Genomic DNA, 89,665 nt, shown 5'->3' with positions numbered 1-89,665 from the left:
AGCAGTAGGCAGCTCGTCGGGCTCATAACCCGAAGGTCACAGGTTCGAGTCCTGTTCCCGCTACTAATAATTAAAAGCTTCAGAATATTCTGAAGCTTTTTTCTTTTAAAGAAAAAACCTGAGCAAAGGATATGCATTATCCATATACTCAAAGAATCAGACTTACTTAATTTTTCTTTTAAACAACCAATATACGTACTGGTACTTATAATAATACGTAAGTAAGTACCAATGCGAAGTATATACGTACCGCCTCTTATTTCTCTTTTTTAAAGCCTAAAATACATTTGTGTAGCGTTTGAAAAGTCACTTGATTTTAAGTCAGTCTGTTGTGTCTTTTTAATGAAAATGCTCATTAAAATAGTAAGAATCAATTTTAAAAATCACCCCGATGAAATCAAAAAAACTACTCATTACACTTTTAACTTTTTTTGCAATAGCCACGAACTGGGCACAGATATCTTTTAGCAATGCAGGTATCGCTGTACAAGGTATTGCCAGAAATAATGACAACAGTGCTAGAATATCAGAAGCGCTAAGTTTCAAATTTGAATTGTATGCAAAAGATAATGGAGGAGAGTCATCCATTTTTTCAGAAACAGTAAATTTAACTACAGATGTATTTGGAGTTTTTTCTCATGTTATTGAAATTGGGTTTGCTAATAATCCTGCAATAGCGAATGGAACCGCTCATTTAAGAATTAGTGAAGGAACTAATGTGATATCAGATGAAAAGTTGAATCATGTTCCGTATGCAATTTCTGCAAACAATGGTGTACCAACAGGAGCTATAATGCCATATATAGGAACGGTACCACCGAAAGGTTGGGTACTATGTGATGGACGTAGTTTAACATCCATAGAAGGTTCAGAAGAATTAATTGCTTTAGTAGGGAATAATGCGCCTAATTTACAAGGGATGTTTTTAAGAGGAACAGGAAGAAGCCCAGTGAATAACCAATCAGGACCATCACTAAGAGGTACGCAGCAAGACGAATTTAAAAGCCATACACATGGAGATACTTTTTCTATCGCTAATGGAGGATCGCATAGTCATAATATCAAATTTGATGATTATAAATTAGATAATGACGATAATGATTCAAGAAATACACATGCATATCATGCACAAGGAAATGATGAAACAATTAGAACTGAAACCTCTGGTTCACATAGTCATACTATAAATGGTTCAATTCAAGCAACAGGAGGATCAGAAACAAGACCAGTAAACTATGGAGTAAACTATATCATTAAGTTATAATCAAAGTCAGCAACATATATGAAAAAATTACGATTAGTAAGCTGCCTTTGGTTACTCTGTACGAGCTTATGGGCACAAATAGACGATGGGGCTAAAATAAATACAGCTTCACAAACACATCAATCAAGAAATTACGTACTTCAAGTTGGAATTCCTTATTTAGGAGTTAATAATGGAGTACATACTACGAATCCAGTAGATGTTCGTTTCCCGTGGGACATATTATACTTATACGGAACCTTTTCGGACGATTCCTTTAATGTTTCTAAAGGATATTTTGGAGATAAAGTGTTAATTAATTGGAGACTTCGTAACAATCAAGAAGAAGTAACCAATTTAGTATTATCTCGTAGAATTTATACAGAAGATAATAGCAGTACGTTTGAAGTGGTTGAAAATATTCCTCCAACAGATACTACATATGAAGATTTGTACGTAGAAGGAGGTGTGTTATATGAATATAAATTAGAAGCAGAAGGAATTAGAGATATTCCTGAAAGGTATAATACGTTTATTACTGGAATAGGGTATCGAACTCCTACTGCTGTTGTAACTGGTAATATTAGTTTTGAAGGAGGAAATCCTGTGAAAGATGTTACCGTTAGAGCTACTTCAGAAGGAAGTAATTTTAATATAGGAAGTGCTTTAAATATTCCTACCAATGGAGGGTTAGAGCTATTAGCGATGAATAACCCAGTAACAAGTGCAACAACATTACAAGCTTGGATACGACCAGAAACAGCAATCACATCAAGTAGCACCGTTACAAATTTATTTACGCTATCGAGTTTTGATACAAATACATTACAAGTAGCAACAAGCTTAGATGTAGCAAGTAAACAATTATCTTTCAATATTGCGGGAGGAACCTATGTAATAGAAAATTTCTATCCATCGGGTGCATTAAATGCTAGAGGAGATGATGAACTAGATACGATTGCTAATTTCAATACTGATTTTGTACACGTTTCTTTTGTTTTACAAGACGGAAGAACACCATTGCTATATGTTAATGGACGTCCTATGACAGAGGAGTATGTAGCTGCCGTAAATGAACACCTTAATTTACAACAAGATTATACAGGACCTTACATGGCAATTACAGTTCCTAGCAATACGGCAACATTAAATATTGGTGGAGTTACTACCGAATGGGAAGATATTACTCTTGGAGGAGGTAATGATGTATTGATGGATGAAATTCGTGTTTGGAATGCTGCTTTAGATGATCAAACCATACGAACAGATTTTCGACGATTAATTAGTGGAAATGATAGTCGTTTAATTGCTTATTTACGAGTAGATGAAAATGTTGGGCAATACGCTTATGATTTATCTAGAAATGGTTTCGAGTACAATAAAAATCATGGACTATTATGGGGAACTTATACTTTAGAACCAAATAAAGTAACTTGGATTAATGGAGTGGGGAACATTCCTACAGCGAATCAATTGGGGGTTTTAGGAGTTAGTGATGAGAATGGAAACTATGAAATTAGCGGAATTCCTTATTCTGGAACAGGAGAGTCTTTTAATATCACTCCATTATTTGGACAACATAGATTTGATCCTGCGCAACAATTAATCTTTTTAGGCGAAGGATCAGAAGTGGTAAACAAGGTAGATTTTGTAGATGTATCGTCATTTGTTTTTAAAGGAAAAGTATTGTACGATACTCGTGATGTATTTCCTTCTTTTATAGCAGTAGATGGTTCAGGAATTGAAGGAGATACACAAATTAGCGGTCCGGGAATTTTAGACGAAGGATATAATTATTATCAAAAAGGATCAGAGAAATTCAGTAAAGGAGAATATTGGTATAACGATAATGGCACTCCAGATAATGATGCAGATGATTATTTAGAACGTTATGCAAGAATTGCTTCAGAAGGTGTAAATGTATATATCGACGGACAAATCGTTTTAGATGAAAATAATGTTCCTGTAACTTCAGATGCTGAAGGAAACTTTGAGATTAGTGTACCTATCGGAAATCATTACATTACCGTTAAAAAAGATGATCATGAATTTACATACAGCGGGCGTTTTCCTGCAGCTTCTGGAACCTATAAAGAGTTCTTTGAAGACGCTGTTGAGTCAGTAGTGTTTGTAGATCAAAGTCGTGTAACTTTAGTAGGTAAAGTTGTAGGAGGTGCTGTAGAAGGGCAAAAAGAAATTGGTTTTGGAGAAAATGGATTACATACAACTACTATTATTAAAGACGATGGCACTGAAGAAATACTAAACGTAAGTGCCAAGAATAATATAGGTATCGCTAATCTAACGTTAGACTATAAGCCTGTTGGTGGTACTGTTACCGATTATACAAGGTTTAATTTTTCTACTAACGAAGAATCTGGTGAATATAGAGTCGCTGTATTACCATTGAGTTATGAAATTAATCAATTAACTGGATTAAAAATTCCGAGTAATCCTACTTTATCACTATTGTCAGCGAATGAAGAGTTGAATTTATCGGATAATGTTCAGGCTATTACGCCAGAATTTACATATCAAGATGTTGTTTTAGCAACAGGAGTACCGTATCACTTTAAGAAAAGTTTTGTGTATCGTTCTACACCAGTACTCAGAGTAACTGCTCAAACTTCAGCAGAGACTATTGAGTTAGAAAACAGTGTAACAATAAGTACAGAAGGTTTTGTATATCCTGTTTATGAGCAATTTAGAGCGTATACCATTTCGTTAAGTAGTTTTGAAAGATATATCAATAAAGACAGCGGAGCAGATGTTGAAGATGTAGTACCTGTAGTAGATGGTGAATTACTAATTACAAACAACCTTGCTTTAGAAGGTACAGAACTTGTTAATGTTGATGCAGATGATCCGAGTATTACCAATTATACATTTAAAGCCGGCTTACCAACCGTATCTGCACCATATACTAAAACACTAAATATAAAGTATCGAGTAAACGGTGTAGATTATGAAGCTGAAAACTATGTGAATACAGGAATTATATTAGGAGGATTGTCAGATGGAAGTCAAACATTTATTACTGCAGCACCAGACACGCCAGATATTATTCTTCGAGATCCACCAGGTTCTAATAGTTCTGCTTCTATAAATGCTGGAGAAACAGTTTCATTTACAGTAGATAATAAATTTGGAGATAATCTTGGAGTAGCACAAAATGTAAAATTAATGCTAGGTGTAAAATTTGCAGCTGGTGGAGGTTTAGCTGGTCCTGTAATTGAATCTCAAACTACAGATAATGTAAATTTAGGAATTAAGTTCGAAAAGAGTTCTGTAACAGGAGATAAGATTACCAAAACATATACGTTCAATCAAACTATTTCTACAAGTAGTAGTCCAGAATATGTAGGAGCAGAAGGAGATTTATACATAGGACAATCTAAAAATTATTTCTACGGTTCGTATGATAATATACAAAGTTCAGCTACAGATATTACGAGAGATGGTTCTGCATTAGAATTGACAAATATAGATGGAGAAAGTCTTTTCATTAGTAAGCAAAAAGCAATGTATTTTGTAGAAGAACCTTCTGAAACATTTTTTGTATACTCACAGAAACAGATTTTAGAATCAGTAATTCCAGAATTAGAATTAATCATACAGAATCTTCAAGATGGAATTATTAGCTCAAGTGATGAAGGAGTACTTACAGAAGATGAATATGTAGAGCAAATTCGTCTTTGGAAAAAAGTAATACAAGAAAATGAGCGTGTAAAATACGGTGTTAAAAACAATCGTACTACTTATAGAGAAGGTTTAACAACCATTATTGAAGATTTCAACACGCAATTACAAAATCAACTGGACGAGAGTGATATTGATGAAGGTGTTCGTCAAGAGCTAACAGATAAATTAGAAGATTCTAATACAATTAAGAATTTATTAGAAACTAATTTTGAAGAAAATCTTTCTTTCGATGCAGGGGTCGGGTCTATTACACGAAGTATAGAAACGAGCATGGTATCCGATTCATCTTTAGATATAAACGTAAGATTAGATGAAAACTTTGCATTTGAATTTGGTTTTCAGTTAAATAAAATGGGAGTTATTAGTACTTCCACAGGTTTCTTTGCTCAAAATGATACAGCTAGTTTTTCAGAAAGTTTAAGCGAGACAACAAACATAAGTTATACACTTTCAGACAATGACCCTGTGAATCTTTTAAGTATTGATGTGGTGAATTTGTATGATGGAAATGGACCTGTTTTTAGTACTATTGGAGGAGTTTCATCATGTCCATATGAACCAGCAGAATTATCTCATTTTTACAATCATAGTACATATGACAGCAATGCAGCTACAATACCTGATTTAGCAGATGATGAGAGAGAAGAATTAAGTTTTGCAACACAAAAAGCAGAAGATCCATTAATTAGTGTTGAAGTAGCAAGTGTTAGTAATATTCCAGAAAGTCAGAAAGCAGAGTTTGTATTAAAACTAGAGAACAATAGTGATTTTACTACAGATGCAGCGAATTTTAACTTTTTCCAATTAAAAGTAGATAATAAAACAAATCCACATAATGCAATTATCAATTTAAGTCCAAACGGAAACGTAGTAAATGTACCCTATGGAGAGGCTGTGTATTATACATTAACATTAGAAAAATCAGTTTCAGACGTATACGATTACGAAGATATCAGGATAGCATTATTGTCTTATTGCGATCCTGTAAATGTAGGAGACGATGTATTTATTTCTGCACATTTTACACCTTCATGCTCTGAAGTAGCAGTAACAGCTCCGCTAGATAATTGGGTGTATAATATGGATACAGCTTATAATAATGACGGTTCTACGAATCCTTTAAATATAGATTTAACAGGTTTTAATACCACATTTAATAGTTTTCAAAAGATTGATTTAGAATATAGATTGGGAACATCTCCAACTTGGACAAGGTTACACACATATTATACTACTCAAGAATATTATGATGATGCAACGCTTGCAGGAGAGTCTAAAATTTCATTAATATCAGACGCAACGTTATCTTATGGTTGGGATATTGCAGCTGCTCAACTAATAGATGGTCAATACGAAATAAGAGCACGTTCTTCTTGTACAAATGATACGGAGTTTATTTCAGAAGTTATTAGTGGAACAGTAGATTTAAATGCACCGCAACGATTTGGTACACCATTACCAACAGATGGAATTTTATCGTCTGGAGAAGATTTAAAAGTAAGTTTTAACGAAACGATCTTCTATAATCCAGCGGTAAGTACTATCGAAATTAAAGGAAGTACAAATCAATTGCCTGTAGACAATAATGTTTCCTTGTATTTTGAAGGAGTTGATAATACAGCAGTAATTAGTAATCCTCGTATTACTTCTGGTGATCTTACAGTAGAGTTCTGGATGAAGAATGCTACAACTAATTCTTCGGCTACAATTTTACAACAAGAAGATGGAATGCAAATAGCGTTAAATAATGGAGAACTAAGTTTTACACTTGGCGGAATTACTACTAGCGGTGTTATAGCTAATGACGGATTGTTCCATCATTATACATTTACACATAAAAATAACACTGGCGAAATAGCAATTTATGAGGAAGATACAGAAGTAGCAAGAACTGCTGGAGTTGCAAATGTTTCGTTCTCAAATAACAATGCTATTGTATTAGGAGGAAATACCTTTATAGGAAATATACATTCACTTCGCTTTTGGAATAAATACTTGACATTAGAAGAAGCTTATGCAGATAGATTTAATCAATTACTAGGTAACGAAAGTAATTTGATTGGATATTGGGCAATGAATGAAGGTAGAGGAGCAATAGCTAAGGATTTGGCAAGGTTTAAACATGCGAGTATAAATGCAGATTGGGATATAAAACCCAAAGGAAATTCTTATGAGTTTGCAAACCAACAGTATTTAGAGTTGGATAATGTAGATTTTGTTCAGTTGACCGATGAAATGGATGCTACGATTTCTTTCTGGATTAAAACAGGAGTTTCTCAAAATGCTACTATTTTCTCTAACGGAAAAGGAGACGGAACAGATATTATACAGCCTAATGGAAAAACCAATAAATGGGCCATTAATATGAATACAGATGGAACCCTTTCGTTAGCTAGTGAAGGAGTTAATTATGCACTAACAAATAACTCTGTAGCAGATAACAACTGGCATCATGTAGCTGTATTGTTTAACAGAATCGGTTCTCTACGTACTTATGTAGATGCGGAGTTGGTTACTTCGAATGAAATTTCAGACATCGGAGGTTTCTCTGGAAATAAAATTTGGTTAGGAGCTAGAGGAAGTAAAGATTTATCAGGACTCGAAACAGTAGATCAGACTTTTACAGGAAATATAGATGAGTTCCGTTTATGGAATACGTTAAGAAATGTAGCACAAATTACCAGAGATCAATACAATGAAGTAAATGTAGAAAGTATTGGGTTAATGTTGTATGCACGAATGAATACACCTGATGTAGCTACAGGGAATGGACCTAGGTATTATCATGCATATACCAATAATACAATTATTCCAAGCAATGCTGTTTTAAGTACTGGAATGGTAAATTATGCAGACGATGTGCCTGCTATTAAACCAGAAAGAGATTTGGTAAAGTTTGAAGTAAGCAGAGTTATTAATGATGATGAAATGATTATTTCACCTATTATTACAGATTGGGCTTCTTTAGAAGGACAAATACTAGACATTACAGTACATCGTATGTTCGATGAAGCGAATAATATCCAAGAGTCTCCAATTACATGGACTGCATTTGTAAAACGAAATGAAGTAAGTTGGTATGCAGATGGATACGGTGCTGTTGTAGATGTTGTTAAAAATGATGGAGAAGCTACTGCTTTTGATATTGTTTTAGTAAACAGAGGAGGAAATGGTCAACCTTATACCATATCAAATATTCCAAGTTGGTTACATTTAGAGAGAACTACAGGAACTTTAGAACCAGATAGTAGCATTACAATCACAGCAACTATAGATGAAGAACTTTCTGCAGGTGAGTATTTAGAAAATCTGTATTTAGAAACCGATTTTGGTTTTGATGAAAAACTACAAGTAGAAGTAAGGGCTTTAGCAGCTTCTCCAGATTGGACTGTAAATTCAGATGATTTCGCTTACAGTATGAATATTGTTGGTAAAATAAAGATTGATGATGTATTATCAGTGGATCCATACGATCAAATTGCCGCATTTGTAGGTGATGAAATTAGAGGAGTAGCACATTTAGAATATGATGAAACTTTTCAAGAATACTTTGCCTATGTAACCGTATATAGCAATGTAACTTCTAACGAAAACATAACGTTTAGTATCTGGGATGCTTCTCAAGGACTTATTTTACAATCATCTATAGACGGAGAAAGTAGTTTGCCTTTTACCCAAAATATAGTAGTCGGTTCTTTAAGCAATGCTAAGATTTTTGAAAATACAGGTTTCATAAAACAAGATATAGATTTCAATCAAGGTTGGAGTTGGGTATCATTGAATGTAACAGATGCAGATTTTACAAATATCAATGCATTAACGGCAGACATGAATTTAAAAACAAACGATCGAATTTTAAGTCATGCACCATCAGAGTTAGAAGTATTTACTAAAAATAGCGGATGGTCTGGAAGTGTGAGTGATAATGGAGGCTTGTCTGTACATAAAATGTATAAAGTACAATTAAAGAAAGCACAAACATTAGAAATTGAAGGAACAGCTATAAATGTTTCGACTTGGAATTTTGATATTAAAATGAATTGGAACTGGTTACCTTATCCATTAACAACAAATCAGTTGGTAAACGAAGCATTGGCTAGTTTTAATGCGGTAAATGGAGACGTTATCAAATCTCAAAACTTATTTGCTATTTACGACGAGCAAACTGGTTGGAGAGGAACACTAAACTATATGGAAGCAGGAAAAGGATACATGATTTATTCAGGAAGCAACCAATCGTTTAATTATCCAACGTATTTAGGCAGAAGTCAAAACAGAAACTTTGATGCAACTAATGAAAAGATGAATGCTGAGTTTACAAAGTATCCACAAAATATGAATGCTGTTGTAGCTTTACCAGAAGGTTATGAAGAATTGTTTGTATACGATTTACAAGGAGTTTTAAAAGGTATAGCAAGCAATCAAAAAGTTGAAGAAAGGGAGTTGAGTTTCATAACTATTTATGGAGACATTCCAGAAACATTAGTATTCCATTTAGGTAAAGAAAATGTACAAATAGCCACAGAATACACTTTTGAGTTCAAAAGCAATGCAGTATTAGGAACAATTTCAGAACCTGTTGTAATACAACTTCCAGAGGATTCGTTACTTACAGATAATAAGATTTCTATATATCCGAATCCGTTTAATAACGAAATAGTAATTGCAGCAACTAATGTTGAAAGTAACAGAGATGTTCAGATTCGACTTTACAGTATTACAGGACAATTAGTATATACTGAAAAAGGAGTGTTTAACGCTATAACCAATTTGTTAAAAGTTACACCAGATATAGCAAAAGGAATGTATCTGTTACAAATAGAAACGGAAGACAATATCGTTAACAAAAGAGTTATTAAAAAGTAATCCCTATGATAGTTCCTAAACCAATTAAAAAAGGTTTGGGAGCTATTTAACTAAAACTGTACAAATCATGAAAAAACATATATATAGTACACTATTTCTAATGTTTATAGGAATACGTGTTTGGGGACAATCTCCTAACTGGACTGTAAACGAAAATGATTATGAACACACCATGTCGTTTGTTGCTTTTTTAAATGTAAATGGGAATAATCTAAGTAGTATAAACGATAAAGTAGCAGCCTTTGTAAATGGAGAGTGTAGAGGTATAACAAATTTAAGTTATAACAGTGCTAAAGACGCATATTATGCATACTTAACAGTATTTGCGAATGAAAGTGGCGAAAACATCACATTTAAAATGTACGATGCTGCTAGTGATATTATAGTAGATGCTGTGCAAACACAAACTTTTGAGATAGATCAACATTATGGTAATGTATTTCAAGCCTACAGTATTTCAAATCCTGCATTGAATACAGATGCTGAAATACTCAATATTAGTTTTGCTAATGCAACAATCACTTCTAAAACAATTTCTGAAGGAAGAGTAGAACTTATTGTAGATCAGCATATAGATATATCAGCTTTAGAAACTACGTTACATCTGAGTGGTGGAGCTGAAGCATTTTTAGAATCAGAAGAAGTTATTTCTAATGGAAGGATTTTAGATTTTAGCAATCCGATTACGTTATTAGTACGATCTGAAGATCAGTCATTAGTAAAAAAATGGGTTATAACCATAACGCAAAGTTCAGGAGCTGTTACTTATTATAAAAAGAATGCAGTTTGTTATAATGGAGGAGCAATTAAAGTGTTGTTTTCTTCAGATAACGAAGAGGTAACTTTATTTAAAAACGATAGTTTTTTAGCAACTCAAGTTATTACAAACGGAGAAACTGTTTTTAGAGATTTAACACCAGGAACCTACAAAGTAACTGTTGCAGGAAATAGTAAAGAAATAGAAATCATTCAAAAACAATAGAAAATGAAAACAATATTATATAGTTTCATGGTGGTAATTTTAATGTTTTTTACCAGTTGTGGAGGCGATGATGAAGTTAATGTAGAACCAGTTGAAGAAGATTCGGAAGAATTACTTGAAATTAGAATTGGTCCTCAAGACCGTATTTATATAAGATTTGTACACGAAGATGGAACTGAAATTTTACCAGATGAATGTATAGATCCTAACATTACGTATGGAGTAGCTATAGAATTACGATTGCATCAATTCCCATCAAGAGCTACAAAACCTATAGAATATACTGTAAATGGAGCATTGTACAATATGACTTTTAAACGTAATGGAATACAAGTAAATCCAATTCGATTAGAATTCAACCAAAATATAGCTCAGCTAGTAGCAACAGGAAGATATTCTGATATCATATATATAACAGATCAAGGAGATTTTGAATTGGTTGATTAAACTTACGACAAAAAAACTTTAGAAATAACTAGTAGTATACCTTGTAATGATTTAACGTTCTGTTTTACAGTTTTTAATAAGTTTTTTACAGCAAACTCAGCTATGAATAGCCTTTTCAAGATTTCTTGGAAAGGTTTTTTCATTGATAATTACTTATAAATACGCTGATAAAAACAATATTTAGTAATAAAAGTAAAGTTGCTTAGTCAATTAAATTTGTAATTTTGGGGTACCAATCTAACCCCCCGAGAATTACTAATGAAAAAAGTAATTGTATTATTATTCGCAATACTTTCGTTTTGCGCTTTTTCTCAAGAAGATTTTGATAGAAAAGTCATACTATTAAAGTCTAAAATCTCTAAAACAAAAGGAATAGAAAAACTTAAATTATTAGATAGTTTAAGTCGTTTTATCAGTGTAGATAAAGTCCAACATAATTTTGATTCTATTACTCAAGAAACTATAAATTATGCTTTTAAATTTAAAGATTACGATATTGTTTTCGATAGAACTTCAGCCTTAATTTTCTATTATGCTAACAGAATAAATAAACCCCGAAAAGCTGTTGAGGTTTTTAATGATTTTAAAAACAAACAGATGAATTATGAAGATAATGATTTGCTGGCTAGATTGTATACAAATGCAGGAGATGCTTATTTCTTTTCGGGTGAAATAAAAACATCGATTTCTATTTACAACAAAGCAGAAGATTTTGCATTAAAAGACAACGACAGTTCACTATATGCATCAGCAAGAACTTATAAAGCATCTGCTTATATTGATACAGGAAATTATGCTAAAGGAGCACAACTTCTTAATGAAACAGCAAGTTTTTTTACAAGAAAAAAAGATACGTTTAAATTGCTAGGAGCTAGAATTGAATTAGCAAATTTATATAGTAGAATAGGGTTTTATAAAGAAGCTGAAATAGAAAGAAATCAAATTATAAAAATAAAGAAGTATCAAGGTAAAAGAGCATCATTAATTCCTACGTTGTATAATGCAGCTATAGATGAAAATAAAAAGGGGAATCAACATAAACGTATTGAATATTTAGAAATAGCACATAAAAAAATAAATAATAATGAAGCCTTTTATTTTAAACCAATACTGTATTATGGATTGTTATCTGCATACTCTCAAAACGATAGTTTAGTAAAGGCGAAAAACTTTTTTCATTTTATAGAAGAAAACTACGGGACTTTAGAAAACATCCCTTACGAAGCTAGATACAGATCGTGTTTAGCAGATTATTATTTAGGAATAAAAAAGTTTAAAAAATCTAAAATAGAAGCAGAAAAAGCTTTGGCAATATTTTCAGGATCTAATGACGCAGAGGGAACATATCAATCTTATGAAAAACTAGCTAAAGCAAATAAAGCTTTAGGAGATTTTGAAAAAGCTTATGATTATTCATTAAAATATAGACACTCAAAAGATTCTGTAGATAATGTACAAAAAGCAAGGGCACTGTCATATTATCAAACGCTGTATGAAACGGAAAAACGTGATTTTAAAATAGCAAGTCAAGCTTCGGAAATTTCTCTATTAGGAACTCAAAATGAATTAAATAAACAACGAACATTAATAGGTATAGCTGGGTTATTAGCCTTGTTCTCGATTATTTATTTAACACGTTCTCGAAAGTTTGCAGTAACTAAAAAAGGATTACAAGAACAATTTTCTAGAAACTTAATTAATAGTCAAGAAGAAGAAAGATTAAGAATAGCAAGAGAGTTGCACGATAGTGTTGGGCAAAAATTAATGTTATTGTCTAAACAAGCTAAAACAAAAGGAGAGAATGACTTAAGTGATATTTCTGATAATACTTTAGAGGAGATTAGAAGCATAGCAAGAGGTTTACATCCTTCAAATTTAGAGAGACTAGGATTAACACAATCTATAAATGCTTTGGTTTATCATATGGACATGAGTACCGATTTATTTTTTACCGAAGAGATAGAGGTAATAGATCATATTTTAGACAAAGAAGCAGAATTACACCTTTTTAGAATTATTCAAGAAAGTTTAGCGAATATTATAAAGCATGCAGAGGCAAGAGCTGTGAAGATAAAGATTGCAAAAACAGCTAAAGATATAAAGGTAATGGTGCATGATAATGGTAAAGGATTTGATTTTGAAACTAAATTAAAGAATAAGAGTTTGGGATTAAAAACCTTATTAGAGCGTACAAAAATAATAGGAGCTATACTGCGTATCGATAGCAAAATTAATCAAGGAACCTTAATAACATTACAAATTCCTACGTTACATGAATAAAAAAGAAATCACAATAGTTACAGCAGACGATCATCCTATACTTTTAAAAGGATTGTGTGACGAACTAACTTCTAATGGATACAAGATTTTAGCACAAGCTACAAATGGTATTCAAGCCTTAGAACTTATTTTAAAAGAGGCGCCTGTTTTAGCTTTTTTAGATATAGATATGCCAATACTTAATGGATTTGAAGTTATTAAAATGGCAAGAGAGAAAGGAGCGAAAACTAAGTTTATTATTTTATCTTTTCATAAAGAGCCCTATTATATTGTTCAAGCCAAAGCATTTCAAATTGATGGCTACCTATTAAAAGAAGATACCTTTTTTGAAATAGAGCATTGTATAGATCAAGTATTACAAGGGAACACTTACTTTAGTAAATCTATAGACAAAGAACCAATTCAGTTTGCTTCTGAAGAGTTAAAAAAACTAAACCTTTTAACACCATCTGAATCTAAAATACTAAAAATGATAGCGAAAGAAACTTCTAATAAAGAAATTGCAGATATGTTATCGTTATCCGTTAGAACCATAGAAAAACATCGTAGTAATATCATCGATAAATTAGGTCTTCAAAAAGGGAATAACACATTAACTAATTGGGTTTTACTGAATAAAAATGTTGTTTTAGCTCAATAAATAGTCTAAGTGTTAATACTTGTTTTATACGAGCTAACTCTTATTTTGTAAGAAACTAGATAGTTATAAATTGCCTTGAGTTCCTATAGAAACGAACATTGCAAATAGTTATATCCCATAGTAATCATACGTATGTAAGAGAAATAAAAGAACTTCTTATAAAGCAGGGAGCTGAAAGTATTCAGGTATTTAATAACGGATTTAAAACCTTGCAATATATTATAGAAAACTATTCAAAATTAATATTAATTGAAGAGGAATTACCAGGGTTGAATGCAAAGGATATAAAAAAAGCATTGTTATTCAAAGGAATCAAATCTATGGTAATAACCATCAAGTCAGAAAAAGAGATTTATAATTTATTTATAGAAAATACAATTATTACTGTAGATGAAGTATTGTCTTTATTTAAATCTCAAATTAATAAATAAAAAGCTCCACAAAATGTGAAGCTTTCTTGTTAGTTTATACAGATAAATTTTGAATCAACTTATGCTTTAGATTTCTACCAATTAGAAGAAAGAAAATTAATCCTGTAATTAAAAGCATTAATAAAGAATTAAACCAAACATTGTTTGTGACTCTATTTTTATAAACATACTTAGGTAATTCATTATAGTTTGCCACAGTAAATTTCTCTTGTTTAAAAAGCATAGGAACTAAATAATTTCTCCATGTTTCTGAAAATTCGAATACTTGTTTCTTATAATCATTATAGTGTTTTTCAGATGTTCCTGCGATATTATTTAGCGACTGCTGCATTAAAATAGCTGGAGATATAAATTTAAACATACCAATTAAACGTTGCTGTTTTTGTAATTGAGAATCGTAAGCAGCTAATAAAGGTTCTGCTTTTTCTTCCATTACCTTCTCAGAAGCAAAATATTTATGCCAAAAACTGAATTTTTGATCCGTATTATCTTGAACTAGTTCTGGATGATTACGTAAATATTCATTCAGAATATCATTTTGCTTTTCCTCATTTTCCTTTTTTATCTGGCGAATTTCATTAACCATTTTTAAACGAGAAGGAGTCGGATATAAAGAATTACCTATTTGATTAATCGTTGCAGGTAATATCAAAACAATTAACAGCCAAATACCAACTAATGTTAAGGCATTTTTAGATGAATTATTAATCTTAATATTTACAATGGCAGCAATAACAAACCAGAATAAAATATATCCAGCTAGAATAAATGTTAGTGCCAATAATTTTGATGGATAGCTAAAAGCAGTACCAGAAAAAACAGCAATAATTACAAATAAAGTAATTACTGTTATAATTGTAAAAATAATATATCGAATAAACATTTTTTGCAGTAACCAAGTAACAATAGATATAGGTTGCGTTCCCAATAAACGAAGTGTTCCTAGTTCTTTTTCCTTAGATAAAATATTGAAAGAAAAAGCAATAATTAGTAATGGTAAAATATAAATAATAACAAAAGCTAAATCAAAATTACCAAAGAGTAATTGTACAGGATTAACCATTTCAGTATAATCTAAAGCAAAGTTATTTCCATAAACGGTTGGACTTTTAAAGTGTGTGTACATATCACTTTGTCCTGTAGATAGAAAAGATAAAGCTTCAGGTTGCATAATTGCTAAACGTGGATGTCTATTCCCAACAGCCATTGGTTCAGATGGTAATTGCCAATAAGGAAGCGAAACTTTTTCTCCTTTTTCTATTTTAGTCAATGTAGCTAGCATTACACTGTCTTTTTGATGCAAATCTTCTTGCATTTTAGAAATGTCGTCGATTCTTTTTGTTACATTTTGTTTACCATTAAATGTGGCAAATGCAAAGAATAAAACAATACTGATAAGTAAAAATGTAAGCCAGTTACTGCGCAGTAATAGCTTGATTTCGTACAGTAAATTATTAGTAAACATAATTTATATTTTTTTTGAAGAGATAATTAAACCAATAAAAGGGATGAACAACCAAAGAAGTATAAACAATAAGTTTTGTGCGTTTTCATCCAAAATTTGCGATAATGTAGGTGGAACAAAATTAAACTTAGGAAGTTTTGCAAATTTATCGGCACTCATTTTATAACTCCATTCTCCTGTTTTGGAATTATCTTTAAAGTCATAGTTTAAAAAACGTTGTTTTTCAATGCGATATTTTTCAGCTGCTTTGGTAAATTTCCAGTGTAAATTATCACTAGTATTTGCCACATCCATAGATAAAAATCGAACAGGAATAAATGGTGAAATAAACGATAGTTTCTTATACAAATCATTTTGCTCAATTGCTATTCGGTTTAAAATACCATAATGCTTTTCGTAAATTTTAGCTTCATGTTCTTCTCCTTTTTGCATTCTATATGCATCGTAATTAAAAGGTAATTTTTGAACGCTATCTACACCATATTCTTTTAACGTTTCTTCTTCTAATTGTTTAGCAGCTTTATTCCAAGGATTATGACCATCCAATCCATACTTCTTATCCTCAGCAATTCGTGCATTGAATTCTGATTTTGAAGGATAAGGATGCATGTTATTTGCAACATTAGTAGCTATTTTAGGTGTAATAAAACTAAAGATGATCCAAATAACTAAACTAGATACCAAAGACATTCCAGAAGAATTGCTCCACATGGAAATTAAAACAGTAATAGTTGTTATAATTAAATAATAAAATGAATATGTAATAAAAAGAAATAGTAAACTATTCCATTCAAAAAATGCTAAATTTTCTAGGTTAGATAGCGCAAGACCAATAATTAAAAAAATAATTGCAGTTAGTATAAAAACTGGAATAAAAGTAGCGAGCCATTTGCCTAAAGCTATTTTTATAGGAGAAACTCCTTGACTTTTTAATAGTCTAAATGTTTGAAGTTCTATTTCTTTAGTGTATGAGTTATATCCTATTAAAATGATAAGTAGCGGAAACAAATAAATTAAGACAAAGTTTATAGAAAGTGTTCCAAACCTAGCTAAACTTGTTTGATCACTAGCTTCATTAAAGGAAGCTTCATTTCTTTTATGAGCTTCCAGAAAAATTGTATTTCCTGTATATTTTGTAACTCCGTAATCAAAAAGAGATAGTGCAAATTTTGGTTTAAAAGCATAAGTTCCGTAGTGTGCAGCAGAATGCGGATTTTTATCTCCTTGCGTTTCCCAAATAGCACGTTCTTTATCAACCGACTCTATATATTGCTGATTGTTTTTCTTATACTGATTAATACTTGTAACAGTAGCAATTAATAATAGAACTAACGAAATAATCATTGCTATTTTAAAACGACCATCTCTAGTTAACTCTTTAAGTTCTTTAAAAATTATGTTCTTCATATTAACTTACATTTTTAAAGTTCATAATATCTAAATAGATACTTTCAAGCTCTTTTAAAGAAAGTTCAGATGAGTTTGAATAGTTTTGTAGTGTTCCAGAACGCATAATTCCAATATGTGTACTTACTTCTTTAGCACGGAATAAATCATGAGTAGCCATAAGTACAGCTACGCCATCATTTTTCATTTTAGTAAGTAGCTCCATAAATTCATTACTAGATTTTGGATCTAATCCAGAAGTTGGTTCATCCAATAACAAGACTTTAGATTCTTTTGCAATGGCTAATGCAATACCAACTTTTTGACGCATTCCTTTTGAAAAAGTTTTTACGCGTTTTTCATGAGCTTCTTCTTGTAAGTCAGCTTCAGATAAATATAATTTCAATTCGGTTTTGTCAAATTTCTTACCAGAAAGTTTTGTGAAATAATCTAAATTTTCAACAGCACTTAATGTTGGATATAACATTAAATTCTCAGGAATGTAAGTAAGAGAGTTTTTTGTTTTAATAGGGTTTTTAACAACGTCTAAACCATTAATTTCTGCGATTCCAGAAGTAGGCTGAATAAAATTAAGTAATAAATTAATTGTAGTCGATTTTCCTGCTCCATTTGCTCCTAGAAGGCATAATATTTCTCCCTCATTTACATGTAAGGAAAGATTGTTAACAGCAGTAAAGTCACCGTATTTCTTAGTGATGTTTTTTGTAGTTATCATAGTGTAGGTTGGTTTAATAAAAAGTGCTTATAACAAATAAGATAATAAGCAAAACTCTCATTAAAAAACATCGTTTTTTAATGAGGAATATTTTAAATAATTGTAATAATGTTACATGCAGATTGCAGGCGGAGGCCGGCTAAATAACTCGTTGTGCTCATATTTGGTTATAAAAGCATAAGAGTATGTAGAAAATGATTGCTCATTATAATCGTGAAAAAACTGTTGTTCAAATGAAACAAAGTTTTCAGTAGATATATGCGTTTTGTTAGATGTAATTACATACTCACAGATTTCACAATCATCATAATGATCGTCATTATGTGTTAGTATATGAAGACCAACAAGTTTTATACCGATAAATAATACCAGATAAAACAGAGTGATATGTTTTTTATAGTTTTCCAAGAAAAAAAATAAACTAAAACAATATTAACGAAAAAAAAGTCAAGCTTAAGTTTTTAAATGGACTTTAACTAAAAATGAATTTTAAATTAAAGGTTTTTACAAAGCCACACCAACTAAGATACCAACACCAACACCAGCAATTCCAATGAGTATTTTTTCAAACACACGTTTTCTTCGCTCACGTTTTGTTGCTTTTTCAATTAAGTCTAAGCTGTTGTTTGCTTTTTCAAGACTGTTTAATGTAAAATCTAAGGCTCTTTGCGTATTGGTTAACGTAAGTTGTGTTTTTTCATATACAACCTGATCCAAGCTATCTGTTTTTGTAAAATTAATTTTTAAACGACGCTCTAAATCAATATTTCTACGAAGCGTAGCACTGTATTTTTCTATAAGATCCTGAGTCATTTTATCTTTATTAATAGTGCTTTGGTATACATTTTTAATAGCTAAAAACGATTTTTTATTCACTAAAAATATCTCAGGAGTTTTAAATAGATATACACTATCCTTTTTTACTTGAAGTGGCTCTCCAATATGATTAGCGTAAGAAGCAGGAATTTCTATAACTCTAACAGAATCTCTTACTTGGCTAAACATCGCAGTAGTAAGAAGTACAAAAAATATAAAAAGTAATTTTTTCATGATTTCTAATTTTATAACAATATCAAAATTTATTGATCTAATCCGAACAAACGATCTAATAACAATCGATCTTTTATAAGTTGATCATTTGTGAATTTTATAGAATCTTTAATACGAACTAACTCTTCCCAGTCTTTAGCATTCTTTTTCCTAAATGCAAATATTAAAGAATCTCGTTTATGAATAATCAAATCTTTTTGAGCTCTCATTTTTTTAAATTCCGTTTCAGTATTTTCTAACTTTTTTTGTAAAGTAGTTATAGTTTCTTTAGAGGTTTTTAACTCTTCTTTTGCATTGTCAACTTCCGCAGCTATAACTTTTAAGTTAGAGCTAGATTGGAAAGAGAAATAGAAAATGATAATTAAAAATACAAGAGCAATAATTTGTAAAATAACATTGATATTTACTTTTTTCATTGGTTTTAGATTTTAAAAGTTGAAGGAATTGTAATTCGTACTTATAAAAAAAGTTGGGATACTGTAAAATTATAGTATTTTATTCCAATCAAATGCTGGACCAATATCCCATTTCCCTGAAGATCTATAATTTACATGAGAAGTAATACCTTTAAAATTAACTAGCTCATATTCAGGTACAATATCATATCTTTTATCTTCAGGTAAAAGTACCTTAGGTATATTATACTCTGCAGTTAAATAAGAAAGTAAAATTTGTAAACTTTCGTATTGTTTTGCTGTAAAAGTAGCAAAATACTGTTCACCTCTATATGGAGTGTCTAGTTTGGTATACAGTTGAGTGTCATTTATATGGCAGTAAATATCATTATCATTATATACCGTAACAAGATAATCTCCAATTCTTTTCAAAAAACCAATATTAGATAATTCTATTGCAATAGTTCTTTTACTACTATTGGTATTTCCTCCAACCGCTCCAGAACCTAAATGGTACGACCAATAGGCAGAAGACCATAAGTTGAGAATATTCCCGTTTCTAGCAATAATAAAAGGAGTAGATACATGATAGTTAGGTCTTGATAAAGAAGCAACATCTCCTTTTAAATAACCAGCTGTATAATGTAATACAATCTGTGTTTTTGTGTTTTTTTCTTCATAGTAAAACGAAGCATCATTGTTTTTAGGTTTACAGTGTATGTAAGACATTGCTTCGTATGTTCCTTTAATTGGAACACTCATCTTTGTTAAAATAAATTCTTTTCTGTCTGAATCTCTCCCTGTTTCAAAAAAAGTTTTTTCGTGGTTAGCAATACTTGTAGCTTTCATTTTCTTTTTAAATTAATTTGGTAATTGGTATTCTAAGCAAAATTATTACCTGTAAATATATAAATTATTATTTGCCAAATTCAAAAGAGTGTATAATTATAAGTTTTTAAAAGATGAAATTATTTGATTTAACATCTTATTAATAATCAGAACATAATTGTTTAAAAATGATGATATAGATACTTTATATTTGCTCTTGAAAAGTAATATAGGATGAAGTTAAAAGAGAAAATACTCTATACCTCTGTAGAATTATTTAATGAATTTGGAATAGCAAATATTTCACCCAATAAAATAGCTGAAGAGTTAGATATAAGTGTAGGAAACCTAACATATCATTATAAAAAGAAATCAGATTTAATCGAGGCTATTTTAGATATTATGATTGTAAAATCTTCTGATTATTTCCAAATAAATGAAGATCCGACTGCTTATGATTATGAGGTTATTAGGCTGAAGTTCGTCAAACTACAAGCAACATTCAAGTTCTTTTTTAACGACATGGTTTTTATAACTCAAAAATATCCTAAGGTAGCAGAGCGATTTAAAGAATTAACAATTGAACGATTTAAGCATAGTAAAGCGCTTATTGATTTGTTCATTAAAAATGGAGTTTTAAAGAAAGAAGGAAAAGGAACAAGATATAGTTATTTATTACAAAACTTGTGGTTGGTTACTACTTTTTGGATTTCACAAGAAAAAACAGTAGGTAGAGATATAGAAGGACTAAATAATACTAGTAAAGAAATTGTTTGGAGTTTAATATATCCTTATTTAACAGAAAAAGGTAGAGAACAATATGAAATGTATATTAATATAGAGCCTAACTAAAAAAGTTTAGTCAGATGTATGTACTTTTATTGTAATGATTAAAAAACTAACATTACTATTTTTTTTATGTTTTCAATTGTATGTTGTGTTTCCTCAAGATAGGGATACATTGTTTGTGCAATATGAAAAAGATTATAAAACTACAAAAACAGATACTGCTCGTTTGCAAAGCATTATTAAGCTAGGAACTTATTTAATTACTAGAGATTTTAAGCAAGCAGAACAATATTTTAATGAAGGCATAGCAATTATAGAAAATAGTGAAACAGATTTAGAAAACTATAACGCTGAAATCAATGTACATCTTGGAGTTATTAATAGAAGAAAAGCATCTTACGATAAAGCATTGGCTTATTATTTAAAGGCACTTAAATATTTCGAAAAAGTAAAAGATACTTCTAAAATAGGCGATGTATACCATAATATGGGACTTGTTTTTAGATATCAAAGGTTACATAAAAAAGCAATTACGAATTATAAAAAAGCGATTGCATTAAAAAAGAAAGTAAAAGACACCTTTGGAATTGGAGCAGGGTATAATATGTTAGGTGTTTCCTATCGTCAAAATAATCAATTAGATTCTGCACTTATAAGTTATGAAAAGGCGGAGTATTTGTTTAGAGCAATCAACAATAAAGAAGCCGTACATGGTGTGTACGGTAATTTAGGAGCACTGTATGGTTTTCAAAGAAAGTTTGATATTTCATTACCTCTAAAATTTAAAAATTTAGCCTACTATAAAAGTATTGGTAAGCAATTGTCTATTTGTGTAGAATATTTTAATATTTCTAATGATTATAAAAGAATGAAGAACTATGAATTATCATATGTATATGCAGATTCTTCATTACAAGTGGCACTCAAACAAGATTTTAAAGAACGAATATCTAAAGCATATTTAAGAAAAAGTTTTTTAAGTGGAAAATTAGGAAATTATAAAAATGCCTATAATTTTTATAGAAAATTTAACCGTTATTCAGACTCTATTTTCAATATAGAAAACGCGAAAAAATTACAAGAACTAGAATTACAATATAAATTCGATAAAGAAAAATCTGCTTTAGAATTACAAAACAAAGCAGAAGCTTCTAAAAAGCAATTGTACCTAGTATTACTAATTTTAGCTTCCATTAGTATTATCCTAATTGGATTTTTACTAAGAAGCAATTATCTTCAGAAAATAAGACTCACGCAAATGGAGTTTGAACAAGAGCAAGAAAAGTTGAATAAAACATTACTCACAAAAGAAAATGAGATAAAACAATTGATTGCTGACAATACAATGCGATTAAAGTTCAAAGAAGAATTAATCCAAAGTATAAAGAAAGAATTAGTTCAAGAAGAATCAATACAAACAAAAAACAAACTAAACTCATTAATTACGCAACTGCAATTACAAATCACTACAGAAAAAAGAAGAGATGGTTTACAACAAAAGATTAATGAGATTAATGAAAATTTCGACACTACACTAAAAGAGAAATTTCCTGAGCTTACAAAAGGGGAAAGAGAAGTGTGCGCTTTGTTGCGTTTAGACTTATCTATTAAAGAAATTATGGTTGTACGTAATGTAACAATCGACTCTGTGAAGTCTATGAGACGAAGAATTAGGAAAAAAATGAATATTCCTGTAGAATTTACAATTGAAGACTATATAAAAAAGCTAGATTGAAAACTTTGAAAGCTAGTTTGTTATAAATTATTTTATTTTCTGACACTTTTTGACACTGTTAAAAAAGCCAATTTTTACAAGCTTTCTTATACATTTGTCGTCGAAGACTTACCGCTTCTTAACACACAATGTTTCCCCCCAAGATAAGTATTCACTTATCTTACAAAAAAAGGCTTTTCCGCAAGGGAAAAAGCCTTTTACTTTTTTAATTAATTTGTTAAAGGCGACTTAAATTTGTGAAATTAACGTTAAATAAATATATATTTGGCTTTTAAATTTGTTGAATGGAGAATATACGTAAAGGTGTAGCAGTAATAGTATTGCTTTTTGTAAGTTTTTTTTCATACACACAAGAAACGTTACCAATTTACCAAGATTATTTATCAGATAATGTGTATTTGGTTCATCCAGCAGCAGCTGGAGTAGGAGAGTGTGGAAAAATTAGATTAACAGCAAGAAGTCAGTGGTTAGGAGTAGATAATGCACCACAACTACAAACCTTAAGCTTTCATGCTAAGGCAGGAGAAGACTCAAAAGCAGCATACGGAGTCATACTTTTTAATGATAAGAACGGGTTTCATTCCCAAAAAGCAATTCAAGGAACTTATGCTTATCATTTAGATTTAAATAGAGGAAATGCATTTAATCAACTTTCTTTTGGTTTGTCGTTATCGGCGGTTCAAAATGAAGTAGATCAATCTACTTTTGCTGGAGATCCTCAGGTACAGCAAATCATAGAAAGTAGTTTTTATGTAAATGCAGATTTTGGTATGGGGTACCACTATGGTGGATTTTCGAGTTACTTAACAATTAAAAACATCTTTTTATCTGCAAAAGATAACTTAACCTCAGAGTTTGATGCTTTAGATTTAAGAAACTATATTTTAGGAGCGGGATACTTTTTTGGAGACAAAACAAAGTTACAGTACGAACCTTCTTTAATGTTTCAATACAAAGAACAAACACAGGAAAAAATACTTGATCTTAATGTAAAAGTATACAAGACTCTTAAAAAGTCACAACTTTGGTTAGGGCTTTCATATAGGACGTCGTTTGATGGAAATACTTTTGAAGATGCTCGTTATTTTTCTCCAATTTTAGGAATTAATTTTAACCGATTCATGGTATCGTATACTTATACGAAACAGTTTGGAGAAATCTTATTTTCTGATACAGGATTCCACCAAATTTCTTTAGGGTTGAATCTATTATGTACTAAAAGAAGATTGGCAGCCTGTCCTAATATTAATGGACAATTATTCTAGAAAAAGCGTTCTTCAATTACTACAGAAGGATAATCTTTCAAGATGTTTTCTAATGTAGTTTTGTTATTATTTATATAAAAGAAATTAGAAGGTGTTGTAGCAAGAGAATCATTTAATAGATCTCTTTGTAGCAACACTTTTTTGGTTTGTTTAGCAACAGCTTCTCCAGAATCTATAATTTGAATATTATTACCGATAATTTCTTTAATCTTTGGAATCAAGTAAGGATAATGCGTACATCCTAACACCAAACAATCTACCTCTTCTTGTACCATAGGCGCAAGGTAAGAAGTAAGCAATTCATGCATTTCTTGAGAATCGATTTTATTGTTTTCAATCAACTCTACTAAGCCTTCCCCAACTTGTTCAATAATTTGAACTTCTTTATCAATATTGGAAGAAGTTTTTTCAAAAAGCTCACTGTTTAATGTTCCTTTTGTAGCAAGAATACCTATTTTTTTTGATTTAGTGAGAATAGAGGCAGGTTTAATAGCTGGTTCTATTCCTATGAAGGGAATCGAATAATTCGCTCTTAAATAGCTTATAGCATTTGTTGTAGCAGTATTGCAAGCAACTACTATCAGTTTGCAGTTTTGAGCAACTAAAAACTCGGTATTTTTAATAGACAATTCTAAAATTTTTTCTTTGGACTGTTGTCCATAAGGTGCATTAAAACTATCTGAAAGATAAATAGTTTCTTCATTTGGTAATAATGCATGAATTTCTTTCCAAATAGAAGTACCTCCAATTCCAGAATCAAAAATACCAATAGGTTGTTTTTTAGTTACAGTAGTAGTATGCATAGTACAAAAATAAAAATCCTGCTTTTAAAAGCAGGATTTCATATAATGTTTTATTATTTGTCTATATTGTTAAGATTAGAAACCTAATTTAGCTTTTACAGCGTTGTAGATATCTTCACCTTTTTCGAAAACTAATAAACCTTTACCTGGAGAAGCATCGAATACATAAACAATATTCTTTTCAGCAGCTACAGCTTTAATTGCATCTTCAGCTTTCTTAAGAATTGGCACAGTTTTCTCTTGGTATCTCTTAGCCATTTCTTGGTTCATAGTTTGCTCAGCTTGAGCCATTTTTTGTCTATCTTGTTGTACTTCGATTGCTCTTTGTTGGTTTACTTCTTGAGTTTGAGTTTTTCCTTCTGCTTCGTATTTTTTTACTTTAGCTTCAAACTTCTTGAACATACCTTCAATATCGTTTCTGTATGTAGTTCTTAATTTCTCTAACTCAGTTTTCAAAGCTTTTGTTTCAGGCATTTCAGCCAATAATTTATCGGTATTAATGTGTGCTATTTTCTGCGCATTCACCACACCACCTAAACCAACCGTAAAAATTGCAACTAATAATAACGTTTTTAAATGTTTCATGTCTGTTTTAATTTAAATTTTTATGTTCTTCTTTCGTGTTACTAATTTGTCTTTTGATCGCTAGCGTCATCTCCTTTTTTCTTCGCATCTTCTTCCTGCTTCTTTTTAGCCGCTTCTTTCGCTTTTCTTAAAGCATCTTTCTTCTCTTTTAACAATCTGCGTTTTTCTTCTCTTGCTTTTAAACGCGCCTGTCTTTTTTCTTCAATTTGCTTTAATTTTTTCTCTCTTTCAGTAAGCTTCTTTTGTTTAAGAGCTTCTTTCTTTGCCGCTCTTTCTTTAGCTTCTTCAGAAACACTTTCTTTGTCTAATAATTTTTTTCTTTCAGCAAGTTTATCATACTTAGCTTGCTTTTTCTGATCTATGTTTATAAGCTTTACAACTAGTGGGCTAATATCGTGTTTTTTATTAGAATATAACATGATTAACTCGCCAGATTTATCAAAGACAAAGTCATATTTTTTCCTAGAAGCTATGGTTTGAACTGCATTGTAAACCTGGTCTTGAATCGGCTGAATCAATGTTTTTCTCAACATAAACATATCACCATTAGTTCCAAAATATAAAGACTCTAATTTTCTTAAAGCTTCTTGTTTTACAAGGATATCTTCTTCACGTTCTTCTATGATATCTTGAGTAAGAATTGCTTTTTCGTTAGATAAATCAGTTTTTAATACTTCAATAGCTCTAGCTTCTTTATCTAAATTAGCTCTCCATTTTGCAACCTTATCGTTCAATGCATTCTGGGCTTCAATATACTGCGGAATATTCTGTAGAATAAAGTCCATATCGATATAGGCTATTCTCTGATTTTTTTGCGCAGTAATAATGCTTACAGTAAGTAAAAGAACGAGTGTTAAAATGTTTTTTTTCATCTTTATAATGTGTTAAGAAAAAACCGTGCCAAAAGACATACACATTACAAATGTATGCTTTTAGAATTGTCTTCCGATAATAAAATGTGTTTGCCAACCAGATTTCTGTGTAAAACCAGGTAACGGATCGAATCCATGTGCAAAATCAATACCTAGTAAACCAAATGCAGGCATAAATATACGAATACCTAATCCAGCAGAACGTTTCAATTCAAACGGATTAAATGTACTAAAATTGTCGTAAGCATTACCAGCTTCTAAAAATCCTAATGTATAAATAGATGCAGATGGTTTATCTGTAATCGAATAACGTAATTCTAATTGAAATTTGTTATAGATTGATCCTCCTTCAGTAGAAGAAATTCGGTTATTTTCGTAACCTCTTAAACCTATAATTTCTCTTCCGTCTAATTGTCCTTGTGCAATACCATCTCCACCTACAAAATAACGTTCAACAGGTGTTAAACCTAATTCGTCATTATAAGTTCCTAAATATCCCATTTCAAAATTAGACATCAATACTAATTTATTAGCTAAAGAAGTATACCAAGTACCTTTTGCAGAAACTTTATAGTACTCTAGCCACTTGTATCTGTCAGCTAAAAAGTCTTGTCTTTGCTCAGTAGAAAGGTTTGATGGTTCGGTTAAATCTTTTCCATTAAATAAAGAATAAGGAAGTGTAGCCTTAGCTCTTAATGTAAATTGAGATCCATAAGTAGGGAAAATTAAACTTGGTCCAGCAGAGTTTCTACTTAAAGTAACTGAGTATGCTAAATTGTTTAAATCTCCATTATTTAAGATGGCGTTAGAATTTCCTACACGATATGGGAAATTGTTTAAGCCAATTCTTTGGTAACTGATGTTTTGAGATAATTGAAAGAAATCATCTGGCCACTGTAAACGTTTACCTAATCCAATAGAAGCTCCAAAAATATCTAAACTCTGACTTCTATCTACAGTATTATTTCTAAAGTCAAATCTATATTGATTTGAGAAATAAATAGAGAATGATAATGATTGTGGTCTTTTACCACCTAACCATGGCTCTGTAAACGATAAACTATATGTACTGTTAGTTCTACTTGCTTGTAAACGTAACGATAAACGTTGTCCGTCCCCCATTGGTAACGGAGTATAAGCATCTTTGTTAAAAATGTTTCGTAAAGAGAAGTTATTAAATGATAATCCTAAAGTACCAATAAAAGATCCTCCACCAAAACCACCTTGTAGTTCTATTTGACTTCCTCCTTTTTCTACTACAGAAAATTCAATATCTGCAGTTTTATTTTGATAATCAGGTTTTACATCTGGAACAACATTAGCATCAAAGAATCCTAATTGTCCAATTTCACGGATAGAACGAATAATGTTTTGGCGACTAAATAAATCACCAGGTTTTACTCTTAATTCTCGGTAAATAACATGATCATTTGTTTTATCGTTTCCTACAACAGTTACTTTACGAATTGTTGCTGGTTCGTCTTCTCTAATTCTTATTTCTACAGTAATAGAGTCATTTTTAACTTTAGTTTCTACTGCATTTACAGAAGAGAAAAGGTATCCATTATTATGATATAAGGTTTGAATGTCTTGTGAGTCTGGTGTTCCATCTCCAGAAATACGCTCTTTCAAAACTTTACCATTGTATACATCTCCTTTGTCAATTCTTAAAAATTGCTTTAATTCTTCATCAGTATACTTTTTGTTACCTACAAATAAAATATCCGCAAAACGGTATTGACGTCCTTCTTCAAGTTCTATTTCTAAGTTAATAGTATTGTCTTCGTTCCAAGTAAGTCTATTATTTAAAATACGAGCATCTCTAAAACCTAATTCGCTATATCTTTCTAAGATACTTTCTAAATCTTCTTTAAAATCATCTTCAATATACTTAGAAGATTTCCAAAAACGACCTAAGAACTTTCTTTTGGTATTTTTCATAATACCTCTTAGCTTACCATCAGAAAGTGCTTTATTTCCAACGAAATTGATGTTTTTAATTTTAATACGATCTCCTTTATCGATATGAATAAACATATCAACAGAATTAGTATCTGTAGTATCTTTTTTAGTATTTAAAGAAACTTTTGTTTTTAAGAAACCTTTATCTGTATATTTTTTCTTGAAGTAATTTCTAGTAGTAACGATTAGGTTGTCTGTTAACTGTGTTCCTTTTTTTAATTCAGCCTCTTTTTTAAGTTCTCGAGCTTTCGATTTTCTAACTCCAGTAATAGAAACATCATTAAGTTTTGGCAACTCTGTTACATCAAATTGTAAGTATACAGTGTTTCCATCTATTTTAGAAAGGTATACGTCTACTGTACTAAACTGTTTACTTTCGTATAATTTTTTAATTGCACTGGTTAACTTATCTCCAGGTAACTTAATAGGTTGCCCATCTATTAAACCAGTATATACTTTTACAGTAGGTTCAGAGAACTTTTGTAATCCAGTAACCGTAAAACCACCAAGGATATATTCTTTACCTTTTTCGTAATCGATTTTACCTGTTGGTTTAGTAACAGGATTAAGAGTGTCTTTCTTTATATTGTCAATTGGCTTTGTGCCAACATTGGTGGTGTCTTTAGGCGTGTCTTGTGCGTTTGAAGTCGCTGCAAGGGCGAAAAATAATAGTAAAAATAATAAGTTTTTATACATCGGTACCAATCTGTTCACTTGTCTTTCCAAATCTACGTTCTCTATTTTGATAGTTTATTATTGCTTCGAAAAGATCATCTTTTCGGAAGTCAGGCCATAAAACATCTGTAAAATACAGTTCAGCATAGGCCATTTGCCACAATAAAAAATTGCTGATTCTTTGCTCCCCACTTGTTCGAATCATTAAATCAACGTCGGGCAAATTAAATGTATATAAATGATTATTTATAACTTTTTCGTCAATTTTTTTTACATCAATTTCGTTATTAACAACTTTTTTAGATATGTTTTTGATAGCGTTAACAATTTCTTCCCTAGCACCATAACTAAGGGCAAACGTTAATGTAATCGTAGTATTTCCACTTGTTTCGTCAATAACTTCTTGAAGTACTTTTTGAGCTCTTTTTGGAAGTTGTTCAGTAGCACCAATACTGTTTACTTTGATTCCATTTTTATGAAAATCTGGTAATTCTTTCTTTAAAGAAGAGATTAATAAACTCATTAAAGCATCTACTTCTAGCTTAGGTCTATTCCAATTCTCTGTAGAAAAAGCATATAATGTAATAAACTTTGTACCTATATTTGCAGAAGCAGCAACAGCTTCTCGTACAGCTTGTAATGCGTTTCTGTGTCCAAAAACACGTTGCATTCCTTTCTTTTTGGCCCATCTACCATTACCATCCATAATAATAGCAATATGGTTGGGTACATTGTCTAAGTTTATACTTTGTAATTTTTCACTCATAAATTATTCTGTATCGGCATAACACGGTGGTCTTCCAAATGTATACACAAGGGAAAACCCGGTAAAAGTATAAAAATCGTTTCCACCTCCACCAAAGTTTAGAGATGCTATTCTATCTGTAGAGTAATCTAATTCATCGTTAAAAGTAAGTCGAATAGCAGATTCAAAAGCAAAAGCTAAATGATCTGAAATTCTTCCTTTAATTCCAACACCTAACGGAATTGACATAGAAAACTCATTGGTAAATTGAACAGCACCGCTTGCATTTACAGAGGCTGGAGCTTTATAATTAAAAGCTGCAACTTCTGCAAGTATATATGGTGTAAAGGTTTGTCCTAATTCTCTAATATTATATTCAAAGAAGTTATATTCTATACCAGCAGCAAACTCATGAAGTGTGTTTGTAAAAGAAAAATTACGTTGCTGTCTAAACAAATTGTCAGAATCTGCATCTGCACCAGAAATAGGTAATGCGGTATATGTTCCTCTTAAAGCCATTCTTGGATTTAGATTATACTTGTATACAAGTCCTCCAGCGAATTCATTAGGGAATAGGTAATTGGTTCTCCCAATGTCACCTATAAAGTTAGAACCTCCCACAAAAAATCCAACCTCATGGATTTGAGAAAATGTAATGCTTGTTGTACAAGCTAATAGTAATGTTAAAATAAATCTCTTCATCTCAAGAAATAGCGTGCAAATATATGGAATTGAATTTGCTTTAAAAAGTTAATAATCTGTCTTTTTGATTAACTTTCTTTTTCAGGAAATATTGTGAAAAAACTCAGGTTTTTAAGATGAGGATTGATTTCGAATATCTTCACCCCAAAGTAATTTTTTTCGCAAAGTTTTTAAATATGACTGATTTTCTAATTGTATGGTTTTTATTGTAAAAGGTGCTTTCTCTATAAATACTTTTGTAGCCTGCGGAACGGTAGTTATCCTTGAGTCTAAAGAGATTAGGAAATCTTTTTCTCGAGCACTAATTTCTAACTGTATGGTTGTGTTCTCTGGAATTACTATCGGTCTGGCATTTAAGTTATGTGGTGCAATTGGTGTAATTATTAAACTAGTTGAATTCGGTAAAATTACAGGTCCGTTACAGCTTAATGAATAGCCAGTAGATCCTGTTGGAGTAGCAATAATTAACCCGTCTGCCCAATAATTGGTTAAATATTCTTCATTTAAATAGGTTTTAATACCTATCATAGAAGTCGTATTTCTTCTGGCAATAGTAACTTCGTTTAAAGCAAAATTTAATTCAGAAAAAGCATTTGTATCTGGTGTTGTTTTTACTTGTAAAAGAGTTCTTTCTTGCAATGAGTAATTACCATTTACAAGTAGGTCTACTGCTTCTTTAATTTCTTTTTTCTGAACAGTAGCTAAAAAACCTAATCTTCCTGAGTTAATACCTAATATTGGAATGTTTAAATTTCTAACATAGGTCACAGCTCTTAAAATAGTACCATCTCCACCTACAGTAAACAACATATCGAAAGAATCAGATAAATCTTCGAAATGGGCAAAAATGGGATATTTTTTAGTTAAAATATCATGTTCTGTAAGGAGGTTGTAAAAATCACGTTCTATAAAAATGGCAATATTGTGTTTTTCTAATGCCTTTATAAGTGTTTTAATCTCCTTTTCAGCAGATATAGTATATGACTGCGCGTATATAGCTACTTTTTTCAACAGGATTGTATTTGGTTTTTTAGTTTAATGAACTACATATCGAGATACTTTCTAAAGTAATTTGCACGATCTTTTAATTCCTCTAAGTACATATCGTCTTCTAATTGAGAAATAACATTATAATCGTACCTTCTGAAAGTTTGAATAATTTCATTCATTTCTTCTGAAGCAATCTTTAGGGTGACATCCACAGTATCTGCATTTTCTTTAGAAACGTACAACCCTAATAATTTTGCTTTATTACTTTCTACAATTTGAGAAACCTGACTCATAGAAAAATCAGTTTTAGATTTAGAAACAACTAGTGTAACATTGTCTTTGTGCATAAAAGGACTATCAGCAAAAACATCTAAAATATCTCTTAACTCATAATATCCTATATAGTTTTGTTGCTCATCTAATACAGGAATTATGTTACAATCATTTTCTGCAAATAAAGCAATTAACTCTAAAAGAGTAGCTTTTTTATCTACATGGAAATGATGTAATAAATGAGTAAATTCACTAAGTGGTTGATCTGCATTTTCTATAGTTTGGATATCTTCCTCAGCATAACAACCTATTAGCTTATGATTGTCTATAACTGGAATATGAGTAATAGGAAGATCTCCACATAATTCTTGTGCACTACTTACCGAACTTTGTAAAGAGAGTGCTTTGATTTCTTCAAGTATGTAGTCGTTAATATTCATTGTTACGAATATAGTTTAAAAACTTTTAATAGATTATTTTTGTACACTTAAAATATAGACATGACAAAATTAAGTGTAAATATTAATAAAATTGCTACTTTGAGAAATTCTAGAGGGGGAAACGTACCGAATTTAGTACAAGTAGCAAAAGATGTGCAAGCATTTGGAGCGAATGGAATTACGATTCATCCAAGACCAGATGAACGTCATATTCGTTATCAGGATGCTTATGATTTAAAACCTATAGTTACTACTGAATATAATATTGAAGGAAATCCAATTCAAAAGTTTGTAGATTTGGTAAAAGAAGTTCAACCAACTCAGGTAACATTGGTGCCAGATGGAGAAGATGTGTTAACTTCTAATGCAGGTTGGGATACGATAAAACATCAATCGTATTTACAGGAGATTATTGCAGAATTTAAAAATGCTGGAATTCGTACATCTATCTTTATTGAAACAGACTTAAAGTTAATTGAAGCTGCTGCAAAAACAGGAACTGATAGAATTGAATTGTATACAGAAGATTTTGCAAAAGAATTTGAAAAAGGGAATACAGAAGCAGTTAAGCCGTATACAGAAGCAGCCGTGTTAGCACATGAACTTGGTTTAGGAATTAATGCTGGACACGACTTGAATTTAGAAAATATAGAATTCTTTAAAAATAATATACCAAACTTAGCAGAAGTTTCTATTGGTCATGCACTTATTGCTGAGAGTATTTATTTAGGTATAGAGAATGTTGTAAACATGTATTTACACAGATTACAATAATTATGGAAACCATTTTACATTCAAAAATAGTAGGAGAGGGAAAGCCGTTGTTAATTTTGCATGGCTTTTTTGGAATGGGAGATAACTGGAAAAGTTTGGCAAATAAATTTGCAGCAGATGGTTTTCAAGTACATTTAATAGATCAGAGAAATCACGGACGTAGTTTTCATACAGATGAGTTTAATTACGAATTATTGGTAGAAGATTTATATGATTATATAGAGTTTCATCAATTTGAATCTGTGAACTTATTAGGACATTCTATGGGAGGGAAAACAGTCATGTTTTTTGCAGTGGCTTATCCTGAATTAGTAGATAAACTATTAGTGGCAGATATTTCTCCTAAATCATACCCACCACATCATCAAGATATTATTAAGGCATTAAATACAATAGATTTTTCTGTACAGAATACTAGAAAAGCTATAGATGCTAAATTAAGTGAATTAATACCTGAAATGGGAGTGCGTCAGTTTCTATTAAAGAATACTTATTGGAAAACAAAAGAGCAATTAGCATTTCGATTTAATTTAACATCATTAACTTACAATTATGATGAGATTATAAAAGAATTACCTTCTTTCACAACATTTGAAGGTGATACATTGTTTTTGCGAGGTGGAAAATCAGGTTATATTACAACTGAAGATGAGCCTTTAATAAAAGCACATTTTCCAAAAGCAATTTTAAAAACGGTGCCTAATGCCGGACATTGGTTGCATGCAGAAAACCCTGCAGATTTTTATAAAGAAGTAATTACATTTTTAAGATAAAAAATAACCTTGGCATTTGCCAAGGTTATTTAGTTAAAGACGGGAAAAATCGGGTTATCCTCGTCTGTCTTCTCTTCTTTCTCTTCGATCTTCTCGGATTTCCCTTTTGTCTTCTGCTATTTCTAGTTTTGTAGCTTTAATATCAGCCTCCATAGTCTTGGCAAATTCATTTAATAGATTAGAGTTTGTTACTAATTTATGTTTACCAGATTTTCTTTTAGCTAAGTAGTTATATGCTTTTATAGTTTTCATGATGTCTTTTTGACGTGCCGTTCTAGCAACTTGTGCTTTCAAGTCTCTAACATCATCGTTTTTATCTCTTAAATCGTCACGTTTATCACGCTTGTCATCTCGTAAATCTCTTCTGTTTTTTCTAGTGTTTTTCCAAGCTACATCTCTTCTAGAGTTACGAGCCTCCCTACGTGAGTTGTTTAATTCTCTTTTACTTTGTCTTAATTCTATTTGATCTTGCTTTATTTTACGTTCACTTTGTGCAATTTCTCTTTTCATATCCGATAAAATATCTGCTTTTAATCGTTTAATTTGCTTTCTATCATTACTAATGAAAGCATCTTCAAAAGCTGCTATTTTCTTTTTGAAACTATGTAACTGCGCAACATCTTTTTTTAGTTGTTGTTTATTAGCAATCATAGCCTTGGTATTATCTACTGCTTCTCTTGTGTTTGTTCCTATTTGAGCACTTACACTAGTTATTGATACGGCTAAAAGAAGTGCTAACATTGTTTTTAGTGTCTTCATAATTTCTTGTTTATTGGTAAGACTTCACATTTTTAAAAAGGTTTAATTGGGTAAAAAAATAACCAGCCTAAAAGCTGGTTATTTAAATATTGAGTTATAGTATCCCTATTTTTAGTCGTTTGCTTGTCTTTCTTTTTCTGCTAAGATTTTCTTTTGGTAACGACCTTGAACTATATCTATAATAACTAATGTAATAATGATAAAGTAAAATGTAGTTTTACTCATTGGTTCAATAGCATTTCCAAATAATTTTATATGTGCAATATGTCCGCCTTCTGTAAGTAACATAATTCCTACAATAAAAAGAATGAATAGTCCTAAAACTTCATACATTCTATTTTTTTCTAAAAAGTTTGCCACTCTATCTGCTAACCAAACCATTAATAACCCTCCAATAATTATTGCTGTTGCCATTACCCAAATAACATCTGTTAGAGCCATGGCGCTTAAAATAGAATCGAAAGAGAAAACTAAATTCATAATAATAATCATGGTAATTACTTTTCCTAACGATTTCTTTTTCTTTCCTTCTACATCATGAGTCATTTTTTCTACTCCAATCATGTGCCAAATTTCTTTAATAGCAGTATACATAATAAATACACCACCACCTAAAACAATTAAACTATGGATATTAAAATGACCTTCGAAAACATCTTTAAAAGGTACATGGAACAATGGATTTTGTACATACTTTACTAAAGAAACTAAGGCAATTAATAAAGCAATACGAAGTACAATTGCTAATAAAATACCTACTTTTCTTGCGTAAGCCTGTTTTTCTACAGGAGCGTTTTTAGATTCTAAAGAAATATACAAAAGGTTATCAAATCCTAATACAATTTGTAAAAGGATTAACATTAAGAGTGTAATAATGTTCTCTACCATAGTAAAAATGTTTGTTATGAAATTTTTTCGGCTAATTTATGTGAAATAACACAAAGTGTCAAAGTTAATTTGTAGAGTTGTTATCAGTTATCAGTTATCAGTTATCAGTTATCAGTTGTCAAGTGCGATTTAATCTATTTGGTAAGTTATATTGAATTAGTTTTATGTTGTTGACTGAGTTTATCGAAGTCAAACAAAAGAAAAAGCGAGACAGAAAACTAAGTTCCATCCCGCCTTACGGTCGCCCCCGCGACCCCTCTCTAAATTTTAGGGAAAAATCTAATCAGTATTTTTATTTAATTGAGAAATTATTTCATTCATCTCAATATTTATAAGTTCTTTTTCTTTTAAGTAATCGCTAAAAACACCTATAATAGCTTTTGCAATTACTAAATTATTTCGTTTACCAGAATATACTTTTTGAATGGTTTCTAATGAGAAATCATAACCGTTTTCAGCCAAATATTCTTTTACTTTCTCTCGGTACTTTGGTGGCTTAATTTTTTCTAATTCTTTTCGTTGCGTTGAGGTTATCATAAAAACTATAATGGTTTTTAAGTAAAAGACAACGCTTTTAATTTATATTTGTACGTGTCTTGTACTTCTGCTTTTACAAAGATACGAACAAAATTCTAAATAACAAACAAATTTAAAATAAATTAGAAAAATGTTATTATAAAATGAATGGTTTTATAGATGAAACATATAAACGAGTAGAACAGGTTATGAATCATAATAACTTGAATATTAAAACTTTTGAAGAAAAAATTAATGTTTCTAATAATTCCATTGGTACAGCTATAAGAAGAAAAGCGTCTTTTAAGAGTAATGTGTTAAACAAAATTCTAAATGCGTTTCCAGAAGTAGACCCTACTTGGTTGCTAACTGGCAAAGGAAGAATGCTATTAAATGATAGTAACGCTTACAGTGAAGAACCAGATACTATTTATAAAAATCCAAAGTTAGATAAACTTATAAAAACGAGACTTATAGGATTGTTATCTAAAGACAAAGAAGTAAAAGAGATTATAGAAAACTATCTAAAAAAGGAGTAAAAGCCTGATATTATTTAATAAATTCTTCTTATCCTTAAATGTAAAAACTATTCAGTTTTAAACTAAAGAGACTACTTTTGAGTTATATTTGTGCGTATTTTGTACTTAAAATATTCAAAACACAAATAAAACTCTAAACAACAACCAATTTTTTAAGAACGTTAGAAAAAAGTTATTAGCTAATGAATAATTTTGTAGACGAAACATATAAGCGAGTAGAGCAAATTATGAATGCTAATAATTTGAATATTAAAACATTTGAGGAGAAAGTTGGTGTTTCTAATAATTCAATAGGTACTGCAATTAGAAGAAAAGCATCTTTTAAGAGTAATGTGTTAAACAAAATTCTAAATGCATTTCCAGAAGTAGATCCTGCTTGGTTGTTAACAGGAAAAGGAACCATGTTGTTAAAGGATAATAACTTTTATAGTGAAGAACCAGATGCTGTTTATAAAAATGAGAAGCTTGACCAGCTCATAAAAACGAAGCTTATTAGACTGCTTTCTGAAGATGAGAATATAAAAGACATTCTACTAGATTATATTCAGAAAGAAGTGAAGAATTTGTAAAAGAATAAGTACTTATTTTAAAACCTGAATGGATTTTATTATTTCTTTAAAAGTCTCTAAATCTTTTTGATCAAGTTCATTTTTATTTATGTTTAGAGCTGCAGATACGCCAAATTTATATTCTTTCCCAGGATTTATATAAACAATGTATTGATAAAAGTTACCTTCTACATAGAGTTCTGTAGAGTATGTTCTGTAATTAGGATGATTGATTTTAAATTCTTTTTCTTTCAAATTTTTATATCTATTTTTATAGGAATTCACATCATAATCGAGATCTTCATTTGTGTTTTCATCTTGCTTTTTATAAGCTAGCAATTGAATTATTAATCCACCATTATCGTAGTCAACTTTACTTTTGAAAATGGCAGAGTGCGCCAAATAATTTGCTGCATTTGTAGAATCTAAAACCCAATTTTGAGGTTTTGTAAAACTATAAGAAAAACCTTCACAACTATTGGTAACAGTATATTTGTTGTTTTGCCCATTTGTAGTTAACAAACTGAAAAATGTAACTATTATTAAAAGATTTTTTTCATTTTAAATTAATTTTTTCTGTAAAGTACTTTATTTTGGTTATGTATGTGTTATACAGTTTTTATTCTATTAAAGCTTTTTTTAGTACTTCTTTGTTTTCGTAATTCCCGTCTTCTATAATTTTGTAAACTTTCTGTTTAAATTTCTTTAATTCCAAAAGGGCTTTTTCCAATTCGTTTATAAATTCTGATTGAATAAAGCTCATTTTAACTTTTATATCCTTGCTTTCAGGAGAGTTGTCGTAGTATTCTGATAATTGGATTTCATCTTTTACGATGCGATAAAAAATTGAAGGGTGACCAATCCAAATTTCTTCCCATTTTTTAGACTTCTCTGAGATAATTCTTTCCCAATTTATATAGTCATTTAATTCACTACAACATTGGTGTTCTATTATGAGTTTATCTTTTAGAATTCGTAATCCACCATCAAATGGAGTAATTTGATCGTAGTAATCTTTTGGCTCTATTCCATTAATATGGGAGTTAATTGTAGCACTAATCAATTCGTTTGTTATTTTAGATAAAATAAGCTCATTGTTGAATTTATCAATTTTAATTAATGCTCTAGCTTCGCAAGCTTTTTTATAAAGTTCCGTGTGGTTCCATTCTTCTTGAATTGGTTCTGAATATAATATGAATTCGATTTTTTTCAAATTGTAGGAGATGATTTAATTTATCGTGCTTAAAGGGAATTGAAAAATTTTCTAAAGAAATACATCAAAAAATAACGATAAAAAATACTAGAAACCAAAATATAATTCCAAGCACTCTTACTGTTTTAGCTTGTTTTATTTTTCTGTTAAAACCATGTTTTTTAAAGCGATCCATTTCAGATTCTGAAAAATGATCGTTTCTCCATATCGATTTTGGTGTAAAAAATTGAAGAATAAAAAAAGTCAATAACTCCTCATTAGTTAGAGGTTCTTCTTTTCGTCTTTTTTGAGAATCAAACTCTATTCCCGTTTTTTTCAATGTATTTATAAATTAAGATAACTTCTCATGTAATTCATGATGCGTCATAAGAATTAAGCCAATACTTTTTTGTTCTAATCGTTGTAAATGAGAACTAGCGCTATCTAAAGAATTTAGAATATTGTTAAACTCACCATTTTCAAAAATATTTCCAACTGCGCGTTCAAAATTTCCGCCATCTATAATAGCTTCTTTAAATTCATTAACATCATCTATGTTAGACATCGGAATAAATTCAATAGCGTCAATTTTATTGATATAAGTATTCAAATCTTCTACCCAATCTTTCACCTGATTACTAAACGATACTACTTGCGACTTTTCTAATTCTGTTTGTTCTTGTAACTTATTAATTTCAGTAATAATATGATTTTTGGTATTTAAAACAATTCTATAAATCTCTATAATAATTGTATGCTGATTGTAAATTTTAAGTAGCTTTTCTTCGCTATTAAATTGTTTTGCTAAAGCTAAATGTGTTGTGCAAAATTTAGTGTCCCAGTCTTTAAAGCTCTCATTAAATAACTTTTCACGCTCGTTTGCAAGTAATTCATATCCTTGCTGAATATTTTTCTTTTTAAAATGCTGTCCATTAAACTCAAAAGAAACTTCTTTGGTTTCACCATTAGCAATTTCAATGGCTTTTTGCATTAACTTTTCAATATCTCCAACAGGAAGCATTAATTTTTTAAGCTCTTGTTTTAATTCAGTAATACTATCGGAGGTTACTTTTTGCAAAGAATTAGCAGCTTTTAGTAAATCTTCCTCTTTATCGATAAACAAAAACCTATTTAAGAAGGTATTTTCATAAGCTTCTAATAATTCTTTTCCTTGAGTTTCTTGCTTTATAAAATTTTCAAAAATTTCAACATTAGAAAACTCTTTAGGCTTCTTTTGTAAATAAGTCTCATAAATAAGCATACTCATTTCTTGTTGTAGTGCAGCAGAATTATGAAATAAAATCCAAGGAGATCGAGTATCTTCTTCACAAGCAATAAATGGAGTTTTTGCATTATTTTCTCTCAAATTATTCGGTGGGTGACTTGCATACATTCCAACTTTGGAATTTTCTGAAGAAGAGAAATAAGTTTTACAACCATTAGCATCGGTTGGTAACTCATTTAATTTTTGAGAATGTTGTTCTTGGTTATTCTCGTGTGCTATTTTATTGTGAGTATATAAATTTTCAGCATGTACTTTCTTTTTAGCTGCCAAATAGGCATGATTTACCGTAGCGTTCCAAGTTTCGAATCCATGATCTAATTTCCATAATGCAGAAACAATAGCTTGGCTACCTGAAGTACTTACTGCAACTTTATCAGCATTAAATTCCATTTCTCTAGATAACGAAGAATACATAATATTTAAAAACTGATAGAACAAAGCTAAAACTTGTCTAATTGCCCATATTACAGGAGTAATAACCCATGCGGCGGCCGAAAGACGAATGTCTGAAGCTCTCCATTGATCTAAAATATCATCCCATTTATCACGCTCAAAAATCATGTTATGAATAATGGTATTTGCAGAATTAATATAGCTTCCAATTTTCATTGTACTTTGTGCAAAATGACCAAACTCATGGGTGATAACTGCTTTAAATTCAGAAAGATTTAAACTGTCTACCAAACCTAAACCAATTGTTAGCTCTTTTTTAATAGGTAAAAATAAACTCAGCCAAACATTACTATAAGAAACATAGGCGTTTACGTCTGGATCTACATAAATGTTTTTTGGTTTTGGAGCACCCGTTTCTTCACAAATTTTATCAATAAAAAGCCATAAGTTTTTATGTTCTTCTTTTTTAAGTTTAATTCGATTATTAGGTTTATAGTTTTTTAATTTAAAAATAAACTTTAAAGTAAATACAAATAGCATTATACTTCCAGCTATAGCTCCTATTTTTAGAAAGATTGTTACTTTATTAACGCTTCCCATATCGTATGTAAAAGCATATTTTACCAAATAACCAAGTGCTATAACTAAGCCAGCATAAAGTGCAAAAAATAATAAAATGGCAATTACGGCTAAGGTTGCTCGTATCTTATAGGAAGAAGGTAGTTTGGTAAAGTTTTTAGAAATTGTAGTTGGACTTTTAGGATAGAACTCTAAAGTATTAGTATTCATAGTTTTCAATTTTTTGTAAACATACAAAAAAAGAAAAAACTGCCAAAACTTCCTGTTTTTTAGTTTGGTATGGTTCTCGATATTGTATAGAAAAGCTAAATATGAAATTAATTGTAAAACTATTATTAACTGCGTTAGCAGTATTAGTATTATCACATTTTTTAAGTGGAATTATAGTAAGTAACTATGTTACAGCTATTGTAGTTGCAGTAACCATTGCTGTATTAAATATGTTGGTACGTCCTATATTAATAGTATTAACATTGCCAGTAACGGTATTAACATTAGGACTATTTTTGTTTGTAATAAATGCCATTATAATACTTTTAGCAGGAAAGTTAATAACAGGATTTTATGTAAGTAGCTTTTTCTCTGCATTACTGTTTAGTGTCTTATTGTCGTTATTCAGGTCGGTTTTATTTACGTTTTTAAAAGAAGAGAAATAAAGAGTAAAGAACCAAGAGAAAAGATAAAAGAAGAAAAGATCTTTGTTCAAGAAATAGAGCAGTCTTAACTAAATATTGTAGTCAAACATAAAAAAAGAAAGTAAGTGTCTTGCTTTCAATTGTATAAAACACTTGGTTGTATAATATAAAAATAGTAATTTTGCAGCCAATTTTTAAGAAGATAGTAGTCAAATGAATATTACAAAAGAAAACGTAAATGCGTTAAACGCCATTGTAAAAGTTGATATTGTTGCTGAAGATTATAAAGATAAAGTAGCAGAAGTTTTAAACGATTACCGTAAAAAAGCAAACATTCCAGGATTTAGAAAAGGTCATGTACCAATGGGAATGGTAAAAAAGCAGTACGGTAAAGCGGTAATGATTGATGAAGTAAATAAGCTTTTACAAGAAAGTTTAAACAAGTTTTTAGTAGAGGAGAAGTTAGATATTCTTGGAAATCCTTTACCAGTAGTAAACGAAGATTTTTCTTGGGATACAGATCAGTTTTCTTTTGAGTTCGAATTAGGTTTAGCACCAGAATTTGATGTAGATATTAAAGGAAAGAACAAGATTACTGAATATAAGATTGTTGCTACTGATGAGTTAATCGATAAAGAAGTAGAAAACATTCAAAACCGTTACGGAAAGTTAATTACTTTAGAAGAAGCTGAAGAGCACTCTAATGTAACAGGAACATTCGTAAACGAGGAAAATGAAATCAATAAAAAGTCTACTTTCTTAGTGAATGATTTAAAAGGTAAGAAGAACGAAAAGAAATTCATTGGAGCAAAAGTAGGAGATGTAATTGAAGTTGAAACAAAGAAACTTTTCGAAGAAGATACGAAGTTAGCACAAGTTTTAGGAGTTACTAAAGAAGTTGCAGATGAGTTAGACACAAAAGTTACTTTTACTGTAGAGGAAGTTAATAAAACTGAGCCAGCAGAATTAGATCAAGAGTTATTTGATAAGCTTTTCCCTGATGGAAGTGTAAAAACTGTAACTGAATTAAAAGATAAGATCAAGCAAGATGCTGAAGGACAATTTCAACAACAAGCAGATCAACAATTATTAAATGCTGTTACTGAATATTTAGTAGATAGTACTAAGTTTGATTTACCAGCAGAATTCTTACAAAAGTGGTTACAAACTGCAGGAGAAAAAGAATTAACTGCAGAAGAAGCTCAAGAAGAGTACACTAAATCTGAAAAAGGATTACGTTACCAATTAATCGAAGGAAAGATTATGAAGGATAATGAAATTAAATTAGAGTATGCTGAGTTATTAGACTACACTAAAGGTTTCATTAAAGCCCAAATGGCTCAATTTGGAAACATGAATCCAGAAGAGGAAGAGTTAAATAATATTGCTGGTAGAGTATTAGGAAACCAAGAAGAAGCACAACGTTTACAATCGCAATTATTGTCTCAAAAATTCTTAGCTTTCTATAAAGAAAACATGGAATTTAAGACAAAAGAAGTAAGCTACGAAGACTTTATTAAAGAAGTGTACAAGTAAGAAACACTTAACTATAGATATAAAAAACCGATGCAAATTGCATCGGTTTTTTTATGCTTTTCTTTTTAAGAAATGATATCGTTATGAATGAAACAAGCTGGATGAGTTCGAAATAGAGCGACCTTCTCAGTAGTTCTGAACGTTCTCTGAGGAACTCGAAGGAAACGTTTTAACATCTTGGCTCTTTTAATGCTCTTTAGTACATTACCTTTCTTGTATTAAAAACTAAAATATAAAAGGAATAAAGCAATGGTGTCGAAGAAACCGTGAATAGCAACACTTAACCATAAATTGTATTTCGTTTTGTAGAAAATAAAAGCCAATATCATTCCTATAATACTCGTAACTATTTGTCCAGTTATTCCTTGATATGCATGAAAAGAACCAAAAATAATTCCTAAAACAAGAATATTAATAAACAAGCTAAGTTTGCCATCTCCAAAAAACTTTACAAATTGCTTCATAAAATAACCACGCCAAACTATTTCTTCTCCAAAAGCAGCCGAAATCCAGATAAAAAAGAAAGATATAATAAGTAAAACAGGATTGTCTTTAAGAGTATTAAAATTAGAAAAATCTATAGGTTGTTGTGTAATATTAGTTACAATAGGTAGTAGTACAAAATAATACACTAAGAAAAGAAATAATGCAAGGGCAGGAGCTATTATCAATATATTCTTACTAGTAAAATCAGAACGCTTAAAACCTAGTTGTTTTAAAAATTCAGATTTAAATTCAATATAACTTGATAGCAGTACAATAAGCATCGCTATTATCATTTCAAAATAGTCAAGTCCTAAAGGAGCTTTCCAAATAATAAAAAGTAAAATAATAGTTATTACAGGTAAAATCTTAGATCTAAATAAAGACATTTTATAAAAGTTTATTGTTAAGTTCGAGAACAAAACAAAAACATTTACAACTCTATAGCTGTTGATTTTACTAAGGTTTTACTGAATGGTCGTAAAATTATGACTGAATAAACACTAAGAAACGAGCTTGTTTTCAAACCAAGCTAAAAACTCTTGTTTTTTATAGCGACTAATTACAAGTTGCGATTTATTTTCAACAGCAATTATAGGAATAAGAGTAACTAAAAGTTTTCCATTTGCAATACTGGTCATTTCATTTATGGCTTTTGCAGATACAATAAACTGTCTGTTTGCTCTAAAAAATAACCCTTGTATTAATATTGTTTCTAATTGTTGCAATGTAAATTCTGTAGCAAAAGATTCGCCATTACTTTTTACTAAATAAACAACTTTCTCTTCACTGTAGAAATATGCAATTTCATGATAAGGAACTATAAGTGTTTTTCCATTTCTAGTAACAGATAATTTACTGTCTAAAACTTCTAGTTTATGAAGTCGATATATTTTATGGCCATATAATAAAGCTATAGCAATAGTACTTAATAGTAAGGTAATAAGTAAACCAATTAAAAGGAAATAAAAAGAATAAGAAGCATTAACGAACCAAACAGCAATATAATACAAAGGAATGTACACAAGCGAGATGATACCTAAAGTGGTAAAAACAAATACAGTAATACTTTTACTAGAAACTTCATTGGAGAAATAGTGTTTTTTATGATATGTGAAATTTTTCTCAGCGATGAATCCAATTAGAGAACCTATAATAATGGATGTAATTATAGAAAACCAAGGAAAATCGTACGAATCTCCAGTAGAAAAAGTATCATAATCTGTTAAATGACTTGTAATTAATGATAGAATTACAAGGATTAACAAATTCCTGAATAAAGTATTGTGTTTTTGATAAAAATGCAGAACAGCATGAAAAAACTTCATAGGTAATTTTACTAATATCTATAACTTATGCGAAGTTATATGCTAAAATAATTGCGTGAAAGTTTTTTACTGATAAATTACATCAAATTGATATACAGGATCTTCATTCTCAAACTCGAAAATTCTAGAATAATCCATTACATTATGAATACCTTCTAATTTACATAAATAACCAACAACAGCACATAAACCATTAAATAGAATGTCTTTATTTGTAGTATTGGTAGGTTTAGGATTGTAATGACAAAGTGGAGTTACAAAACCACAAGCTTCTAAAAAAGTTTTTTCAATATGTAATAATTCTAAAGGAGTATAACCGTTAAATCGTCTTCCTAATCGTTGATGAACGCGCCCAACATAATTCAATTCTGTAGAACCATGTGCATCAGATAAATGTTTCCAACTATCATGATTATCTAAGATATTTCCAACAGCACAAGCAGAACAACATTCTGGGTTCAATTCATTATTATGAAAAGCATTGTATAATTTAATTAGCGCATTTTCTAAACGTTTAGGTGTCTTCATATTCAACAGTAATTATCCCTCTAAATATACGAAATATTGGTTGTACCTTTGCGCAAATTACGTTAAATGACAACTTTCGAAGATTTAGATTTATCCAACCCGCTAAGGAATGCAATTGAAGATTTAGGCTTTACAGAACCTACACCTATTCAGGTACAAGCATTTCCAGTAGTAAGATCAGGAAAAGATGTAGTAGGAATAGCTCAAACAGGAACAGGAAAAACCTTTGCTTATATTTTACCAATATTAAGAGATTTAAAATTCTCTAAACAGATACATCCAAGAGTGTTGATTTTAGTTCCAACGCGCGAATTAGTATTACAAGTAGTAGACGAAATAGAAAAACTAGCAAAGTATATTACTTTAAGAGTATTAGGTGTATATGGAGGAGTAAATTTAAATAGACATAAACAAGCCGTTGCAGAAGGATGCGATATTATTGTTGCTACTCCAGGAAGATTGTACGATTTAGCGCTAAGTAGAGTTCTAAAACTTAAATCTATTCAAAAGTTAGTAATAGATGAAGTAGATGTAATGCTCGATTTAGGGTTCAGATTTCAACTATTAAATATCTTCGATTTATTACCAGACAGAAGACAAAATGTTATGTTTTCTGCAACGATGACAGAAGAGGTAGAGGCTTTAATAGATGACTTTTTTATTGCGCCTAAGAAAATAGCTATAGCTGTAAGTGGAACGCCACTAGATAATATAGAACAGGTAACGTATAATGTTCCAAATTTCTATACTAAAATCAATCTTATTAATTATTTATTAGCAGATAAAAGTGAATTTAATAAGGTGTTGATTTTTGCTCCAAATAAACGAAATGCAGATCGTATTTTTAATTTATTAGAAGAAGAGTTTCCAGGACAAAACTGTGTAATTCATTCGAATAAAACACAGAACTACCGTATTAAGTCTATCGAGAATTTTAACGGTGGTAAGCATAGAATTCTAATTGCTACAGATGTAATTGCCCGTGGATTGGATTTACAAGAAATTTCTCAAGTAATTAATTTCAACCCTACACATTATCCAGAAAACTACATGCATAGAATTGGTAGAACGGGTAGGGCAGCACACAAAGGAAAATCGATTTTATTAGCAACAGAAAAAGAGCAAGAGGCAAAAGATCGTATAGAAACGTTAATGAATTACGAAATTCCATTATTGGAAATTCCTGAAGTGGTTGAGATTTCTAAAGAATTAACAGAAGAAGAGCGACCAAAGGAAGATAAATCGCAATCGAGAAATAGAACTTCGTTAGAGTATACACCTGGACCAGCATTTCATGAGAAGAAAGAAAAGAATAAAAAAGTAAACTTAGGAGGAAGTTATCGAAGAGAGATTGCAAAAAAGTATAAAAAGCCTAAAACGAAAGGAGATAAGAATTTCAACAAAAGAAATAAAAAGAAAAGATAGATGGAGGCGTTAACAAAACAAGAACTACATAATCTTGCAATGAACATCGTAGGAAAAAAATTGCAAGAAATGGGCTATGAGTTTGTGGCAATAAATAGTGAATTAAAAAAACACCCACAGTTTGTACTTTTCAAAAAAGGAGAACCTACCATTTTCGTATTAGTAAAAGCAACAAAAAATCTTCAAAATCCAAACGAAGATTACGATGTTGTATGGATGGAAACATTTAAATCTCATGCAAAAAAACAAAACGCAAGTGTTTGGTTTGCAGGAGTTGGGATAGCAAATGCAGAGAGTGTAGATTTACCTGTTTTTAAAGATCAACCGTATTATGTTGCGTTCGAAGACTTCTTAAAATTATCAAATTAACACCCAGCAACGTGTAATCTATACGAATATTATGTCCAATTATAAGGATTTTTGAACTTTTGATACAAAAAGAGGTAAAACCCTATGAAAATCAAACGATTGTGTCGTATATTTGTATTGGGATTATTTTAAATTATTAACTATCATGGGGAAATTATTACTTAAAAGGGTTAGTAGTTTTTTTAAAAATTTATTTACAATTTTAGCTGAGTTCGGAAGCGGAGCAAGCTATGCGATAAGACACTAAGTTTATAAAAACTACTTAACAAAATTCACTTACTACTAGGGATTGTAGTAAGTGTTTTTTTTTGTCTTAACTTTATAGAGATGAAAAAATTATTAGCTCGAATACAAAAATGCGACTTGTGTGCAACTTATATAGAACCAAGACCAGTTGTAACAGTATCACCTTCTTCAAAAATTATCATTATAGGACAAGCACCAGGAACTAAGGTGCATGCTTCTGGAATTCCATGGGATGATGCTAGTGGTAGACAGCTAAGAAAATGGCTTTCAGTAACCGATGAACAGTTTTACAATACAGATTTGTTCGGAATTATCCCAATGGGATTTTGCTATCCAGGAAAAGGAAAGTCAGGAGATTTGCCTCCTAGAAAAGAATGTGCACCAGCTTGGCATCAATTGTTATTTGATAAACTACCAAATGTAGAATTAGTATTACTTATAGGAATGTATGCGCAGAAGTATTATTTAAAAGAAAAAGCAAAGAAAACACTAACAGAAACTGTAAATAACTACGAGAGTTATTTGCCAAGGTATTTTAGTTTACCACACCCTTCTCCTAGAAATAGATTTTGGCTCACAAAAAATCCATGGTTTGAAGCACATGTAATTCCAGAATTACAAAGTAAAGTCAGTGCTATTTTAAATAATAACTAATTTATTAATATAGCTTTTTATTGTAAAATAATTAAAAAAAACTTTTAATTGCTACTTTCACATCTCTTCCATAATGCAATAATATTCTGTAATTTTCCATACTCCATTAACTTTGGCAATTTTGAGCTGTCGATCTATTGCCTTGGTTGTAAATTTCTTTGAAATATATCCAGTTTCTCCATTCTCGAATATTAATTCATACCACGAATTATTAAAAATGATTGGTAATCCAGATTCGTCTGTTGTGCATTGATAATAACCGTAAGAGATAGTTTTTAAAACTTTTGATTGAATACTTGGTTTGTTTCTTACATTTAGGTTATTGGCTAATACAATAATTGAGAGGTCTTTTTCTGTATACGACGGTCCGATAAAATAATATCCCGTTGAATCTTCCATCTTTTTAAAACCAAATCTTATGATTTGTTTCAGAATATTCCAATGTTTGCTATTACCATCTTTAAAAAAAATATTCATAAAATTATTTTTATCACAACCACCTTGTCCTGCGCAGTCAAAAGCATCCCAGCATTCAATTACTTTGTCATTAAGTTTGTTTTTTAAAGCATTTCTGTCTTTAATCAAAACACAATTTGCTAAAGTAACTTTGAAATCCCAAAAAGTTTCATCTGTAAAGGATTCATCATTAATTTGTCCATGGATTGGAAGATATGATATAATGAATAGTGACGTGAAGAATAGTGTTTTCATCATTATTACCATTTTTTTTATAAATGTAAAGAATATATTATGATACATCTAATTTATATGAGAATAGATATATAAGGTGGTATACTTATCATAAAATATTTAAATATTGTCATAATATACTAATGAGCTGTTTCAGTTTTCTAAAGAATAGATGCTTTATACTAGCATACTTTTTATAAACTCAAAACCTTTTTTCAGAAGTTTATACTTTTTACTCAGAAGTTGTTAGGGCTAACTAGTTAAACATCAGTATACCTTTGGTACTATATAAATTTAATATAGTATGAAAAGAATTCTATCAATTGCGTTTTCTGTTTTTCTGTGTTATACAATGCATGGACAAAAATCATTCAATCAAATGCTTGTAGAGCATCAAGCAAACAAAACACTATTTACTTATTTCAATTATGGAAAGAAGAAATCCGATGAAATAAAAAAAGATGTTTTGTATAAGGGAACTTATGATGATATAACATTTAGACCTTGGGTAACAAGTGGTAGCGGACCAAAAGAGTTTGATAATATTATAGGAGGTATTAGTAAATCTCATGGACCAATGGATTCACGAACTATTGAAGTAGATGATAGGGGTTATGTAAAGTACGATGACGATGTTTTTCCAGCTTATATAAGACGTAAAGAAACAAGTAGAGCTTATCCTTTTGGTTGGATTGTTTTACCAGATGCAATTATTAGAGTGTATAGAATGTCTGAAGACGCTTCATCTTATGGGATAGGAGAAGTATATTTAGCTAAAGGCGGTGAAAAAGGATATAAAATCTTTGATAGATTAGCAAGCGCTACTTCAAACGACTCAAAAGAGCAGTCTAAGAAAAAAAGAAAGAAAAGAAGAAGACGAAAAAAGAATAAATCTAAAGAGTTAATTCTAGAAGGAATTAATTTAAAAGAAATTATAAAAGAGTATATCGATGCTGTAAGAGAAAAGAGAAAAACATATACGCCTACAGAAGATGAATTAAATAGACATCGAAGATTAATGGGATGGTATGGAGATACAGAAGCAACAAATAATAAGTTTTGGGCAGATAGAAAAGCAAAGGAAAATGCTCTTAAAGAAGGACGATTAAAATATAAAAAGCAAATTATAGCTGCGGGTTATGTTCGATCTACAGGAATGAAAGTATTTATCCTAGATAATAATAGCGGTACTAAAAAATGCTTTTTTGAAGGTTCAGCATCTTCTGCTACTTGTTTAGAAGATGGAACGTTTAAAGTGTTAGATATTGGAACAGATATTTTTAGAGCACTAAAAAGTGGGAATAATTATGTAAAAGGATCTCAAGCAGTAGATGGACACGATGCTGCTGGAAAAACAATTAGCGCAAACGGATTGTAGATAATTGAATAATTAATCTTCCCATTATAATTACTTTAAAAGTTTAGAAAAGCAAAATCCACTAAGTCTTTAGTGGATTTTGTTTTATGTAATAATAAGTTTATTTGCTATGTTTAATGCGCTTCTAACCAATTTTGACCTAAACCAATTTCTACATCTAAAGGAACAGAAAGCTTAAATGCATTTTCCATTTCTTCCTTAATAATTGGTTTAATTGTTTCTAATTCGTCTTTATGTGCATCAAATACCAATTCATCATGTACTTGTAATAGCATTTTAGATTTGAATTGTTCCTTTTCAAATCGTTTATGAATGCTAATCATTGCTAGCTTAATAATATCTGCAGCACTACCTTGTATTGGAGCATTTACAGCATTTCGTTCTGCGGCACCACGTACAATCGCATTTCTAGAATTAATATCTTTTAAATACCTACGACGTCCTAATACAGTTTCTACATATCCGTTTTCGCGAGCAAAATCTACTTGTTTAGAAATGTAGTTTCTTAATTTCGGATAGGTTTCATAATAGGTATCAATTAAAACTTTAGCTTCTTTTCTAGTTAAGTTTGTTTGATTGCTTAATCCAAAAGCAGAAACTCCATAAACAATTCCGAAGTTTACCGTTTTAGCATTGCTACGTTGTTCACGTGTTACTTCCTCTAAAGCCACATCAAATACTTTAGCAGCTGTAGAAGCATGAATATCTTCTCCTTCTTGGAAAGCTTTAATCATAGTTTCTTCTTCGCTTAAAGCAGCGATAATACGTAACTCTATTTGAGAATAATCGGCCGCTAATAAGACATAATTTTCATCTCTAGGAATAAATGCCTTACGAACTTCTTGTCCGCGTTTTGTACGAATAGGAATGTTTTGTAAGTTCGGATTGTTAGAACTTAATCTACCTGTAGCAGCTACAGCTTGTGCATATACCGTATGAACTCTTCCGGTTTTCGGATTAATTTCATTTGGAAGTGCATCTACATAAGTACTTTGTAACTTTTTATACTGGCGATATTCTAAAATATCAGCAACAATTTGATGTTCTCCAGCAAGTGCAGATAATACATCTTCCGCAGTAGAATATTGTCCTGTTTTAGTTTTTTTAGGCTTGTCAACCAGCTTTAGTTTTTCAAATAAAATAGGTCCTAACTGTTTTGGAGAAGCAATATTAAACTCTTCACCAGCTTGTTCGTATATATTCTGTTCTAGCTTTAAAATATCTTCAGACAGATCTTTAGACAACGATTTTAAAAACTCAGTATCTAAGTTAATCCCTTCTATTTCCATAGCGGTTAATACAGAAACTAAAGGTGTTTCAACATCGTTAAAAAGCGTAGTTACATTTCCGCTTTCTAATTCTTTAGAAAAATGTTCTTTTAACTGTAATGTAATATCCGAATCTTCTACTGCATACTCTGTCTGTCTGTCCGCAGCAACGGTTCGCATAGATAATTGATTCTTACCTTTTTTACCAATAAGTTCAGTAATAGAAACAGGTTGGTAATTTAAATAGGTTTCAGAAAGAACATCCATATTATGACGCATATCTGGATTGATTAAATAATGCGCAATCATAGTGTCAAACAATTTCCCTTTTACAGGAATATTATAATTTGATAAAACTTTGATATCGTATTTGATGTTATGACCAATCTTTTCGATTTGATCATTTTCAAAGAACGGACGGAACGTTTCTAATATGTTTTGTGTTTCTTCTTGGTCTTCAGGGAAAATTACATAATACCCTTTTCCAGTTTCCCAAGAAAAAGCAATTCCAATCAATTCAACTTCTAAAGCTTTTAAACCAGTTGTTTCAGTATCAAAACAAACAGATGGTTGTTGTAATAGCTTTTCTAACAATAAAGTTCTAGATACTGGAGTATTTACAGATTGATAAAAGTGTGAAGTATTACTAACAGTTTTAAATCCGCTTACACTTTCTTGAGGTGTGTTTCCGCTTCCAGGAACTGCAAATAAATCAAACTGACCAGCTGTAGCAGCTTTACTAGTTTGAGTTGTTGTAGTTGGGCTGTCGTTTGCTGAACTTGTATTAAACGTTTTTAAAAAGTTGTCTAGTAAACGTCTAAATTCTAACTCTGCAAAAATTGCTCTGGTTTTATCAACGTCAGGTAACTCAAAAATCAATTTATCCTGCTCTAATTCTACAGGAACATCTAACATGATAGTCGCTAATTTTTTAGAAAGTAATCCTAATTCCTGATTCGCTTCTACCTTTTCTTTCATTTTACCTTTTAGCTCATGAATATGCTCAAATAAGCCTTCCATAGTGCCGTATTGCGCTAAGAATTTTTTAGCAGTTTTTTCTCCAACGCCAGGTAATCCAGGAATATTATCTACAGAATCTCCCATCATTCCTAAAAAGTCGATTACTTGTTCAGGTCTTTCAACACCAAATTTCTGCTGTACTTCTTCAACTCCCCATTTCTCATATCCGTTCCCCATTCGAGGTGGACGATACATAAAAATGTTATCAGAAACCAATTGAGCATAATCCTTATCTGGAGTAACCATATAAGTTTCTAATCCTTCTTTCTCTGCTTTTTTAGCCAAAGTTCCAATAATATCATCAGCTTCATATCCTTCTCTTACAATAGCAGGAATATTCATAGCTTCTAAAATTTGTTCTATATACGGAACAGCTATTTTAATAGCTTCAGGAGTTTCTTGTCGATTAGCTTTGTATTCTGGAAACATTTCATTTCTATCTACACTACCACCTTTATCAAAACAAACAGCTAAATAATCTGGCTTTTCTTTTTTTATTACATCTAATAAGGAATTAGTAAAACCAAGTATTGCTGAGGTGTCTAAACCTTTAGAGTTAATTCTTGGATTTTTAATAAAAGCGTAATATCCTCTAAAAATTAATGCGTACGCATCTAATAAAAAAAGTCTCTTTTTAGTTGCCATATTGTATTTGGATTGAAGATTGTAAAACTACAAAATAGTTAGTTGGTCTGCGAGAGAAATAATTTAAAATTCAGTTTTTATAGGTTGAATAAAGAGGAAAGATTATTTTTAGAGTAGGGTAAAAACATATATAATTGTTTATATAATATACCTCATTTAATATAAACCTTTCATAAAAATAACGAGATAGATGCTAGAAGATTTTTTTAACAACCTCCGAATTACTGAACCAGCATTAAAAGAAGAAATTTATAAATATGCTACTATTACTGAGCATGATAAAGGAGATGTTATCATAAGAAATAATGAGTATATAAAAGTATTAAAGATTATTTTAGACGGAAAAATACGTGTGTATCAGAGAAACGAAAGTAGAGAAATTCTTATTTACTATTTGTTTTCTATGGAAACATGCACGTTGTCATTGGCCGCATGTTTTGAGGAGTGTCAAAGTAATGTAGGTGCTATTACAGAAGAAAAAACTACTATTTTAAATATACCTGTGCGATTTGCAAAAGAATGGAATTTTAAATATAAATCGTGGAATAACTTTACCATTAACACTTTTAGAAAAAGTTATACTTATTTAATTGAAGAATATGCGAGTCTTGCATTTAAGCCTTTAAAAAATAGGTTGCTAGATTATTTGGTTTGGGAATCTGATGAAGCAGTTGTATACAGATCACATCAAGAGTTGGCCAATGAATTGGGAACAACACGGGAAGTGATTTCACGACTCTTAAAAAAACTAGAGAAAGATAATAAGCTTCAACTTGGTAAAAAAGAAATCATTTTATTAGAAACTGAATAAGCCGAGGGGTTTAAACCCCTCGATTTGAATAAAACATATATATCCAAATCATTCTAGATAACTTAAAATTTACTCCAAATAATAATAGCGAAAGCAAAATAATACCACCAAAACTTACAAACCAATTTAAATGTAATAAAACTCTTAAAACAACAAAAGTAGCAACGCTTTCAGCAACAATTAAAGCATAGCTTACATACATAGCACCAAAAAAGAAACCAGGTTCTTTTTCAAATGAAAAATTACACTCAGAACAACTGTCTTTAATCTTACCTATTTTGAATAAATTAAATATAGAAGTATTAAAAACAGTACCTTTTTTGCAGTTGGGACATTTGTTAGAAACTAAAGCAATAAGTGATTTCATAAAAGGTAATTTTCTGCAAAATTATAGTGGCTGATTAAAAAAGTACTTATACAAAAGTTGTTTATTTTTGCCTTATTGAGACATTTTTTATGATTCCTATTTTAAATATTGAAAATTTCAATCAGCAGATTTCAGCTAAAAATTATTTTTATAGCAATCATTTAGATGTTCACTTAAAAAATAATGTACATCATTTTGACAAACCACATAAACATGACTTTTATTTATGTGTGTTTGTTATAGAAGGTGAAGGAGTACATGAAATTGATTTTAATAATTACGATATAAAACCAGGACGTGTTTTCTTTTTAAAACCAGGGCAAACACATTACTGGAGCTTTTCTTCTGAAGTAAAAGGGTATATATTCTTTCATACATTTGAATTTTTTAGTTTGAGCATGAATGAATTACAACTAAATGAATTTCCTTTTTATACCTTAAAAAAATCGTATTTAGACCTTTCTCCAAACAATATTCAATACTTTATAGAAGCTTTTAAAAATATTAACGATGAGTTCCATAGCAATCAAATATTTAAAAGAGCAAGCTTATTGAGTTTGGTAAATCTCATTTATATTAATTTTTTGAGGACTTTCAATCAAAAAAGTATCCCAGAACAAAGTCAATCTGTGAATGATTTAGTTATTGTAGAAAAGCTATACGACTTAATAACAACACATTTTAAACACGAAAAAAGAGCAACCTTTTATGCCGAGCAATTGCATATAACTGTAAGACATTTAAACAGAATTACTAAAAAAGTTTTAGGAAAAACCTTTACACAATTACTACATGAAATGATTGTTTTAGAAGCTAAAAGATTGTTAGTGCACACGAGAGAGCAGCTAACGACAATAGCAGAAGAATTGGGCTTTCAAGATTATGCAAACTTCTCTAAGTTTTTCAAAAATAAAACAACAGAAAGTCCAACTTCATTTAGAAAACGATATTAATAACTATCCATAGTTTTATAAATAAAAATGCAGACTTGTGACAAAAGGCACAGGTAAGTATTGGAAAACCTATTTTTCTTTGTATCAAATTCAAAAACGAGTCTAACAAAATGAAAAATAGTACTATAATACTGCTTACTGTATTTACCGTTTTAAGTTTTACCTCTTGCAAACAAGAAGTAAAAGAAGAGGTAAAGAAAGCAGCTGTTAAGCAATCTTATACTACACATTCACCAACAGCATATCATAAAGTAGCGTTAGAAGTATTAAATGCAAGTAAAGAATGGATTCAACATTTTAACAAAGGAAATGCTGAAGCCTGTGTACAAGGATACGATGAAAATGCAACAATGAGTGCAATGCCTTTTGGAATTAAAACAGGAACAAAAGTAATCTCAGAATTTTGGACACCTTTTATAGCTTCTGGAGCTACAAATTTGGTGTATACTAATGTACAAATTGAAGTAGTTAATGAAACTACTGCTTTTTTATCGGCAAACTGGAGCATGAATGTTGGAAAAGGAATTATTTTTCAAGAAAAATGGGAGAAAAAAGATGCTAAATGGAAATTGACATATGATAATTTTCAAGTATTAGAAGAATTTAAAACTCCTAAAGACAATAATACAAATCCAATAGGGAGTCATCTAGTATTAGAAGAAGTAATTAAAGCTTCTGTAAAATGGATAGATGGATTTAATGCAGGTAACGGTTCAGTGTGTGGAAATGGATATGCCAAGAATGCAACAATGAATGCCGTACCATTTGCTTCGATTAACGAAAAAGAAGGAATTGAAGAATTTTGGAAAAAACTAATAGCAGATGGAGCTAAAAATTTAATTTACCATAACCCAACATTTAAAGTAGCTACCGACGATACAGTTTTACTATCATCTCAATGGAGTATGAATATTGGAGAAGGACAGATTTATCAAGAGAAATGGAATCGTATAAATGACCAATGGTTATTAACCTACGATGAGTTTCAAGTAGTAAAACAGTATTAAGAGAAAGCCATATAACCCTTCGAGTAAAAACATCCATCGTTTGTATAAACATGGGTGTTTTTTTAGTTATTAGAATGTTAATTGTAGTAACTTTTAATCGTATCTAATCAATATTAATTACCTTCAAGAGTCGTCTTTATTTATCAAATTCTTTGAGCAAACATATAATGGCGCTAAAAAAATAAAAACAAACAAAATACAGACAATGGAAATTTTAAAACTAACGGACTCTGAAAAAAAGAAAGCATTAAGTATTTTATTGGCTGTTGCTACAGATGAAGGTAAGAAAGAATTACATCTCATTCACAAACAAACTATAGAAGCTATAGGAAAACATATTTTTAAAGTAAATTTTGATGTTCATGAGCTTTCGAAAGAGTTTTCGATGGTAGATAATTTTTCTACAGAAGTGATTCAAAAAGAATTATTACACTTAGCAGCTCCTATGGTATTCTTAGAAGATGAGGGGAAAGAACAACGCGGATTAGCTTTAAAAGAATTAGCAAAAAAGTGGGGCTTTAAAGATCATTTGTTAAATCAAATATATAAAGGAGCAGAAGGACACAAGTTAGCATTAATACGATGTGAATTAAGACCAAATGCTGTTGAGCAAGGTACTTCTGCATTAGCAGAAACATTCCAGTATTTGATAGCAAAACTACATTTAAATACAGGAGCAAAAGAATTGCATGAAAGATATATTGGTTATGGAAAACTATCAGAAGGTACATTTGGAAAAACTTTATACAATTATTATGTAGATAATGAATTTGCCTTACCTGGAACTCCTGGCTCTGCTTTAGAAGATATTTTAATAATTCACGATATACACCATGTGCTTTCTGGTTGCGATACTTCTCCTTTAGGTGAAATTTGCGTAGGCGCTTTTGATAGCGGAGTGTCTAATCAAGATTTTACAGCATACATAACGGCATTAACAGCGCAGTTTCAAATTGGCTTTACAATGTCAGATCCTACAATTAATACTTGGGCTAAACAATTTGATCCGGAAATGGTATACCGTTCTTATCGTAGAGGAATTGATGTAAAAGTAAATTATTTAGAAAAGAATTTTGATTTTTCACTATATATAGAAAAACCAATTTCTGAAGTTCGTAAAGAATTTAATATTTCAGAAGAAGGAATGATGGTGGTGCCTCCAAATGGAAAATGGTGCGGTATTTATGGAGTACCTTCGAAAAGAAAAGATCCAAATATTGTAAAATACGGAACCTTACAAAGTAAGTTTTAATAAAATATTTAAAACTAAATTAATTGGTTATATGTCATAGAGATTGCATATAACCAATTAATTCATTTCTTTTATAGAATTAATCCCTAATTTGAATATTTAGAAATGAAAATAATATTTTCTGCAATATTATTGCTATGCTTTAACATGCTTAGTAATAGTCAATCTCAGTACTATGTAGATCAGCAAAATGGAAGTAACACTAATAATGGAACATCAACTTCTACAGCATTTCAATCAATAAATTCAGCAAAAAACTTAGCAAGCCCTGGAGATACTATCTATATAATGGGAGAATACAAAAATCCAAGTTTTAACCCGAATTATTCGTATACAAATGAACACGATCCACATTTATGGCATGCTGAAAACTCTATTCGTATTAATAATTTACACGGTAGTGCATCTAATTATATAACGATAAAAGCGTATAATGAGAATACAATTCTGAAAGGAGATGGTGCCAATATCTTTAGGATTTCAAACTCTTCATACTTAAGAATAGAAGGTTTTGAAATAGAAGGGGAAGTACCAAATATTCCTCTTTCTACAGCAAATGCATTGCAGTTTGTGTACATTAGAGCAAATGAAGTAGCAAATATTTTAGACCCTACAGCTGCTGAAATACAATATAGAGATAAAGACTGTGTAAGTAATTGTACTCCAAATGCTATAGTTGTAGGTGAGACATATCGTAATTTAAACGGAATAGATATTGCCAGACCGTCTTATATAGATACAAGAGGTTTGTATTTAAGTAATGTAAATCATATTGATATTATTAATAATAAGATTCATGACATGCCAGGAGGAGGGCTTCGAGTGTCCGATTGTGAGGATATTAATATTATAGGAAATGAAATATATGCTTGTTCAAGAAAATCATATTCTGGAACACATGCATTAGTGGTTACTAGAGCAACAAGTAGTAGAACTACCAATGATTATAGAATTAAAATTTTAAGAAATAAAATTCATCATAATTACAATGAACAATATTCTTGGGCACCTACTAAAAATATTATTACACCTCATATAGATGAAGGAAAAGGAATATCACTTCAAAGAAATGAAACTACATATAATAACGATAATGCTATTAATGTAAACTGGGAACATGGAAGAATATTAGTAGCAAATAATATATGCTATTATAATGGGTTTAGTGGAGTGCATAGTAATGATGGAAACAGAATAGATATTATTTACAATACCTGTTATTTTAATTCATATACAAAATCGATAACCGAAGGGATAACAGCAAACAATGGAGGAAATATAGGGATTAGCGCTCAAGGAGGTTCAGATGTAAAAATTATAAATAATATCTCAGTAATAGATTCTGGTTTAAGCAAATCGGCAATCGCTTCTAATATATCTTCAGCAGATGGTTTAGTAGTTAGAAATAATATTATTTATGGAACTACTCGAAACGGAGTTACAGGAACAATAAATGAAGATGCAGATATAGTAGCTGTACAAGTAGATACTCAAATAACAGATCCACTTTTCACAGACCCAGTAAATTTTGACTTTTCATTGCAGCAAAACTCTCCAGCCATAGGAGCTGCAACTGTAAATGCAGAAGTAACAAATGACTATTATAATAAAGATAGAGGAACAGATCCAGATACTGGAGCTATAGAATATTCATCAACATTGCATATAGACGATTACAATAGTAACAAAGTTTTTTTATTCCCTAATCCTGTAGATAATATACTTACTGTTAAAGGAGTAACTTTTAAGCTTTCAGATATCAAAATATTTAATTTCTTAGGCCAAGAATTTACCAACTTTAGAATTATTAACAATGGTATTGATTTGTCTGACTTATCCAAAGGGAGTTATATTGTTAAAGTAAAAAAGCATTCTGAAATTATTTTTAAAGAATAGTTAGTTATTTCTTATAAGAAATGAGAGATCTTTTTATGTAAAATAGATAGCAACTGAATATGGTAAGAACAAAGAAATAATTAAAATAAATATTAATAAAAGATTGAATAAAACTTATCTTGAAAGACTTTATAAACGTATTAAAACAATTATAGATTTAAATTATTATGAAAACAAAAATTAAAATTGCTGTCATAGCTATGATGGGAGTCAGTTTAGGGATTACAGCTCAAACAGTATTAGATAGTAGAAATGATGCTAGTACACCTGTATTGTATAACAAAGAAGTAAAGTATGAATTTAAAAAAAGAGACGTTATAGCGGCTCCAGGTACAGGTGGTTATACAGGATTAATGACATTTGCTCCTTGGGGAGATAACTCTGGTGGATTTCATCATCAATTAACATTTAACGGAGGAGGAGTATTTTATCGAAACGGATTACCAGATAGTGAAACTTGGAATCCATGGACTAGATTGTTAACTGAAGCAGACTTGAATAATCCTACGAAAGTAGATGTTAATGATAGTAGAGCAGATAACTATGCTCCAAACTATTATAATAAAGAAGTTAATTTTGAATTTAAGGCAAGAGGATCTGTAGGGGTGCCTGGAGCAGGAAGCTATTCAGGATTAATGACATTTGCTCCTTGGGGAGATAATTCTGGAGGACATCATCATCAACTAAATTTTAACCAAGGAGGTATTTTTTATCGAATAGGTTTGGCAGATAGTGATACCTGGGATTCATGGGTAAAAGTTTTAACAGAAAATACAGAAGGAAATGTAGGAATTGGAACAGCTGATCCAGGTTCATGGAAATTAGCAGTAAACGGAAAAATAAGGGCTAAAGAAATAAAAGTAGAAACAGGTTGGGCAGATTTTGTTTTTTATGATAATTACAATTTACCAACGTTAGAAGAAGTCGAAAATCATATAAAAGAAAAAGGACACCTAAAAGATATTCCTAGTGCAAAAGAAGTAGAAGAAAATGGAATATACTTAGGAGAAATGGACTCAAAGTTATTGCAAAAGATAGAAGAGTTAACTTTGTATACTATTGAGCAAGAAAAGAAAATTAAAGCACAAGAAGATAGGTTTGAAAAGCAAAATTCAAAAATTGAAAAGCAAGCAGAAGAAATTAAAGAATTAAAAACATTAATAAACAAACTAATACAGCTTAAAAGTTAATGAGAAACTTATTAGTTTTTAAATAGTCACATAATTAAATTCAACATAGAATTGAAGAGGTTTTCTATTATTTCAGAAAACTTTTTTGTGTTAAAATATATATGAATAGTAAAGAATTTTCTTCTCAAAAAGAATATTCTATACATTAGAAAGTTTAATGCCCTAATAAGATTTAAGAATCAAATAAATTCAATTATGAAAACTATAAATAAACATTTTTTGATTGCATTGCTACTTTTAACACTATCCTGCAAAACAAAAACAAATGAGAATTACAACCTATTACATATTACTATGAAAAATAGTAGGTCAGGTAAATTGTTTTTGAGAGTAGAAGATAGTAATAAATGGAAGGAAATTATTTTAAATGATAAAGGAGAATATACAGATACATTAGTTCTAAAAGGAAAGACTTTTGGAAGAATTGTTTTTAATGATGAAAAATATGCGAAACCACTTTATTTAAAAAAAGGAGAACCAACCAGAATTGTTTTTGATGGAGGGGTGAATAACTCTGAGTTAAAAGAGGGAGCTATTTTAGAAAATGAATACATAAGTGAGCTGAGTAGAGAAGCTTCAAAAATACAAGAAGGTGCAGATCCTTCAGATTGTGATAATATAGATGAAAAGTGCGATCTTTTATTGAAAAATAGCATTAAGAAGTCTGAAAGCATAGATTCAGTTTTTGCGAAATTATATAAAGAAGAAGTAAAAAGTACTATTGGAGTAATAAAGTATTTGTGTACAGCAAAATTAGAGGCTCAATTATTAAAGCAAAAGATGGAAGAAGGCTCATTGTCTAAAGGGAAGCCTTCACCAGAATTTGTAAATTATGAAAGCTTTAAAGGAAAAGCTACTTCATTGAGTGATTTTAAAGGTAAATATGTATATATAGATATTTGGGCAACATGGTGTGGCCCGTGTAAAAAAGAGATTCCCTATCTTAAAGAGTTAGAGAAGCGTTATCATGATAAGAATATTGTTTTTGTGAGTATTTCTATGGATGCAAAAGCAGATTATGAAACTTGGAAAAACATGATTAAAGAAAAAGAAATGGGAGGTGTACAACTTTTTGCAAATGAAGATCAATCATTCATAAATGCATATGGAGTTGCAGAATACCCAACATTTATATTAGTTAACCCAGAAGGAAAAATAGTTACTGCAAGAGCACCAAAACCTTCTTCTCCAGAAATGGAGAAAATGCTTGGTTCTTTGAATTTACAATAATGTTTTCATAGTTATTATAAAACTTAAAGAAGTATATCATAGTAAAGGTTTTCTGGAATACCAGAAAACCTTTTTTAGAATTAGAAAAACGTTTAATACTTTCTTACATTAGAGAATTCATTCATGATAATAAAACCTTAATTAGTAGCTGAAACAAAATGAACTCTGAATTAACAGCAATAGCAAGTTTTTTTGAAACAGAATATCCTTTAAATAAAGAAGGGTTAAGAGAATTATTATCATTATTTAAGGTTGTAAACTATAAGAAAGGAACTCAAATTTTAAGATCAACGCAACAAGAAAAGGAATTACGATTCTTAAACAAAGGAGTTATAAGAGAATATTATACTACACCAGAAAAAGAAATAAATATTAATTTCTATACTAAACCACAATTTATAACAGACTTATCATCTTTTGTAAACGATTTGAATACTAAAAAAAATCAAGAGAGTTTAACAGATATAGAATTACTGTCAATAGGTAAGAAGGAGTTTAGAGAATTATTAGAAAAATATCAATGTGGTAAATCTTTTATTGATTTATCATTCCAAAAATTATTAAAGCACAAAGAACTCTTAGAGTATAATCGAGTTACTAAAACAGCAGATGAGTTGTATAAGGAACTTTTTATATACAAACCTAATTGGCTAGAAAAAATACCACAATATCATATTGCATCCTATTTAGATGTTACTCCAGAAACACTAAGTAGAATCCGCAAACGTATTTCTTGATTCAAATCAATGGAATTTGTTGCGAGCTATCTCAACTTTGTGTTTTAAAAATAAAGTCATGAGAATTTACCATATAAGAAACGCAACAATGATTATCGAATCTAGCAATAAGGTCATATTAGTAGATCCAATGTTAGGAAAAAAAGGAACAGCAAGTCCACCATTTACTTTATTTAGATACAAACCTAAAAGAAATCCTATCCTCGATTTACCAAACAATGGAATGGAAATTATCAATAAAACAACACATTGTTTAATTACACATTTGCATCCAGATCATCTAGATAAAGAAGGAGAGAAGTTTTTAAGAAAGAAGAATATTCCTGTAATCTGTAGTGTAAAAGACAAAAAAGAACTTGAAAAAAGAGGGCTTAATGTTGTACAAACAGTAAATTATTGGAAACCGTCAAGTTTTTTAGGAGGAACTATCGAAGGAATTCCTGCAGAACACGGGTATGGTTTAGTGCGAAAAATAGCTGGAAATGTAATGGGGTATTATATGCAATTACCTAATGAACAATCGATATATCTAAGTTCAGATACAGTTTACACCCAAGATGTAGATAAAGTATTAACAGCATACAAACCAGATATCAGTGTAGCTGCTTGCGGAAGAGCGCAGTTAGATTTTTTGAAACCATTGTTAATGACTATGGAAGATATAACTCGCTTTATTAAAAATGCACCAGGGAAAGTAATAGCAAATCACATGGAAGCGGTTAATCATTGTCCAATTACTAGAACACAATTACAAGAAGAATTAGCAAAGCAAGGACTATCTCAAAAAACATTAATACCAAAAGATGGAGGTATGATGGAATTCGAATAGCTTGATTGGAAGATTTTATTAAGTATGTAGATGTATTTTTAAAAACTTCAACAATGTTAAAAGAATAGATTAGTAAATAAGAATAGTCCGAATAGTAACAAAGTAGTCCGAACGACTTTCATTCGGACTATTGAATGCTTTTTAAGAAGAACATTGGAAATACTTTTGCATTTGTAATAGAAGTAAAAATTTGTAAAAACGAATATATTATGAGTGCAATGAAATTATTTATCCTTAACATGGTTGCTATATGTTTTTTTACAGCAACATCATGCAGTAAAGATGTCAATGGTGGCGTAATATCACCACCAACTTCAAACAGAGTTTTAGATGCTTCTTTAGGTATAGAAGCAGTTCCAACTTCTTTAGGAAGTAACTATACGTCTAATTTTGATGGATACACAAAAGTAACTACACCAAATGGAGGTGCAATTCATATTGTAGCACAAAGTATGGTAACGAACGAACAAATGGTTAGAGTTCGTAGTATAATGGAACATTATCTTAGAAACTTGCCAGGATCTGTTTATGGATCAGATAAATCTGCAATAGCAAATAAAATGGCTGAGAATAATGCAGCTATTGCTTTATTAAATGGTAGAGATGATGGAAGTAATCCAAATCCAACACCAGCACAATCGTTATATCAAGAAGAAATTCAAGTAGAAGGAGGTACTTGGTATATGAATCAAAATTATCAAACACATAGAGATGCCGCATTTGAAGAAATATTACACCTTGTACATGATAGAGGAATTGGTGTAGATGGAGCAAATACAAGTCCAGGAGCAGCACCCGCTTTTCAGGTAAAGATTAGAGCAGCACAAACTAATGCGTTATCAAATAATTTGTGGGGAATTGGAGCTGCCAGTTGGATAACTGAACTTACGAATGAAAATAGTTTATCTCAAGAGTATTTAGCTGCTGTAGTTGATGTGTATTATGGATTGTGGGGTGCATGGACAGGTCCAAGAGGAATGAATGACTTATATGTTGCAAAAACTAGAGCTAACATTCCTACAAACGATCCAACTGGGCAAACTAATATCATAAACAACGGATCTCAGCAAATATTTTTTCATACTTATTTAACCTATAATGCAAGAATCGATGCAAGTTTAAATGGTAATTTTTCTTTAAAATTTGATGCTTCAAAACCATATACCAACTGTTCTAGATATTTAAAAGACGTAACCTTATTAGGAAGTAATAATAATACAGTTACAGTAAACGAATTAGACAATAATATTACTGGGAACTCTGGCTCTAATACAGTTATTTTCTCTGGCGCAAGTTCAGAATATACAATTAGTACAAATGGAGGAGTTACAACAGTAACTGATAATACAGCTAATAGAGATGGAGAAAATACATTAACGGGGATCGAAAAAGTGCAATTTACAGATCAAACAATGACACTGTAATAATTTGGAGATAATAAAAAGATAGTAATAATAGTGGTTTGAGTAGAAAGCTCAAACTGCTATTTTTTTATGCTCTAGAACGTATTTATTGCACTTTATAGATGTGAATGTAAAACTTTATCATTCTTTTAAGATTCTGAATAAGAAACAATCAAAAGTATTTTAAGAGATAGCCGTATCTTTGTGATTACTTTAAAATTAGAATCATATGCCGCGTTGGGTAATCCCTATGGTTATTATCACATCCATAATTGTGATTTTTGAAGCTTACGCTTTTCAAGCAGTTAAGTTGGTAACAAAAAATAAACTCATTCGTTACAGTTGGCTAATTCTAGGAGGTTTAGCCTATGTCAATTTCTTTTACGTCATCTTTACATCCGATAGAAGTTCTGGGCAAACCAGACAATTTCAGTGGGCAGCAGGTTTTATGTTGTTAGTGTTATTGCCTAAGCTGTTCATTGTACTTTTCATGTTAGGAGAAGATATCATACGTTACGTAAAAAAAGCATTCGATTACTTTACAAATAAAGAATACACACCTGTAAAAGGAAGAAGAAAGTTTATAGCACAATTGGCTTTAGGAATTGCAGCTATCCCATTTGCAAGTATGCTGTATGGTATTTTTAGAGGAAAGTATAATTACAAGGTTTTAAAGTATCAACTTGCATTTAAAGATTTACCAGAAGCTTTTGACGGGTTTACCATAACACAAATTACAGATATCCATTCTGGAAGTTTCGATAATAAAGAAAAAATCCAATATGGTGTTGATTTGATCAACGAACAAAAGTCTGATGTAATTTTATTCACAGGAGATATTGTAAATAATTTTGCAACTGAAATGGATGAATGGATTCCGATGTTCAAGCAATTGGAAGCACCTAGAGGGAAATTTTCTATTCTAGGAAACCATGATTACGGAGATTATTCCCAATGGAAAACAGAAGAAGCAAAAGAAGCAAACTTTAAAGCTATAAAAGATATTCATCCTCAAATTGGATTCGATTTAATGCTAAACGAAAACCGTTATATAGAAAAAGACGGAGAAAAAATAGCATTAATTGGAGTAGAGAACTGGGGGAAAGGATTTAATCAAGCAGGAGATTTAAAAAAGGCTTCAGAAGGAATTAATAAAGAAGATTTTAAAATTTTACTAAGTCACGATCCAACACATTGGGAATATAAAGTAAAAGAAGATGACTTTAATTATCAATTAACGTTAAGTGGGCATACACACGGTTTACAATTTGGAATAGAAATCCCTGGTTTTTTCCGTTGGAGTCCTTCTCAATATGTATACAAGCAATGGGCAGGGTTGTATAAAGAGTTTGATCGATATATTAATGTAAATAGAGGCTTTGGATACCACGCTTTTCCTGGTAGAGTGGGAATTTGGCCAGAAATTACCGTTATAGAGCTAAAAAAAGCCTGATTTTCAGCTTTTTTAGGCTGCTGTTGGTGCTTACTTAATAAAAAAATAGTAATTTTAAGCACTTTACAGGAAAAATTTTTAAAAAATGACAAAATTTGGCGAAATCATTAATATTGATAAACCTGTATTAATTGATTTTTATTTTAATTGGGAAGATATTGAGAATAGTGTAGAAACACTACGAGATGTTGCTGCTGCTTTAGGAGATAAAGCTAAGGTAATTAAGATCGATATCAAGAAGAACGAGATTTTAGCTGATGCACTTAGAGTAAAAGGTAACCCTACTTTTATGATTTATAAAAAAGGCGAAATGGTTTGGAGACAAACTGGTGAACAAGATGCAAATACGCTTATTGGTTTAGTACAGCAATACGTGTAATATCCCTTTATAATCTAATCTTTTCTTCTCTACATCCCCGAAAAAAATAATATCCAACAGTTTATTATATATTTCAAAGCACTAAATAAGTTTGGTATGTATTCTTGTACAAGAAAGTGTCGTTTTTAGCAAAAGTTCTAAACGATAAACATTTTGTGATATAAAATAGAGATAGTTTAGAAAACCATTAGGTTACTTTTTATTCTTGAAGCGAATTTCAATGATTGCTTAAAAAAACACTCAAAATGATTTTCTACTTATTATTTTAAACAGGGAATTTAGTTATGGGATGATATTCATTCTTTCAAATTACCCAAAGAGTGTTCCTTTAAACTGTCTTATAAGTGTAGTTAACAGTGTTAATTCAAAAGCTAATACTATTTAGTTAAAATATAAAAACTGCCTTAAGGCAGTTTTTATATTGTTTATGGTTTTATAGTGTCCAGAAGTAGTGGCTCTTCAGCAGGCTTTTCAGGTTCAGGTAATAAACTCTTAAAAAGCTTTAGCTTGTCGAAGAAATCATCTTCTAGCTTTTTCACATAGGTCTCATCTTTATCAAATCTAGCTACCTGACTAATAACTGTGCGATACATATATAAGTTAGTATCTAAATCATCAAAAATATAATCAAAATCATCATAAGTGCTAAAATGCTCGATTTGCTGTTGGAAAAGATCAATTAAAGTCTCAGCAGTCTGTCTTGCCTTTTCTTTATCACCTATTTTATAATATAACTCAGGATAACCTAAAGAAATACTATAGTGATCAAAATCACGAATTGGCATTTTGTGTAAAGAAAGATCTAATACTTCCTTAGCTTTAGCAGTATCTCCTTTTATTAAGAACTCTTCAGATAAACGCATTAAGTTGTTACGCATAGAAATTGCATTACGCTTACCTTGTTCATCAAGATAAATTTTTCCATTATTAATAGTGCCCCAATCCCATTTCTGAACATTTTTATACATTCTTTCAGGATCAATACGCCCCATATCAAACATAGATTTGTCTGCAATTGGTGTTTTAATAGGAACTAATTCAAAAGCCATTCCATCTAACTGTAAATAGTCTTTTAACCAGATAAACTCTTCAGGAGCATTTGCACCTCCCGTAAAATAAATAGGTCTTTTCCAATCAAAATTATTTAAAATGTCTAACATTAAAATTCTATTCTTAGTTAGTACATCGTCAATTTTAATATCTATGTAATCTACAATCTTATCAGCATCCTTCTCAGAAACGATATTGTATTTTAATACATTTTCTTTGTTTACAGGAATTCGAATTTTATTAGTAGGATAAATCTTTTCTTTAGTTCCACTTTCAGTTTCATAATAAGTAGCATCGTTACTACTTGCAATCCATTTCATGAAAGTATTTAATGGAATTACAGAATCCTTTAATTGAGGATGCGGTACTAAATATGCAACATCTAAAGTTCCGTATTTATATTGGTGGTGTTTTAATTGCGATGGAATAGGTGGTGCATCATACGTTGCTTTTTTCATCTGATCGATATACCAATCCGTAGCAAATAAACTTGTATTTACAATTTTAATATCTCTACGAACACCTTCTACTTGTTGCATATACCATAAAGGGAAAGTGTCATTATCTCCAATCGTAAATAAAATAGCATTTGGAGCGCAACTCTCTAGGTATGTTTGTGCGTTTAATAAAGCTAAGTATCTATCAGCTCTATCATGATCGTCCCAGTTTTGGAAGCCCATTAAAGCAGGAACAGAAATTAGAGAAACAATAGAAACCGTCAAGGCAACGACCTTTTTATTCATATAAGTTTTTAAACTGTTGTAAATTGCTAATACACCAAAACCAATCCACATTGCAAAAACATAAAAAGATCCTACAACTGCATAATCACGTTCTCTAGGTTCAAAAGGTTTAGGGTTGGTATAAAAGATAATAGCAAATCCAGTAAAAGCAAAGAACAGGCCTAAAATATACCAGTTACTTCTGTCTTCTTTTAACTGATAAAGTAATCCTATAAGCCCTAGAATTAAAGGCAAAAAGAAGTATGTATTTCTCCCTTTGTTGTTTTTTGCAGCATCAGGCAGTTTTTCTTGAGAGCCTAAACGAGCTTCGTCTATTGGTTTAATTCCACTCAACCAATTTCCGTTGTTATCTAAATGTCCTTGTATATCGTTTTGTCTACCAACAAAATTCCACATAAAATAACGCCCATACATATAACCAAACTGGTAGTTAAACATAAACCTTAAATTCTCTAAAAATGTTGGCTTTCTAGTACTACGTAATGGAATGCCAGCAATTTGCTTGTAATATTGTTCTGCCGCAGGATCTACCATTCTAGGCATAAAACCTTTGTGTTTATCAGACCATTTTGGTAATACTCCTTTATAATTATTTACAATTTCATACTTACCATTTATCTTTTCATATTTAGGTTTATCATCTCTATAAACACTTACGATATTCCCATATTCATCTCTTTCGGTCTCTTGTTCTTTTTTATAAGCAAAAGAATAATATTTATCGTAAAAAACATTGGCATCTCCATATTGTTCACGATTATAATATGCAAGTAATTCTCGTGCACTAGAAGGATTGTTTTCATTAATAATGGTATCGGCATTAGCTCTAATAGGTAGCATTAACCAAGTAGAAAAACCAATCATTATAAAAAGTAATGATAATATTAAGGTATTGGCCATTACCAACTTCTTCTTACGAGTATAATTTAAACCGTAATAAAACAAACCAATTAAAACAATACCTGCAATTACAGTTCCTGAGTTGTATGGTAATCCAATAGAGTTAATGAAAAATAATTCAGAAATACTAAAGAACTTTAATGTAAAAGGAAATAAAAATTTAAATACAAAAGCTAATACTAATATTGAAACAACTGTAGCAATAGCTGTAGTTTTTACAGTAATTTCTTTATAGTTTTTGAAAAAGTATAGTAAAACAATTGAAGGAATTACTAATAAAGAAAGAATGTGAACTCCAAAAGATAATCCAATCACAAAACTAATAAGCAATAGCCATCTATTTCCTCTTGGTAAATTCATCTCACTTTCCCACCTTAGTCCTAACCAGAATAATAAAGCCATCAAGAAAGACGACATAGCATATACTTCACCTTCAACGGCGCTAAACCAAAAACTATCAGAAAATGTATAAGCTAATGATCCAACAAGTCCACTTCCTAATACAGCTATTTTTTCTCCAACACCCAAAGTACTTTCTTTGGTCGCCATTTTTTTAGCTAAATTAGTAATAGACCAAAACATGAATAGAATAGTAAAAGCACTTGCTAAACCAGACATAAAGTTTACCATTTTTGCAAATTGACTAGGATCATTGCTAAACATAGCGAAGAAAGCCCCTAGCATTTGGAATAATGGCGCACCAGGCGGATGCCCCACTTCTAAGTTAACTGCAGTAGAAATATATTCTCCGCAATCCCAAGAACTAACAGTGGGCTCTAACGTTAAAGTATAAGTTATTAATGCAATAGCAAATGAAACCCATCCTAAAATGATATTCCACTTATTGTAACTAAAGTCTTTCATAATTGAGTTAAAAAAATCAATGCGAATGTACTATATTTTATGTTAAATCTCTAGTAACATTCTATGTTCAAGAGTAAAAAAACAAAAATAGATGAATACTTGTTTTAAGATTAGACACAGGCTTATAAAGTTCTGTTAAAAGAAAAATATTAAAAAAAGTTTGGTAGAATAATTTTCTGTAGTATATTTGCACCCGCAATAAGCAATTGGCCTATGGTGTAATGGTAACACACCGGTTTTTGGTACCGATATTCAAGGTTCGAGTCCTTGTAGGCCAACAAATCCTCTACGTTAAGTAGGGGATTTTTCATTTCATCGAAGTTTTATTGTAGACGAATCGTTTCGTCGAACTTTCGTTTTTCCTTTTATCTTATTTTTTTGTTCAGTAAACGAAAATCGTTGAAAAACAGTTTTATGTATGGCTAATTTAGAGGTATCAAATGAGAATACCATGAAAAAATTAGTACTCCTTTTAGTGTTCTTAGGACACTTCACAACAGCACAAAATTATAATTATCTAGGGACGTATTCAGCAAATGGAACGCCAGATTATTTAGAGAACCCAGGTGATAATGTTTCTGTAGAGACATTAGAGATGATTAGCAACTCAATACCAGAATCATATCCAGTACCAGATTACAATCCTCAATATATTACTGCAGGATATGATACTAATATAGAATTAACAGAAGCAGCAGATGTATATGTAACTTTTATTTCAGAAGGAGCTGGATATAGAAATGTGCTTGGATTTTACACGTATGATCTTGATAACCCACTTACATCAGCACCAAACGATGAAGATATTACTATTATTTTTCCTAATGTATCTGCTTTAGGGAGTGGAGGAGGATTGCAAACAGGAGATAAAGTTAAAATCGGAAGCTTTGAAGCAAATACAGGTATTGGCTGGGTGTTGCTAGCAAATGCGTGGAGTGCAACATATCAAACGGTGGGGTTTGGTTATTGGACATTGTTTTCAGATCCTAATTTTAACCCAGAAAGTGATCCAAACTTACAACATCATAACGTGTTACTTTCTGATGTGGAAAACGAAAGGGTAATTTTAGGTTTTGAAGATATTAGAAGAGATAGAAGTAATTGTGATAATGACTTTAATGATGCAGTATTCTATATTACAGCAACGTCATTTTCTGCAATGAGAATGAACAATGTGGCGGATGTAAGTATTTCTAGTGATGTTACTTCTTCATATGATGGAGGATTGGAGAGTAATGGGAAACTAGCGCAATTAATTGCTAAAAGAAACTTAGAAAGAAGCAAGAATAAGACACACAAAAATTTAAAAGCATATCAAGAAAAGTTTGAAAAAAATAATTTACTAAATAGAGGAGGGAGTACTATAGTAAATTATTTGCCAACTACAGGTATGTACGGAAATGAAACGTCAAATGTTTCTAGTCCAGAAGATTTGTTAGGGATTACAAATGCGAAAGAAGTTTTTGCGGTAGATTATTATAGTGGCAATAGTAGAGTATCTGCTGTGTTGGCAACAAAAACTGAAGGAGAGGTTTACGATCATTCAAAAGCTATTTGCGACCGTTTAAATAATTCTACTATTGAGGATGTAAGAACGGTAGTAACTAGAGGGCATAAAATTGTAAGTGCTAAAATTAAAAGAGCAAATGGTTTAGTAGAATATACTTTAGGTTTTTCAATTAAAGAAGGAGAAAGTGTAAATGAATTACATAGTTATTGGAATATTGAAAAATATCCAGCAGGAGATTATTATAACTTCCAAATATGGGGTAGTACTTATTCTCAAGTATTCTCTGTTGCTAATTATGTCTTAGATATGTTTTCAGAAGAAAAAGAATTAAATAGTAGTGGATTGGATACTAAAGTGCCATCAGTTTTTGTAAGTTCTGGAAGATATTCAAATGGAAAACTGTATTTAGATGTTGTAAATAAGAGTGGAGTTCAAGAAGTTGTTTTCGATGGAAATATTCAAACTACTGAAACAGGGGAGACGATAAATATGAACAAAGCAATTGGTTTAACAGGTGCTTGGAATGAATCTTTAGTAATTGAAACAGGAGTTTTATTTGATGTAGGTTTTTCATTAGCAACAAGTGATTCTGAAGGAATAGATGCTTTATATTTAGCAGATGGACCATGGGGCTTAGATTATTTGGAGTCAAATGCTATGGTAACAAGTTTTGAAGTTACTAATGAAGCTATAGAGGATGAGGAAATGGCACACGAAGTAAATAGAAACATTACTGTTTCGGGAGAGGTAAAAGGGAATGTGAATGTGTTTAGACATTTGCTTCCTGGGGATCAGACGTTAGATGTAAGTTCATATAACTATCTTTCTTTTAATATTAGTACAACAAATCCTGTTGAAATTGTTTTGATGCCGGAGAATCTTGAAAATTGGGAATCTAGATTAAGATATACGATACCTGTTAATACAGAGCAAACAAATTATGAATTAAGAATTGAAGATTTTGTAAATCAGTTTGGGGAGAGAGGAAATGTTGCAGATATAAAAACGATTGTGTTTTCTATAATGGGAGATTTTACAAACACAGAATCATATGATGTAGCAATAAGTAATGTGGCTTTAAAAGAAGTTAGAACATTGTCTGTAGAAGAGATTAGTAATGAAAATGTATCAAAAGTATTCAATTATCCAAACCCGTTTAGGGAAGTAACTACGATAAAATTACCTAAGACGGCAACATTTGTTCAAATGAGAATTTTTGATCTATTAGGAAGAGAAGTGTTTTCAGATAAAATAGCAACAAAATTGTCTAATGGAAATGAATTCGTTTGCAGACCAGCTATTTATAAAACAGGAGTGTTTAAATATATTGCGATTGATGATCAGAATAATAGCTATAAAGGAACGTTAGTATTGAAATAAATTTTGAGCTGGGGAGTGAAAAAAATAAAGTTTGTGTTTTTTAATACAAACTTTATTTTTATATTTGCATCCGCAATTAAAGCATGTCCCATGGTGTAATGGTAACACACCGGTTTTTGGTGCCGTTATTCTAGGTTCGAGTCCTAGTGGGACAACAAAAAGCTTCTGAGTTTTTCAGAAGCTTTTTTATTTTTACCAATTATGGTTTAACTAAACAGCTCGTTCTTTGCTCTAAGAATAGCTTTTACATGGTATGTCACTATCCGTTCTCTTCCTTCTCTAGTATTTAAAAAAGTAGAGAAATCATTAAAGTTATCCATAAAGAAACTTTCAGTGAGTATTGCAGGCATTCTCGTTTTTGTAAGTACATAAAATCTACGTTCTTTATCTAGATCGCCATCGCTAAAATCTGTTCGTAAACGTTGGTTTGGAAACTCATCTTTAAAAGCCTCTCCAAAAATAGTAGCAATTTTGTCACTTTTAGTATCTCCGGGAGATGTGAAAATCTCGCTTCCGTGACCACCTCCAGCATTAGAATGAATACTTAAATAAAAAGATGAATTTTTAGGATATTTATTGGCTCTATTTACGCGAGTTTCTAAACGTACATCTCTGTGTTCTGGAGCTAAATTTACATACGGAATATAGAGTTTCGTGAGTTGTTCAATAATACCATTCACAATAGCTCTGTTAAATTCGCCTTCGTAAATAATACCATCATCTCCCCAATCTTTTCTCTTTCCTTTGGTTTGGTAAATACCGTTAATTAATCCTCCATGTCCATTGTCTAGTAATACAATCATAGCGTTTCGTTTTTAGTTATATTGTAAATGTAAGTATTTATAAAATTGAAACCAAGGAGGAAAAAACCTTTGCTATAAGGTTGTTTTTCTTGTAAAAAGAGTAAAAAAATAATAAACCGTAAAATGATAAGCGTTTGTTTTATATAGAATAAGTTCTTATATTTGCACGGAATTTCTCAATTAAGATGTATGAAGGGGACGAAAGTCCCCTCTTTTTATACCTAAAATGAATCAAGATAAAGTTAAAGTATTATTACAAGAAGCGTTAGATGAAAATCCATCATTATTCTTAATAGATTTAAAGTTTCTTGCTAATAATAAGATCAAAGTAATAGTAGATGGAGATTCAGGAATTCCACTAAGTGAGTGTGTTAGAATCAGTAGAAATATTGAGCACAACTTAGATAGAGAAGAAGAAGATTTTTCTTTAGAGGTAACATCTCCAGATATTTCGGAACCTTTAAAAGTACAACGCCAGTATAACAAGAATATTAGCAGAACGTTAAAGGTAAAAACCGAAGAAGGTGAATTTCAAGGAATACTTACAGAAGTAACTGAAGAAGGAATTCTTCTAACTTGGAAAGCAAGAGAACCAAAACCAGTTGGTAAAGGAAAGCATACGGTAGAAAAACAAGTGAACATACCGTATTCAGATATTAAAGAAGCAAAAGTGAAGATTATATTTTAATAGTATAGGATAGTAATGGAAAATATTGCATTAATAGAGTCGTTTTCAGATTTTAAAGATAATAAAAGTATAGACAGAGTAACATTAATGTCTATTTTAGAAGAAGTATTTCGTTCAGCTTTAAAACGAAAATATGGATCTGATGACAACTTTGATATAATCATTAACCCAGATAAAGGAGATTTAGAAATTTGGAGAAACCGTGTGGTAGTTGCCGACGGAATGTCTGAAGATGATAATGAGGAAATTGAGTTATCTGAAGCAAGAAAAATTGAGCCAGATTTCGAAATAGGAGAAGATGTATCTGAAGAAGTAAAGTTAATTGATTTAGGAAGAAGAGCGATTTTAGCATTACGTCAAAACCTAATTTCTAAAATCCACGAACACGATAGTACAAATGTATTTAAGCAGTTTAAAGATTTAGAAGGAGATATATATAGTGCAGAAGTACACCATATTCGTCACAATGCAGTAATTTTATTAGATGATGAAGGAAACGAAATTGTATTGCCTAAAGCAGAGCAAATTCGTTCAGACTTCTTTAGAAAAGGAGATGCAGTAAGAGGAGTAATTAAAAAGGTAGAGCTAAGAGGAAATAAACCATCTATAATTTTATCGAGAACTGCACCAGAATTCTTGGTGAAATTATTCGAGCAAGAAATACCTGAAGTATTCGACGGATTAATTACAATTGAAGGAGTAGCAAGGATTCCAGGAGACAAAGCAAAGATTGCTGTAGACTCATATGACGATAGAATAGATCCAGTAGGAGCTTGTGTTGGAGTAAAAGGTTCTCGTATACACGGTATCGTAAGAGAATTAGGAAACGAAAATATTGATGTTATTAATTATACTAAGAACGAACAGTTGTATATTGCAAGAGCATTAAGCCCTGCAAAAGTAACATCAGTAAAAATTGAAAAATTTGAAGAGGAAAAAGATGGTAAGAAAGGACGTGTAAATGTACTTTTAAAACCAGAGGAAGTATCTAAAGCTATTGGTAGATCAGGAGTAAACATCCGTTTAGCTAGCCAATTAACAGGATACGATATAGACGTGCAAAGAGAAGGTTTAGAAGAAGAAGATGTAGAGTTAACAGAATTCTCTGATGAAATCGAAGCATGGGTAATTGAAGAATTCAGAAAGATAGGATTAGACACAGCAAAAAGTGTTTTAGATAAAGACGTATCTGAGCTTGTAAAAAGAACAGACCTTGAAGAAGAAACTATTGTTGATGTTCAAAAAATTCTAAGAGAAGAATTCGAAGAGTAACATAATAACAAAGGTTTTTCGATTCCTTTTAAAAATCGAAACAGAAATAAGTGCACAATAATTATCGCACTTGTTTAAATAAAAAGTATTATAACTATTTATGGCTGAAGCTAAAAAATTAAGACTAAACAGAGTTTTAAGAGAATTAAATATCTCTTTAGATAGAGCAGTGGAACACTTGGCTAAAAATGGTCATGAAATCGAAGCACGTCCAACGACTAAGATTTCAGATGCAGAGTATCAAGTATTATTAGACGGTTTCCAAACAGACAAGTCTAAGCGAGTTGCGTCTAAAGAAGTAAGCGAAGAAAAGCGTAAAGAGAAGGAGGAAATTCGTAAGAGAATTGAAGCAGAGCAGGAAGCAAAACGCGCAGAAGAAGCTAAAAAACAAGAAATACTCAGAGCTAAGGCCGATAGACCACAGTTAAAAACTGTAGGTAAAATAGAAATCGATAAGTCTAAAACTACTGAACCTAAAGCAGAGGAAAAACCAAAAGAAAAAGTGGTTGAAGCTCCAAAAAAGGAAGAACCAGTAGTAGTTAAGGCAAAAGAGGAAAAAGTAGCTCCTAAAGTAGAAGAGGTAAAAGCTCCAGAACCTAAGAAAGTTGAGGTTAAAAAGGAAGAGCCTAAAAAGGAAACTCCTAAAATAGAGGAGAAAAAGCCAGCACCAGTTAAGGTTGAAAAACCAAAACCTATAGAGATTCAAAAACCTAAGGTGAAAACTGTTGCTAAAGCTAATCAACCTAAAGAAAAAGAGGTTAAGAAAGAAGTTACTCCAGAGAATGCTGAGAAAATACAAACAAAGTATCAAAAGTTAGACGGTCCTAAAATGACAGGTCAGAAAATTGATTTAAAACAATTTGAAAGACCTAAGAAGAAAAAGCCAGATGCTAATAAGGACAATAACGCAGATAAAAGAAAGCGTAAAAGAATAACGAAACCTGGTACTGGAAATAACCAGCAAGGAAATAACAATAACCGTGGCCAAGGAAATAACAACAATAGAGGTGGTCAAGGAAATAATAATAGAGGCGGTCAAGGAAACAACCGTGGGGGACAAGGTAATAACCGTGGAGGCCAAGGAGGTAACAGAAGAGGAAACTTTAGAAGAGGAAATGGAAGAAGACCTGAGGTTAAGAAAGAAGAATTAACAGAGGCTGAAATCCAGAAGCAAGTAAGAGAAACACTAGAAAAGCTTCAAGGAAAATCTAATAAAGGAAAAGGAGCTAAATATAGAAGAGAGAAAAGAGATCAGCACCGTCAACAGGCTGAAGCAGAAATGCAAGCAGCACAAGAAAAAGTACTTAAGGTTACAGAATTCGTAACAGTAAGTGAAGTTGCAACAATGATGGATAAACCTGTAACAGATATTATTTCTGCATGTATGATGTTAGGAATGATGGTTACAATGAACCAACGTTTAGATGCAGAAACACTTCAAATTGTTGCAGAAGAATTTAACTATAAAGTAGAATTCGTTGGTGCAGAAGTAGAAGAATCTATAGAAGAGGTAGAAGATAAAGCAGAAGATTTATTACCACGTGCTCCAATTATTACAGTAATGGGTCACGTAGATCACGGTAAAACTTCGTTATTAGATTATGTTCGTAAAGCAAATGTAATTGCAGGTGAGAGTGGAGGAATTACACAGCATATTGGAGCCTACAGTGTAACTTTAGATGGCGGACAAAAAATCGCATTCTTAGATACACCAGGTCACGAAGCCTTTACAGCAATGCGTGCACGTGGAGCACAAGTTACCGATTTAGTAATTATTGTAATTGCTGCCGATGATGATGTAATGCCACAAACAAAAGAAGCAATATCTCACGCACAAGCTGCAAACGTGCCAATCGTATTTGCAATAAACAAAGTAGATAAGCCAAACGCGAATCCAGATAATATTAAAACACAACTTTCTGCTATGAACTTATTAGTAGAAGATTGGGGTGGAGATATTCAATCACAAGAGATTTCTGCTAAAACAGGACAAGGAATCGATGAATTACTTGAAAAAGTATTGTTAGAAGCAGAAGTTCTTGAATTAAAAGCAAATCCAAACAAAAATGCTGTAGGTACTGTAGTAGAAGCACAGTTAGATAAAGGTAGAGGATATGTATCTACAATCTTAGTACAAGCAGGAACTTTACGTATTGGAGATTACTTATTAGCTGGTAAACATAGTGGTAAAGTAAGAGCGATGTTCGATGAGCGTGGAAAGAAAGTAAAAGAAGCAGGACCTTCTACACCAGTATCAATTTTAGGTTTAGATGGTGCACCGCAAGCAGGGGATAAATTCAATGTATTTGAAGACGAAAGAGAAGCGAAGCAAATCGCTGCAAAACGTTCTCAGTTACAACGTGAGCAATCTGTAAGAACTCAGAAGACATTAACGTTAGATGAAATTGGTCGTCGTATTGCATTAGGAGACTTTAAAGAGTTAAACATTATCCTAAAAGGAGATGTAGATGGTTCAGTAGAAGCATTAACAGATTCGTTCCAGAAGTTATCTACAGAAGAAATCCAAGTAAACATCTTACACAAAGGAGTTGGAGCAATTACAGAATCAGATGTATTATTAGCATCAGCTTCAGACGCGATCATTATTGGATTTAACGTACGTCCTCAATCTAATGCAAGAAACATTGCAGATAGAGAAGAAGTAGATATCAGAACATACTCTATTATTTACGATGCTATTAACGACCTTAAAGATGCCATGGAAGGAATGTTATCTCCTGAAATGAAAGAAGAGGTAATAGGTAACGTAGAAATTAGAGAAGTATACAAAATTTCTAAGGTTGGAAACATTGCAGGTTGTATGGTAATGAGTGGAAAAATTACTAGAGACTCAAATGTACGTATCATTAGAGATGGTATTGTAGTACACGATGGAGAGTTAACATCATTAAAACGTTTCAAAGATGATGTTAAAGAAGTAACGAAAGGTTACGATTGTGGATTACAAATTAAGAACTACAATGACATTAAAGAAGGAGATGTAATCGAAGTGTATGTTGAAGTAGCAGTTAAGAAAAAACTGAAATAATTTAAGTTTACATATAAAAAAAGACCTCGTGAAAACGAGGTCTTTTTTTTATGCGCTATAGATTTATTTGTCTTATGCTTTTTCAAACTTAACTCGACAAGTAGGACACTCTGTTCCATGAACAGTGCTTTTTAGTTTTATACCGTTCAAATGAGTAACAATAAAGTCTTGCACAAAAGCATAGTTAGCATTATGATTATTTACATCAATTTGCTCGTCTTTGTATTTCTCCCTTATAATGTTATCATACTCCTGATCTCCCCAACAGTTCGGACAATAACCGTTAGATAAATCAGATGATACTTCTTTCGTTTTTTTTCCAAATAAAGTTTTTAAAAAATTCATAATATATCGTTCATTAGTAATTAAGACGTTCTACTATTGTATCTCTTTTTGAGATCTTCCTTAGTATTAATTCAAACAATGCTTTTTAAGTCGTAAAGAAATAAAGATACTTACGAAACCCGATTTTGATGTATTTGAATTTTATCTAAAACGCGATATAAGCTATTTCTAGATGCAATGATGTGTAGTTGTGGTTGAAAGTGAATTTGATTCGGGAAATCTAATGTTTTGTGCTTGTATAAATAAAAAACTCCCTCATTTCTGAAGGAGTTTATATTGTTGTTAAAGTTTTTTAAGAATAAACTACCAAAATTGTAACTACAAAATGGAGTATCTACTAAGTTATAAAGGAATAACGATAGCGCCTGAAAACTTTTCTCGGATTTTATTCAATTCTTTATCTGCTTCTATTTTGCTTTGGTAACGTCCCACATGAACCTTCCATTCTGGTGCCTCATATTTTAATTTTGAATAGATGTAAGGAAACTTAATTAAGAAGTTTTCTTTAATGCTTCTTGCACGTCTTTCATTACCATTATAAAGCTGAATTCTGAAGCCTGTACCGTTCTTTTCATTGTACAGTCTTTTTTTTCTTAATAAAGAGTTAATACTCTTATTTTCTGTATACTTAGATTGAGATTCTACAGTAAAACTTCCCAAAAAAAGGAAGATAAATAGCACTAAAATGTTAATACTTTTACTCATATCAAATGTTTTACACAAAAGTAACGACTTGTTATCGAATAGATTGCTACTAAAGTTTATTTAGAATCGATATAAATTACAAATTAGGAATCTCTTAACATTTCACATTTTATAGAGAAGTAGTAATTTTGTCCGAGTTTATATAAATGGGATAAAAGTGCCCAATTGTGTAAACTCCGTACAAAATAGATGCAAAAAATATATTTTTACAGTATGAAAAGTGTGAATTATCACAGTAAACTTAGTCGAATTCTTTTTAGAAGTTTTACATTCCTAGTCGTTTTTCTAGTAAGTTTTTCGGTAAATGCTCAAGATGTTGACGAGGCGCGTCAAAAAGAGGGTAAAAAATTATTCAAATCATTATGTGCTTCATGTCATAAGCTAAACAAGAAATTAGTGGGGCCTGCTTTAGGCGGTATTGAAGAAAGAAGAGATAATGAATGGTTGAAAAAATGGATTCGTAACAATGCAGAGTTAAGAGCATCTGGAGATGCTGATGCAGTTGCGATTTACAACGAGTACAACCAATCGAACATGACTGCATTCCCGCAGTTATCAGACAAACAAATTGATGATATTTTATACTACACCACTGTAGGTGATCCTAAAAAAGCTGTCCCTGCAGGAAGTGAGGTTGCTGGAGGTGAGCAAGGTGGAGATGCTCCAAGATGGTTAATCTTAATTTTGGCAGCCGCAATCGTTGTAGCGTTCTTAATCATAGGAAGTTTATTAAAAACAATAAGCGAATTAAAAGGAGCTCCTAAAACACCAGGTTTATTAGGGCAAGCTGCTGAATTATGGCAAGGAATCAAGCAGAATACATTCTTACATGTAATGTTTGTTATTCTAGGTGCTTTAATAGCTGCTTATGTTGGTTTTGGAACGTTGTTTAAAGTTGGTGTAGATCAAGGATATCAACCAATTCAACCAATTGCTTTTTCACATAAAATACATGCTGGAGATAATAAGATAGAATGTCAATACTGTCACTCTGCAGCAAAACATAGTAAGCATTCAGGTATTCCATCTGTAAATGTTTGTATGAACTGTCACAAGAATATTTCTGAAGTTGCAGATGATACGAAAGTAGTAATGGAAGAAGGAGGAGTAATCTTAGGTAAAGCTCAATTAGATAAGGAAATCCAAAAGATTTACGATGCAGCTGGTTGGGATACTGAGAAATTAGCTTACACTGGAGAAACGAAGCCAGTTAAATGGGTACGTGTACACAATTTGCCAGACTTCGCATATTTTAATCACTCTCAACACGTAGTGGTTGCTGGAGTAAAGTGTCAGAAATGTCACGGTCCAGTAGAAGAAATGGAAGAAGTATATCAATATTCGCCATTAACAATGGGGTGGTGTATCGATTGTCACAAGGATACAGATGTAAACTTGAAAGGAAACGAATACTATGCTAAAATTCATAAAGAATTAGCTAAAAAGTATGGAATAGAGCAAGTGACAATTGCAGAATTAGGAGGAAAAGAGTGTGGTAAGTGCCACTATTAATAATCAAGAAAGTAGAAAAACACATTATATAAATGGCTTCAAACAAAAAATACTGGCAAAGTGTTGAGGAACTTAAAGAAGGTTCTATTGTTGAAACGCTACGTAATAAAGAGTTTGTTCAGGAAATACCTACAGACGAGTTTTTAGGAGATAAAGAAACTCTAGAGAGCTCTTCTACTTCTCGTAGGGATTTCTTAAAATATGTTGGTTTTTCAACTGCAGCTGCATCGTTAGCTGCTTGTGAAGGACCAGTGAGAAAATCAATTCCTTATGTAGTGCAACCAGATAACATCGTAGTAGGTGTAGCAGATTGGTATGCAACAACAATTGCAGACGGATTTGATTTTGCAAACGTACTTGTTAAAACAAGAGAAGGGCGTCCTATCTTAGTAATGCCTAATAAAGAAGCAGGTGCAGATATTAATGCAAGAACTGTAGCTTCTGTATTATCTCTTTACGATAATCAATTACGTGTAAAAGAACCAAGAAAAGGAGATAAACAAATTTCTTGGGGAGAGGCAGATAAAGAAATTATAGCAAAATTAGAAAGTTTAAAAGCTTCTAATGAATTAGTATATTTAGTAACAGGAACATTAGCAAGTCCTACTACAGAGAAAGTAATTGCTGATTTTGTTGCTAAATATCCAAATATTAAGCACGTTGTATACGATGCAATTTCAGAAAGTGGAACTGCAGATGCTTTTGAAGCAATGTATGGTGTACGTGCATTACCTAATTACGACTTTAGTAAAGCTGAAGTAATTGCTTCTTTCGGAGCTGATTTCTTAGGAGATTGGCAAGGAGGATATGAAAAGTCGTATGTAGAAGGTAGAAAAGTTGAAACTGGTAAAATGTCTTACCATGTTCAGATAGAAAGTAACATGTCTCTAACAGGAGCAAATGCAGATAAGCGTATTGTTGCTAAACCATCTATCCAAACGTATGCATTAATTAATTTATATAATGCAATTACAGGACAAAACTTACCTTCACACAAAACTCCAATCGATGCTCAAATTGAAAAGTTAGCGAAAGACTTAAAGAAAGCAGGAAATAAAGGAGTTGTTGTAGCAGGAATTAATGATAAAAACGCTCAATTAATTGCCTTAGCTATAAACGAGGCATTACAGAGTACAATAATCGATACGAAAGCTGTTAACTTAACTAGACAAGGAAATGATGCAGCTGTTGCAGCATTAGTGCAAGAAGCACAATCTGGAAAAGTAAAAGGATTAATTACATATAATGTAAATCCAGTATACGCATTACCAGGTTTTGATGCAGCTATAAAAAAGGTGCCATTTACAGTAGCAATATCTACACAAAACGATGCAACTGCAAATGCAACTACATTTACTTTACCAGCACCTCATAACTTAGAGAGTTGGGGGGATGTGATGGTAACTAAAGGTAAATACGGTTTAATGCAACCAACAATTGCTCCTTTATTCAATACACGACAAATTCAAGATATTCTATTATTTTGGAGTGGAGCAACTACAAATTACTACGATTCTTTAAAAGAATATTGGAAAACTAACGTGTTAAATGGAGCTTCATGGAATCAAGCATTACACGATGGTTTCTTTAATGCACCAATAGTTGCTGAAGAAGAAGTTACTGCTTCAGAAGAGGCAGCACCAGGTGTTGATGTTGCAGCTTTAACAACTGCAGCTTCAGAATTAGCTAAAACAAAATCAACACAGTTTGAATTAACATTATATAGTTCAACTGCATTAGGAGACGGTAAACAAGCAAATAACCCTTGGTTACAAGAATTACCAGATCCGATTACACGTGCTTCTTGGGATAACTACTTAACCGTTTCTATGGCAGATGCTAAAGAATTAGGTTTCGAAAATCCAGTGAAAGACAATGGAGCAATTGACGGTAATTATGCAAAAGTAACTGTAAATGGAGCTTCAGTAACAGTTCCTGTTATTGTTCAACCTGGGCAAGCTAAAGGTTCTGTAGGTCTAGCATTAGGATATGGTAGAACTCAAGGAATGAAAAAAGAAATGCAAGTAGGTGTAAATGCATATCCTTTATATACAAATGCAGACAATGTACAATACAATGTTAGCGTAGAAAAGGTGTCAGGAACACATAAGTTTGCTTGTATACAAGTACAGAGTACATTAGCTGGACGTAACGATATCTTAAGAGAGGCTACGTTAAGCGAAGTAAATAATAAGTCTTTAGATCCTAAGCATACTTGGAACCAACCATTCATGGTTTCTTACGATCACCAAGAAGTAGAGGCTAAGACAATTGATTTATGGGATGATCATTACAGAAGTGTAGGACATCACTTTAAGCTTTCTATCGACTTGACTTCATGTACAGGTTGTGGAGCATGTGTGGTAGCATGTCATGCAGAAAATAATGTTCCTGTAGTAGGAAAAGATGAAGTACGTGTTGGTAGAGATATGCACTGGTTACGTATAGACCGTTATTATTCTTCTACGGTTGAAGATAAGCAGCATGCAGAAGGGATTAAAACGATGGAGCAGTTTAAAGCTGAAAATCCTGGTATTGCTAACAAAGACTTAGAAAGAAAATATACTGAAAAAGTATTAAATTTAAGTAAAGGAGACTTATTCGATGCTTTAGAAAACCCAGCAGAAAACCCACAAGTTGCTTTCCAACCAATGATGTGTCAGCACTGTAATCACGCACCATGTGAAACAGTATGTCCGGTTGCTGCAACTTCGCACGGTCGCCAAGGTCAAAACCAAATGGCATATAACCGTTGTGTAGGAACACGTTATTGTGCAAACAACTGTCCATACCGTGTACGTCGTTTCAACTGGTTTAACTATGCAAACAACGAGGAATTCGACTTCAATATGAACAATGAGTACGGTAAAATGGTATTAAACCCAGATGTTGTTGTACGTTCTAGAGGAGTTATGGAGAAGTGTTCTATGTGTATTCAAATGACACAAGCAACGATCTTAAAAGCGAAGAGAGAAGGAAGACCTGTTAAGAAGGATGAATTCAAAACAGCGTGTTCACAAGCATGTTCTAGTGGTGCAATGATATTTGGAGATGTAAACAACTCTGAAGATGCAATTACTCCTTTAGTTGATGATAAAAGAGCTTTCCATGTGTTAGATTACATTGGTACTAAACCAAATGTAGTATACCAAGTGAAAGTAAGAAATACAAACGAAGCTTAATAAAAATTATAAGAAAATAGATTATGTCGGGTCATTACGAATCGTCTTATAGAGAACCTTTAATCCTCGGTGATAAAAATTATCACCAGATTACTGAAGATATAGCTAGACCAATAGAAGGAAAAGCTAACAAACATTGGTACGTTGCATTTTATATTTCCTTAGCAGCAATGTTATGGGGATTTGGATGTATTTTCTACACAGTAGGAACAGGTATTGGTGTTTGGGGATTAAGTAAAAACATCGGTTGGGCATGGGATATTACCAACTTCGTATGGTGGGTAGGTATCGGTCACGCAGGTACACTTATCTCTGCCGTGTTATTATTATTCCGCCAAAAATGGAGAATGGCAATTAACCGTTCTGCAGAAGCCATGACAATCTTTGCGGTATTCCAAGCAGGATTGTTCCCAATTATTCACATGGGACGTCCATGGAACGGATACTGGGTATTACCTATTCCAAACCAATTTGGATCGTTATGGGTAAATTTTAACTCACCACTTTTATGGGACGTATTTGCGATCTCTACGTATTTATCGGTTTCATTAGTGTTCTGGTGGACTGGTTTATTACCTGACTTCGCAACCATTCGTGATAGAGCTGTAAAGCCTTTCCAAAAGAAAATTTATGCATTGTTATCTTTCGGATGGTCTGGTAGAGCAAAAGACTGGCAACGTTTTGAAGAAGTATCTTTAGTATTAGCTGGTTTAGCAACTCCATTAGTACTTTCTGTACACACAATTGTATCGTTTGACTTCGCAACTTCGGTTAACCCAGGATGGCACTCAACAATTTTCCCTCCTTATTTCGTAGCAGGAGCAATCTTCTCAGGATTCGCAATGGTACAAACACTTTTAGGAGTAATGCGTAAAGTAACAAATATGGAAGCGTATATTACACGTTTACATATTGAGTATATGAATATCGTAATTATTCTAACAGGAGGTATTGTAGCTGTAGCATATGCAACTGAATTCTTCATTGCATGGTATACAGGTTCTCCTTACGAAAACTATACGTATTTATCATTTGGAGCAGAAGCTGGAGCTTACGGTTGGGCTTTCTGGTCGTTAATGATCTTCAATATCATAATTCCACAAGTTTTATGGATTAAAAAGTTTAGAAGAAGTTTTATTGTTTCATTCTTAGTTTCTATTGCAATTAACATTGGTATGTGGTTCGAGCGTTTCGACATTATTGCAATTGTATTAAGTAAAGGACAATTACCATCTACATGGTGGCGTTTTGAGCCAACTTTTGTTGATGTAGGTATCTTTGTAGGAACTATCGGATTCTTCTTTGTACTATTCTTATTATATGCAAGAACATTCCCAGTAATCCCTACGGCAGAGATTAAAACTATTTTAAAATCTTCAGGAGAGAACTATAAAAAATTAAGAGAGGAGAACAATGAGCACTAATAAAGTAATTCATGCAATATACAATGATGATGATATCTTAATGGATGCCGTTAAGACAGTAAAAGGAGCACATCATCATATAGAGGAAGTTTATACACCTTTCCCTGTTCACGGATTAGATAAGGCGTTAGGGTTAGCTCCTACTCGTTTAGCAATTACAGCATTCTTATACGGAATTACAGGTACTTCAGTAGCTATTTGGTTAACATGGTATACTATGATTGCAGATTGGCCACAAGATATTGGAGGTAAACCTAGTTTTTCTTGGGGAGAAAATATGCCAGCATTCGTTCCAATTTTATTCGAATTAACGGTATTCTTTGCAGCACACTTAATGGTAATTACTTTTTACATGAGAAGTAGAATTTGGCCATTCAAAGAAGCTGAAAACCCAGATCCAAGAACTACAGACGATCATTTCTTAATGGAGATCCCTGTACACGATAATGAAGATGATTTAAAAGCTTTGTTAGAAACAACAGGAGCTGTAGAAATTAAAGTTGTAGATAAGCATTAATAAAGAGATATGAAGAGTATAAAAATAATTATTGCTTCACTAATGGTTACAATGTTCTTTTCTTGTAACAACAAACGTAAGCCTCAAGTTCAGTATATGCCAGATATGTATGTATCTGTACCTTATAACGGAAACGGACCTATTTCTGCAGGAGGAGTACCAGTAGATAGAGATCCTGTTGCTGGAACTGTTAGTAGAAATGGAATCGTAGCATACGATATCCCTGATACTAATGAAGGATACGAAAAAGCTAAGGTTGAATTAAAAAACCCGTTACCTAAGACTGAAGAGAACTTAGAAAATGGTAAGAAAATGTACGGTATCTATTGTGCAGTTTGCCATGGTAAAAAAGGAGATGGTAATGGAGTTTTATCACAGAGAGATAAATTTAATGGTATTCCAAATTACAAAGACAGAGATATTTCTGAAGGAAGTATTTATCATGTAATTGTATATGGGAAAAACTTAATGGGATCTCATGCATCACAACTTACTTACAAAGAGCGTTGGCAAGTTGTACAATATGTAGAAAAACTAAAAAGCGAATTAAAATAAGTCTATAATAGATAGTTAAGATATGTACCAGTTTTCAGGAAAATTAAAAATGCTCGCTATTATTTTAATGGCTTTAGGTTTAATAGGAACTGTAATTAGTTTCGGTAGTGCACCTAAAACATTAGATGAAGCAAAAGAGATTTTAGCGAAACAAGAGGCGGCTCATCATGGACATGGTGGAGGTCATGCAACTGAAACTCATTCTTCAGATACTAAAGAAGTAAAGCATGAAGAAAAGGCGCATGATGTAAAAGTTGTTGAAGAAGCAACTAAAGAAACGGCGACTACTCATGCAAACGACTCTTTAAAAGGTGAAGCTAAAGATGCAGAACATGCTACTGCACATAAAGAAGAAGCTACTAACGAAGCTCATCATGCTGCAGATTCAACTTCTCACAAAGAAGAAGAGAAAGCAAATGCACACCAAGAAGCAGATACAACAACTCATACAGAAGCTAAAACCGAAGAGCATCATGTTGCTGAAATAGCAACAGCTCATAAAGAAGAAGTTTCAGAAGCTCATCATGCAGCATATAACGATACTCATGCTACTGCTAGTCACCACGGAGAAGATCATGGTGATGCACACGCAGAACATGTATTTCATCAAATGCAAAACAGACCATGGTCAGCAGTTTATGTATCTTTATTATTCTTTTTAGGGATTTCATTATTAGTAATGGCTTTTTACGCTGCACAGAGGGTAGCGCAAGCAGGATGGTCTATTGTACTATTTAGAGTAATGGAAGCTATTACAGTAAACTTACATTATATTGGAGCATTCATGTTAGTGTTTATCATTTTAACAGCAATGCATGCAAATCACTTATTCTCTTGGATGACACCAGGTACATTTGATTTACAAAGTCCAAACTACGATCCAATCGTAGATGCTAAAAAATGGTGGATGAACATGCCAGGATGGGTAATGAGAAGTGTTTTCTATTTATTAGTATGGAATGCTTTCCGTTTTATCATTAGAAGAAAATCTATTGAGCAAGATAATGGTGATTTAAAATTACACAAGAGAATCTATAACATTTCTGTAGGATTTATAGTTGTGTTTATGATTACTGAAAGTATGATGTCTTGGGACTGGATTATGGGAATTGACCCTCACTGGTTCTCTACATTATTTGGATGGTATGTATTAGCTACTTTCCTTGTTTCTGCTTTAACAGTAATTTGTTTAGTTACATTATATTTAAGAGGAAAAGGTTATTTACCATTAGTAAATGATAGTCATATTCATGATTTAGCAAAATTCATGTTTGGTTTTTCAGTATTCTGGACATATTTATGGTTTGCTCAATTCATGTTAATATGGTATGCAGATATGCCAGAAGAAACTGTATATTATGTATTAAGATTTAAGGAATACATCGTACCATTTATGGGGATGGTTGCTTTAAACTTTATTTTCCCAATATTATTATTAATCAACAGTGATTTCAAAACAGTGCCATGGATTATTGTAATTGCAGGTATGTTTATTTTAGTTGGACACTATGTAGATTTATTTGTAATGATTATGCCAGGTACAGTTGGTGATCAATGGGGATTCGGTGTTGGAGAAATAAGTGCATTCTTATTCTTCTTAGGAGTATTTATTTTTGGAACATTTACGGCATTTGGTAAAGCAAATCCAGTACCAAAAGGAAATCCTTACCTACACGAAAGTGAGACGCACCATTACTATATTATCGAACATAAAGGAGAGGATAACGCTCACCACTAATTAAAGAATAAAAAAATAAGTATATAAATATGCTAGCTCTATTTTATATTTTCATTGCAGTAGCACTAGGAGTAAGTTTTTGGCAAATTACACGCGTAATGAATTTACGTAATGTAATAGCAAACGATCAAGACAATAACAAACAAGGAAAAATAGCCTTAGGGTTTATGGTATTCCTTTATGCTATGATGATTTATTGCTTATTAGCAATGAACGTTATCATGCTACCAGAAAGTGCATCTATTGAAGGGGAACACGATGATACCTTATTCAATATTACATTTATCTTAATTGGTATTGTACAATTCATAATGCAATTCTTAATCTTCTTCTTTACATATAAGTACAGAGGTAATAAAGATAGAAAAGCATTATTCTTTGCAGATAGCCATAAATTGGAGTTAATCTGGACAGTAATCCCAGCTATTACAATTGTATTATTAATTGGATATGGATTATGGCAATGGAACAACATCATGTATGTTGGAGAAAAAGATGATCCAATTGTAATTGAAGTATATTCACAACAGTTTAGATGGGATGCACGTTATGCAGGTGCAGATAATGAATTAGGTTTAGGTAATGTAAACTTTATCAATATCAACAAGCAAAATACAATGGGAGTTGATATGTCTGACCCAAAGTCTCAAGACGATAAACAAGTAACAGAATTATACTTACCAAAAGGAAAAAAGATTTTATTCAAATTCCGTTCTCAAGACGTATTACACTCGGCTTATATGCCACACTTTAGAGCGCAAATGAACTGTGTACCAGGTATGGTTACTCAGTTTGCATTCACGCCAAAGTTTACTACTGAAGAAATGCGTCAGAATCCTGAAGTTATTGCAAAGTCAAAAGGTATTAATAAGATAAGACAAGCAAAAGGTGAAGACCCTTATGTGTTTGATTACTTATTATTATGTAATAAGATTTGTGGAGCTTCTCACTACAACATGCAAATGAAAATAACTGTTGTAGAGGAAGATGAGTACAAAAAATGGTTAGGAGAGCAAAAAACATTAGCTCAAGTAATTAAGTAAGGTCAAAAAATAAATTTATTAAGCTATATAAATTAAATTATGTCAGCAGAACATCACCATCATAAAGAAACATTTGTAACCAAGTACATTTTTAGTACTGATCATAAAATGATTTCTAAACAGTTCTTGATTACAGGAAT

General features: G+C 31.3%; 75 protein-coding genes and 2 tRNA genes (1 of these 77 cut by a window edge). 46 read left to right on the top strand and 31 right to left on the bottom strand.

All coding sequences use genetic code 11. The features are described from left to right. Nucleotides 1–391: 391 nt before the first annotated feature. The 7 genes from ACKTTC_RS16365 (at nucleotide 392) to ACKTTC_RS16335 (ending at nucleotide 14,591) form a co-directional block, all read left to right on the top strand. On the top strand, nucleotides 392–1,264 hold the full coding sequence (locus tag ACKTTC_RS16365; RefSeq protein ID WP_408040926.1) for a tail fiber protein: 873 nt from the start codon (nucleotides 392–394) through the stop codon (nucleotides 1,262–1,264). Between the two features lie 18 nt (nucleotides 1,265–1,282). Next, nucleotides 1,283–9,811: a LamG-like jellyroll fold domain-containing protein gene (locus ACKTTC_RS16360; protein WP_408040925.1), complete on the top strand. Its 8,529-nt coding sequence runs from the start codon at nucleotides 1,283–1,285 to the stop codon at nucleotides 9,809–9,811. Nucleotides 9,812–9,878: 67 nt separating this feature from the next. Next, nucleotides 9,879–10,793, top strand: a complete 915-nt coding sequence (locus ACKTTC_RS16355; protein ID WP_408040924.1) for a hypothetical protein — start codon at nucleotides 9,879–9,881, stop codon at nucleotides 10,791–10,793. Nucleotides 10,794–10,796: 3 nt separating this feature from the next. Beyond that, the gene (locus ACKTTC_RS16350; RefSeq protein ID WP_408040923.1) at nucleotides 10,797–11,240 is read left to right on the top strand and encodes a hypothetical protein; all 444 of its coding nucleotides are present in this window, start codon (nucleotides 10,797–10,799) and stop codon (nucleotides 11,238–11,240) included. 258 nt (nucleotides 11,241–11,498) lie between these two features. Next, nucleotides 11,499–13,520 (top strand): tetratricopeptide repeat-containing sensor histidine kinase, encoded by a 2,022-nt coding sequence (locus tag ACKTTC_RS16345; RefSeq protein WP_408040922.1) that lies wholly within the window; start codon nucleotides 11,499–11,501, stop codon nucleotides 13,518–13,520. Continuing rightward, a complete protein-coding gene (locus ACKTTC_RS16340) occupies nucleotides 13,513–14,160 on the top strand; it encodes a response regulator (protein WP_408040921.1) in 648 nt (215 codons plus the stop codon). Before ACKTTC_RS16345 ends, ACKTTC_RS16340 begins: the two co-directional genes overlap by 8 nt. A gap of 98 nt (nucleotides 14,161–14,258) precedes the next feature. Beyond that, entirely contained in the window at nucleotides 14,259–14,591 is a 333-nt protein-coding gene (locus tag ACKTTC_RS16335) for a hypothetical protein (protein WP_408040920.1), read from the top strand. A 34-nt stretch (nucleotides 14,592–14,625) separates the two neighbouring features. Here ACKTTC_RS16335 and ACKTTC_RS16330 read toward each other — a convergent pair whose 3' ends face one another. The 6 genes from ACKTTC_RS16330 to ACKTTC_RS16305 form a co-directional block, all read right to left on the bottom strand. Further along, a complete protein-coding gene (locus ACKTTC_RS16330) occupies nucleotides 14,626–16,056 on the bottom strand; it encodes a DUF3526 domain-containing protein (protein WP_408040919.1) in 1,431 nt (476 codons plus the stop codon). Between the two features lie 3 nt (nucleotides 16,057–16,059). Continuing rightward, nucleotides 16,060–17,463 carry an ABC transporter permease gene (locus ACKTTC_RS16325; RefSeq protein WP_408040918.1) on the bottom strand — a complete coding sequence of 468 codons (1,404 nt, stop codon included), beginning with the start codon at nucleotides 17,461–17,463 and terminating at the stop codon, nucleotides 16,060–16,062. A gap of 1 nt (nucleotide 17,464) precedes the next feature. Beyond that, nucleotides 17,465–18,178 carry an ABC transporter ATP-binding protein gene (locus tag ACKTTC_RS16320; protein WP_408040917.1) on the bottom strand — a complete coding sequence of 238 codons (714 nt, stop codon included), beginning with the start codon at nucleotides 18,176–18,178 and terminating at the stop codon, nucleotides 17,465–17,467. A gap of 504 nt (nucleotides 18,179–18,682) precedes the next feature. Beyond that, on the bottom strand, nucleotides 18,683–19,228 hold the full coding sequence (locus ACKTTC_RS16315; RefSeq protein WP_408040916.1) for a hypothetical protein: 546 nt from the start codon (nucleotides 19,226–19,228) through the stop codon (nucleotides 18,683–18,685). 29 nt (nucleotides 19,229–19,257) lie between these two features. After that, nucleotides 19,258–19,644 (bottom strand): hypothetical protein, encoded by a 387-nt coding sequence (locus tag ACKTTC_RS16310; RefSeq protein ID WP_408040915.1) that lies wholly within the window; start codon nucleotides 19,642–19,644, stop codon nucleotides 19,258–19,260. Between the two features lie 69 nt (nucleotides 19,645–19,713). Beyond that, nucleotides 19,714–20,472 (bottom strand): N-acetylmuramoyl-L-alanine amidase, encoded by a 759-nt coding sequence (locus ACKTTC_RS16305; protein WP_408040914.1) that lies wholly within the window; start codon nucleotides 20,470–20,472, stop codon nucleotides 19,714–19,716. A 213-nt stretch (nucleotides 20,473–20,685) separates the two neighbouring features. On the opposite strand from ACKTTC_RS16305, the gene ACKTTC_RS16300 reads away from it, so the two are divergent. The 3 genes from ACKTTC_RS16300 (at nucleotide 20,686) to ACKTTC_RS16290 (ending at nucleotide 24,240) form a co-directional block, all read left to right on the top strand. Next, nucleotides 20,686–21,303, top strand: a complete 618-nt coding sequence (locus tag ACKTTC_RS16300; RefSeq protein ID WP_408040913.1) for a TetR/AcrR family transcriptional regulator — start codon at nucleotides 20,686–20,688, stop codon at nucleotides 21,301–21,303. Nucleotides 21,304–21,337: 34 nt separating this feature from the next. After that, the gene (locus ACKTTC_RS16295; protein ID WP_408040912.1) at nucleotides 21,338–22,975 is read left to right on the top strand and encodes a tetratricopeptide repeat protein; all 1,638 of its coding nucleotides are present in this window, start codon (nucleotides 21,338–21,340) and stop codon (nucleotides 22,973–22,975) included. A 284-nt stretch (nucleotides 22,976–23,259) separates the two neighbouring features. Then, nucleotides 23,260–24,240: a PorP/SprF family type IX secretion system membrane protein gene (locus ACKTTC_RS16290; RefSeq protein WP_408040911.1), complete on the top strand. Its 981-nt coding sequence runs from the start codon at nucleotides 23,260–23,262 to the stop codon at nucleotides 24,238–24,240. Here ACKTTC_RS16290 and murI read toward each other — a convergent pair. From murI to ACKTTC_RS16250, 8 genes are all read right to left on the bottom strand, one after another. Beyond that, nucleotides 24,237–25,043, bottom strand: a complete 807-nt coding sequence (gene murI / locus ACKTTC_RS16285) for a glutamate racemase (protein WP_408040910.1) — start codon at nucleotides 25,041–25,043, stop codon at nucleotides 24,237–24,239. The two genes, ACKTTC_RS16290 and murI, sit on opposite strands and share 4 nt — an antisense overlap. A gap of 75 nt (nucleotides 25,044–25,118) precedes the next feature. After that, nucleotides 25,119–25,628: an OmpH family outer membrane protein gene (locus ACKTTC_RS16280; RefSeq protein WP_408040909.1), complete on the bottom strand. Its 510-nt coding sequence runs from the start codon at nucleotides 25,626–25,628 to the stop codon at nucleotides 25,119–25,121. A 41-nt stretch (nucleotides 25,629–25,669) separates the two neighbouring features. Then, the gene (locus ACKTTC_RS16275; RefSeq protein ID WP_408040908.1) at nucleotides 25,670–26,500 is read right to left on the bottom strand and encodes an OmpH family outer membrane protein; all 831 of its coding nucleotides are present in this window, start codon (nucleotides 26,498–26,500) and stop codon (nucleotides 25,670–25,672) included. 60 nt (nucleotides 26,501–26,560) lie between these two features. After that, the gene (gene bamA, locus ACKTTC_RS16270; protein ID WP_408040928.1) at nucleotides 26,561–29,158 is read right to left on the bottom strand and encodes an outer membrane protein assembly factor BamA; all 2,598 of its coding nucleotides are present in this window, start codon (nucleotides 29,156–29,158) and stop codon (nucleotides 26,561–26,563) included. Then, on the bottom strand, nucleotides 29,151–29,903 hold the full coding sequence (locus ACKTTC_RS16265; RefSeq protein WP_408040907.1) for an isoprenyl transferase: 753 nt from the start codon (nucleotides 29,901–29,903) through the stop codon (nucleotides 29,151–29,153). Before ACKTTC_RS16265 ends, bamA begins: the two co-directional genes overlap by 8 nt. A gap of 3 nt (nucleotides 29,904–29,906) precedes the next feature. Then, nucleotides 29,907–30,584 (bottom strand): type IX secretion system protein PorG, encoded by a 678-nt coding sequence (gene porG, locus ACKTTC_RS16260; RefSeq protein ID WP_408040906.1) that lies wholly within the window; start codon nucleotides 30,582–30,584, stop codon nucleotides 29,907–29,909. 111 nt (nucleotides 30,585–30,695) lie between these two features. Continuing rightward, the gene (locus ACKTTC_RS16255) at nucleotides 30,696–31,595 is read right to left on the bottom strand and encodes an NAD kinase (protein ID WP_408040905.1); all 900 of its coding nucleotides are present in this window, start codon (nucleotides 31,593–31,595) and stop codon (nucleotides 30,696–30,698) included. A gap of 32 nt (nucleotides 31,596–31,627) precedes the next feature. After that, complete coding sequence (locus ACKTTC_RS16250) at nucleotides 31,628–32,287, bottom strand: CBS domain-containing protein (protein WP_408040904.1); 660 nt, start codon at nucleotides 32,285–32,287, stop codon at nucleotides 31,628–31,630. A gap of 60 nt (nucleotides 32,288–32,347) precedes the next feature. Here ACKTTC_RS16250 and ACKTTC_RS16245 point away from each other — a divergent pair, with 60 nt between their 5' ends. Then, entirely contained in the window at nucleotides 32,348–33,061 is a 714-nt protein-coding gene (locus tag ACKTTC_RS16245) for a pyridoxine 5'-phosphate synthase (RefSeq protein ID WP_408040903.1), read from the top strand. Nucleotides 33,062–33,063: 2 nt separating this feature from the next. After that, nucleotides 33,064–33,834 (top strand): alpha/beta fold hydrolase, encoded by a 771-nt coding sequence (locus ACKTTC_RS16240; RefSeq protein WP_408040902.1) that lies wholly within the window; start codon nucleotides 33,064–33,066, stop codon nucleotides 33,832–33,834. Nucleotides 33,835–33,888: 54 nt separating this feature from the next. On the opposite strand, the gene ACKTTC_RS16235 is transcribed toward ACKTTC_RS16240, so the two are convergent. The 3 genes from ACKTTC_RS16235 to ACKTTC_RS16225 form a co-directional block, all read right to left on the bottom strand. Continuing rightward, nucleotides 33,889–34,593 carry a hypothetical protein gene (locus ACKTTC_RS16235; RefSeq protein ID WP_408040901.1) on the bottom strand — a complete coding sequence of 235 codons (705 nt, stop codon included), beginning with the start codon at nucleotides 34,591–34,593 and terminating at the stop codon, nucleotides 33,889–33,891. Between the two features lie 111 nt (nucleotides 34,594–34,704). Next, nucleotides 34,705–35,481, bottom strand: a complete 777-nt coding sequence (locus ACKTTC_RS16230; protein WP_408040900.1) for a TerC family protein — start codon at nucleotides 35,479–35,481, stop codon at nucleotides 34,705–34,707. A gap of 279 nt (nucleotides 35,482–35,760) precedes the next feature. Then, nucleotides 35,761–36,018 (bottom strand): hypothetical protein, encoded by a 258-nt coding sequence (locus ACKTTC_RS16225; protein WP_408040899.1) that lies wholly within the window; start codon nucleotides 36,016–36,018, stop codon nucleotides 35,761–35,763. A gap of 143 nt (nucleotides 36,019–36,161) precedes the next feature. Between ACKTTC_RS16225 and ACKTTC_RS16220 the strand changes: the two genes are divergently transcribed. Next, nucleotides 36,162–36,536: a hypothetical protein gene (locus ACKTTC_RS16220; RefSeq protein ID WP_408040898.1), complete on the top strand. Its 375-nt coding sequence runs from the start codon at nucleotides 36,162–36,164 to the stop codon at nucleotides 36,534–36,536. Between the two features lie 182 nt (nucleotides 36,537–36,718). Further along, nucleotides 36,719–37,105: a hypothetical protein gene (locus tag ACKTTC_RS16215; RefSeq protein WP_408040897.1), complete on the top strand. Its 387-nt coding sequence runs from the start codon at nucleotides 36,719–36,721 to the stop codon at nucleotides 37,103–37,105. Between the two features lie 12 nt (nucleotides 37,106–37,117). On the opposite strand, the gene ACKTTC_RS16210 is transcribed toward ACKTTC_RS16215, so the two are convergent. From ACKTTC_RS16210 to ACKTTC_RS16195, 4 genes are all read right to left on the bottom strand, one after another. Beyond that, nucleotides 37,118–37,606 carry a hypothetical protein gene (locus ACKTTC_RS16210; RefSeq protein WP_408040896.1) on the bottom strand — a complete coding sequence of 163 codons (489 nt, stop codon included), beginning with the start codon at nucleotides 37,604–37,606 and terminating at the stop codon, nucleotides 37,118–37,120. Between the two features lie 97 nt (nucleotides 37,607–37,703). Further along, nucleotides 37,704–38,297, bottom strand: a complete 594-nt coding sequence (locus ACKTTC_RS16205; RefSeq protein ID WP_408040895.1) for a hypothetical protein — start codon at nucleotides 38,295–38,297, stop codon at nucleotides 37,704–37,706. Between the two features lie 64 nt (nucleotides 38,298–38,361). Next, entirely contained in the window at nucleotides 38,362–38,616 is a 255-nt protein-coding gene (locus ACKTTC_RS16200; RefSeq protein WP_408040894.1) for a hypothetical protein, read from the bottom strand. A 12-nt stretch (nucleotides 38,617–38,628) separates the two neighbouring features. Next, entirely contained in the window at nucleotides 38,629–40,743 is a 2,115-nt protein-coding gene (locus ACKTTC_RS16195; RefSeq protein WP_408040893.1) for a M48 family metallopeptidase, read from the bottom strand. A 101-nt stretch (nucleotides 40,744–40,844) separates the two neighbouring features. On the opposite strand from ACKTTC_RS16195, the gene ACKTTC_RS16190 reads away from it, so the two are divergent. Both ACKTTC_RS16190 and tig read left to right on the top strand, forming a co-directional pair. Then, on the top strand, nucleotides 40,845–41,189 hold the full coding sequence (locus ACKTTC_RS16190) for a phage holin family protein (protein WP_408040892.1): 345 nt from the start codon (nucleotides 40,845–40,847) through the stop codon (nucleotides 41,187–41,189). Nucleotides 41,190–41,381: 192 nt separating this feature from the next. Then, complete coding sequence (tig, locus tag ACKTTC_RS16185; RefSeq protein WP_408040891.1) at nucleotides 41,382–42,704, top strand: trigger factor; 1,323 nt, start codon at nucleotides 41,382–41,384, stop codon at nucleotides 42,702–42,704. Between the two features lie 218 nt (nucleotides 42,705–42,922). On the opposite strand, the gene ACKTTC_RS16180 is transcribed toward tig, so the two are convergent. The 3 genes from ACKTTC_RS16180 to ACKTTC_RS16170 all read right to left on the bottom strand — a co-directional run bounded on the left by ACKTTC_RS16180 (nucleotide 42,923) and on the right by ACKTTC_RS16170 (nucleotide 45,043). Next, the gene (locus ACKTTC_RS16180; RefSeq protein ID WP_408040890.1) at nucleotides 42,923–43,576 is read right to left on the bottom strand and encodes a CPBP family intramembrane glutamic endopeptidase; all 654 of its coding nucleotides are present in this window, start codon (nucleotides 43,574–43,576) and stop codon (nucleotides 42,923–42,925) included. 114 nt (nucleotides 43,577–43,690) lie between these two features. Next, nucleotides 43,691–44,515, bottom strand: coding sequence for a LytR/AlgR family response regulator transcription factor (locus ACKTTC_RS16175; protein WP_408040889.1), 825 nt, complete (start codon nucleotides 44,513–44,515; stop codon nucleotides 43,691–43,693). A gap of 66 nt (nucleotides 44,516–44,581) precedes the next feature. Next, nucleotides 44,582–45,043, bottom strand: coding sequence for a Na(+)-translocating NADH-quinone reductase subunit F (locus ACKTTC_RS16170; protein WP_408040888.1), 462 nt, complete (start codon nucleotides 45,041–45,043; stop codon nucleotides 44,582–44,584). 66 nt (nucleotides 45,044–45,109) lie between these two features. Between ACKTTC_RS16170 and ACKTTC_RS16165 the strand changes: the two genes are divergently transcribed. The 3 genes from ACKTTC_RS16165 (at nucleotide 45,110) to ACKTTC_RS16155 (ending at nucleotide 47,737) form a co-directional block, all read left to right on the top strand. Continuing rightward, nucleotides 45,110–46,468 carry a DEAD/DEAH box helicase gene (locus tag ACKTTC_RS16165; RefSeq protein ID WP_408040887.1) on the top strand — a complete coding sequence of 453 codons (1,359 nt, stop codon included), beginning with the start codon at nucleotides 45,110–45,112 and terminating at the stop codon, nucleotides 46,466–46,468. Further along, nucleotides 46,469–46,837: a Na(+)-translocating NADH-quinone reductase subunit F gene (locus tag ACKTTC_RS16160; protein ID WP_408040886.1), complete on the top strand. Its 369-nt coding sequence runs from the start codon at nucleotides 46,469–46,471 to the stop codon at nucleotides 46,835–46,837. 327 nt (nucleotides 46,838–47,164) lie between these two features. Beyond that, a complete protein-coding gene (locus ACKTTC_RS16155) occupies nucleotides 47,165–47,737 on the top strand; it encodes a uracil-DNA glycosylase family protein (RefSeq protein ID WP_408040885.1) in 573 nt (190 codons plus the stop codon). A 57-nt stretch (nucleotides 47,738–47,794) separates the two neighbouring features. Here the strand turns inward: ACKTTC_RS16155 and ACKTTC_RS16150 are convergent, their stop codons facing one another. Further along, entirely contained in the window at nucleotides 47,795–48,451 is a 657-nt protein-coding gene (locus ACKTTC_RS16150; RefSeq protein ID WP_408040884.1) for an SH3 domain-containing protein, read from the bottom strand. A gap of 280 nt (nucleotides 48,452–48,731) precedes the next feature. On the opposite strand from ACKTTC_RS16150, the gene ACKTTC_RS16145 reads away from it, so the two are divergent. Beyond that, nucleotides 48,732–49,805: a hypothetical protein gene (locus ACKTTC_RS16145; protein WP_408040883.1), complete on the top strand. Its 1,074-nt coding sequence runs from the start codon at nucleotides 48,732–48,734 to the stop codon at nucleotides 49,803–49,805. A gap of 113 nt (nucleotides 49,806–49,918) precedes the next feature. On the opposite strand, the gene polA is transcribed toward ACKTTC_RS16145, so the two are convergent. Further along, nucleotides 49,919–52,738 carry a DNA polymerase I gene (polA, locus tag ACKTTC_RS16140; protein ID WP_408040882.1) on the bottom strand — a complete coding sequence of 940 codons (2,820 nt, stop codon included), beginning with the start codon at nucleotides 52,736–52,738 and terminating at the stop codon, nucleotides 49,919–49,921. A 190-nt stretch (nucleotides 52,739–52,928) separates the two neighbouring features. On the opposite strand from polA, the gene ACKTTC_RS16135 reads away from it, so the two are divergent. Continuing rightward, complete coding sequence (locus tag ACKTTC_RS16135) at nucleotides 52,929–53,549, top strand: Crp/Fnr family transcriptional regulator (protein ID WP_408040881.1); 621 nt, start codon at nucleotides 52,929–52,931, stop codon at nucleotides 53,547–53,549. Nucleotides 53,550–53,559: 10 nt separating this feature from the next. Here the strand turns inward: ACKTTC_RS16135 and ACKTTC_RS16130 are convergent, their stop codons facing one another. Next, nucleotides 53,560–53,916, bottom strand: coding sequence for a DUF983 domain-containing protein (locus ACKTTC_RS16130; protein WP_408040880.1), 357 nt, complete (start codon nucleotides 53,914–53,916; stop codon nucleotides 53,560–53,562). Nucleotides 53,917–54,005: 89 nt separating this feature from the next. Here ACKTTC_RS16130 and ACKTTC_RS16125 point away from each other — a divergent pair, with 89 nt between their 5' ends. The 11 genes from ACKTTC_RS16125 to ACKTTC_RS16075 all read left to right on the top strand — a co-directional run bounded on the left by ACKTTC_RS16125 (nucleotide 54,006) and on the right by ACKTTC_RS16075 (nucleotide 66,245). Then, nucleotides 54,006–54,869 carry an AraC family transcriptional regulator gene (locus ACKTTC_RS16125; RefSeq protein ID WP_408040879.1) on the top strand — a complete coding sequence of 288 codons (864 nt, stop codon included), beginning with the start codon at nucleotides 54,006–54,008 and terminating at the stop codon, nucleotides 54,867–54,869. 110 nt (nucleotides 54,870–54,979) lie between these two features. Next, on the top strand, nucleotides 54,980–55,876 hold the full coding sequence (locus tag ACKTTC_RS16120) for a Cif family virulence factor (RefSeq protein ID WP_408040878.1): 897 nt from the start codon (nucleotides 54,980–54,982) through the stop codon (nucleotides 55,874–55,876). Nucleotides 55,877–56,081: 205 nt separating this feature from the next. Continuing rightward, nucleotides 56,082–57,128 carry a hypothetical protein gene (locus ACKTTC_RS16115; RefSeq protein ID WP_408040877.1) on the top strand — a complete coding sequence of 349 codons (1,047 nt, stop codon included), beginning with the start codon at nucleotides 56,082–56,084 and terminating at the stop codon, nucleotides 57,126–57,128. A gap of 105 nt (nucleotides 57,129–57,233) precedes the next feature. Beyond that, complete coding sequence (locus tag ACKTTC_RS16110) at nucleotides 57,234–59,024, top strand: T9SS type A sorting domain-containing protein (RefSeq protein WP_408040876.1); 1,791 nt, start codon at nucleotides 57,234–57,236, stop codon at nucleotides 59,022–59,024. 167 nt (nucleotides 59,025–59,191) lie between these two features. Continuing rightward, nucleotides 59,192–60,214: a cell wall anchor protein gene (locus ACKTTC_RS16105; RefSeq protein WP_408040875.1), complete on the top strand. Its 1,023-nt coding sequence runs from the start codon at nucleotides 59,192–59,194 to the stop codon at nucleotides 60,212–60,214. Between the two features lie 195 nt (nucleotides 60,215–60,409). Further along, nucleotides 60,410–61,444, top strand: a complete 1,035-nt coding sequence (locus ACKTTC_RS16100; RefSeq protein WP_408040874.1) for a TlpA family protein disulfide reductase — start codon at nucleotides 60,410–60,412, stop codon at nucleotides 61,442–61,444. A 158-nt stretch (nucleotides 61,445–61,602) separates the two neighbouring features. Next, nucleotides 61,603–62,181 (top strand): Crp/Fnr family transcriptional regulator, encoded by a 579-nt coding sequence (locus ACKTTC_RS16095; RefSeq protein WP_408040873.1) that lies wholly within the window; start codon nucleotides 61,603–61,605, stop codon nucleotides 62,179–62,181. Between the two features lie 58 nt (nucleotides 62,182–62,239). Continuing rightward, the gene (locus ACKTTC_RS16090) at nucleotides 62,240–63,010 is read left to right on the top strand and encodes an MBL fold metallo-hydrolase (RefSeq protein WP_408040872.1); all 771 of its coding nucleotides are present in this window, start codon (nucleotides 62,240–62,242) and stop codon (nucleotides 63,008–63,010) included. Between the two features lie 209 nt (nucleotides 63,011–63,219). Beyond that, nucleotides 63,220–64,434 (top strand): hypothetical protein, encoded by a 1,215-nt coding sequence (locus ACKTTC_RS16085; RefSeq protein WP_408040871.1) that lies wholly within the window; start codon nucleotides 63,220–63,222, stop codon nucleotides 64,432–64,434. A 208-nt stretch (nucleotides 64,435–64,642) separates the two neighbouring features. Further along, complete coding sequence (locus ACKTTC_RS16080) at nucleotides 64,643–65,866, top strand: metallophosphoesterase (protein ID WP_408040870.1); 1,224 nt, start codon at nucleotides 64,643–64,645, stop codon at nucleotides 65,864–65,866. A gap of 85 nt (nucleotides 65,867–65,951) precedes the next feature. Then, nucleotides 65,952–66,245, top strand: a complete 294-nt coding sequence (locus ACKTTC_RS16075) for a thioredoxin family protein (RefSeq protein WP_408040869.1) — start codon at nucleotides 65,952–65,954, stop codon at nucleotides 66,243–66,245. Nucleotides 66,246–66,670: 425 nt separating this feature from the next. On the opposite strand, the gene ACKTTC_RS16070 is transcribed toward ACKTTC_RS16075, so the two are convergent. Continuing rightward, nucleotides 66,671–69,802: a DUF2723 domain-containing protein gene (locus ACKTTC_RS16070; RefSeq protein WP_408040868.1), complete on the bottom strand. Its 3,132-nt coding sequence runs from the start codon at nucleotides 69,800–69,802 to the stop codon at nucleotides 66,671–66,673. Nucleotides 69,803–70,009: 207 nt separating this feature from the next. Between ACKTTC_RS16070 and ACKTTC_RS16065 the strand changes: the two genes are divergently transcribed. From ACKTTC_RS16065 to ACKTTC_RS16055, 3 genes are all read left to right on the top strand, one after another. Then, nucleotides 70,010–70,080, top strand: a tRNA-Gln gene (locus tag ACKTTC_RS16065). Between the two features lie 140 nt (nucleotides 70,081–70,220). Next, nucleotides 70,221–72,692, top strand: a complete 2,472-nt coding sequence (locus tag ACKTTC_RS16060; RefSeq protein WP_408040867.1) for a DUF4114 domain-containing protein — start codon at nucleotides 70,221–70,223, stop codon at nucleotides 72,690–72,692. Nucleotides 72,693–72,776: 84 nt separating this feature from the next. Further along, a tRNA-Gln gene (locus ACKTTC_RS16055) sits at nucleotides 72,777–72,847 on the top strand. Nucleotides 72,848–72,898: 51 nt separating this feature from the next. Here ACKTTC_RS16055 and ACKTTC_RS16050 read toward each other — a convergent pair. Further along, nucleotides 72,899–73,495, bottom strand: coding sequence for an N-acetylmuramoyl-L-alanine amidase (locus ACKTTC_RS16050; RefSeq protein ID WP_408040866.1), 597 nt, complete (start codon nucleotides 73,493–73,495; stop codon nucleotides 72,899–72,901). Between the two features lie 226 nt (nucleotides 73,496–73,721). Here ACKTTC_RS16050 and rimP point away from each other — a divergent pair, with 226 nt between their 5' ends. From rimP to infB, 3 genes are all read left to right on the top strand, one after another. Continuing rightward, nucleotides 73,722–74,183: a ribosome assembly cofactor RimP gene (gene rimP / locus ACKTTC_RS16045; protein ID WP_408040865.1), complete on the top strand. Its 462-nt coding sequence runs from the start codon at nucleotides 73,722–73,724 to the stop codon at nucleotides 74,181–74,183. A 15-nt stretch (nucleotides 74,184–74,198) separates the two neighbouring features. Continuing rightward, nucleotides 74,199–75,455: a transcription termination factor NusA gene (gene nusA, locus ACKTTC_RS16040; protein WP_408040864.1), complete on the top strand. Its 1,257-nt coding sequence runs from the start codon at nucleotides 74,199–74,201 to the stop codon at nucleotides 75,453–75,455. Nucleotides 75,456–75,555: 100 nt separating this feature from the next. Continuing rightward, nucleotides 75,556–78,504 carry a translation initiation factor IF-2 gene (gene infB, locus ACKTTC_RS16035; protein WP_408040863.1) on the top strand — a complete coding sequence of 983 codons (2,949 nt, stop codon included), beginning with the start codon at nucleotides 75,556–75,558 and terminating at the stop codon, nucleotides 78,502–78,504. A gap of 72 nt (nucleotides 78,505–78,576) precedes the next feature. Here infB and ACKTTC_RS16030 read toward each other — a convergent pair whose 3' ends face one another. Together ACKTTC_RS16030 and ACKTTC_RS16025 are read right to left on the bottom strand one after the other, a co-directional pair. After that, entirely contained in the window at nucleotides 78,577–78,849 is a 273-nt protein-coding gene (locus ACKTTC_RS16030; protein WP_408040862.1) for a hypothetical protein, read from the bottom strand. A 342-nt stretch (nucleotides 78,850–79,191) separates the two neighbouring features. Beyond that, nucleotides 79,192–79,554, bottom strand: a complete 363-nt coding sequence (locus ACKTTC_RS16025) for an SPOR domain-containing protein (RefSeq protein ID WP_408040861.1) — start codon at nucleotides 79,552–79,554, stop codon at nucleotides 79,192–79,194. Between the two features lie 213 nt (nucleotides 79,555–79,767). On the opposite strand from ACKTTC_RS16025, the gene ACKTTC_RS16020 reads away from it, so the two are divergent. The 8 genes in view from ACKTTC_RS16020 to ACKTTC_RS15985 are tightly spaced (at most 49 nt apart) and all read left to right on the top strand, a layout consistent with a single transcriptional unit that may run on beyond the window. After that, on the top strand, nucleotides 79,768–81,066 hold the full coding sequence (locus ACKTTC_RS16020) for a c-type cytochrome (protein ID WP_408040927.1): 1,299 nt from the start codon (nucleotides 79,768–79,770) through the stop codon (nucleotides 81,064–81,066). Between the two features lie 32 nt (nucleotides 81,067–81,098). Then, on the top strand, nucleotides 81,099–84,248 hold the full coding sequence (locus ACKTTC_RS16015; protein ID WP_408040860.1) for a TAT-variant-translocated molybdopterin oxidoreductase: 3,150 nt from the start codon (nucleotides 81,099–81,101) through the stop codon (nucleotides 84,246–84,248). Nucleotides 84,249–84,271: 23 nt separating this feature from the next. Then, complete coding sequence (nrfD, locus tag ACKTTC_RS16010) at nucleotides 84,272–85,672, top strand: NrfD/PsrC family molybdoenzyme membrane anchor subunit (protein WP_408040859.1); 1,401 nt, start codon at nucleotides 84,272–84,274, stop codon at nucleotides 85,670–85,672. After that, a complete protein-coding gene (locus ACKTTC_RS16005; protein WP_408040858.1) occupies nucleotides 85,662–86,189 on the top strand; it encodes a DUF3341 domain-containing protein in 528 nt (175 codons plus the stop codon). Before nrfD ends, ACKTTC_RS16005 begins: the two co-directional genes overlap by 11 nt. A gap of 9 nt (nucleotides 86,190–86,198) precedes the next feature. Then, entirely contained in the window at nucleotides 86,199–86,744 is a 546-nt protein-coding gene (locus ACKTTC_RS16000; protein ID WP_408040857.1) for a c-type cytochrome, read from the top strand. A gap of 49 nt (nucleotides 86,745–86,793) precedes the next feature. Then, on the top strand, nucleotides 86,794–88,482 hold the full coding sequence (locus tag ACKTTC_RS15995) for a transporter permease (protein WP_408040856.1): 1,689 nt from the start codon (nucleotides 86,794–86,796) through the stop codon (nucleotides 88,480–88,482). Between the two features lie 29 nt (nucleotides 88,483–88,511). After that, nucleotides 88,512–89,525, top strand: a complete 1,014-nt coding sequence (locus ACKTTC_RS15990) for a cytochrome c oxidase subunit II (RefSeq protein WP_408040855.1) — start codon at nucleotides 88,512–88,514, stop codon at nucleotides 89,523–89,525. A gap of 39 nt (nucleotides 89,526–89,564) precedes the next feature. After that, nucleotides 89,565–89,665: the beginning of a cytochrome c oxidase subunit I gene (locus tag ACKTTC_RS15985; RefSeq protein ID WP_408040854.1), read on the top strand. It continues 1,678 nt past the right edge of the window; 101 of the gene's 1,779 nt are visible here — the first part of the coding sequence; it begins with the start codon at nucleotides 89,565–89,567; its stop codon lies off the right edge, out of view.

Origin of the sequence: Tenacibaculum amylolyticum, from assembly GCF_964511145.1 — a bacterium.
Lineage (GTDB): Bacteria > Bacteroidota > Bacteroidia > Flavobacteriales > Flavobacteriaceae > Polaribacter > Polaribacter amylolyticum.
This window is presented reverse-complemented; position numbering and strand designations above follow the sequence as displayed.

Excerpts from the sequence above, each read along its gene's own strand:
- polA (WP_408040882.1), bottom strand. The coding sequence starts at position 52,738 with ATGGCAACTAAAAAGAGACTTTTTTTATTAGATGCGTACGCATTAATT.
- ACKTTC_RS16345 (WP_408040922.1), top strand. The coding sequence starts at position 11,499 with ATGAAAAAAGTAATTGTATTATTATTCGCAATACTTTCGTTTTGCGCT.
- ACKTTC_RS16315 (WP_408040916.1), bottom strand. The coding sequence starts at position 19,228 with ATGAAAAAATTACTTTTTATATTTTTTGTACTTCTTACTACTGCGATG.
- ACKTTC_RS16050 (WP_408040866.1), bottom strand. The coding sequence starts at position 73,495 with ATGATTGTATTACTAGACAATGGACATGGAGGATTAATTAACGGTATT.
- ACKTTC_RS16245 (WP_408040903.1), top strand. The coding sequence starts at position 32,348 with ATGACAAAATTAAGTGTAAATATTAATAAAATTGCTACTTTGAGAAAT.
- ACKTTC_RS16130 (WP_408040880.1), bottom strand. The coding sequence starts at position 53,916 with ATGAAATCACTTATTGCTTTAGTTTCTAACAAATGTCCCAACTGCAAA.
- ACKTTC_RS16075 (WP_408040869.1), top strand. The coding sequence starts at position 65,952 with ATGACAAAATTTGGCGAAATCATTAATATTGATAAACCTGTATTAATT.
- nusA (WP_408040864.1), top strand. The coding sequence starts at position 74,199 with ATGGAAAATATTGCATTAATAGAGTCGTTTTCAGATTTTAAAGATAAT.
- bamA (WP_408040928.1), bottom strand. The coding sequence starts at position 29,158 with ATGTATAAAAACTTATTATTTTTACTATTATTTTTCGCCCTTGCAGCG.
- nrfD (WP_408040859.1), top strand. The coding sequence starts at position 84,272 with ATGTCGGGTCATTACGAATCGTCTTATAGAGAACCTTTAATCCTCGGT.
- ACKTTC_RS16135 (WP_408040881.1), top strand. The coding sequence starts at position 52,929 with ATGCTAGAAGATTTTTTTAACAACCTCCGAATTACTGAACCAGCATTA.
- ACKTTC_RS15990 (WP_408040855.1), top strand. The coding sequence starts at position 88,512 with ATGCTAGCTCTATTTTATATTTTCATTGCAGTAGCACTAGGAGTAAGT.
- infB (WP_408040863.1), top strand. The coding sequence starts at position 75,556 with ATGGCTGAAGCTAAAAAATTAAGACTAAACAGAGTTTTAAGAGAATTA.
- ACKTTC_RS16320 (WP_408040917.1), bottom strand. The coding sequence starts at position 18,178 with ATGATAACTACAAAAAACATCACTAAGAAATACGGTGACTTTACTGCT.
- ACKTTC_RS16350 (WP_408040923.1), top strand. The coding sequence starts at position 10,797 with ATGAAAACAATATTATATAGTTTCATGGTGGTAATTTTAATGTTTTTT.
- ACKTTC_RS16165 (WP_408040887.1), top strand. The coding sequence starts at position 45,110 with ATGACAACTTTCGAAGATTTAGATTTATCCAACCCGCTAAGGAATGCA.
- ACKTTC_RS16240 (WP_408040902.1), top strand. The coding sequence starts at position 33,064 with ATGGAAACCATTTTACATTCAAAAATAGTAGGAGAGGGAAAGCCGTTG.
- ACKTTC_RS16365 (WP_408040926.1), top strand. The coding sequence starts at position 392 with ATGAAATCAAAAAAACTACTCATTACACTTTTAACTTTTTTTGCAATA.
- ACKTTC_RS16235 (WP_408040901.1), bottom strand. The coding sequence starts at position 34,593 with ATGAAGACACTAAAAACAATGTTAGCACTTCTTTTAGCCGTATCAATA.
- ACKTTC_RS16080 (WP_408040870.1), top strand. The coding sequence starts at position 64,643 with ATGCCGCGTTGGGTAATCCCTATGGTTATTATCACATCCATAATTGTG.
- porG (WP_408040906.1), bottom strand. The coding sequence starts at position 30,584 with ATGAAGAGATTTATTTTAACATTACTATTAGCTTGTACAACAAGCATT.
- rimP (WP_408040865.1), top strand. The coding sequence starts at position 73,722 with ATGAATCAAGATAAAGTTAAAGTATTATTACAAGAAGCGTTAGATGAA.
- ACKTTC_RS16155 (WP_408040885.1), top strand. The coding sequence starts at position 47,165 with ATGAAAAAATTATTAGCTCGAATACAAAAATGCGACTTGTGTGCAACT.
- ACKTTC_RS16000 (WP_408040857.1), top strand. The coding sequence starts at position 86,199 with ATGAAGAGTATAAAAATAATTATTGCTTCACTAATGGTTACAATGTTC.
- ACKTTC_RS16030 (WP_408040862.1), bottom strand. The coding sequence starts at position 78,849 with ATGAATTTTTTAAAAACTTTATTTGGAAAAAAAACGAAAGAAGTATCA.
- ACKTTC_RS16110 (WP_408040876.1), top strand. The coding sequence starts at position 57,234 with ATGAAAATAATATTTTCTGCAATATTATTGCTATGCTTTAACATGCTT.
- ACKTTC_RS16305 (WP_408040914.1), bottom strand. The coding sequence starts at position 20,472 with ATGAAAGCTACAAGTATTGCTAACCACGAAAAAACTTTTTTTGAAACA.
- ACKTTC_RS16025 (WP_408040861.1), bottom strand. The coding sequence starts at position 79,554 with ATGAGTAAAAGTATTAACATTTTAGTGCTATTTATCTTCCTTTTTTTG.
- murI (WP_408040910.1), bottom strand. The coding sequence starts at position 25,043 with ATGCATACTACTACTGTAACTAAAAAACAACCTATTGGTATTTTTGAT.
- ACKTTC_RS16275 (WP_408040908.1), bottom strand. The coding sequence starts at position 26,500 with ATGAAAAAAAACATTTTAACACTCGTTCTTTTACTTACTGTAAGCATT.
- ACKTTC_RS16300 (WP_408040913.1), top strand. The coding sequence starts at position 20,686 with ATGAAGTTAAAAGAGAAAATACTCTATACCTCTGTAGAATTATTTAAT.
- ACKTTC_RS16085 (WP_408040871.1), top strand. The coding sequence starts at position 63,220 with ATGAGTGCAATGAAATTATTTATCCTTAACATGGTTGCTATATGTTTT.
- ACKTTC_RS16290 (WP_408040911.1), top strand. The coding sequence starts at position 23,260 with ATGGAGAATATACGTAAAGGTGTAGCAGTAATAGTATTGCTTTTTGTA.
- ACKTTC_RS16190 (WP_408040892.1), top strand. The coding sequence starts at position 40,845 with ATGAAATTAATTGTAAAACTATTATTAACTGCGTTAGCAGTATTAGTA.
- ACKTTC_RS16250 (WP_408040904.1), bottom strand. The coding sequence starts at position 32,287 with ATGAATATTAACGACTACATACTTGAAGAAATCAAAGCACTCTCTTTA.
- ACKTTC_RS16115 (WP_408040877.1), top strand. The coding sequence starts at position 56,082 with ATGGAAATTTTAAAACTAACGGACTCTGAAAAAAAGAAAGCATTAAGT.
- ACKTTC_RS16280 (WP_408040909.1), bottom strand. The coding sequence starts at position 25,628 with ATGAAACATTTAAAAACGTTATTATTAGTTGCAATTTTTACGGTTGGT.
- ACKTTC_RS16120 (WP_408040878.1), top strand. The coding sequence starts at position 54,980 with ATGAAAAATAGTACTATAATACTGCTTACTGTATTTACCGTTTTAAGT.
- ACKTTC_RS16295 (WP_408040912.1), top strand. The coding sequence starts at position 21,338 with ATGATTAAAAAACTAACATTACTATTTTTTTTATGTTTTCAATTGTAT.
- ACKTTC_RS16195 (WP_408040893.1), bottom strand. The coding sequence starts at position 40,743 with ATGAATACTAATACTTTAGAGTTCTATCCTAAAAGTCCAACTACAATT.
- tig (WP_408040891.1), top strand. The coding sequence starts at position 41,382 with ATGAATATTACAAAAGAAAACGTAAATGCGTTAAACGCCATTGTAAAA.
- ACKTTC_RS16355 (WP_408040924.1), top strand. The coding sequence starts at position 9,879 with ATGAAAAAACATATATATAGTACACTATTTCTAATGTTTATAGGAATA.
- ACKTTC_RS16100 (WP_408040874.1), top strand. The coding sequence starts at position 60,410 with ATGAAAACTATAAATAAACATTTTTTGATTGCATTGCTACTTTTAACA.
- ACKTTC_RS16220 (WP_408040898.1), top strand. The coding sequence starts at position 36,162 with ATGAATGGTTTTATAGATGAAACATATAAACGAGTAGAACAGGTTATG.
- ACKTTC_RS16215 (WP_408040897.1), top strand. The coding sequence starts at position 36,719 with ATGAATAATTTTGTAGACGAAACATATAAGCGAGTAGAGCAAATTATG.
- ACKTTC_RS16180 (WP_408040890.1), bottom strand. The coding sequence starts at position 43,576 with ATGTCTTTATTTAGATCTAAGATTTTACCTGTAATAACTATTATTTTA.
- ACKTTC_RS16070 (WP_408040868.1), bottom strand. The coding sequence starts at position 69,802 with ATGAAAGACTTTAGTTACAATAAGTGGAATATCATTTTAGGATGGGTT.
- ACKTTC_RS16265 (WP_408040907.1), bottom strand. The coding sequence starts at position 29,903 with ATGAGTGAAAAATTACAAAGTATAAACTTAGACAATGTACCCAACCAT.
- ACKTTC_RS16145 (WP_408040883.1), top strand. The coding sequence starts at position 48,732 with ATGAAAAGAATTCTATCAATTGCGTTTTCTGTTTTTCTGTGTTATACA.
- ACKTTC_RS16020 (WP_408040927.1), top strand. The coding sequence starts at position 79,768 with ATGAAAAGTGTGAATTATCACAGTAAACTTAGTCGAATTCTTTTTAGA.
- ACKTTC_RS16015 (WP_408040860.1), top strand. The coding sequence starts at position 81,099 with ATGGCTTCAAACAAAAAATACTGGCAAAGTGTTGAGGAACTTAAAGAA.
- ACKTTC_RS16005 (WP_408040858.1), top strand. The coding sequence starts at position 85,662 with ATGAGCACTAATAAAGTAATTCATGCAATATACAATGATGATGATATC.
- ACKTTC_RS16150 (WP_408040884.1), bottom strand. The coding sequence starts at position 48,451 with ATGATGAAAACACTATTCTTCACGTCACTATTCATTATATCATATCTT.
- ACKTTC_RS16160 (WP_408040886.1), top strand. The coding sequence starts at position 46,469 with ATGGAGGCGTTAACAAAACAAGAACTACATAATCTTGCAATGAACATC.
- ACKTTC_RS16310 (WP_408040915.1), bottom strand. The coding sequence starts at position 19,644 with ATGAAAAAAGTAAATATCAATGTTATTTTACAAATTATTGCTCTTGTA.
- ACKTTC_RS16330 (WP_408040919.1), bottom strand. The coding sequence starts at position 16,056 with ATGTTTACTAATAATTTACTGTACGAAATCAAGCTATTACTGCGCAGT.
- ACKTTC_RS16095 (WP_408040873.1), top strand. The coding sequence starts at position 61,603 with ATGAACTCTGAATTAACAGCAATAGCAAGTTTTTTTGAAACAGAATAT.
- ACKTTC_RS16090 (WP_408040872.1), top strand. The coding sequence starts at position 62,240 with ATGAGAATTTACCATATAAGAAACGCAACAATGATTATCGAATCTAGC.
- ACKTTC_RS16230 (WP_408040900.1), bottom strand. The coding sequence starts at position 35,481 with ATGGTAGAGAACATTATTACACTCTTAATGTTAATCCTTTTACAAATT.
- ACKTTC_RS16125 (WP_408040879.1), top strand. The coding sequence starts at position 54,006 with ATGATTCCTATTTTAAATATTGAAAATTTCAATCAGCAGATTTCAGCT.
- ACKTTC_RS16325 (WP_408040918.1), bottom strand. The coding sequence starts at position 17,463 with ATGAAGAACATAATTTTTAAAGAACTTAAAGAGTTAACTAGAGATGGT.
- ACKTTC_RS16340 (WP_408040921.1), top strand. The coding sequence starts at position 13,513 with ATGAATAAAAAAGAAATCACAATAGTTACAGCAGACGATCATCCTATA.
- ACKTTC_RS16105 (WP_408040875.1), top strand. The coding sequence starts at position 59,192 with ATGAAAACAAAAATTAAAATTGCTGTCATAGCTATGATGGGAGTCAGT.
- ACKTTC_RS16060 (WP_408040867.1), top strand. The coding sequence starts at position 70,221 with ATGGCTAATTTAGAGGTATCAAATGAGAATACCATGAAAAAATTAGTA.
- ACKTTC_RS16175 (WP_408040889.1), bottom strand. The coding sequence starts at position 44,515 with ATGAAGTTTTTTCATGCTGTTCTGCATTTTTATCAAAAACACAATACT.
- ACKTTC_RS15995 (WP_408040856.1), top strand. The coding sequence starts at position 86,794 with ATGCTCGCTATTATTTTAATGGCTTTAGGTTTAATAGGAACTGTAATT.
- ACKTTC_RS16225 (WP_408040899.1), bottom strand. The coding sequence starts at position 36,018 with ATGATAACCTCAACGCAACGAAAAGAATTAGAAAAAATTAAGCCACCA.
- ACKTTC_RS16170 (WP_408040888.1), bottom strand. The coding sequence starts at position 45,043 with ATGAAGACACCTAAACGTTTAGAAAATGCGCTAATTAAATTATACAAT.
- ACKTTC_RS16360 (WP_408040925.1), top strand. The coding sequence starts at position 1,283 with ATGAAAAAATTACGATTAGTAAGCTGCCTTTGGTTACTCTGTACGAGC.